General features: G+C 72.3%; 40 protein-coding genes and 1 pseudogene. 8 read left to right on the top strand and 33 right to left on the bottom strand.

From position 1 onward, the window contains the following. From ACZ6ZN_RS32940 to ACZ6ZN_RS32815, 26 genes and pseudogenes are all read right to left on the bottom strand, one after another. Positions 1-725: adenosylhomocysteinase (locus ACZ6ZN_RS32940; RefSeq protein ID WP_469651870.1), on the bottom strand; the 725-nt coding region annotated here is incomplete at its 3' end. After that, positions 703-1,608, bottom strand: a complete 906-nt coding sequence (metF, locus tag ACZ6ZN_RS32935) for a methylenetetrahydrofolate reductase [NAD(P)H] (RefSeq protein WP_469651868.1) — start codon at positions 1,606-1,608, stop codon at positions 703-705. The genes metF and ACZ6ZN_RS32940, both read right to left, overlap by 23 nt. Further along, on the bottom strand, positions 1,605-5,093 hold the full coding sequence (metH, locus tag ACZ6ZN_RS32930; protein ID WP_469651866.1) for a methionine synthase: 3,489 nt from the start codon (positions 5,091-5,093) through the stop codon (positions 1,605-1,607). Before metH ends, metF begins: the two co-directional genes overlap by 4 nt. A gap of 14 nt (positions 5,094-5,107) precedes the next feature. Next, positions 5,108-5,299: pseudogene (locus tag ACZ6ZN_RS32925) on the bottom strand (S-adenosylmethionine synthetase N-terminal domain-containing protein); the annotation flags it as partial. A 68-nt stretch (positions 5,300-5,367) separates the two neighbouring features. Continuing rightward, positions 5,368-7,698, bottom strand: coding sequence for a condensation domain-containing protein (locus ACZ6ZN_RS32920; protein ID WP_469651864.1), 2,331 nt, complete (start codon positions 7,696-7,698; stop codon positions 5,368-5,370). A gap of 514 nt (positions 7,699-8,212) precedes the next feature. After that, positions 8,213-9,067 (bottom strand): 4'-phosphopantetheinyl transferase family protein, encoded by an 855-nt coding sequence (locus ACZ6ZN_RS32915; protein WP_469651863.1) that lies wholly within the window; start codon positions 9,065-9,067, stop codon positions 8,213-8,215. Between the two features lie 138 nt (positions 9,068-9,205). After that, positions 9,206-10,963 carry an acyl-CoA dehydrogenase gene (locus ACZ6ZN_RS32910; protein WP_469651861.1) on the bottom strand — a complete coding sequence of 586 codons (1,758 nt, stop codon included), beginning with the start codon at positions 10,961-10,963 and terminating at the stop codon, positions 9,206-9,208. Between the two features lie 418 nt (positions 10,964-11,381). After that, a complete protein-coding gene (locus ACZ6ZN_RS32905) occupies positions 11,382-11,615 on the bottom strand; it encodes a DUF5302 domain-containing protein (RefSeq protein ID WP_451879502.1) in 234 nt (77 codons plus the stop codon). 118 nt (positions 11,616-11,733) lie between these two features. After that, the gene (locus ACZ6ZN_RS32900) at positions 11,734-13,269 is read right to left on the bottom strand and encodes an MFS transporter (protein WP_469651859.1); all 1,536 of its coding nucleotides are present in this window, start codon (positions 13,267-13,269) and stop codon (positions 11,734-11,736) included. An 8-nt stretch (positions 13,270-13,277) separates the two neighbouring features. Next, positions 13,278-25,184, bottom strand: coding sequence for an SDR family NAD(P)-dependent oxidoreductase (locus ACZ6ZN_RS32895; protein WP_469651857.1), 11,907 nt, complete (start codon positions 25,182-25,184; stop codon positions 13,278-13,280). Then, positions 25,181-36,073 carry a type I polyketide synthase gene (locus tag ACZ6ZN_RS32890; protein WP_469651856.1) on the bottom strand — a complete coding sequence of 3,631 codons (10,893 nt, stop codon included), beginning with the start codon at positions 36,071-36,073 and terminating at the stop codon, positions 25,181-25,183. The genes ACZ6ZN_RS32895 and ACZ6ZN_RS32890 overlap by 4 nt, the downstream gene beginning before the upstream one ends. A gap of 158 nt (positions 36,074-36,231) precedes the next feature. After that, the gene (locus ACZ6ZN_RS32885) at positions 36,232-37,446 is read right to left on the bottom strand and encodes a cytochrome P450 family protein (protein WP_469651854.1); all 1,215 of its coding nucleotides are present in this window, start codon (positions 37,444-37,446) and stop codon (positions 36,232-36,234) included. A 72-nt stretch (positions 37,447-37,518) separates the two neighbouring features. After that, positions 37,519-49,059 carry an SDR family NAD(P)-dependent oxidoreductase gene (locus tag ACZ6ZN_RS32880; protein ID WP_469651851.1) on the bottom strand — a complete coding sequence of 3,847 codons (11,541 nt, stop codon included), beginning with the start codon at positions 49,057-49,059 and terminating at the stop codon, positions 37,519-37,521. 272 nt (positions 49,060-49,331) lie between these two features. Beyond that, on the bottom strand, positions 49,332-51,008 hold the full coding sequence (locus tag ACZ6ZN_RS32875; RefSeq protein ID WP_469651849.1) for a family 1 glycosylhydrolase: 1,677 nt from the start codon (positions 51,006-51,008) through the stop codon (positions 49,332-49,334). A gap of 209 nt (positions 51,009-51,217) precedes the next feature. Further along, positions 51,218-52,459: a macrolide family glycosyltransferase gene (locus ACZ6ZN_RS32870; protein WP_398111757.1), complete on the bottom strand. Its 1,242-nt coding sequence runs from the start codon at positions 52,457-52,459 to the stop codon at positions 51,218-51,220. 48 nt (positions 52,460-52,507) lie between these two features. Further along, positions 52,508-53,044 (bottom strand): DinB family protein, encoded by a 537-nt coding sequence (locus ACZ6ZN_RS32865; protein WP_469651847.1) that lies wholly within the window; start codon positions 53,042-53,044, stop codon positions 52,508-52,510. Next, on the bottom strand, positions 53,041-53,553 hold the full coding sequence (locus ACZ6ZN_RS32860; protein WP_469651845.1) for a hypothetical protein: 513 nt from the start codon (positions 53,551-53,553) through the stop codon (positions 53,041-53,043). The genes ACZ6ZN_RS32865 and ACZ6ZN_RS32860 overlap by 4 nt, the downstream gene beginning before the upstream one ends. Before the next feature lies 1 nt (position 53,554). Beyond that, the gene (locus ACZ6ZN_RS32855) at positions 53,555-54,850 is read right to left on the bottom strand and encodes a cytochrome P450 (RefSeq protein ID WP_469651843.1); all 1,296 of its coding nucleotides are present in this window, start codon (positions 54,848-54,850) and stop codon (positions 53,555-53,557) included. Between the two features lie 6 nt (positions 54,851-54,856). Beyond that, the gene (locus tag ACZ6ZN_RS32850) at positions 54,857-55,747 is read right to left on the bottom strand and encodes an alpha/beta fold hydrolase (protein ID WP_469651841.1); all 891 of its coding nucleotides are present in this window, start codon (positions 55,745-55,747) and stop codon (positions 54,857-54,859) included. Beyond that, positions 55,740-66,023: an amino acid adenylation domain-containing protein gene (locus ACZ6ZN_RS32845; RefSeq protein ID WP_469651840.1), complete on the bottom strand. Its 10,284-nt coding sequence runs from the start codon at positions 66,021-66,023 to the stop codon at positions 55,740-55,742. The genes ACZ6ZN_RS32850 and ACZ6ZN_RS32845 overlap by 8 nt, the downstream gene beginning before the upstream one ends. 62 nt (positions 66,024-66,085) lie before the next feature. Then, positions 66,086-67,132, bottom strand: coding sequence for an HAD-IIIC family phosphatase (locus tag ACZ6ZN_RS32840; protein WP_469651838.1), 1,047 nt, complete (start codon positions 67,130-67,132; stop codon positions 66,086-66,088). Beyond that, positions 67,129-68,280 (bottom strand): acyl-CoA dehydrogenase family protein, encoded by a 1,152-nt coding sequence (locus ACZ6ZN_RS32835; protein WP_469651836.1) that lies wholly within the window; start codon positions 68,278-68,280, stop codon positions 67,129-67,131. Before ACZ6ZN_RS32835 ends, ACZ6ZN_RS32840 begins: the two co-directional genes overlap by 4 nt. 24 nt (positions 68,281-68,304) lie before the next feature. Further along, positions 68,305-68,598 carry an acyl carrier protein gene (locus ACZ6ZN_RS32830; RefSeq protein ID WP_398111765.1) on the bottom strand — a complete coding sequence of 98 codons (294 nt, stop codon included), beginning with the start codon at positions 68,596-68,598 and terminating at the stop codon, positions 68,305-68,307. 220 nt (positions 68,599-68,818) lie between these two features. Continuing rightward, positions 68,819-69,670, bottom strand: a complete 852-nt coding sequence (locus tag ACZ6ZN_RS32825; RefSeq protein ID WP_469651834.1) for a 3-hydroxyacyl-CoA dehydrogenase family protein — start codon at positions 69,668-69,670, stop codon at positions 68,819-68,821. A gap of 26 nt (positions 69,671-69,696) precedes the next feature. Then, positions 69,697-72,126, bottom strand: a complete 2,430-nt coding sequence (locus ACZ6ZN_RS32820; RefSeq protein WP_469651832.1) for an FkbM family methyltransferase — start codon at positions 72,124-72,126, stop codon at positions 69,697-69,699. 788 nt (positions 72,127-72,914) lie between these two features. After that, positions 72,915-73,193 carry a hypothetical protein gene (locus ACZ6ZN_RS32815; protein ID WP_469651830.1) on the bottom strand — a complete coding sequence of 93 codons (279 nt, stop codon included), beginning with the start codon at positions 73,191-73,193 and terminating at the stop codon, positions 72,915-72,917. Between the two features lie 198 nt (positions 73,194-73,391). Between ACZ6ZN_RS32815 and ACZ6ZN_RS32810 the strand changes: the two genes are divergently transcribed. Further along, positions 73,392-73,865, top strand: coding sequence for a hypothetical protein (locus ACZ6ZN_RS32810; RefSeq protein ID WP_469651828.1), 474 nt, complete (start codon positions 73,392-73,394; stop codon positions 73,863-73,865). A 44-nt stretch (positions 73,866-73,909) separates the two neighbouring features. Here the strand turns inward: ACZ6ZN_RS32810 and ACZ6ZN_RS32805 are convergent, their stop codons facing one another. Next, positions 73,910-74,530, bottom strand: coding sequence for a TetR/AcrR family transcriptional regulator (locus ACZ6ZN_RS32805; protein ID WP_451880055.1), 621 nt, complete (start codon positions 74,528-74,530; stop codon positions 73,910-73,912). 55 nt (positions 74,531-74,585) lie between these two features. Between ACZ6ZN_RS32805 and ACZ6ZN_RS32800 the strand changes: the two genes are divergently transcribed. Then, positions 74,586-75,050, top strand: a complete 465-nt coding sequence (locus tag ACZ6ZN_RS32800; protein WP_469651826.1) for an SRPBCC family protein — start codon at positions 74,586-74,588, stop codon at positions 75,048-75,050. 155 nt (positions 75,051-75,205) lie between these two features. Here ACZ6ZN_RS32800 and ACZ6ZN_RS32795 read toward each other — a convergent pair whose 3' ends face one another. Then, positions 75,206-75,865 carry a response regulator gene (locus tag ACZ6ZN_RS32795; protein ID WP_469651824.1) on the bottom strand — a complete coding sequence of 220 codons (660 nt, stop codon included), beginning with the start codon at positions 75,863-75,865 and terminating at the stop codon, positions 75,206-75,208. Beyond that, a complete protein-coding gene (locus ACZ6ZN_RS32790) occupies positions 75,862-77,202 on the bottom strand; it encodes a sensor histidine kinase (protein ID WP_469651822.1) in 1,341 nt (446 codons plus the stop codon). The genes ACZ6ZN_RS32795 and ACZ6ZN_RS32790 overlap by 4 nt, the downstream gene beginning before the upstream one ends. A gap of 249 nt (positions 77,203-77,451) precedes the next feature. Here ACZ6ZN_RS32790 and ACZ6ZN_RS32785 point away from each other — a divergent pair, with 249 nt between their 5' ends. The 3 genes from ACZ6ZN_RS32785 to ACZ6ZN_RS32775 all read left to right on the top strand — a co-directional run bounded on the left by ACZ6ZN_RS32785 (position 77,452) and on the right by ACZ6ZN_RS32775 (position 81,746). Further along, on the top strand, positions 77,452-77,997 hold the full coding sequence (locus ACZ6ZN_RS32785; protein WP_451880039.1) for a GlcG/HbpS family heme-binding protein: 546 nt from the start codon (positions 77,452-77,454) through the stop codon (positions 77,995-77,997). A 431-nt stretch (positions 77,998-78,428) separates the two neighbouring features. After that, positions 78,429-80,591 (top strand): discoidin domain-containing protein, encoded by a 2,163-nt coding sequence (locus ACZ6ZN_RS32780; RefSeq protein ID WP_469651820.1) that lies wholly within the window; start codon positions 78,429-78,431, stop codon positions 80,589-80,591. A gap of 72 nt (positions 80,592-80,663) precedes the next feature. Continuing rightward, complete coding sequence (locus ACZ6ZN_RS32775; RefSeq protein ID WP_469651818.1) at positions 80,664-81,746, top strand: DUF1996 domain-containing protein; 1,083 nt, start codon at positions 80,664-80,666, stop codon at positions 81,744-81,746. A 182-nt stretch (positions 81,747-81,928) separates the two neighbouring features. Here ACZ6ZN_RS32775 and ACZ6ZN_RS32770 read toward each other — a convergent pair whose 3' ends face one another. Then, complete coding sequence (locus ACZ6ZN_RS32770; protein WP_469651816.1) at positions 81,929-82,948, bottom strand: LacI family DNA-binding transcriptional regulator; 1,020 nt, start codon at positions 82,946-82,948, stop codon at positions 81,929-81,931. A 309-nt stretch (positions 82,949-83,257) separates the two neighbouring features. Between ACZ6ZN_RS32770 and ACZ6ZN_RS32765 the strand changes: the two genes are divergently transcribed. Then, a complete protein-coding gene (locus ACZ6ZN_RS32765) occupies positions 83,258-83,785 on the top strand; it encodes a hypothetical protein (RefSeq protein ID WP_398111774.1) in 528 nt (175 codons plus the stop codon). A gap of 148 nt (positions 83,786-83,933) precedes the next feature. Continuing rightward, positions 83,934-85,067 (top strand): helix-turn-helix transcriptional regulator, encoded by a 1,134-nt coding sequence (locus ACZ6ZN_RS32760; RefSeq protein ID WP_469651813.1) that lies wholly within the window; start codon positions 83,934-83,936, stop codon positions 85,065-85,067. 237 nt (positions 85,068-85,304) lie between these two features. Here ACZ6ZN_RS32760 and ACZ6ZN_RS32755 read toward each other — a convergent pair whose 3' ends face one another. Next, the gene (locus tag ACZ6ZN_RS32755; RefSeq protein ID WP_398111776.1) at positions 85,305-85,775 is read right to left on the bottom strand and encodes a DIP1984 family protein; all 471 of its coding nucleotides are present in this window, start codon (positions 85,773-85,775) and stop codon (positions 85,305-85,307) included. Positions 85,776-86,215: 440 nt separating this feature from the next. Between ACZ6ZN_RS32755 and ACZ6ZN_RS32750 the strand changes: the two genes are divergently transcribed. Then, complete coding sequence (locus ACZ6ZN_RS32750) at positions 86,216-87,229, top strand: hypothetical protein (RefSeq protein WP_398111777.1); 1,014 nt, start codon at positions 86,216-86,218, stop codon at positions 87,227-87,229. A gap of 183 nt (positions 87,230-87,412) precedes the next feature. Here ACZ6ZN_RS32750 and ACZ6ZN_RS32745 read toward each other — a convergent pair whose 3' ends face one another. Together ACZ6ZN_RS32745 and ACZ6ZN_RS32740 are read right to left on the bottom strand one after the other, a co-directional pair. Further along, positions 87,413-88,582 (bottom strand): S1 family peptidase, encoded by a 1,170-nt coding sequence (locus ACZ6ZN_RS32745; RefSeq protein WP_469651810.1) that lies wholly within the window; start codon positions 88,580-88,582, stop codon positions 87,413-87,415. Between the two features lie 168 nt (positions 88,583-88,750). Beyond that, the coding region (locus ACZ6ZN_RS32740; RefSeq protein WP_469651808.1) for an FG-GAP repeat domain-containing protein at positions 88,751-89,353 on the bottom strand (603 nt) is incomplete at its 5' end.

The following is an 89,353-nucleotide window of genomic DNA, read 5'->3' as shown; positions in this document are numbered from 1 at the left end:
GCGCGGTTGATGCCGTCGATCAGCGAGTGGCGGCAGCCGTACTTGTTGTCGAACTTCGACTTGGTGACCGCGTCGTTGACGTTGATCGCCGGGAAGAGCAGGGTGCCCTCGCGCTGCATCTCGTACAGGCGGTGCACGCCGGTCGTGGTCTCCTCGGTCACGCCGCGGATCTGCGAGGACAGGGCCGTCCAGTCCAGTGTGCTCGACTCCAGCAGGGCCCGTACGACGGCCAGTTCCTCGTTGTCGGCGGGTGGCAGTTCACCGGTCTTGCGGTAGGTGACGCCCTGGTGGACGAGGAGGGTGGCGTCACCGCCGTCGTCCAGGATCATGTTCGGGCCCGCGTGGCCGGGCCAGGTCAGGGCCTGTTCGGTGCACCACCAGTACTCCTGGAGCGTCTCGCCCTTCCAGGCGAAGACCGGGATGCCCGCGGCGGCCACGGCGGCGGCCGCGTGGTCCTGAGTGGAGTAGATGTTGCAGGACACCCAGCGGACCTCGGCGCCCAGGGCGACGAGCGTCTCGATCAGGACGGCGGTCTGCACGGTCATGTGCAGGGAGCCGGTGATCCGGGCGCCCGTCAGGGGCCGGGTTGCGGCGTATTCCTTGCGGATCGCCATCAGGCCGGGCATCTCGTGCTCGGCGAGGGTGATCTCCTTGCGGCCGAAGTCGGCCAGGGACAGGTCGGCGACCTTGAAGTCCGTGAAGTCAGCGGGCGGTTGCGAGGGCATGGGCACTCCTGGTTCGGTTCTGGATGGTGCGGTGGATCTCGACCGTCGCGCCGCAGCGGTTGAGGGTGATGTAGTGCAGCCCGGGCGCGCCCTCGGCCAGCAGCCGGTCGGCCATGGCCGTGGCGTGGTCGACGCCGATGCGGTGGCCGGCCTGCGGGTTGCCGCGTGCCTGCTCCAGCCGTGTGGCGAGGTCGTCGGGGAAGGTGGCGTGGGAGAGTTGGGCGAAGCGGGTGATCTGCCGGGCGTCGGTGGCCGGCATGATCGCCGGGATGATCGGGGTGGTGCAGCCGGCCGCTTCCACCCGCTCGCGCAGTCGCAGGTAGTCCTCGACCCGGAAGAACATCTGGGTGAGGGCGTAGTCCGCGCCCGCCCGGCACTTGGCCACGAAGTGGCGGACCTCGCTGTCCCAGTCGGGTGAGCGTGGATGCCGTTCGGGGAACGCAGCGACGCCCACGGTGAAGTCCCCCGACGCGCGCACCAGTGACACCAGTTCGTGTGCGTGGCGCAGGCCCCGCGGGTGTGCCACCCAGGGGGCGTTGGGGTCTCCCGGCGGGTCGCCGCGCAGTGCGAGCACGTCCCGCACGCCGGCATCGGCGTACTGGCCGATGATGTGGCGCAGTTCGTCGACGGAATGGCCCACGGCGGTGAGGTGGGCCACCGGCCGCAGTGTGGTCTCGGCGGCGATCCGCTGGGTGATCTCGACGGTGCGGTCGCGTGAGGTGCCGCCCGCGCCGTAGGTGACCGACACGAACGACGGCGCCAGTGCCTCGACGCGGCGGACGGCCTGCCACAGTGTCCGCAGGCCCGCCTCGGTCTTCGGCGGGAAGAACTCGAACGAGAACGACGGTGTGCCGCGGGTGAGGAGGTCACGCAGGGGGGTCATGGGCGGCCTCCGGCGTTGAAGTAGCCCGCCTGCGGGTGGTGGACGACGAGGGCGTCGGTGGACTGCTCGGGGTGCAGCTGGAACTCTTCGGACAGCTGCACGCCGATGCGCTCCGGCCGGAGTAGTTCGGCGATCTTGGTCCGGTCCTCCAGGTCCGGGCAGGCCGGGTAGCCCAGCGAGTAGCGGCATCCCTGGTACTCGGTGCGGAACATGCCCTGCATCTCGTCCGGGTCCTCCCCCGCGAAGCCGAGCTCGGAGCGCACGCGTGCGTGCCAGTACTCGGCGAGCGCCTCGGCGAGCTGCACCGACAGGCCGTGCAGTTCGAGGTAGTCGCGGTAGGCGTTGGCCTCGAACAGCCGGGCGGTCTCCTCGCCGATGCGCGAGCCGACGGTGACGACCTGCAGGCCGACGACATCGACCTCACCCGATTCCTCGGGGCGGAAGAAGTCGGCCAGGCACAGGCGCCGGCCCCGGCGCTGGCGCGGGAAGGTAAAACGGGTGTGCTCGCTGCCCTGCTCGTCCAGGATGATCAGGTCGTCGCCCTTGGAGACGCACGGGAAGTAGCCGTAGACCACGGCCGCCTGAAGCAGGTTCTCCCTTTGGAGCCGGTCCAGCAGGCCGCGCAGACGTGGACGTCCCTCGGTCTCGATCAGGTCCTTCGTCAGACCCCACTGGCCGCGGAACAGGGCCGTCTCGTCGAGCCAGTTCGCGTACTCCTTGAGCTGGATGCCCTTGACCACGCGGGCGCCGCGGAAGGGCGGGGTGGGCACGGGGTTGTCGGTGGCGACGTCGGAGCGGACGTGGCCCTCCTCCGGGCGCTCCTCGACCTGCGCCGAGGCGGTGGTGCGCACCCGGCGCTGCTTGAGTTCGGGGAGCTTGGCGCCGGGGACGCCGCGCTTGACGCCGATGAGGGCGTCCATCAGGCGCAGGCCCTCGAAGGCGTCGCGGGCGTAGCGGACCTCGCCCTGGTAGATCTCGTGCAGGTCCTGTTCGACGTAGGCGCGGGTCAGGGCGGCGCCGCCGAGAATGACCGGGTAACCGGAGGCCAGGCCGCGCTGGTTCAGCTCCTCCAGGTTCTCCTTCATGATCACCGTGGACTTCACCAGCAGTCCGGACATGCCGATGACGTCGGCCTTGTGCTCCTCGGCGGCTTCCAGGATCGCGGAGACCGGCTGCTTGATGCCGAGGTTGACGACGTTGTAGCCGTTGTTGGACAGGATGATGTCGACGAGATTCTTGCCGATGTCGTGCACGTCGCCGCGCACGGTGGCCAGCACGATCGTGCCCTTGCCGGCCTCGTCGCTCTTCTCCATGTGCGGTTCGAGGTGGGCGACGGCCGTCTTCATGACCTCGGCGGACTGCAGCACGAACGGCAGCTGCATCCGGCCCGAGCCGAACAGCTCGCCCACGACCCTCATGCCGTCCAGCAGGATCTCGTTGACGACGTCCAACGCCGGACGCCGCGTCAGCGCCTCGTCGAGGTCCGCTTCCAGGCCGTTGCGCTCCCCGTCGATGATGCGGCGCTTCAAACGCTCCTCCAGCGGCAGAGCCGCCAGCTCCTCGGCCGCGCCCGCCCTCAGCGACACGGCGGTGGCGCCCTCGAAGAGCTCCATCAGCTTCTGCAGCGGGTCATAGCCCTCGCCGCGCCGGTCATGGATCAGATCCCGGGCCGTGGTCACCTGCACTGCGTCGAAGCGGGCGAGGGGCAGGATCTTGCCGGCGTTCACGATCGCCGAGTCCAGACCCGCCTTCACGCACTCGTCGAGGAAGACCGAGTTGAGCAGGATGCGGGCGGCCGGGTCCAGGCCGAAGGAGATGTTGGACAAGCCCAGCGTCGTCTGCACCGCCGGGTGGCGGCGCTTCAGCTCGCGGATGCCCTCGATGGTGGCCACACCGTCCTTGCGGGACTCCTCCTGACCCGTACAGATGGTGAAGGTCAGGCAGTCCACGAGGATGTCCGACTCGTGGATGCCCCAGGTGCCGGTCAGGTCCTCGATCAGCCGCTCGGCGATCTCGACCTTCTTCTCCGCCGTGCGGGCCTGGCCCTCCTCGTCGATGGTCAGCGCGATCAGGGCGGCGCCGTGCTCCTGGGCCAGTGCGGTGACCTTGGCGAAGCGGGACTCGGGGCCGTCGCCGTCCTCGTAGTTCACCGAGTTGATCACCGCGCGGCCGCCCAGCTTCTCCAGGCCGGCCCGGATGACGTCCACCTCGGTGGAGTCCAGCACGATCGGCAGGGTGGAGGCGGTGGCAAAACGGCCGGCCAGCTCCTCCATGTCGGCGACGCCGTCGCGGCCGACGTAGTCCACGCACAGGTCGAGCATGTGCGCGCCCTCACGGATCTGGTCGCGAGCCATCTCCACACAGTCGTCCCAGCGGCCCTCCAGCATCGCCTCGCGAAACTTCTTCGACCCGTTGGCGTTGGTCCGCTCACCGATGGCCAGGTAGGAGGTGTCCTGCCGGAACGGCACACTCTGGTAGAGGGAGGCCGCGCCCGGCTCCGGCTGCGGGTCGCGCCCGGCCGGAGTGACGCCCCTGACCCGCTCGACCAGCCGGCGCAGGTGCTCGGGGGTGGTGCCGCAGCAGCCGCCGACCAGGGACAGGCCGTAGTCGCGCACGAAGGAGTGCTGCGCGTCGGCCAGGCCCTGGGGGTCGAGCGGGAAGTGCGCGCCGTCCCGGGTGAGCACGGGCAGGCCGGCGTTCGGCATGCACAGCAGCGGGATGCGGGAGTGGCGGGCGAGGTGGCGCAGGTGCTCGCTCATCTCGGCCGGGCCGGTGGAGCAGTTCAGGCCGATCATGTCGATGCCGAGCGGCTCCAGGACCGTCAGCGCGGCGCCGATCTCCGAGCCCAGCAGCATGGTGCCGGTCGTCTCGAACGCCAGCGAGCACAGCAGCGGCACGTCGGCGCCGAGGGCGTTCATGGCCCGGCGGGCGCCCACCAGGGCCGCCTTGGTCTGCAAAAGGTCCTGGGTGGTCTCCACCAGCAGCGCGTCCGCACCGCCGGTGAGCAGGCCCTCGGCGTTGGCCTGGAAACCGTCGCGGACGGTGCGGTAGCCGATGTGGCCGAGGGTGGGCAGCTTGGTGCCCGGGCCGATGGAGCCGAGGACCCAGCGCTGCTGCCCGGTGCGCCGGGTGACGTCGTCGGCGCTGCGCCGGGCGATGGCCGCGCCCGCTTCGGAGAGTTCGGCGACGCGCCCGGCGATGTCGTACTCGCCCAGGGCCGCGTGGTTGGCGCCGAAAGTGTTGGTCTCCACGCAGTCCACCCCGGCGGCGAAGTACGCCTCGTGCACCGCGCGCACGATGTCGGGCCGGGTGACGTTGAGGATCTCGTTGCAGCCCTCGAGGTTGTGGAAGTCCTCCAGGGTCGGGTCCTGGGCCTGGAGCATGGTGCCCATGGCCCCGTCGGCCACCACCACGCGGGTGGCCAGGGCCTCGCGCAGCGCCAGGACGCGGGTGCGGCTGTCGTCGGGGGTGGAGGGGCGAGTCATGCCGCACCTTCCGTCGGCGCGCAGGCGCTGGTGGTGACTTCACCGGCGACGTGGGCCCGGCCGGTGGTGGGCAGTGCCTCGACGGCGACCCGGGCGGGTGGGTCCTGGCGCACCGGCGCGTTCAGGACGGCGTCGGCGATCGGGCCGGCGGTGTCGTCGGGGTGGCCCTCGGTCACGGACTGGGAGGTGAATGGGCAACGGGGCATGATTCTCCAGAGGTCGACGTCTCACGACAGCCCGCGGGCCGTCCGTGTGTCGTCACCATGGGGCCGGTTCAGGGGCGTCCCGCTCGTGCGGCGGCGGATTGCAGCATCCGGGCGAGGGCCGCGGGTGCGGTCGTGGCGCCGGTGAGCACCACCAGCGGGGGTCGCCCGCCGCGCGCGGCGATCAGCCGGGCGATCTCGTAGGCGGCGCTGCCGCCGCCGCAGAACGCGCCCAGCACCAGCAGCCCGGCTCCGTCCATCAGCGGGCGCAGCGCGTCGTGGCGGACGCGTACGCCACCGGGTGCGCAACGCAGCAGGACGACCGACTCAGGGCCCTTGTAGGCGGCGGCGAGCTGGTCGTAGCGGGAACGGGGGGTGCCGTGGGTCTGTACCAGGCAGACGATTCCATCGTCCGGGCCGGCGGCGGGCCGCAGCGCTGTCAGCGGCGGGCCGGCCGGAGCGCTGGGCGGCGTGGCCGGCGGGGCGTCGGGCGGCTCGTCAGGTGTGCGGGCGGGCGTGGCCGGGGGGGCATCGGGTGGCTCGTCAGTTGTGCTGGCGGGCGTGGCCGGCGGGGCGTCGGGCGGCTCGTCGGGGATGGGGTGTGGATGCGGTGCGGGTCGTCTGCCGGTCGTCGCGGCCAGCAGGGGCAGCAGGTCGGCGACGGTCGTGGTGTCGCCCGGCAGGTAGGGCAGTTCGCCCAGGAGTAGCGCGCTGTGGGTGAGCGCTTCGCTGGCGTCGGCGTGCGGGTCCGGGTGGCAGGACGCGGTCAGCACCAGGGCGCCGTCGTCGTCGCGGTGGGCGAGGAGGGTGAGCGGGAATGCGGTGAGGGCGCCCAGCGGGTCGGGCCGCTCCACGCGCACGCCGAGGGCGGCCAGTTCCTGCGTCAAGTCTGGGGCGGGGCGCGGCCCGCCCTCGAAGGCGAGGAGGCTGGCAGCGGGTGGACGGTGACCGGCCGGCGGGAAGTGGCCGGCGGGCGGCTGGTACGCGGGGTCGGGGGTGGCCAGTCCCTGCGTCGGGTCCGGGGCGGACCAGTGGTGGATCTGTCCCGGGGAGAGCCATTCGTAGCAGCTCATGTCGAGAACGCGGTCGCGCAGTTCGGTCAGCAGACCGGCCACGGTGCGTTCGGGTGCGATGCGGACGCTTAGCGGCATCGTGGTGCGCAGCGCGGCCGGGAGGCGGTCGGCGCCGTCCAGGAGGATGCCGCGGCCGGAGGCGGTAACCGCGAAGCGGACCGTCGCGGGTGCGCCAGCGGTGCCGGTGGCGCCGGTGGTGGCGGCCCGGTAGAGCAGTACCGCCCACACGGTGTGCAGGACACTGCTTTCGGTGCAGCCCAGGCGGGCGGCCCATGCGGTCAGCCGCTGGGTCTGCTGCGCGGTCAGCCGGATGCGGGTGCGGTGCGCGGGGCCGGGTGCGGTGGTGAGCGGGCCGGGCGGGAGGCCGCCTGCGGGCGGGGCGGCTCCCTCGGCTCCATCGGCTCCGCAGGCTGCGGACCAGAACTGCCGGGCGGGGGCGGTGTTCCGGCGGTCGAGCCAGCGCACGTAGTCGCGCAGGTCGGGGCGGCGTTCGCCACCGGGCAGCCGGCCTCCTGCCAGGTAGGCGCGGTAGAACTCGTGCAGCAGCAGTCGCGCGCCGGTGTCGTCCAGCAGGGCGTGGTGGTAGCTGAGCAGTACCCAGGCGGGCGCGGGTGCTGTGCCGTCGGTGCCGGCCGGGCCACCGGCGAGGACGCTGACGCGCAGGCCACCGGAGTGGCGCGGGTCGAGACCGCGGCGCACGTCCTGGGCGATCAGGTCGGTGAAGCGCACGGAGCCGTGCGGCAGCCACAGCACGTCGGCGTCTGCGTGGTCGTGCAGGACCAGCAGGGGCTCGGGGCTGTCGTCGAAGGCGGCGCGCAGCACGCTCTCGTGGTCGACGACCGACTGCCAGGCGGCGCGGAACCGGTCGGGATCCAGCGGTCCGTGCCAGGCCCACGACAGCCGCTCCACGTGGCGGCCCGGGTGGGCGTCGGCGTCGGCGAGCAGTTCACGCATCAGGGGCGTCGGGGCGAGCGTGCGGGTGGAGGCGGGGCGGGCTGCGGGCGCGCCGGGGCGGGTCAGCAGGTCTGCGAGGAGCCCGTAGGGGAACGTTTCTCCAGGCTCGGCACCGGGCTTAGCACCTGGCCCGTTGGTGCCGTCGGTGGTCAGCCGCAGCGTGTGATGGCCATTGCCGTGCCGGTCGAGGCGGTGGTGCAGGGCGCCGACGCCCGGGAGGTGGCCGGCCGCCTGGCCGAGGGCGGCCTGCAGGTGGTCCCGGTTCAGCGGGCCGTGCACCTCCAGGCGCGGTCGGCGATGGGGGGCCGGCCCGAGGTCGACGACGATGCAGGTCGGCTCCTCGCCGGACGGCAACGAGGTGTATTCGGTGCTCATCGGCTGTACGGGGCGCGCCTGCGTGGTCGCGCGTACGGCGTGCGGTCGACGTACGGTGTGTGCCGACCTCGGCGTACGGCTGCGAAGGCCCCCCTTCCCTCCCCTCTGCGAGTGCTCGACGAGTATGAGCGGGGCCGCCCATGCGGGCCTGTTACGGCGCTGACGTCGCGGTGGACGCGCCCAAGGTGCGCGCGATGCGGCCCTGCCCGGTGAGGCTTAGCGCCTCAGGGAGGGTGCGGGCAGGGAGCGGCGGCCGCCGTCCCGATGCGCCGGCGGAATGTGCGGCGGGATGTACGGCGAGGTGTTCCGGGTCGGGCCCGCGGCGCGCGGAGGGGCTGGGCTTCGCCGTGTCCTGCCGTCCGATGCTGATGCCGTCCGAGGGTGGGCGTGTGACGCGGGTGAGGCCGCGGGCCGCGTGCCGTGGTGGTGCCATGACTGGTTCCTTCTCGCTCACCGCTTCGCCCCGGGCCGAGTGCGGGCGGGGCCGGGGCGGCTGGGGCGGAGCCGAGCGGCTTCAGGGGGTGAGCAGATCGGTGACGGCGCCCATGAGGCCCTCGTCGAGCATGGTGTGCGGGGCGGTGTCGCGTGCGGTGTCGAGGCCGGTGTCGTGGCAGGCGACGCTGATGAGGTAACGGCCCAGCGCCCGGTGGGTGGCGAAGGCCCATTCGCCGCGGGAGGCGGGTCGGCCGTCGGGGGCGAGGAGGCCCGCGCCGGCGGTGCCGAAGCCGAACTCGGTGAAGCCCAGGCGCAGTCCCTGACCGATGGCTTTGGTGTAGGCCTCTTTCAGGGTCCACAGTCTCAGCAGGGCGGCGGCGCGCTGTGGTTCGGGCAGGGGGTGCAGTTCGGTGCGTTCGGCCGGTGTACACACGTGGCCGTGGATGAGGTCGAAGGACATGGTGCGGTCGGCGGGTTCGGCGTCGACGCCGATACGGCCGTTGCGGCTGACGGCGACCGCGATCAGGTCGTCGGTGTGGGTGAGGCTGATGTCGACCTGGTCCAGTCCGCGCAGGTAGGGCCGGCCGCCGATCTTGTAGGCGAGGTCGAGTGCGGCGGCCTGGGTGCCCAGTGCGGCGGCGGCGGTGTACTTGGTGACCAGGCGTGAGGTGACGAACCGGAAGCGGACCAGGGGGTCGGTGGTGCGGCGGTAGCGTTGCCAGTCGCGGCCGAGCAGGGGGCGCAGGGCGGGCTCGGTCAGGGCGGGGCCCAGCCATTCGCCCCAGGTGGCGAACACGACGGCGTTGCCGCGTGCGTGCATGTCGTGGCTGATCTGGTGCCAGGGGCCGTCGGGGCCGCTGACGTGGACGGGCCGGCTGATGCGGTCGGCGTCGGCCGGCAGGCACGCCGGGTCGGTGAGGGGGGGCGTGGGCACCTCGGTTCACCCCTTTCCTTGGTGGTTCTCGCGCGGATCGCGGGCGTTGCAGGCGGGTGCGGTGGGCGGCGGCTTTCGGGCGGATGCGGTGGACGGCGGCTTGCGGGCGGATGCGGTGGGCGGCGGGGTGGGGGGTCCTTAGCGGGCCAGGGGCGTGGCGGCGAGGTCGCAGCCGAGGCCGGCGCGGTAGCGGCGGATCAGTTCGTTCAGGACCTGCTGGGTGCAGCCGTCGGGCAGGTCGGGCACGGGGATGCCCAGGCGGGCGCCGATGCGGGACAGGGCGAGTACGGCCCAGGCGGCGTCGGCGAGGAAGGGGTCGCTGCCGTCCTGGCCCTCCCAGATGCCCAGGACGGCGGCGGCGGCGACGATCAGGCTGTAGCGGTCGCTGAGCACGAGTGCCGCAGGCTCGGACAGGCCCGGTCCGTGGCGTGGCAGGCGCAGGCACATCTGGCGCAGGGCGCGCAGTTCGGCGGTGAACGCCTCGGCGAGGGCGGCCAGGGCGGTGATGTGGCCGCCGACGCCGCGGGCCGGGGCCAGGCGGGCGGCGGAGTGGAGCAGGGAGGCGGCCATGAAGTCGCCGCCGCCGGCGATGCCGAGCAGCCGGTAGTCCAGCGCGGGCAGCTCGGCGCCGGTGCGGAAGAGTTCGGGCGGCGGTTCCTCCTCGGTGAACCAGGCGGTCTCGGCGAGGGTGTGCAGCTGCGGCACGATCACGGACTGGCAGGAGGCGGTGCCGGCGTGGCCGAGTCCGGCCACGGGCAGGTCGCGGACGAGTTTGTCCAGGGCGCCGTATTCGGGGCTGTGGTGCTGGTAGCCGCGGCCGCCGAGGACGGCGGCGAGTTCTTCGAGGTTCTCGCGCAGCAGGTCGGGGACGACGTATTTGACGGCGGCGGCGAACACGTGGGCGCGCTCGGGCAGCAGGCTCAGGGCGCGCAGGGCGACGCTCGCCATGGCGTCGCAGGCCAGCAGGTCGGCGAAGACGCCGGTGAGGGGTTTGTGCCAGCGGCGGGCCACGGGGCCGCTGCGGGACGTGGTGGCGGCGCGGACGGCGGAGTGCAGGACGGTGTCGGCGGCGGCGGTGACGACGCCGCAGATGACGCTGCGGTTGACCTGGAAGGTGCGCAGGGCCAGGGCGACTCCCTGGCCGGTGCGGCCGACGAGCGCGTCGGCGCCCACCGGCCGGTCGTGGAAGTGCAGTCCGCTGAACAGGGCGCCGCGCATCCCGGAGGTTGGCACGCGCGGCAGGTGCACCACGCTGCCGGGCGGTGCGTCGGCGGCGTCGAGCAGGAACACGGAGTGGCTGTGGGGGCCGCGCGCGGTGTCGGTGCGGGCGTAGACGACGTGGGCGTCGGCGCGGGCGGCGTTGATGATGACGTCTTTGTGTCCGGTGAGGAGATGGCCGCCGCCGGGTGCGGGGCGGGCGGTGAACTCGTGGCGCAGGATGGCGTTGGCGTGGGCGAGTTCGTGGTGGACGATCGTGGCCCGTTGGCCGTCCAGCAGCAACCGGGCCAGGCGGCTGCGCTGCTGGTCGCTGCCGGCGGCCCATACGGCGCCGATCGCGAACAGCGAGGTGATGCCGTGGCCGAAGCCGAGGGCGACGTCGCGCCGGAAGAGGGGGCGCAGGGTGCGGGCCAGCAGGTCGGCGCGGGTGAGCCGGCCCCCGTGAGCGACGGGGACGAATTCGGCGGCCAGTTGCATCTCGTCCAGGAGTTCTTCGGTGGCGCGGGGCGGGGTGCGCCGGTCGTCGGCGGCGAACAGGGCCCGCAGGCCGTGCGGGTTGGCGGGGTCGTAGGGGTCGCCGAGCCGGGCCTCCAGGCGGGCCGCGCGCAGGTTCGCGGCGCGCTCCCAGCCGCCGGGTGCGGTGCCCGGGGCGTGTCCGGTCTCGGCGGTGGTGGTCATCGTGCTCGGTCAGCTCCTCGGGTCCGGGCGGGCCGGTCGCGCGCCCGTACATCACCCTGGCCCGGGCCTCTGGTGGGGTGCCGGAGCCTGACTGGAGTTGCGGTCCAGGCCCGGTACGGGCGGCGTGTGGGACGTCGACGCGAAATGGCTGATCAGCGCCATGGATTCCAGGCGGACTCCACTGTTGCTGAAGTGTTCTTCTAGTGGGGTGCGAGCGGGCGGCGAGCCGATGTGCGGTATTCCCTCACCCCACCGCGAGAGAGTCTTCTCCTTTTCCTTGGAAGTGGGCGGCGGAGAGTGGCATTCCGGGCATGGAAAGGGGGCTGCTACGGGTCTTATCCTTCCGGCCGGTCGACGAGTCCGGCCGGGAGGAGAAGAATCCCGCAGCAGCCCCGGAGCGTGTGCGGTCAGGGGCCGCTCAGCCGGTCTTGCGCCGGAAGTAGCGCTTCTGACCTGCGGGCCCGCTCATTCCCTTCACACGCAGCCGGCCGTCCTCGTGGGCCTGGCGCGCCTGGTTGGCGTTCGCCTTGCGGGCCAGGGCCTCACGGAACTTCGCCCGGTTGTCACCGTCGAGACCATGGTTTCCGTTGCTGCCGCCATTGCTGTCATTGCCGTCATTGCCGTCGGAATTCGGCTCGGGAATTGCAGCCATGCATGCCTCCTGAAGGGAGAGGGGGGTGTGGCGTCAGACTGGCACGGAAATCCCGCACCGGCCAGACCGCACTTGACATACCGGGAATGGAATCCAGCCGTTTCGAAACCGGATCACCTCACGACCCGGTGGTGACCGGTGACCTCCTTCGCTCCCGGTTCTTTGGCTCTGGGTCGGCGGGCAGCAGGGAACTCATTACGGTCGTCAGCAGGAAGACGGCGACATTGCACCAAAGGACTGCCGCCGTGACCGAGGCGGATCCCCCCGCCCCGGCGTGCCGCCCCGCCGCCTCGCCCAGCTGCCCGAAGTACAGCCCGGCGATGACGGCGACCCCGACGGCCGAGCTGAACTGGATGGCGGCGTTGAGCACCCCGGAGCCCGCCCCGGCGTCATCGGCCGGGACGTCCTCCAGCACGACGGCGGTCAGCACCGGGGTGGTCAGGCCCATCCCGCAGCCCATGACCAGCTCTGCGGCGGCCAGTTGCGGCCAGGCCAGCTGCCCGTCACCGGCCGCCCAGATCTCCAGCAGTGTCCACAGGGCACCACAGCCCATCAGCAACGACCCCGCCGCCACGCACGCCCGGCGCCGGCCCGCACCGTGCTTCCACGCGATCTGGAAAGTGGCGGTGATACCGACCGGCCACGCCGCCGTGACCAGCGCGGTCTTCAGCACCGGCCAGCCCAGCCCCGTCTGCAGGTGATAGGTGAGCACGAGGAAGAACGACGCCACACCGCTGAACACCAGCAGGGTCACGGTCAGGCCGACCCGGGCGGAGCGGTGCCGGAAGAGTGTCGGCGGGACCAGCGCAGAGCCGTCGCGCCGGTGGCGCACACCCTGCTGCCTGACGAACACCGCGAACGTCGCGGCACCGGCGCCGGCCAGGACGAGCATCCAGACCGGCCAGCCCTGTTCACGTCCCTGGATCAAGGGATACATCACGCCCAGGGAAGCAACCGTCAGCAGCACGACACCCGTCACATCCAACCGCGGCGGCTGCTGCGAGCGGGACTCGGGCATACTGCGGACCGCGAGGATCAGTGCAATCAGCCCGAGCGGCACGTTGATCAGGAAGATCGCCCGCCATCCCAGGCCCAGCACATCCAGGTCGGTGAGTGTGCCTCCGAGCAACGGGCCTGCGACGCTGCCGATACTGAGCGCCGTGCCCAGTACGGCGAACGCCTTTGCCCACTCGTCCCGGTGGAACATCGTCACCACGACCGACACGGCCTGGGGCACCATCAGCGCGGCCATGAAACCCTGCGCGAACCGCCCCGCCACCAGCACCGCGGGAGCACCGGCGACACCGCACACCGCCGACGCCACGGTGAATCCGGCGACCCCCGCCAGGAACAGGCGCTTGCGTCCGTAGATGTCGCCGAGCCGGCCCCCCGTGATCAGGAACAGGGCGAAGGCCAGCGCGTAACCCGCCACCGTCCACTGGGCCGTGGCGAAGCCGGCCCCGAGATCCTGCTGGATGGCGGGCAGGACCACGGTGACGGCGTTCGCGTCGAGGTTGTCCAGGAACGACGCCAGGGTGACCACGGCGAGCGCCAGCCAACGTTGCGGTGAGGCAGCGGGCAGCGCAGAGCCGGTGGACCGGGACGGCGCCTGCTCCGGGCCCTGGTGCGCGGTGGAGTCGGTGGGCTCAGGCATCGCATCCCTCACAGTGTGTTTCCGAGAACGGCATCCAGTGCCCGGTCCATGTCGTCCTCCGACAGCTCACCGGCCGCCTGCAGCGCGTCCGCAGCGGTGCTCACCTCAGCGGGATCGCCGTCGGGCCGCGCGAGCCGGAGCAGCTGCGCCAGCACTCCGCTGTCCCTCAGCTGATCCGCGCTCACGCGTTGCAGCGCCCACGCCGCGGCCTGCGCGGGATCCTGCGGCGGCCCGGACTCCCCGCCCGTCGTGGCGAGGTCCAGACGCACGTGCAGGAACTCGGCGACGGCCCGGGGGGTCGGGTAGTCGAAGGCCAGTGTGCTGGGCAGACTCACCTGCGCCTGGGCGCTCAGCCGGTTGCGCAGCTCCACCGCCATGAGCGAGTCCCAGCCGAACGAGCGCAGCGGCTTGTCCGCCGGAACCGTCTGCGGCCCCGGCAGGCCGAGAACCCCGGCGACCTCCTGCCGCACGGCATCCAGCAACGCCGCCACCTGTTCACCCGCCGGCAGACCGGCCAGCCGTGCACGGAAGGTCTCCGTGCGCGCCACTGCCTGCCGGGCCCGGCGCAACCGCGGCCGCGCCAGAGCCGCGAACAGCGGGGCGGCCTCCTCGCCGCCGCCCAGCCCGGCCACGTCCAGCTTGATCGGGACCAGATGGGTCTCCGGGCGGCCCAGGGCAGCGTCCATCGCGCTGATCGCCTCCTGCGCGGACAGCGCCTGCGAGCCGCGCTTGCGAAGCCGCGTCAGCTCCGTGTCGCCCAGGCCGGAGGTCATGCCGATGCCCGCCTGCTCCCACAGGCCCCAGGCAAGGCTCACCGCGGGCAGACCGAGCTTGCGCCGGTGGGCCGCCAGCGTGTCGAGGAAGACGTTGGCCGCCGCGTAGTTGCTCTGGCCTGGGGCGCCCAGCGTGCCCGCCGCCGAGGAGAACAGGACGAACGCCGCCAGGTCCAGTCCGGCCGTCAGCTCGTGCAGATGCGCCGCACCCGACACCTTCGGGGCGAGCACCCGGGCGAACCGGTCGGCGTCCTGGTTGCGGACGATGCCGTCGTCGAGCACGGCCGCGAGGTGGAAGACACCCGTCAGCGGATGCCGTGCGCCCGCCTCGCCGACGACACGGGCGACGTCCTCACGGTTCGACACGTCACAGGCCAGCACGCGCACATCGGCCGCGCCCGCTGCCAGCAGCTCCGCCACCACCTCGTCGGCGCCCGGTGCCCGCGGCCCGCGGCGCGAGGTCAGCACCAGGTGCCGCACCCCGTACTCCTCGACCAGACGACGCGCGACCAGGCGGCCGAGCTCGCCCGTGCCGCCCGTCAGCAGCACGGTGCCCGCGCCGTCCAAGGACTGCGGAACGGTGAGGACCAGCTTGCCGACGGTCCGGCCCTGCGCCATGAGGCGGAACGCGCTCGGTGCCTCCCGCACGTCGAACGCCGAGTACTGAAGCGGCGTGATGGCCCCCTGCTCCAGCAGGACGACGAGTTCGCACAGCATCTCCTGGACGCGGTCGGCCCCGCTGTCGATGAGGTCGAACGCCCGGTAGTGGACGCCCGGGTGCGCTGCGGCGATCTCGTCGGCGTCCCGCACGTCCGTCTTGCCCATCTCCAGGAACCGCCCCCCGCGCGGCAGCAGCCGCAGTGACGCGTCGACGAACTCCTCGGTCAGCGCGTTCAGCACCACGTCCACACCCGCGCCGCCGGTCAGCGACAGCCACTTCTCGGCGAAGCCGGTGTCGCGGGAGGAGGCGATGCGCTCCTTCGGCAGGCCGAGCTCCTCCAGGACGGGCCACTTGCCGGGACTCGCCGTGCCGTAGAGCTCGCAGCCGGCATGTCGGGCGAGTTGGAGCGCGGCCTGTCCGACACCGCCCGCCGCCGCGTGGACGAGGACCTTGTCCCCCGCCCGCAGGGGGCCGAGGTCGGTGAAGGCGTAGTGGGCGGTGAGGTAGGCCAGAGGGACGGTCGCGGCCTCCACGAAGGACAGCGAGTCCGGGATGCGCACCATCCAGCGCGCGTCCACCGTCACCTCGGAGCCGAACGTGCCCACGGCGAGCCCCATCACACGGTCACCGACCCGCAGATGCGCCACGCCCTCACCCGTTTCCAGGACGACACCCGCGCACTCCAGGCCGAGTTTCGGCGCGTGCACCATGTCGAGGGCGTTGAGCACGTCCCGGAAGTTCATGCCTGCCGCACGCACCCCCACCCTGACGAATCCGTCCGCCGGCGGATCGTCGTGGTCGACGGGACGGAAGACGAACGTGTCCAGCCGGCCCTTCTCCTCGATGTCCAGGTACCAGGGCTGCTGCCGTACGTCCGGAACGAGCACGTCCGGCGAGGACGCACGGTCGGCCCGCACCAGCCGGGGCACCAGCACACCGTCCCCACGCAGGACCAGCTCCGGCTCACCCCTGGAGAGCAGGACCCGGCGCAGCAGGGCCGCATCGGGCTGTTCGGCACCCAGGTCGACCAGTCGGAGGCCGCGCTCGGGGTGTTCGGCGCGGGCCACACGGATCAGGCCCCACAGCGGCGCGTGCTCCAGCGCCGTGATCGAGTCCACCTGGCTCGCGGCCACCGCGCCCCGAGTCACCCAGACGACGTCGATGCCCTCCGAGCGCGGATCGTCCAGCAGCTTCTGCAACCAGGCCAGCGCCGCCGTCACCGAGTGTCCGGCACGCTCCTCTACGGTCTCGTCGTTGCTGCGGGCTCCGCCGGCGGCGCTGAGGTCAACGACGACGGTAGAAGGGCGGTTTACGTCGAACGGCACGGCGGTGCCGAGGCTCCGGGCGTTCTCGACGCCCAGCGTCTCGGCCACCACTCCGCCCGGGCCGAACACCAGCAGCTCGCCGGCTTCCGCCGGGGGCGAGGCGGGCCCGTCCGGCGGCGAGGCGGACTCGTCCGGCAGCGTGTGCGGCTGGTACTCGACGCGGTACAGGTGCTCGGTGCCGCGGGTGACGCCCGCGCCCGTGAGCTGCGCGGTGTCCGCACGCTTGACCGCCAGGCCCTCCGCGCTCAGCACGGGCTCACCCGTACCGTCGCAGACGAGGATCCGGGCGGTGGAGTCGTCCACGAGCTCGGCGCGGACCCGCAGCTCGGTACCGCCCGTGGCGAACAGCCGCACACCGCTCCACAGGAACGGCAGCAGGACTCCGTCCGGGCCGTCGCCGTCCGGGTCGCCGGCCTGCGTTCCCGCCAGGGTGTGCAAGGCGGCGTCGAGGAGCGCTGGGTGCACCGCGAAGCCCTCGGCGTCCGGCTGGGCCTGCTCCGGCAGCCGCACCAGGCCGTACGCGACACTTCCGGCACGCCACAGTTCGGTCAGGCCCCGGAACATCGGTCCGTATTCCAGCCCCTGTTCGGAAAGGTCCGGGTAGAAGCCGTCCAGGCCGACCCGCTCGGCTCCGTCCGCCGGCCATGCGCGGAGGTCGGCGGGGGGCGGGGTCTGTGTGCTCGCCCCGGTCAGCGTGCCGGTGGCATGCAGGGTCCAGGCGGTGGTGTCGGTCCCGTCGTCGGGCCGGCTGTAGATGTCCAAGGGCAGAGCGTCTCCGTCAGCGGCGGCACCGACCTTCACCTGGAGGCGGACTGCGTTGTCGGCATCGACCACCAAGGGCTGTGACAGTGTCAGTTCGCCGACGCCGGCCGCACCGACGTGGTGGGCGGCGGTGAGCGCCAGGTCGAGGAGCCCGGTCCCGGGGACCAGTACGGTGCCGTGGACCGCGTGGTCCTTCAGCCACGGCTGCTCGGCGAGAGACAGCCGCCCGGTGAACAAGTGCCCCTCCCCGTCGGCCAGCTCGACCACGGCCCCCAGCCACGGGTGCGCGGAGGCGTCGAGACCGAGGGATCCGGCGTCCCCGGCCGCCCTGACCGTCTGATGCCAGTAGCGCCGGCGCTGGTAGGCGTAGGTCGGCAGCTGCACGACGGTGCCGGTGCCCAGCACCCGGTCCCAGTAGACGATGTGCCCCTGGACGTGCAACAGGCTCAGGTTGCGCAGCAGTTGTGCCGGGCCGCCCTGTTCGCGGGCCAGGGAACCCACGACGATGCCGCCGTGCTCGCTGCTGCCGTCGGTGAGTGGCATCGACAGCACCGGATGCGCGGAGATCTCCACGAACACCGTGTGTCCATCGTCCAGCAACCGGCTCAGGGCACGATCGAAACGCACCGGCTCGCGCAGGTTGCGGCACCAGTACGAGCCGTCCAGCTCCGGCCCCGCGGCGATCTGACTGGTCACCGTCGAATACAGAGGGATCCGCGCCCGGTCGGGGACGAGGTCCGCGAACTCGGCGGCCAGACCCGGCAGAAGCGGGTCCATCTGCGCGTTGTGAGACGCGTAGTCCACATTGATCCTGCGGGCATAGACATCCCGCGCGCCGAGCTCCGCCACGATCCGCGCGATGGCGTCCGCCTCACCGGAGATGATCGTCGAACCAGCCGTGTTCACCGCTGCGACGGACAGAGCATCGCCGTAGGGGGCGAGGAACTCCTCCACCTGCGCCACCGGCCGCTCGACCAGGGCCATACCGCCCTGCCCGGCGCAGGCCAGCACCGCCTTCGAGCGGGCGGCGACGATCTGCGCACCCTGCTCCAGCGACAACGCCCCGCTGACCACCGCGGCGACGACCTCGCCCTGCGAGTGACCCACCACCGCGGCAGGCTCGACCCCGAGAGAGCGCCACAGCGCCGACAGGGCGACACCCATGGCGAACAGTGCCGGCTGGACCACGTCGACCCGGTCGAACGGCGGGTGATCGCCCTCCTCACCGGCCAGCACCTCCCGCACCGACCAACCCGTCAGCGGCCGCAGAGCCGCATCACACGCCTCGACCGTCTCCCGGAACACCGCACTGGACGCCAGCAGTTCACGGCCCATGCCGACCCACTGCGAACCCTGACCCGGATAGACGAACACGACCTTCCCACGCCGCTCCGCCGCTCCCGTCACGACGGCCGGATGGGTCTGCCCCGAGGCGAGTGCCTCCAGGGCCTCCACGGCGGCGTCGAGGGAGTCGGCTGTCACCGCGGCCCGTGACTCGAAGTGTGTGCGGTGCACCGCTGCCGTGCGCGCCACATCCGCCAGCCGCACCTTCTCCTGCCCGGACAGCCAGGACGCCCAGCGCCGGGCCTGCTCGCGCAGCGCGGCCTCGTCACGACCCGACACCACCACCGGCACCGGACCCGCCACTCCCCCGGCCACCGGCTCGGACACTTCGGCGAGTGGCGGTTCCTCCACGATCACATGAGCATTGGTGCCGCTCAGTCCGAACGAGGAGACACCCGCGCGACGCGGACGTGCAGTATCCCGCTCCCACGCCCGCGCCTGCTGCACCAGTTGCAGCCCGCTGCCCTCCCACTCGATGAGCGAACTGGGCTCCTCCGCATGCAACGTCGCGGGAAGAACACCCTGCTGCAAGGCCAGGATCATCTTGATCACACCGGCGACACCCGCAGCCGCCTGCGCATGACCGATGTTCGACTTCGACGACCCCAACCAGACTGGAGACTGGGGATCCCGGCCCGGACCGAACACCTCCGCCAGCGCACCCGCCTCGATCGGATCCCCCAACGACGTACCCGTCCCGTGCGCCTCCACCGCATCGATATCCCCCGGCACCAACCGCGCCGCCTCCAGCGCATCCCGGATCACCCGCTGCTGCGACGGACCATTCGGCGCCGTCAACCCCTGACTGCGCCCGTCCTGATTCACCGCCGACCCACGCACCACCGCCAACACCCGATCGCCGTCACGCTCAGCCGCCGACAACCGCTTCAAAACCAGCACACCCACACCCTCCGACCACCCCGTGCCATCGGCCTGGTCGGAGAAGGACTTGCACCGACCGTCGGGGGCCAGCCCGTTGAGGCGGGAGAACTCCACGAACGGGGTGGGTGTGGACATCACGGTGACGCCGCCGGCCAGGGCGAGTTCGCACTCGCCCTGCCGCAGCGCCTGGGCGGCGAGGTGGAGGGCGACGAGGGAGGAGGAGCAAGCCGTGTCGACCGTGATGGCCGGGCCCTGTAGACCGAGCGTGTAGGCGACCCGCCCGGAGACGACACTGGAGGCGTTGCCCGTCCCGACGTAACCGTCGAGTTCCGCCAGTCCCCGGCCCTGCTGGGTGCTGTAGTCGGAACCCATGGTGCCGAGGTAGACGCCGGTGCGGCTCTCGCTCAGCGTCTCGGGCCGGATCCCGGCGCGCTCCAGCGCCTCCCACGACGCCTCCAGCACCAGCCGCTGCTGCGGATCCATCGACACCGCCTCACGCGGCGAGATACCGAAGAAGTCGGCATCGAAATCCTCGGCACCGGCGAGGAACCCGCCCTCCCGGATGTAGCTCTTGCCGACGGCCTCCGGGTCGGGGTCATACACGTCGAGCGCGTCCCAGCGCTGCGGGAACGGGCCGATGCCGTCCCGCTCCCCGGCCAGGAGCTCCCAGAACGCCTCGGGGGTGTCGATGCCGCCCGGCAGACGGCATGCCGTCGACACCACCGCGATCGGCTCCGCCGGGTCGGTCGCCCGCGTCGGGCGGTCGACTGCGGGAGCGGTGGCCGGGGTGAGTTCCATCCGCTCCAGCAGCAGTCCGGCTACGGCCGCCGGGGTGGGATAGTCGAACGCCAGGGTGGACGGCAGCCGTACGCCCGTGACGGCGGTCAGCCGGCTGCGCAGCTCCACGGCCGTCATGGAATCCATGCCCAGTCGCTGGAACACCTGTTGTTCGCCGATGCCGTCCTGCCCGGCACCCCCCAGGACGGCGGCCGCCTCCTGCCGCACAAGGGCGAGGAGAGCGGGGAGCCGTTCCTCTTGCGGCAGGGCGGCCAGCCGGTCCCGCACGCCGGACGCGGCCCGGGACGGCGTAGGCCGTGACGTGGTGCGCACGAGGCCGCGGAGCAGAGGGTGGATACCCTCGCCCCGGTCGGCATCGCGCTGCACGGCGGCCAGTTCGAGCCGTACGGGGACGAGCTGGGCCCGGTCCCCGGCCAGCGCCAGATCCAGAGCGCGCAGGCCCTGCCGTTCCGTCAGGGCGCCTATGCCCTGACGGCGGATGCGGGCCAGGTCGGCCCGCCCGAGCCGCGCGGTCATGCCGCCCTCCCTCTGCTCCCACATGCCCCAGGACAGGGCCACGGCCGGGCGGCCCTGCCGCCTGAGCCGGGCCGCCAGGGCGTCGAGCCAGGCGTTGGCCGCGGCGTAGTTGCTCTGGCCCGGCCCGCCCAGGACACCGGAGACGGAGGAGAACAGGACGAGGGCGGACAGGTCGAGGCCGGCGGTGAGGTCCGCCAGGTGGAGGGCGCCCGCGGCCTTGGGGTCCATGACCCGGCGCACGCGGTCCTCGTCCTGATCGGCCAGCAGTGCGTCGTCGGTGACTCCAGCGAGGTGGAAGACGCCGGTCCACGGGTGCTCAGGAGCGACGGCGGCCAGCACGGCGGCCAGCTGGTCGCGGTCGGCGACGTCGCACCGGACGACGGACACGGTTTCGGCTCCGGCGTCGGTCAGGTCCCGCACCAGTTCGTCGGCACCGGGGGCGTCGGAGCCGCGCCGTGAGGTGAGCACCAGGTGGCGCACGCCGTGCGTGTGCACCAAGTGGCGGGCGACGCGCCGGCCGAGTTCACCGGTGCCACCAGTGAGGAGCACGGAGCCGTCCGGGTCGAGCCGGTGGGATGCCTCCGTCTCGTCGACGGTGGGTTCGGGCACGAGCCGCGAGGCCAGCACCTGGCCCGCCCGTACGGCGATCTCCGGCTCCACGGCTGCGGCGAGGGCACGGGCGAGGACGTGGGAGTCGAGGTCCTGCGCGTCGAGGTCGACGAGCCGTACCGTCCGCTCGGGGTGTTCGGCGCGCACCGCTCGGACCAGGCCCCACACCGCGGCGCCGGCCCATCCGTCGAGCCGGTCGGCCGGCGAGGCCGCCACGCTGTCACGGGTGACCCAGACCAGGTCGGTGGACTCCAGCCGCTCGTCGGCGAGCAGGCTCCGGGCCGCGCGCAGGGTGCCGTTCACCGCGGCGAGGGCGGAAGCGTACGCCTCTTCCTCGTCGAGGGCCGTCGCGTCGAGGACCAGCCGTGCGGGGGGTTCCTCACCGGCGTCGAGCAGTGCGGTCAGCTCGTCCGTGCCGGGGCAGTGCCGTACCGGGCCCGAGTCGGGGCCGGTGGCGCCCAGGCGGTCGGCCAGGTCTCCGGTGCCGCCCACGACCCAGGTGCGGGTGTGGCCGTCCGCCGGCTCCGGGTGGCGCAGGGGCTGGAAGGCCACGCTGTAGAGGTGTTCGACGGTTCCGCGGACGCGCAGCTGTTCCGCTGTCGCCTCGCGCAGCCGCAGCGCCGCGACCTTCAGCACGAGGCGACCTGCCGCGTCGGTCGCGTGCAGCGAGGCGGTGGCGTTCGCACGGTCGAGGTCGACCCGCACCCTCAGGGCGGTGCTCTCGGCCACCCGGCATTCCACGCCGCTCCAGGCGAAGGGCAGGAGAACTCCCGTGCCCTGCGGGGAGTCCTGGGCGCGCAGCGCGGCGAGCCCGTGCAGGGCGGCGTCGAGCAGCGCCGGGTGGACGCCGTAGTCCGCGGTGCGCAGGTCGTCGGGGAGGCGGACCTCGGCGTACAGGGTGTCCCCCGTGCGCCACAGTTCGGCCAGTCCTTGGAAGGCGGGGCCGTACTGCAGGCCCAGGGTGTGGAAGTGCCGGTAGTAGTCGTCCAGTTCGATGCGTTCCGCGTCCGGCGCCGGCCACGGCTGCGGCTCGGGCTCGCCGGTCTGAGCGGAGTGCTCCAGCAGCTCGCCGACGGCGTGCTGGCGCCATGCGTCGAGGGCGGAGCCCTCGGTACGGCTGTGGATGCCGATCGTGCGGCCCCCGTCGCCGCGCGGGGCCCCGACGACGACCTGGAGGCGGACGGCCTCGTCCAGCACGAGCGGTTCGAGCAGCGTGAGCTCGGCCACCCCCGCCGCGCCGGTGCGGTGCGCGGCCGCGAGAGCCAGCTCCAGCAGACCGGTGCCGGGAACGAGGGCGATGTTGTGCACGACGTGGTCGCGCAGCCAGGGGTGCTCGTTCGGCGACAGTTTGCCGGTGAACAGGTGCCCCTCGCCGTTGGCCAGCACGGTCGCGGCGCCGAGCCACGGGTGCCCCGGGCGCTCCAGCCCGACCGACGCCAGATCGCCGCCCACCTGACCGGCCGTCTCCAGCCAGTGACGCTCCCGCTGGAAGGCATACGTGGGCAGCGCCACGGGTGCGGCCCCGGACCCGGTTGGCAGGATGTCCTGCCAGGTCAGCTCCTCCCCGGCCACGTGGAGGCCGCCGAGAGCCCGCACAAGCGTGCGGACCTCGTCCGTCCCGCCGGACTCGCCGGCGTCCGACCGCTGCGAGGCCACGAAAACGGCGTCTCGCTCCGAGCAGGCGGCGCCCATGGCGCAGAGGACGGCGGCGGGCCCGCACTCCAGGAACCGGGTCACGCCCTGCTGCTCGACTGCGCGCACGACGTCCAGGAAACGCACCGCGTCGCGGGCTTGGCGCACCCAGTACGCCGGGGAGCGCACTCCCTCTCCGGCTGCCAGGTCCTCGTCGGCCCGCAGTCCGGTCACGGACGAGACGAGCGGGATGACCGGGGCCTGGAAACGGCAGCTCTCGGCGATCGTCCGGAACTCGGCGAGCATGGCGTCCATGTGGGGCGAGTGGAAGGCGTGGGACACCTCCAGCCGGCGGGTGCGCCTGCCCTGTGCGGCGAAGTGCGCCGTGACGGCCTCCACCGCCGTCCCGTCACCGCTGACGACCGTCTGGGCCAGGCCGTTCAGGCCGGCGATGGAGATGCGGCCGTCGATGCCGGCGAGCACCTCGGTCACTTCCGCTTCGGACGCCTCGACCGATGCCATGGCGCCACCGCGTTCGCACGCCTGCATCAGCCGGCCGCGGGCCGCCACGAGGCGTGCCGCGTCGGCCAGGTCCAGGACGCCCGCCACGTGCGCGGCCGCCAGCTCGCCGATCGAGTGCCCGGCCACCACGGCGGGACGGACGCCCCATGACTGCCACTGGCGGAACAGCGCCACTTCGAAGGCGAACAGCGCGGGCTGCGTGAACTCCGTCTCGTGGACCAGGGCTGCGTCGGCGCTGTCGTCGGCGGCGAGGACCACCTCGGCCAGCGGGCGGCTCAGATGCGGATCGACAGCGGCGCAGACCTCGTCGAAGGCGTCGCGGAACACCGGCAGCGCCGCGTGGAGCCGGCGTCCCATGCCGATGCGCTGGCTGCCCTGGCCGGTGAACAGCACCGCGGACTCGCCCCGGGTGGCGGTGCCTTGGGCGAGGGCGGGATGGGGGCGGCCTTCGGCGAGCGCCTCCAGGGCCTCGACCAACTGGTCGAGGGAGTCGGCCGTCACCGCCGCCCGTGACTCGAAGTGTGTGCGGTGCCGGGCGGCGGTGACGGCGACGTCGGCCAGAGTCACGTCGTGGTGAGCGGTCAGCCAGGACGCCCAGCGCCCGGCCTGCTCGCGCAGCGCGGCCTCGTCACGACCCGACACCACCACCGGCACCGGACCCACCACGTCCTCGGCCACCGGCTCGACAGAAGCGGAAGAGGGCGCCTCCTCCACGATCACATGGGCGTTCGTGCCGCTCAGGCCGAACGAGGACACACCCGCGCGACGCGGACGTGCAGCATCCCGCTCCCACGCCTGCGCCTGCTGCACCAGTTGCAGCCCGCTGCCCTCCCACTCGATCAGCGAACTCGGCTCCTCCGCATGCAACGTCGCGGGAAGAACGCCCTGCTGCAACGCCAGGATCATCTTGATCACACCCGCGACACCCGCAGCCGCCTGCGCATGACCGATGTTCGACTTCGACGACCCCAACCACACCGGAGACTGCGGATCCCGGCCCGGACCGAACACCTCCGCCAGCGCACCCGCCTCGATCGGATCCCCCAACGACGTACCCGTCCCGTGCGCCTCCACCGCATCGATGTCACCCGGCACCAACCGCGCCGCCTCCAGCGCATCCCGGATCACCCGCTGCTGCGACGGACCATTCGGCGCCGTCAACCCCTGACTGCGCCCGTCCTGATTCACCGCCGACCCACGCACCACCGCCAGCACCCGGTCACCGTCACGCTCCGCCGCCGACAACCGCTTCAGCACCAGCACACCCACACCCTCAGACCACCCCGCACCATCCGCGGCAGCCGAGAACGACTTGCACCGGCCATCCGGAGCCATCGCCTTCAACCGCGAGAACTCCACGAAGAGGGAAGGCGTGGACATCACCGTGACACCACCCGCTAGGGCCACCTCGCACTCGCCCTGGCGCAGCGCCTGGACGGCGAGATGCAGTGCCACCAACGACGACGAGCACGCGGTGTCGACGGTCATCGCGGGGCCTTGGAGGCCGAGGACGTAGGAGACCCGGCCGGACAGGATGCTGGAGGCACGGCCGGTGCCGACATAACCGTCCAGCGCCTGCAGATCATGAGTGCGGTGATCCCCGTAATCGGAGTTCATCGCCCCCAGATACACACCCGTCCGGCTGCCACTGAGCGCCTCGGGCCGCATCCCCGCCCGCTCCAGCGCCTCCCACGACGCCTCCAGCACCAACCGCTGCTGCGGATCCATCGACACCGCCTCACGCGGCGAAATACCGAAGAAACCAGCGTCGAAATCCTCCACATGCCCATCCGCGAGGAACCCGCCCTCACAGCCGTAACTCTTGCCCTCCACCTCCGGATCCGGATCGAACAGATCCAATCCCCGCCAACGCCCCGGGAACCCACCCACCGCATCCCCACCGGACACCAGCAGCTCCCAGAACGCCTCCGGGGTGTCGATACCACCCGGCAGACGGCACGCCATCGACACCACCGCGATCGGCTCGGTGCGGGCGGCCCGCTCCGAGTCGAGTTCCTTCTCGGCCTTGAGCAGGGCCGTCGTGGCACGCCTCAGGTAGGACTCGAGCTTCTCGACATCGGGCGCGGTCATGAACTGACTCCAAACTTGTCGTCCAGGAACTGCAGAAGGTCTTCGGTGCTGTCGGCCTCTAGCTCGACGGGGGCCGCTTCTGCGGTGGTGACGGTCTTCGTCAGGCCCTCCTTGAGGTCGAGGAAGACCGATGCCAGGCCCTGCGACTCCAGCTGCTTCGGCGTGGCGGAGCGCAGGAGTTCCACCAGGCTGTCGATCTGCGCCTCGGTCAGCGGGCCGGTCGCGGCCCTGCGCCCCGGGCGCTCGGGAACGTCGTCCTGCGGCAGTCGGTCCAGCAGGAACGCGGCGATGGAGTCCGGGGTCGGATGGTCGAAGGCCAGGGTGGCCGGCAGGGTGAGCGCGGTCTCCGCGGACAGGCGCCTGCGCAGTTCCACCGCCATGAGGGAGTCCAGGCCCGCCTCCTTGAAGACCTGCTGGGCGTCCACGGCCTCGGGACCGGGCAGACCCAGCACCACGGCGGCCTCGCGGCGGACCGTCTCCAGGACGGTCCGGCGTCGTTCCTTGGCGGACGCGGAACGCAGCCTGTCCCGCAGGGTGACCGGTGCCGTCGCGCCCTGGGCGCGACGCAGCCTGCCCCGGAGCAGCCCACGCAGCAGCGCGGGTGTGTCGTCCCCGTCGTCGAGACCGCGTTGCAGCGCTCCGAGACTCAGCTTGACCGGCACGAAGTGCGCTTCCGGGCGGGACAGCGCGGCGTCCAGGAGGCGCAGCGCCTGGCCGGAGGTCAGCGCGGAGATGCCGCGGCGGCGCATCCGGGCCAGGTCGGCGTCGTTCAGGGCGTCGGTCACTCCGGTGCCGTCGGGCTCCCACAGGCCCCAGGACAGGCTGGTGCCGGGCAGGCCGTCGGCGCGGCGGCGGGCGGCCACCGCGTCCAGGACGGTGTTGGCGGCGGCGTAGGTGGACTGCCCCGCGCCGCCGAGGATCCCGGCGACCGAGGAGAACACCACGAACAGGGACAGGTCCGCGCCGGCCCGGCGGGTGAGCTCGTCGAGGTGGACCGCTCCGGCCGCCTTCGGGCCCATAACCGTCCACAGACGTTCGGGGTCCTGGTTCTGGAGCAGGCCGTCGTCGAGTGTGGCCGCGAGGTGGACGACCCCGGTCCACGGGTGGCCCTCCGGCGCGGCGGCCAGGATGTCCGCGAGGCGGTCGCGGTCGGTCACGTCGCACGCCTCGATGCGCACGGTCTCGGCGCCGGCGTCGTGGAGTTCGCGTACGAGGTCCGATGCGCCGGGGGCCTGGGAGCCGCGGCGGGAGGTCAGCACGAGGTGGCGGACTCCGTGGGCGCGGACGAGGTGGGCGGCGACCTGCCGGCCGAGCTCACCCGTGCCTCCGGTGACGAGGACGGTGCCGTCAGGGTCCGGGCGGCCGTGCGCGGAGCCGTCGCCGGTGGTGCCGGTGGTGCCAGTGGTGCCGGTGCTCCCGGTGGTGCCGGTGGCACGGACCAGGCGGGCGCCGAGCAGCGCCTCACCCCGTACGGCTATCTCGGGTTCGTCCGTCACCGTCAGCGCGCGGGCCAGCGCCGGGGAGGGCCCGTCCGTGTCGATGAGGCGCAGGACCCGCTCGGGGTACTCCGTGCGGGCCGCCCGCAGCAGGCCCCACACACCGCTGTGGGCGAGGTCCCGCACACCGTCGCCGGTGTCCACGGCGCCGCGGGTGACCCAGACCAGCTCAGTGGAGCCGAGCCGTTCCTCGGCCAGCAGTGCACGCAGCAGTTCCAGGGTTGCGGCCGTGCGGGCCCGCAGGTCCGCGACGGTGCTGCCGTCGTCGGTGTCCGGTATGTCCTGGGCACCGGCGGTGCCCGGGGCGGGGACGGCGGGGACGGCGGGGACGGCGAGGACGATCAGCCGAGCGGGCGCCGGGGAGCCCTCGTCGAGACGCGCCGTGACGGCGTCCGCACCGGCGAGGTGCTCGATGTGCCCGGTGTCCGTGGCGTCGGGCAGCCCGGCCGGGAAGCGCTCGTCGCCGAGAAGCCAGGTCGCGGCCGTCTCCTGCCGCGTCACCGGGGCGAGGAGCGGCTGGAAGTCCACCTGGTGGAGGTGTTCCACCGGGCGGCCCGCCCGCAGTTGTTCCGCGCTCGCCTCGCGCATCCGCAGCGCTCGGGCCGCGGCCACCGGCCTGCCCTCGGCATCGGCCACCCACAGCCGGGCACTGGAGCGCGCGCCGTCCAGGTCCACGCGCACCCGCAGGGTGGAGCTGCCTGCGGCGTGGAGTTCCACGCTCTCCCAGGCGAAGGGCAGCAGGACTCGCCGGTCGGACTCGTCCAGGTCCCGGACGGCCTGGACCGTGTGCAGGGCGGCGTCGAGCAGGGCGGGGTGCATCCCGAACTCCTGGGCCGGGACCCCCTCGGGGAGACGGACGAGGCCGTAGGCGGTGTCGCCGTCACGCCACAGCTCGGTCAGGCCCCGGAAGGCGGGGCCGTATCCGACACCCTGGGCGTCCAGCCGTTCGTAGAACCCGTCCAGGGGGACCGCCTCCGCCTCGGGGACGGGCCAGTCCCGCAGGCTCTCGAATTCCTGGTCGTGGCCGTCCGGGAGGCCCTCGAGCAGGCGTCCGGAGGCGTGGCAGGTCCAGTGCTCCTGGTCCGACTCCGGCCGGGAGTAGACGGCGATGGAGCGCTCGCCCTTCAGGTCGGGCGCGTCCACCGCGACCTGGAGGTGCAGGGCGCTGTCGTCGTCGAGGATCAGCGGTTCGGACAGGGTGAGTTCGCCGACGTGTCCGGCGCCGGTCTCCCGTGCCGCCACCAGGGCGAGTTCCAGCAGACCCGTGCCGGGGGCCAGGACGGTGCCGAACGCGGCGTGGTCCCTCAGCCAGGGGTGCAGCGCCGTCGACAGCCGGCCGGTGAACAGATGCCCCTCTCCCCCGGCCAGTGTCGTGACGGCGCTCAGCCAGGGGTGCCGCGCGGCGACGAGGCCCATCGAGTTCGCGTCGCCGGTCCCCTGTGCGGTGTCGGCCCAGTAGCGCTCGCCCTGGAAGGCGTACGTGGGCAGGGGTACCGCGTCCACCCGCCGGAGCCCGGCCCCGAGGGCGCGGTTCCAGTCGACGTCGAGGCCTTGAACGTGCAGCTGGGCGAGGGTGCGCAGGAGTTCGCCCGGGTCGCCGTGACCGCGCTGGAGGCTCGGCACGACGAGGCCGTCCGCGTCGGCGCAGCCGTCGGTGAGCGGCATGACCAGCACCGGGCTGGGGCTGACCTCGACGAACACGTCGTAGCCGTCGTCCAGCAGTCGGGCCTGGGTGAGGTCGAGGCGCACCGGCTCACGCAGGTTGCGGCACCAGTAGTCCGCGTCGAGTTCGGATCCGTCGAGGGGACCGCCGGTGACCGTCGAGTAGAACGGTATGCCGGTGTTCTGGGGGCGCAGGACGGTGAACTCGGCCCGCAGGCCGGGCAGCAGGGGGTCCATGTGCGCGCTGTGCGAGGCGCAGGCGGCGTTGAGCTTCCCGCACGAGATGTCCTCGTCGTCCAGTTCGATCAGGACGTCCTCGACCGCGTCGGCGTTGCCGGAGATCACCGTCCAGCGGCCGGTGTTGACCGCGGCGATCGACAGGGCCTCCCCGTACGGCGCGATGCGCTCCTGCACCTCGGCGACGGGCAGTTCGACGACGGCCATCTCGCCACCGCCGCCGTCGGACTGGAGCGCGCGGCTGCGCACCGCCACGATGCGGGCCCCCTCGTCGAGGGTCAGTGCACCGGACACGACGGCCGCGGCCACCTCGCCCTGACTGTGGCCGGCGACCGCGGCGGGTTCGAGGCCGAGCGACCGCCAGGCCGCCCCCAGCGCGACGTACATGGCGAAGAGCACAGGCTGGACGACGTCCAGACGCTCCAGGGGCAGGGAGCCGGAGTGTTCACCGCGCAGACGCTCCAGCACGGACCAGCCGGTGTACGGCCGCAGCGCCGCGTCGCAGGCCGTCACGGTCTCCCGGAAGACGTCGCTCTGCTCCAGCAGCGCGCTCCCCATGCCTTCCCAGTCGGTGCCCTGGCCGGGGAAGACGAAGACGACCTTCCCGCGCGGTGCGGCGGTGCCGTGGGTGAGGGCGGGGTGGGGGCGGCCGTCGGCGAGCGCCTCGAGGGCGTCGACCAACTGGTCGAGGGAGTCGGCTGTCACCGCCGCCCGTGAGTCGAAGTGTGTGCGGTGCACCGCTGCCGTGCGCGCCACATCGGCCAGAGTCACGTCGTGGTGAGCGGTCAGCCAGGACGCCCAGCGCCCGGCTTGCTCGCGCAGCGCGGCCTCGTCACGACCCGACACCACCACCGGCACCGGACCCACCGCGTCCTCAGCCGACTCGGAGACTTCGGCGAGTGGCGGCTCCTCCACGATCACATGCGCGTTGGTGCCGCTCAGACCGAAGGAGGACACACCCGCGCGACGCGGACGCGTAGCATCCCGCTCCCACGCCCGCGCCTGCTGCACCAATTGCAGCCCGCTGCCCTCCCACTCGATCAGCGAACTCGGCTCCTCCGCATGCAACGTCGCGGGAAGAACTTCCTGTTGCAAGGCCAGGATCATCTTGATCACACCGGCGACACCCGCAGCCGCCTGCGCATGACCGATGTTCGACTTCGACGACCCCAACCACACCGGCGAGCCCGGATCTCGGCCCGGACCGAACACCTCCGCCAGCGCACCCGCCTCGATCGGATCACCCAACGACGTACCCGTCCCGTGCGCCTCCACCGCATCGATATCACCCGGCACCAACCGCGCTGCCTCCAGCGCATCCCGGATCACTCGCTGCTGCGACGGACCGTTCGGCGCCGTCAACCCCTGACTGCGCCCGTCCTGATTCACCGCCGACCCGCGCACCACCGCCAGCACCCGATCACCATCACGCTCCGCCGCCGACAACCGCTTCAGCACCAGCACACCCACACCCTCCGACCACCCCGCACCATCCGCGGCAGCCGAGAAGGACTTGCACCGGCCATCCGGAGCCATCGCCTTCAACCGCGAGAACTCCACGAACGTCGACGGTGTGGACATCACGGTGACGCCGCCGGCCAGGGCGAGTTCGCACTCGCCCTGCCGCAGCGCCTGGGCAGCGAGGTGCAGGGAGACGAGGGACGAGGAACAAGCCGTGTCGACGGTTAGGGACGGACCCTGCAGGCCGAGGACGTAGGACACCCGGCCGGACAGGATGCTGGAGGCGCGGCCGGTGCCGACATAGCCGTCCAGGGCTTGCAGATCATGAGTGCGGTGATCCCCGTAGTCGGAGTTCATCGCCCCCAGATACACACCCGTCCGGCTGCCACTGAGCGCCTCGGGCCGGATCCCCGCCCGCTCCAGCGCCTCCCACGACGCCTCCAGCACCAACCGCTGCTGCGGATCCATCGACACCGCCTCACGCGGCGAGATACCGAAGAACCCGGCATCGAAATCCTCCACATGACCGTCCGCGAGGAACCCGCCCTCACAGCCGTAACTCTTGCCCTCCACCTCCGGATCCGGATCGAACAAGTCCAGCCCCCGCCAACGCCCCGGGAACCCACCCACCGCATCCCCACCGGACACCAGCAGCTCCCAGAACGCCTCCGGCGTGTCGATACCACCCGGCAGACGGCACGCCATCGACACCACCGCGATCGGCTCGTCCGCGGACCGGTCCTCGTCCCGGACGACGGCCGTGGCCGCCGGGGTCCCAGGGCCGGAGGCCAGGTCCAGCCTGCTCAGCAGCAGGTCGGCGATGGCGGTGGACGTCGGGTGGTCGAAGGCGAGGGTCGACGGCAGGGGGACGCCGGTCTCCGCCGAGAGGCGGCGGCGCAGTTCGACCGCCATGAGGGAGTCGAGGCCGAGGTCCTTGAACACCTGTTCCTTGCCCACCCCTTCGGCGCCGGACAGGCCCAGGACGGTGGCGGCCTCCTTGCGGACCAGGTCGATGAGCGACCCGCGCCGGTCGGCCTCGGACAGCGTCAGCAGGCGGCCGCGCAGGTCCGACCGGTCGGCACCCGCCTGTCCGGCGCGGCGGCGCGGTGCGCGCAGGAGGGCACGCAGCACCGCCGGCACCGCCGCCTCCCCCTCGCTGTCGAGGGTGCGCTGGAGCGAGGTGAGCTCCAGCCTGACGGGCACGAAGTGGGCGTAGGGCTGGGTGAGGGCCGTGTCCAGTGCCGTGAGTGCCTGGGCGGCGGTCAGCGCGCCGACTCCCTGACGGCGCAGCCGGGTGAGTTCGGCCTGGCCCAGTGCGGCGGTCAGGCCGATGCCCGCCTGCTGCCACAGTCCCCAGGACAGGCTGGTGGCGGGCAGGCCGGCGGCGCGGCGGTGTGCGGCGAGCGCGTCGACGTAGGCGTTGGCGGCGGCGTAGGTGGACTGTCCGGCACCGCCGAGGACACCGGCGGCGGACGAGAACAGCACGAACGCGGCCAGGTCCATGTCGCTGGTGAGCTCGTGGAGATGCTCGGCGGCCTGGGCCTTGGGTCCCCAGACCGCGGCGAGCCGCTCCCGGGTCTGGCCGGTCAGCAGGCCGTCGTCGAGGATCGCGGCGAGATGGAGGACGGCCGTCCAGGGCCGGTCGGTGGCGGCCAGCACCTCGGCGAGGCGCTCGCGGTCGGAGACGTCGCACGCGATGACGTGGACGCTCGCCGCGCCCGCCTCCGTCAGCCCGGCGACGAGCTCCGCGGCACCGGGGGTGTCAGGGCCGCGCCGGGAGGTGAGGACCAGGTGGCGTGCGCCGTGCTCGCGCACCAGGTGGGCGGCGACCTGCCGCCCCAGTTCACCTACGCCGCCGGTGATCAGCACGGCGCCCTCCGGGTCCAGGGGCGCCGTCCCGGCCTCCCCGGCGGCGCGGACGAGGCGTGCGACACGGATCTCGCCGTCCCGTACGACCGCCTCGGGCTCCCCGGCGATCAAGGGCGCCCGGGCGGGGTCGACGGAGCCGTCGGTGTCGACCAGGTGCACCGGGCGTTCGGGGTGCTCGGTGCGGGCCGTGCGCAGCAGCCCCCACAGTCCCGCGCCGGCCGGCGACGGTACGCCCGTGCCGTCCCCGGCGTCCACGGCGCCGGAGGTGACCCAGAGCAGGGGCACGCCGTTCAGCCGCGGCTCGGCGAGCAGGCCCTGGAGGAGGTCGAGGGCCAGGGACGTGGTCTCCAGCGCGGTCGGGGCCGGGGCGGTGGCGTCGATCACGACCCGCTCAGGGGCGTCCTCCCCGGCGTCGAGGCGGCCGGTCAGCGCGTCGAGCGCGGCCGGGTCCGCCAGTTCCGTCACCCAGGCGGCGCCCTCGGGCGCGGCCGGCGGGGCGGGCAGCCGGCGGAACTCGAGACGGTGCAGGTGGGCCGTCCCGGGACGGGATGCGCGGACCTGCTCGGCGGTGGCCTCTCGCAGTCGCAGATCCGCCTCGACGACGAGTCGTCCCGATGGGTCGGTCGCACGGACGCGCAAGGTGTCCGCCGCGGTGTCGAGGTCGATCCGGACGCGCAGTTCGGTGCTGCCGACGGCGTGCAACCGCGCCGCGGACCACACGAAGGGCAGCAGGACCTGCTCGTGCGCTCCGCTTCCCCCGTGCAGCGTCACCAGGGCGTGCAGTGCGGCGTCCAGGAGGGCGGGGTGGATGGTGAACGCATCCGGTGCGAGGGCTTCCGGCAGCTGCACGAGGCCGTAGGCGGTGTTCCCGCTGCGCCACAGCTCGGTGAGGCCCTGGAAGGCCGGACCGTAGCCGAGGCCGCGTGCAGCGAACGCCTCGTAGAAGCCGTCGAGCGGGAGCCGCTCGGCGCCGGGGACGGGCCACTGCGCCAGACCGGTGGGCTCGTGGGTGTCAGGCGTGGCGGCGTACGAGAGCGTCCCGGCCGCGTGCTGCCGCCACGGGACGTCCTCGTCGGCGGACTCGGGTCGGCTGTAGACGGCTATGGAGCGCCGGCCGTCGGACGAGGGACCGCCCACGACGACCTGGAGGCCGAGCGCGCTCTCGTCGGGGAGGACGAGAGGCTCCAGCAACGTCAGTTCCTCGACCGTCTGCGCGCCTACGTGGTCGGCGGTCACCAGGGCGAGTTCGAGGAGACCCGTGCCGGGGACCAGGGTCGTGCCGAACGCCGAGTGCTCGGCCAGCCACGGGTGTTCCCGCAGCGACACGCGGCCGGTGAACAGGTAGCCGTCGTCGTCCGCGGTGGCCGTCAGCGCACCGAGCCAGGGGTGCTCCGCGGGCTGCAGTCCCAGGGAACGGGCGTCACCCGTCGTCTCCTCGCTCTGGTGCCAGTAGCGCTGACGCTGGTAGGCGTAGGTCGGCAGCTGCACGACGGTGCCGGTGCCCAGCACCCGGTCCCAGTCGAGGGGGTGCCCCTGGACGTGCAACAGGCTCAGATTGCGCAGCAGTTGTGCCGGGCCGCCCTGTTCGCGGGCCAGGGAACCCACGACGATCCCGCCCTGCTCGCTGCTGCCGTCGGTCAACGGCATGGACAGCACCGGATGCGCGGAGATCTCCACGAACACCGTGTGACCATCGTCCAGCAACCGGCTCAGGGCACGGTCGAAACGCACCGGCTCGCGCAGGTTGCGGCACCAGTACGAGCCGTCCAGCTCCGGCCCCGCGGCAACCTGACCGGTCACCGTCGAATACAGAGCAATCCGCGCCCGGTCGGGGACGAGGTCCGCGAACTCGGCGGCCAGACCCGGCAGAAGCGGGTCCATCTGCGCGTTGTGGGACGCGTAGTCCACATTGATCCTGCGGGCGTACACATCGCGCGCGCCGAGCTCCGCCACGATCCGCGCGATGGCGTACGCCTCACCGGAGATGATCGTCGAACCGGCCGTGTTCACCGCGGCAACCGACAACGCATCGCCGTAGGGGGCGAGGAACTCCTCCACCTGCGCCACCGGACGCTCGATCAGCGCCATACCGCCCTGCCCGGCGCAGGCCAGCACCGCCTTCGAGCGGGCGGCGACGATCTGCGCACCCTGCTCCAGCGACAACGCCCCGCTCACCACCGCGGCGACGACCTCGCCCTGCGAGTGACCCACCACCGCGGCCGGTTCCACACCCAGCGAACGCCACAGCGCCGACAGGGCGACACCCATGGCGAACAGTGCCGGCTGGACCACGTCGACCCGGTCGAACGGCGGGTGATCACCCTCCTCACCGGCCAGCACCTCCCGCACCGACCAACCCGTCAACGGCCGCAGAGCCGCATCACACGCCTCGACCGACTCCCGGAACACCGCACTGGACGCCAGCAGTTCACGGCCCATACCGACCCACTGCGAACCCTGGCCCGGATAGACGAACACGACCTTCCCACGCCGCTCCGCCACTCCCGTCACCAGCGCCTCGTGCGCCTCACCGCCCGCCAGCGCCCGCAATGCACGAACCAACTCCGGCACGTCGGCCGCCACCACACTCGCCCGTGACTCGAAGTGTGTGCGGTGCCGGGCGGCGGTGACGGCGACATCGGCCAGAGTCACGTCGTTATGAGCGGTCAGCCAGGATGCCCAGCGCCCCGCCTGCTCCCGCAGCGCGGCCTCGTCACGACCCGACACCACCACCGGCACCGGCACCGGACCCGCCACTCCCCCGGCCACCGGCTCGGAGACTTCGGCGAGCGGCGGTTCCTCCACGATCACATGGGCATTGGTGCCGCTCAGACCGAACGAGGAGACACCCGCTCGGCGCGGACGCGACACATCCCGCTCCCACGCCCGCGCCTGCTGCACCAGTTGCAGCCCGCTGCCCTCCCACTCGATCAGCGAACTCGGCTCCTCCGCATGCAACGTCGCCGGAAGAACACCCTGCTGCAGCGCCAGGATCATCTTGATCACACCGGCGACACCCGCGGCCGCCTGCGCATGACCGATGTTCGACTTCGACGACCCCAACCACACCGGCGAGCCCGGATCCCGGCCCGGACCGAACACCTCCGCCAGCGCACCCGCCTCGATCGGATCACCCAACGACGTCCCCGTACCGTGCGCCTCCACCGCATCAATGTCCCCCGGCACCAACCGCGCCGCCTCCAGCGCATCCCGGATCACCCGCTGCTGCGACGGACCGTTCGGCGCCGTCAACCCCTGACTACGCCCGTCCTGATTCACCGCCGACCCACGCACCACCGCCAACACCCGATCACCATCACGCTCCGCCGCCGACAACCGCTTCAGCACCAGCACACCCACACCCTCCGACCACCCCGCACCATCCGCGGCAGCCGAGAAGGACTTGCACCGGCCATCCGCGGCCATGCCCTTGAGGCGGGAGAACTCCACGAAGAGGGACGGTGCGCTCATCACCGTGACGCCGCCGGCCAGGGCGAGTTCGCACTCGCCCTGCCGCAGCGCCTGGACGGCGAGATGCAGTGCCACCAAGGACGACGAGCACGCGGTGTCGACCGTGATGGCCGGGCCTTGCAGGCCGAGCGTGTAGGCGACCCGTCCGGAGACGACGCTGGACGCCTTGCCGGTGCTGACGTAGCCGTCCAGGGCGTCCAGGTTGCGGCCGAGGTCGCCGTAGTCGGTGCTCATGGTGCCGAGGTAGACGCCGGTGCGGCTCTCGCTCAGTGTCTCGGGCCGGATCCCGGCGCGCTCCAGCGCCTCCCAGGACGCCTCCAGCACCAGCCGCTGCTGCGGATCCATCGACACCGCCTCTCGCGGCGAGATACCGAAGAAGCCGGCGTCGAAATCCTCCACATGACCGTCCGCGAGGAACCCTCCCTCGCGCGCGTAGCTCTTGCCGACGGCCTCCGGGTCGGGGTCGTACAGGTCGAGTCCACGCCAGCGGTCGGGCAGACCGCCCACTGCGTCACCGCCGGACGCGAGCAGCTCCCAGTACGCCTCGGGGGTGTCGATACCGCCCGGCAGACGGCATGCCATCGACACCACGGCGATCGGGTCGGTGAGCTGGGCCTCCAGATCGGCTGCCCGCTTCTGCAGTGCCCGGATGGCGGGCAGCGCGGCCTTCAGGTCCTGCTGTGTGTTCGACACGTCGAGCCTTTCTGCGCGATCAGCGCGACCCTCGCTGCCCGGCGCGTCACGCCGTCGTGTGCGACGGGGCCGGAAAGCGGCTGTACCCGGGACAGATGTGGTGCTCGACCATCGAATCGGGGCGAGCTAGAGCACGAGTGGACGCACCCTGGACGTCGTCACCGCAGGATCACGGGCAGGGAGACGAGCCCTCGGACCATGCCCAGCCGCCAGCGGACCTCCTCGGCCGGCACGGCACGGCGTATGCCCGGGAAGCGGCGCAGCAGTGAGCCGATGGCGATCTCGCCCTCCATGCGGGCCAGCCGCGCGCCGAGGCAGTAGTGGATGCCGTGTCCGAAGCCGAGGTGTCCGCCGGCGTCACGGGTGAGGTCGAGCCGGTCGGGGTCCGTGAACCGGGCCGGGTCCCGGTTGGCCGCGGCGACGGACAGCAGGACCAGTGCGCCGCGGGGGATGCGGACTCCGCCGAGGGTCACGTCCTCGGTCGCGTAGCGGGCGACGCCGGGGTTGGTGGGGCCGTCGTGGCGCAGCAGTTCGTCGACGGCGGTGCGGAGCAGCTCGGGCCGGTCCCGCAGCGCGGCCAACTGCTCGGGATGGTCGAACAGGGCGTTCATGCCGTTGCCGATGAGCTGGACCGTCGTCTCGTGCCCGGCGAGGAGGAGGGTCAGCGCCATGGCCGCCAGTTCCTCGTCGTCGAGTCGGTCGTCGTCCTCCTCGTGCACCGCGATCAGGTCGCTGAGCAGGTCGTCGCCGGGGGTGTCGTGCTTCAGCGCGATCAGGCGCCGGGTGTAGGCGGTGAGCCAGGCGAAGGCCTGTGCCATGTCGGCCGCGGAGGTGTCGTCCCGGACGACCTGGAAGGCGGCGCCCGTCTTCTCGCGGAGTGCGTCGTGGTCCTCGGGGACGCCGAGCAGTTCGCAGATCACCCGGATGGGCAGGGCGGACGCGTAGGTCCCGATGAGGTCGGCCTCGTCGTCCCCCGCGGCCATGGCGTCGAGGAGTTCGTCGGCGATCTGCTGCACGCGCGGGCGCAGTCCGTCGACACGTGTGGCGCTGAACGCCCGGACGACCAGTTTGCGCAGGCGGGTGTGGTCGGGCGGGTCGAGGTTCACCAGGGAGCGCCGTGTGGCGTCGTTGGCGCTCGTGATGGCGTCCGTGGTGGGCAGGCTCTCGTCGTTGGCCATGTGGTCGTTGGCCGCGCTGCTCAGCCGTGGATCGGCCAGGCCGCTGCGGACGTCCTCGTGCCGGGTGACGAACCACCACTCCACCCCGTCGGGGAGCCGGACGGGGCGGGCGGGCCCTTCCTGCTGGAGGGCTCGCAGGGTGGGGAAAGGGTCGGTGAAGAACGCGGGCTGAATCGCGAAGTCCGTATCCGTCATGGCGGCAGGATGCCCGGCACCCGGTCGAGCGCCGGTCGAGCGGTACTGGCCCTCCGGATCCGCGCCCGCGGGTCAGTCGAGGTCGAGTCCCGACGCCTCCAGGAGCGCGTCGAGTTCGGCGTTGATCTCGTCGACGGACCGCTCCTCCTCGGTCCCGGCCGGGCCGGTCCAGCTCGGCAGGGCCGCCGGGTCGTGTTCGGCCGCCGGGTCGTGATCGGCCGCGGCGCCGGAGGCGGGAGCGGGGGCGGCGGCCTGTGGCAGGTCCATGCGGGTGAGGACCAGGCGGGTGATGTGCTCGGGGGTCGGGTGGTCGAAGGCGAGGGTCGCGGGCAGCGACAGGCCGGTCTCCGCGGAGAGGCGGCGGCGCAGTTCGACCGCCATGAGCGAGTCGAGGCCCAGGTCCTTGAGCACCTGCTGCGGGACGAGTGTCCCGGTGCCGGACAGGCCCAGCACCGTGGCGACCTCGCGCAGCACCAGGTCCGTGACCAGTTCCGTGCGCTGTTCCTCGGGCGTCGCGAGCAACCGCTCGCGCAGACCCTGCGCACCGCCCGGGCCGCCCGGGCCGCTCGGGCCGTCACCGGAGCCGCCGGCCGCGCGGCGCAGCCGGGCCCGTACGAGCGTCCGGAACAGGGCGGGCACCTCGCCTTCCTTGTCGGCTTCCTTCTGCACGGCCCGCAGGTCGAGCAGCACGGGCACGAAGTCGCCGGCCGGGCGGGCGAGCGCCGTGTCGAGCAGGGCCAGGCCCTGGTCGAAGGGCATCGGGGCGATGCCCTGGCGGCGCATCCGGTCCAGCTCGACCGTGCCCAGGTGGGAGGTCATGCCGACGCCGGCCTGGTGCCACAGACCCCAGGCAAGGCTGGTGGCGGGGCGGCCCTGCGCGCGTCGCCGGGCGGCGAACGCGTCGAGGTAGGCGTTGGCGGAGCCGTAGACGCCCTGCCCCGCGGTGCCGAGGGTGCCGGCGGCGGAGGAGAACAGCACGAACGCCGCGAGGTCGAGGTCGCGAGTGAGTTCGTCCAGGTGGTGGACGCCGGTGACCTTGGGGGCCATCACGCGGGAGAGCCGCCGCGCGTCCTGGCCGAGGAGCACACCGTCGTCCAGGACTCCCGCGAGGTGCAGGACCGCGGTCCACGGGCGGTGCTGTGCGGCGTCACCGAGCACGTGCGCCAGATCGTCCCGCCGGGAGACGTCACAGGCCACCACTCGGACGTATCGCGCTCCTTCCTCTTCCAGTTCCCGGACGAGTTCCGTGGCGCCGGGCGCGTCGGGTCCGCGCCGTGAGGTCAGCACCAGGTGCCGTACACCGTGGTGGCGCACCAGGTGCCGGGCGGTCTCGCGGCCCAGCTCGCCGGTGCCGCCGGTGATCAGTACGACGCCGTCGGGGTCGAGGGCCCGTACCGCGGCGGTGTCGTCGCCGGGCGCGGCGCGGACCAGGCGTGCGGCCCGCACCTCGCCGTTCCGGACGGCCAGTTCGGGCTCGCCGGTGACCGCGAGGGCGCGGGCGAGCGCGTCGCGGTCGGCGTCGTCCGGGCCGAGGTCGACCAGGCGCAGCGTGCGCTCGGGGTGCTCGGTGCGCGCGGACCTGACCAGGCCCCACAGGGGCGCGTTGGGCAGTCCGCCGAGCGTGTCGCCGGGCGCGGCGGCCACGCTGCCGCGCGTCACCCACACCAGCTCCGCGTCCGTGAGCCGGTCGTCGGACAGCAGTTCCTGGAGCTGTGCCAGGGCGAACTCGGTGGCGCGGTAGGCGGCTTCGGGCTCGCTGTCGAACGGCGGCCGTCCGGTGGCGTCGACGACGATCCGGGCGGGTGCGTCCTGGTGCGCGGCGAGCCGCGCGGCCAGGGCCTCGCCGTCCGCGAGGGCCGGTACGCCCAGCAGTCGGGCGATCAGGCCCGTGCCCGTCAGCACGGCGTCCGCGACCGGGCCCCGCATCGCGGGGGCCGGGACCGGCCGGAACTCCAGGCGGTGCAGTGCGTCGGTGCCGCCGCGCGCGGAGCGCAGCTGCCCGGCCGTCGCGCGGCGCAGATGGAGCGCACCGATCCGTGCGACGGGCCCGCCGGCCACGTCGCAGGCCCACACCCGGATCCGCCGGCCGCTCGCGGCGCCGTCGGCTCCGTCGGACACGTCGATCCGTACGCGCAGTTCACCGCTGCCCGCCGCGTGCAGCGTGACGTCGCTCCACTCGAACGGCAGGAGCGCGCCGGGGTCCTCCTCGCGGGCGACGCCCTTCATGACGTGCAGGGCGGTGTCGAGCAGCGCCGGGTGGAGCAGGAACCCGGTGGCTGCGTCCGGGTCGGGCAGGCGCACGAGGCCGTAGGCGGTGTCGCCCTTGCGCCACAGCTCGCTCAGGCCGCGGAACTCGGGCCCGTAGTCGATGCCCTGGGCGGCGAACCGGTCGTAGAAGCCGTCGAGTTCGACCCGTTCGGCTCCCGGCACCGGCCACTGCGCCAGTTCACCGAACACCGGGGTGTCCGGCTCGGCGGTGGCCTCGGTCAGTTCGCCGGAGGCGTGCTGCGTCCATGCGGCGGGCGCGGTCTCCGGGCTGCTGTGGACGGCGATCGTCCGGCGGCCCGTGGCGTCGGGCGCGCCGACGGTGATCTGGATCCGGACGGCGTCGTCGATCACCAGCGGTTCTGCCAGGGTCAGCTGGGCGACGCCGGCCGCCCCGGCCTCGTGCGCCGCGGCGGTGGCCAGTTCCAGCAGTCCGGTGCCGGGCACGATGACCGACCCGAAGACCGTGTGGTCCGCGAGCCAGGGCTGCTCGGCGAGCGACAGCCGACCGGTGATCAGGTGGCCCTCGCCGCCGGCGAGCGGTGTCACCGCGCCGATCCACGGGTGTGCGGAGGCGTCGAGGCCGAGCGACCCGGCGTCCCCGTGCGTACCGGGTACGTCGGACCAGTACCGCTCCCCCTGGAAGGCGTAGGTCGGCAGTTGCACGACGGTGCCGGTCCCCAGCACCCGGTCCCAGTCCACGGTGTGCCCCTGAACGTGCAACAGACCAAGATTGCGCAGCAGTTGGGCGGCGCCACCGGATCGCCGGCTGAGGGAGCCGACGACGATGCCGCCGCGCTCGGCGCTGCCGTCGGTGAGCGGCATCGACAGGACGGGGTGGGCGGAGATCTCGACGAAGACGGTGTGGCCGTCGTCGAGGAGTTCGGTGAGGGCGCGGTCGAAGCGGACCGGCTCCCGCAGATTGCGGCACCAGTACGTGCCGTCCAGCTCCGTGCCCGTGACGGCTGCGCCGGTCACGGTCGAGTAGAAGGCGATCTCCGGGGCCTGCGGGGTGAGGTTCCGGAACCGGGCGGCCAGGTCCGGCAGGAGGGGGTCCATCTGCGCGTTGTGGGACGCGTAGTCCACATTGATCCTGCGGGCGTAGACGTCTTCCGCCTGAAGCTCCGACACGATCCGCGCGATGGCGTCCGCCGCACCGGAGATCACCGTCGAACCGGCGGTGTTGACCGCGGCGACGGACAGGGTGTCGCCGTAGGGGGCGAGGAACTCCTCCACCTGCGCCACCGGACGCTCGATCAGCGCCATGCCGCCCTGTCCCGCGCAGGCCAGCACCGCCTTCGAGCGGGCGGCGACGATCTGCGCGCCCTGCTCCAGCGACAGCGCCCCGCTGACCACCGCGGCGACGACCTCGCCCTGCGAGTGACCCACCACCGCGGCCGGTTCCACACCCAGCGAACGCCACAGCGCCGACAGGGCGACACCCATGGCGAACAGTGCCGGCTGGACCACGTCGACCCGGTCGAACGGCGGGTGCTCGCCCTCCTCACCGGCCAGCACCTCCCGCACCGACCAGCCCGTCAACGGCCGCAGCGCCGCATCACAGGCTTCCACCGTCTCCCGGAACACCGCACTGGACGCCAGCAGTTCACGGCCCATGCCGACCCACTGCGAACCCTGGCCCGGATAGACGAAGACCACTTTCCCGTGCCGTTGCGCGGTACCGGTCACCACCGCGTCGTAGGCCTCACCGGCAGCCACCGCTCGCAGCGCCTCGACCAGCTCGGGCATGTCGGCGGCGACCACACCGGCCCGCTGCTCGAAGTGTGTGCGGTGCCGGGCGGCCGTGACGGCGACGTCGGTGAGGGCCGCGTCCGGCCGACCGGTCAGCCAGGACGCCCAGCGCCCCGCCTGCTCCCGCAGCGCGGCCTCGTCGCGTCCGGAGAGCACCACCGGCACCGGACCCGCCACGTCCGCGGACGACTCGGAGACTTCGGCGAGCGGCGGCTCCTCCACGATCACATGCGCGTTGGTGCCGCTGAGACCGAACGACGAGACCCCGGCACGCCGTGGACGCGACGCGTCCCGCTGCCATGGCTCGAGGGTGTCGACGACGCGGACCGGGAGGTCGTCCCAGGCGATGGCCGGGTTGCGCGGGCTGCTGTGGAGCGTCGCGGGCAGCGCGTCGTGGCGGAAGGAGGCGAGGACCTTGCAGACGCCCGCGATGCCGGCCGCCGACTCCAGGTGGCCGATGACGCTCTTGGCCGTGCCGAGACCGAGTTCGCGGCCCGGCTCGCGGCCTTCGCCGTAGACGGCGGCCAGCGCCTGCACCTCGATGGGGTCGCCGAGGGGCGTGCCGGTGCCGTGGCACTCGACGTAGTCGACGTCGGCGGAGGTGAGTCCGGCCGAGGCGAGGGCGGTGCGGATGACCTTCTGCTGGGAGGAGCCGTTGGGGGCGGTGATCCCGCTGCTCGCCCCGTCGTGGTTGACGGCGGTCGCCCGGATCACGCCCAGCACGGTGCGGTTCTGGGCGACGGCGTCGGACAGCCGCATCAGCGCGATCATGCCGACGCCCTCGCCGCGTCCGTAGCCGTCGGCCTCGGCGGAGAACGTCTTGCTGCGGCCGTCAGGTGCGAGGGCGTGGGAGCGGCTGAGCGCCACGAACGCGTCCGGGTCGGCGAGCACCTGGACACCGCCCGCGAGGGCGAGTTCGCAGGTGTCGGAGCGCAGTGCCTCGCAGGCGAGGTGGAGGGCGACGAGGGAGGAGGAGCAGGCGGTGTCGACGGACAGCGCCGGTCCCTGGAGGCCCAGGTGGTAGGAGAGCCGGCCGGCGTTGAAGCTGGGCAGGGTGCCGGTCAGGGTGTAGGTGTCGGCGGTGCCGCCCTGCCGGTGTTTGCCGTACTCGCCGACGCCCGCGCCGACGAAGACGCCGGTGGTGCCGTCGCGCAGGTCGCGCGGGCGGATGCCGGCGTTCTCCAGGCAGTTCCAGGCGCTCTCCAGCAGCAGCCGGTGCTGCGGGTCCATCGGTTCGGCCTCGCGGGGGCTGATGCCGAAGAAGGCGGCGTCGAAGTGGGCCACGTCGCCGAGGAAGGAGCCGTGGCGGGTGTAGGTGCGACCGTCCGCGTCGGGGTCGGGGTCGTAGTGGGCGTCGACGTCGAAGCGGTCGGCGGGCACGGTGGTGACCGTGTCGCGGCCCTCCGCGAGGACCTGCCAGAGGCTGTCGAGGTCGTGGGCGTCGCCGGGCATGCGCAGGCCGACGCCGACGATCGCTACGGGTTCGTCGGCCGGGCGGCGGGCGCGGGCGGGCGCGGCCGGGGCGGCCTGCGGGGCGGGGGTGAGCTCGGAGAGCAGCCAGCGGGTGGCGGCGGCCAGGTCGGGGTGGTCGAAGGCGAGGGTCCTCGGGGTGGGCACGCCGGTGTGCTGCTGGACGCGGACACTGAAGTCGACGGACATCATCGAGTCGAACCCGAGATCCTTGAAGCCGCGTTCGGGATCGAGGCTCGCGGGGTCCAGCACGCCGAGGACGGCGGCGGCCTCGACGGCCAGCAGGCGTCGCACGTGGTCGGCGCGCGCCTCCTCGGGCAGGTCGAGGAGGGCCGTCCGCAGGGTCGTGCCGGTGGCGGCGGGTGCGGCGTCCGCCAGCGCGCGGGCGGCCTCGGGGACGGTGCGCAGGAAGGGGCGGTCGCGGCCCTGGCCGTAGGCGGTGGCGGCGCGGGCCCAGTCGATGCCGGCGACGAGGACGGCGGGGCCCCGGTCGAGTACGGCGTCCAGGGCGTCCAGCGCGTGCGCGGCGGGCATGGGTTCGAGGCCGATGCGGCGCAGCTGGGTCTCGGCGGCGCCGTGGGTCATGCCGCCGTCGGCCCAAGGGCCCCAGGCGACGGAGACGGCGCGCAGGCCGGCCGCGCGGCGGCGGGCGGCGAGCGCGTCGAGGGCGGCGTTGGCGGCGGCGTAGTTGGCCTGGCCGACGTTGCCGAGGACGCCGACGACGGACGAGTACAGCACGAAGGCGTCGAGGTCGAGGTCGCGGGTGAGTTCGTCCAGGTGGAGTGCCGCGGTGAGCTTGGGTGCGGCGGCCGCGGCGAGGGACTCGGCGTCCTGGTTGTCCAGCAGCCGGTCGTCGAGCAGGCCCGCGGTGTGGAAGACGGCGCGCAGCGGGGTGTCGTCCGCCTTGAGCGTGTCGACGAGGGCGGCGAGCTGCTGCCGGTCGGTGACGTCGCAGGTGGCGAGGGTGACGCGGGCGCCGAGGGCTTCGAGGCCGGCGGTGAGTTCGGCGGCGTCGTCGGCGGCGGGGCCGCGCCGGGAGGCGAGGACGAGGTGTTCGGCGCCCCGTTCGGCGAGGCGGTGGGCGAGGTGGGCGGCGAGGGCTCCGCTGCCGCCGGTGACGAGGACGGTGCCGCGCGGGGTGAAGGGGCGGGCCTGCGTGCCGGGGTCGGCGCGGCGGAGCCTGCGCGCCAGGCGCCCGGAGGGGCGCAGGGCGACGTGTTCCTCGGCGGTGGGTGTGCCGTGCGCGGCGAGGGTCGCGAGCAGCTGGCGCAGCTCGCTGTCTCCGGGGCCGGCGGGCAGGTCGATCAGTCCGCCCCAGCGGGCGGCGTGTTCGAGGGCGACGACATGGCCGAGGCCCCAGATCCGGGCCTGGGCGGGGTCGGGTGCCAGGTCGGTGGCGTGCGCGGCGACGGCTGCCTCGGTGAGGAACCACAGCGGGGCCCGTACGGCGGTGTCCGCCAGGGCCTGCACGAGGGTGAGGCCGTGCACGGCGGCGTCGGTTCCGTCCGTGTCCGGGCCGGCGACGGCGAGGACGCCGCCGAGGGTGTCCTCGCCGAGGGCCGCGGTCAGGGCGGCGATCAGCGCGGCGCAGGCGGGCCGGTCGGTGCCGGTGGTCAGGACGTGGGGGTGGGCTCCGGCGGCCGCGAGGGTAGCGGCGAGGTGTTCGGCGCGGGCGGAGGCGGTCGCGGAGGCGGCGATCAGCCAGTGTCCGTGCAGGGTGGGCGTGGTGCGCGCGACGGCGGAGGGCTCCCACCTCTCATCGTAGATCCAGTCGGCGATGCGGCCCGCGCGGGTCTGCTGTGCGCGCCAGGCGGCGAGGTGGGGCAGGACGGCGGCGATCGCGTCGGCGTCGGCCGCACCGAGGAGTTCGGACAGTCTGCCGGCCTCGCCGCTGCCGACGGCGTCCCAGAAGGCGTCCTCGGCGCGGGAGTGCTGCCGGGTGCCGGAGCGCGCGTCGCGGGTGTTCTCGAGCCAGTGGTGCTCGCGCTGGAAGGCGTAGGTGGGCAGGGCCGCGGGCCGGCCGCCGGCCAGGACGCGGTCGAAGGCGAGGTCCTCGCCCGCGACGTGCAGGGCGGCGAGGGCGTGGATCAGGGCGCGGACCTCGTCGGTGGGTTCGGTGCCGCGCGGGGAGCGCTGGGAGGCGACGAACACCGCTTCCCTCTCGACGCATCCGGCGCCCATCGCGGACAGCACGGCCGCCGGGCCGCACTCCAGGTAGCGCGCCGTGCCGGAGGCTTCCAGCGTGCGCACGGCGTTCAGGAACCGCACCGGTTCGCGGACCTGGCGCACCCAGTAGGCCGGGTCGGCCAGTTCCGCGGCCGTCGCCCGGTCGCCGGTCACCGTCGACACCAGTGGGATCGCGGGCTCGCGGAACGTGCAGGAGGCGGCGACCTGCTCGTAGGCGGCGAGCATCGGGTCCATGTGCGGGGAGTGGAAGGCGTGCGAGACGACCAGCTCTCGTGTGCGGCGTCCGGCGGCGGCGAAATGCGCGACCACCGTCCGCACGGCCGCGCGGTCGCCGCTGACGACGGTCTGCGTGGGGGTGTTGAGTCCGGCGACCGAGACGCGGCCCCCGGCCGCGGCCAGTACCTCGGCCACCTCCTGTTCCGGTGCCTCCACGGACGCCATCGCGCCGCCCGCCTCGCACGCCTGCATCAGCCGGCCGCGCGCCGACACCAGTCGCGCCGCGTCGGCCAGGTCCAGTACCCCGGCCACGTGCGCGGCCGCCAGCTCGCCCACCGAGTGCCCGGCCACCGCGGCGGGCGCGATCCCCCACGCCTGCCACAGCCGGAACAGGGCCACCTCCACCGCGAACAGCCCCGGCTGGGCGAACTCCGTCTGGTGCACCAGCTCGGCGTCCGCGCTGTCGGCGGCCGCGAACAGCACGGCCGTCAACGGCACCCGCAGATGGGGGTCGAGCGCGGCGGCCACCTCGTCGAACGCCTGCCGGAACTCCGGGAAGGCCGCGTACAGGGCACGGCCCATGCCGAGACGCTGACTGCCCTGGCCGGTGAACAGCACGGCCAGGCGGCCGCCGACCGCGGCACCCTCGACAACGTCCGGGTGGGCCCGGTCGCCGGCCAGTGCGCGCAGCGCCTCGACGGCCCCGGCGGCGGATCCGGCGGTGATGCCGGCCCGGTGCTCGAAGTGGGTGCGGTGGTGGGCGGCGGTGTAGGCGGCGTCGAGGAGTTCGCCCTCGGTGGCGCCCTCGAGGTGGTCGGCGAGCAGGGCGGCGTTCGCGGCGCGGGCCTGTGCGGTCTTGCCGGACACCGTCAGGAGGAGGGGTGAGCGGCGGGCGGTGCGCTCCTGGCGGCCGTGCACGGCGTCCCAGTCGATGTCGTGTCCGTCGCACCACAGGCGTGCGGCGAGTGCCTCGAGGCCGCGGCGGGCGCCGCGGTCGCGGCGGCCGGTGGCGTGGGCCGACGAGCGGGTGTCGCCGAGGTCGGCGAAGGTCCGCTGGACGGATCGGCGGGCGACGGGGTGCGGGGCGATCTCGACGACGCGCAGTCCGCGGGTGGCGGCGGGACGGGCGAGGGTGAGCGCGGTCACCGACTCGGCCAGCAGCATCGGTTCGCACATGTTGCGGGCCCAGTAGGCGGCGTCCAGGGCGGTGCCGTCGACGTGGTCGGCGAACACGGTGGAGAAGAAGGGGACGGAGGTGGTGCGGGCGCGTACCGTGCCGAGGCGGCGCACGAGTTCGGGGGCGAGGTCGCGCAGGCTGTCGCTGTGGGAGGCGTAGTCGATGTCGACGCGCAGGGTGCGGGTGCCGCGCTCCGCGAGATCGCGTTCGAGTGCGGCGACGGCGTCCAGGGATCCGGACAGGCAGACCTGCCCGGGGGCGAGGTGGCCGGCGACACTGATGCCGCGGGTGGGGTCGGCCGCGAGTTCGGCGGCCTCGTCGACGCCGAGGTCGCAGACGGTGAGGGCGCCGAGGCCGCAGGCGCGTTCGGCGATCAGCGCGGACCAGGTGGTGATGAGGCGGGCGCCCTCGTCCAGGTCGAGGGCGCCGGCGACGACGGCCGCGGCGACCTCGCCGACGCTCTGCCCGAGCACGGTGTCGGGTTCCAGGCCCCAGGCGGTCAGGGTGCGGGCCAGGGCGATCTGCACGGAGAACAGCACGGGCTGGACGACGTCGGTGCGGTGCAGCCGGGAACGGGTGCGGCCGGCGAGGAGTTCCTCGGTGACGGACCAGCCGGCGTACCGGCGCACGGCGGTGTCGCAGGCGTCCAGGGCGGCGCGGAAGGCGGGTTCGGTGAGGAGGTCGCGGCCCATGCCGAGCCACTGCGAGCCGTGGCCGGAGAAGAGGAAGGCGAGCGGGGGGCGTTCGCCGGTGCGGACGGGGCCCGCGAGGAGTTCCGCGGTGGTGCCGGACACGGCGGCGACGGCCCGGTGCTCGCCCGGCTCGGGTGCGGGGGTTCCGCCGGACGCGGCGGTGCCGCCCGTGGGGACGGTGATGCCGGTGAGGGCGGTGACGCTGTCGTGGAGGGCCTGTTCGCTGCCGGCGCTGAGGGGCCGCAGGGTGCGGCGCCGGTCGGGGGCCTCCTCCAGGGCGATGTGGGCGTTGGTGCCGCCGAAGCCGAAGCCGCTGACGCCGGCGTAGCGGCGGGGGGCGGCGGGCCAGGGCTGGTGCTCGGCGACCACGCTCAGGCGGTTGCGTGCGAAGTCGATGTGCGGGTTCGGTTCGTCGAAGTGGAGGCTTGCGGGGAGTTCGCCGTGGTGGAGGGCGAGGGCGGTCTTGAGCAGGCCGACGACTCCGGCGGCGGGCTCCAGGTGCCCGAAGTTGGTCTTGGCGGAGCCCAGGCGCAGGTCCTCGGTGCGGCCTTCGGCGAACACGGTGCCGAGCGCCTCCGCCTCGACGGGATCGCCGAGGAGGGTGCCGGTGCCGTGCGCCTCGACGTAGGAGACGTCGCGGGGGTGCACTCCGGCGTCCTGCCAGGCGGCGCGTACGACGTCGGCCTGGGCCTGCGGGTTGGGGGCGGTCAGGCCGTTGGAGGCGCCGTCGTTGTTGACGGCGGTGCCGCGGACGACGGCGTAGACGCGGTCGCCGGCGGCGAGGGCGTCGGACAGGCGGCGCAGGACGACGACGCCGGCTCCCTCGCCGCGCACGTATCCGGCGGCGCCCGCGTCGAAGGCGCGGCACTGGCCGTCGGGGTTCATGCCGCCGAACTTGGTCATGGCGACGGTGGTGTGCGGGTGCAGCATCACGTTGACGCCGCCGGCGAGGGCGAGGTCGCTCTCGCCGCGGCGCAGGCTCTGCACGGCGAGGTGGGTGGCGGTGAGGGAGGAGCTGCACGCGGTGGCGACCGCCATCACCGGGCCCTGGAGGCCGAGGGTGTAGGCGATGCGGGCGGGGATGACGGAGTTGTCCCAGCCGACGGCGGAGTGGGTGCCGATGGCGTCGGGGTCGGCGCCGGTGGCCAGGTGGTACTCCTGCGCCATCGCGCCGAGGAACACACCGGTGCGGCTGCCGGACAGGGAGCCGGGCACGATCCGGGCGTCCTCCAGGGCGGCCCAGGCGACCTCGAGCGCCATGCGCTGCTGGGGGTCCATGTGCCGGGCCTCGGCCGGGGAGATGCGGAACAGTTCGGCGTCGAAGCGGGAGATGTCGTCGAGGAAGCCGCCCCAGCGGGTGTTCATCCTGCCGGGCGCGCGGGGGTCGGGGTCCAGCCACTCCTGGATGTTCCAGCGGTCGGCGGGCACCTCGCGGACCGCGTCCAGGCCGTCGGTGAGGGCCTGCCAGAGCTGTTCGGGGGTGTCGACGCCGCCGGGCAGCCGGCAGCCGAGGCCGACGACGGCGATCGGTTCGCCGTCGTCGGTTCGGACCGGGGCCCCGGGGGCGGCGGGGAGGGGGGCGGTGCCGGCCAGATGGGCGGCGAGGGCGGCAATGGTCGGGTACTGCCACACCACCCCGCCGGGTACGGGCCGGCCCAGGTGCTGTGCGAGGGCGGCGACGAGGGACACGATCCGCATGGAGTCCAGCCCGAGGTCGCGCAGGGGCCGGCCGGTGTCGACGGACTCGGGCGTGACGTCCAGCAGGGCCGCGACCGATGTCCGCAGGAAGGCGGTGACGTCCTCGGCGGAGGTCGTGTCCCGGCCGGCGCCGCTGTTCACCTGGGCATAGCTCATCTGCTCATCCTCGAAGCTCGTGGGAAGCGAACGACCGTTGCCCGAGGCGGGCTTGGGGGGGCGCGGGTGCCGCACGGCGCCTGTCCCAGCCTCGGCAGGACTTCTCGAGCCCGGGTCGAGACGGGATCCATCCGTGCGGGCCCGGCAGCGGAGCGGCGCGGTTCCTCTCGCGGCGGTCCGCGGCGGGGCCGGTGTCGGGCGCGGGCGCACCCCTCGGTGGAGCTGTCCCGGGGGGTGCGCCCGTGCGTGGTGTCAGCCGGCCGGGGCGGGGTTCACCGCCGTCCCCGGGGCTCCCGGCCGGCGGGAGCGGGGGCGGTGCCCGGTGTGGTGCCGCCCTGCTCGGGGCTCAGCGGGCCGGTGCCGCCGTACGCCTTGCGCTGCTGCGGCGTCAGGGTGCGGGAGCCGGCGATGGCCGAGTAGACGCTCACGGACGGCGTGGGGATGCGCTCCATGGTCGTGCGGTCGACCTCGTAGAGGCCGAAGCGGGCCGTGTAGCCCGAGAGCCACTCGAAGTTGTCGAGCAGGCTCCAGTGGTAGTAGCCGCGCACGTCGGCCCCGGCGGCGCGGGCCGCGGCGATCTGTTCCAGTGTGCGCACGATGTGCTCGGTGCGGCGCACGGGGTTCTCGGTGGCGATACCGGACTCGCTCACCAGCAGCGGGATGCCGGGGTAGCGCTTGGAGTACTCCTTCAGCACGCCCGTCATGCCCTGCAACGAGCCTTCGTAGCCCATGGCGGGCACGAAGTACGACGGGTCGCGGTAGGGGAGGCACGGCGCGGTGGTGCACAGGTCGACGCCGATCACCGGGTACGTCTGGCCGGTGCCGGTGCCGCCCTCGGCGGAGACGCCGATACGGGCGTAGAGCTGCGGGCCCAGCCAGTCGAGGGTGCCCTTCCACTCGGGGTGGCGTTCGTCGGGCCTGCCGTCCAGGTCGCTGTCGAACGTGCCGTCCCGCAAGGCGTCGACGAACCCGAAGTCGAGGTACTGGCGGTAGCGGTCGCGGGCCTCGATGTCGCGGGGGTCGTCGCTCGTTCTGCCGTCGCGTATGGGCACGTACTCCTGGGCGCCCACGGTCAGGCCCACGCTGGAGGCGGTGCCGTCGCGGTCGGCGTCGACCCGGTCGTACTTCTTGACGGCCCGGTACATCGCCACGTGCGCCTGGAGGTAGCCGCGCTGGGCCGCGGTGAAGCGGGGCAGGCCGGCCGGGTTCAGGTTGGCCTTGCCGGGCGGGCCGGCGCCGAACGCGTGGGCGAAGGTCATGTAGACCATCGGTTCGTTGACCGTCACCCACTCGTCGACGCGGTCGCCGAAGCGCCGGGCGAGCAGTGCGGCGAACTCGGCCATCTCGGAGACGACGAGCCTGCCGCCCTGCGGGTGGTCCAGCCCGCACAGGTTGGTGTCGCTCGGGCCGTGCGCACAGGCCACGTCGCGCGGGTCGTCGACCCACACCGGGTTGGCGAAGTGGTGCAGCGTGACCATGGGGCGGATGCCCTTGGCCGCGAGTGCGTCGAGCTGCTTGGCGTAGTGGTCGAGGGCCGCTTCGTCGATCTTGTCCCGTTCGGGTTCGACCCGGGACCACTCGATGCTGAAGCGGTAGGAGTCGACGTTCAGGTCGTCGACCAGGTTCACGTCCTGGACGGCCCTCGTGTAGCCGCCGACGCCCTCGCCCACGAACGGGCTCTTGCCCAGGCCCTCGGGGGCCGGCCTGGTCCACAGGTACCAGTCGTTGTTCGTGTTGCGGTCCTCGATCTGCGTGGCCGAGCTCGACACCCCGAAGCGGAAGCTTCCCTTGCCCGAGGGCTGCGAGAGGGAACCGATGCCCGGGAAGGCGATGCGCCCGCGGCCCGCGGCGCCGTCCTCCGGTGCGGGCGAGCCCTGCGCTCCCACGGGTGTGAGGGCGACGGCCAGCGCGGCAGCCGCCGCCACGGTCATGCCTGTCAGTCGTTTCACGGTGTCTTCCTCGTTGCGGAGACGGTTGTCGTCGGGGCCTGCCGCCGGTTCCTCCCGGCCCGACCGGGCGCATGCGACAGCGGCCGTGTCGCCCTCGCGGGCTGACACGGCCGCCGGTGATGACGCACCCTTGTCGGGTCGGCGGCGGGCTCAGCACGCGCGTTGCTGTCCCGTCACTCTCCCCGGGTCCGCTCGAGGTCCGCTGGAGCTCAGGCGGTGCGGCGGGCCAGGTACTCCTCCACGGCGTCCGCGGCGAGGGCCGGGCCGTCGACCTCGCGCATGCGCCGGCCCATGTCCTTGGTGCGCGCGGCGACGGCCTGGTCCGCGGCGACCTCCTCGACGCTCTTGCGCAGCGACTCGGCCGTGAAGTCCTCACGCGGCAGGAGCCGGCCGAAGCCGAGCTCGTCGACCCGCATGCCGTTGGCGCGCTGTTCGCTCATCTGCGGGATGACGATCATCGGCACGCCGTTGTAGAGGGACTCCATGACGCTGTTCATGCCGCCGTGGGTGACGAACAGCGAGGCGCGCTGCAGCACGTCGAGCTGCGGGAAGCTGCGGCGCACGTCGAAGTTGCCGGGCAGGGTGCCGAGTTCGGCCGGGTCGACGGTGTCGCCCACCGACAGCAGCACCTGCCAGTCGCTGCCGCCGAGCGCCTCCAGGCTGGTGTGGAAGAACTCCGGCCAGCCCGTGGCGGCGGTGCCGAGGGACAGGTAGAGGACCGGGCGGTCCTCGGACGCCGGCCGCCACGTCCCCTGGAACGCCGACCGGTCGCCCAGACAGGGGCCCGCGAAGACGAAGCGCTCGTCGAAGGTGTCCCCGTCGTAGTGGAACTCCCTCGGCAGGAAGATGATGCCGAGGCCGGCCGGCTCCATGAGGAACTCCATGGCCGTCTTCCCGGGGAACCCGAGCTCCGGCAGCATCCCCTCCAGCTTGGCGATCATCTCCATGACCTTGGGGTCGGTCATCTCGGCCATGGGGAACTTGGCCTGGATGGAGAAGTGCTCGTTGAACCCGTACGACGGGAACAGCCGCACCAGCGGGATGTCGTGCTGTGCGGCGTAGAAGCGGGCCCCCCACGCCATGAAGTCGTGGAGGATCACGTCGGGGCGGTTCTCGCCGTAGAAGCCCTCGACCTGGGCGGCCAGGGAGGTCGCCTCCTCCAGCGTGCGCAGTCCCTCGCCCGAGATCGCCTCGGGGGTGAACGGGTTGGTGTAGTACTCGCCGAAGACCGAGGTGTAACGGACCGGTTCCGCACCCGCCGCCTCGATGGCCGGGGCGAACCGGTCCGTGGTCGTGCACGAGACCCGGTGGCCGCGCCGTACGAGTTCCGCCACGACCCCCAATGTCGGGTTCAGATGCCCGAATGCAGGGAAATTGAAGAATGCAATGTGGGAGGTCAAGAAAACACCTTCTTCGGGGTCGCAGAGATTGCGCTCACGGCGATCCGGCACTGTACCAGCGGCGCGGTGCCGGCGCCCCGCGTTCCTGAGCGCGACGGTTCAGAACGGGACCGTCATCCCCAGGGCTCCACGCAGACTTCCCAGTTGACCGCCGTGGTAGGCGTCGTGCATCTGCACCAGCGACAGCGCGGACCCGAGCTTGGCGAGACGGGTCTTCCAGTAATCGTCAAGCGGGGCTTGAATCTCGACGGGGGTCTCGCGGTGCAGGTCCTCGACGCTCAGGGTGCCGACGAGTTCACGCAGTCGCCGGTGGATCTGCTTGTACAGTCCGAGCATCTCCGCCAGTGACGGGGCGTTCTCCCAGTCGACCTGGTCGCAATCGCCTGCCCACTTCTCGTAGAATTCCAGGGAAAGAAATATTCCGCCTTCCTGATAGAGACCCGACACGTAGTCCTTGGAACACATCAGGTGGCCGAGGAACCACAGGGCGGGCATGTGGCCGGGCGGCGCCGTGCGGGCGCTCTCCTCGTCGAACCCGTCGATGAGTTGCAGGATCATCTCGTAGGCCAGGTCGAATTCCTGCAGCAGGTGGGCGCCGAGGGCGTCCGTGCCGGGCTCCGCGGGGGCGATCGTCATGTCCTCTTCCTCTTCCTCTGTTCGGCGAGCCTGGCCCGTACCTCGTCGAAGGTGGGCAGGACGGGCGAGTCGGTCACCCATCGCGTGCCCTCCCAGGCGTAGGCCAGGTTCTTCGTCTTGCGCACCGCGTTCATGTGGCCCTCGGACGTCAGGAACGCCTGCAGCGACTCCTCGTCCGTCCACACCGCGAGCGCACGCGAACTCATCCAGCACTTCTCGGAGATGGCGAACGTCGCGGCGAGCAGGCCCTCGCAGCGCCACAGTTCCTCCAGGAGCACCCGGTTGAGGTCGGTCGCCACCTCGATCGCGCCGGGCTTGGGCCAGCCTCCGGACGTGGCCACCACGTAGGTGGGCGGCAGGGGCTCCTTCAGGGCGCCCGTGGCGGGGTCGATGGCCGGGCCGGTCCAGGGGACGACGATCTCCAGGTCCGCCTCGTCGCAGGCGGCGAACTCCTCGACGGTGGCCGGCACGGGGCGGGCCGCCGGGCCGACGCCGGTCTCCACGGTCATCTCAGGCCGCCTTCCGGCGCACCGGAAGCTGCACGAACTCGGAGATGAGCAGGCGCAGCACGAGCATCTTCGACTCGCCGTGCAGCTCCAGCGTCGGCAGGACCGGCAGCAGGGCCCGGAACATGGCGCGCAGCTCGGTCTTGGCCAGGGCGGAGCCGATGCAGCGGTGCTCGCCGTTGCCGCCGAAGGCGATGTGACGGTTGGGCTTGCGGGTGATGTCGAAGCGGTAGGGGTCGGGGAAGACCTCGGGGTCGCGGTTGGCGGCCGGGAAGAACATCGCCACCGTCTCGCCCTTGCGGATGCGCTGTCCGCGGATCTCGGTGTCCTGCCGGGCGGTGCGGGCCATGACCACGGCGACCGACGTCCACCGCAGGATCTCCTCCACGGCCCCGTCGAGCAGGGAGGGGTCGTCGATCAGGAGTTGCAGCTGGTCGGGGTTCTCCAGCAGGGCCTTCAGGCCGCCGGTGATGGCGTTGCGGGTGGTGCCGTTGCCGGCCTGCACCAGGTTGAAGAGCTGGTACGACATGTCGTGGAACTGGAGCGGGTTGCCCCCGACGTCGGCGCGGGCGAGCCGGCTGAGCACGTCCGTGCCGTTGGCGCCGCCCTCCTCCATGCGCTTCCTGGCGAGCGCGGACATGTATTGGTCGAGCTCCACCATGGCGCGCATGAAGCGGGCCATGGCCTCCTCGCCCTCCTCCTGCTTGTAGCCCTTGTGGAAGGCCGCCGCGGTGTCCTGGTGGACGCGGAAGAGGTGGTCCCAGTCCTCGTTCGGCACCCCGAGGAGTTCGAAGATGGCGGCGAGCGGCAGCCGGCCGGCGAGGTCGTGGGCGACGTCGGCGGTGCCCTCCTCGTCCAGCTTCTTCAGGAAGTCGGCGACGTAGGAGGTGGACAGCTCGAAGAAGCGCTCCTCCATCGCCGCGGTCGCCTTCGGCGTGAAGCACGGGTACATCGCCTGCCGGACCTGCCGGTGCAGCGGCGCGTCCATGAAGCCCAGGCCGGCGGGGTAGTCGGCGACGTGGCCGTAGACCTGGCCGCGGCGCTCCCGCTCCATCTCCCACGGGTCGATCTCGTCCGGGGTCTCGACGGCGGTGCGCTCGCGGCAGGAGAACAGCTCCGGGTTGCGCGCGACCCAGGAGATGTCCTCGTGCCGGGTCAGCGCCCAGAACGGCTCGTAACCGGGGCGGTGGTACCAGTGGACGGGGGACTCCTGCCGGAGCCGGTCCCACTCCTGCCACGGGTAGCCCTGGTCGTCGTACAGCTGCTCACTGGTGATGTCGATCTCTGCGAGCGATTGCATGGGCCGTTACCTCTTTCCGTTCGGGGTGTTCTGGAGCAGGAACTCGACGATCGACGCCACCGTCGCGTCACGCCGGTCGGGCGCGTCGAAGCCCGGAGCGAGCACGGTGGCCCGCGGCGCCTCGGTGGCGAGCCGCTCGGCCAGGGCGCGGGGCCGGCGCACGCCGGCACCCGGCAGCACCAGCAGCGGGGCGGGGAGGGTGCCGATCCACTGGTCCGGCACGGAGAAGTGGGCCCGGTCGTCGGGGAACATCGCGTCCCGGAAGCGCACCAGCAGGGTGATGTACTTCTCGCGCCGGAAGGTGAGCATCTCCTTGCGGAACTCCTCGTCGTCGTGCAGCCGCGCCGCGAACGGGCCGGCCTCGAGGTTGCGGGCGAAGACACCGTCGCGGGCCGCGGCCTCGAAGACCGCGCCGAGGCCCTCGGTCTCCGGGTCGTCGAACCCGGCGGCCCGCACCAGCCTCATCGTCGCGTCGAAGAGCCCGAAGAAGTCGCCCAGCGAGGTGTCCGCGTCCCGGCCGGCCGGCTCCTGCGCCACGATCGACCGCACCCGCTCCGGTGCGTCGTGCGTCAGCCGCCAGGCGTGCACACAGCCGAACTCGGCGGCCACGACGTGGGCCTGCTCGGCTCCGACGGCGTCGAGCACGGCCAGCTGGTCGCCCGCGGTCTGTTCGTAGGAGAACGGAACGGCCGGGGCGGTGCTGCGGCCGGCATGGCGCTGGTCCATCGCGATCACCGTGAAGTGCTGCGACAGTTCACGCACCGGGTCGTAGAAGTTGTCGTTCCAGGTGTCTATTCCGCTGCTCACATGGCCGGGGGCCAGCAGCAGCACGGGGAAGCCGTCCCCGTGCACCTCGTAGTGGATCCGTGCGCCGTCCTGGCGGATGACCTCAGGCATGTGCTTCTCCCCTGTCCTTCCGGATCGCCGCCAGGAGTTCTGCGGCCATCGCTTCGGAGTTCTCGATCGGTGCTGCGTGACTTCCGTCGATGACGCGGAGCACGAACGCGCCGCGTGTCAGGTGGTGCCAGCCCCGCATGGTCCCGTCGGGAAGGACCGGGTCGTCCTTCGCCGCGACGGCGATCACGGGGACGTCGAGCGGGGGACGGTCGTCGACGAGGCCGTCCCGGTGGTTGGTCGACAGAACCGCGTCGTGGACCAGGGCGGTGCGGTACGAGGCGAGCAGCTCGGGGCTCTTCAGCACCTCGTCCGGCAGGATGCCCCGGAAGACGTCCGCCAGGTCCGCCACGGACGCCTGGTCGAGCGAGGCGGCCAGTTCCTCCATGCGGCGCATCGCCGGCGGCACTTCGGCGAACGGCGGCAGCGCGCACGCCGGTACGAAGGTCAGCGGCGGGGCGTCCGGCAGGGAGGACAGGAACCGGGTCAGTTCCCAGGCCATCCAGGAGCCTTGGCTGTGCCCGTAGACCACGGTGGCCACCTGCGGGCGGTCCACCAGTTCCGCGGCCGTCGCGGCGACCACGTCGCGCATCACCGTCGCGGGGGCCTCGTCCGAGCGGGCCTCCCGGCCCGGCATCTGCACGGCCAGCAGTTCCACGTCGTCGGGAAGGTGCCGGATGAGCGGCACGTGTCCTGCGGTGGTGCCGCCGCCGCCGGCGATGCAGACGATCCGGGCCCGGGGCTCGGCCGACGGCTTCAGGGTCCGCAGCCAGCGGGACGCGCCGCCGGTGGCCGTTCCCGCCGTGGCACCGTCCAGTTCCCGCAGGAGGTGACGGGCCACGCCCAGGCAGCCCTCGTCGCCGAGGACGGTCTGCACGGGCACGGTGACTCCGGTCAGCTGGGCGATCCGGCCGCGCAGGCCGAGTGCCGCCAGGGAGTCCATGCCGAGCTGGAACAGCGGCCGGCCGGAGGTGAGGGAGCCGCCCGGCAGGCCCAGGATGTCCGCCGCCTCGCCCACGACCAGGTCGAGGGCGGCGGGCAGCCGCTCGTGCTCGCTCAGCGCGGCCAGCCGGTCCGGCAGGCCGTGCTGCCCGCCGGAAGCGGGAGCGGGTGTGCGCTCGGCCGCGGGCCCCTGCCGCGGCCCCTGCTTGCGCAGCCACTGCTCCAGCAGCGGGACGATCCGCGCGACGCTGTCCTCGAGGTGCTCGGGCGCGTCCAGCAGTTTCGCGACCTCGGCGGCGCCACCGGCGTTCACCGCGTCCCACAGCGCCTGGCCCGCACGGGCCTGCGCGGTCCGCGCCCGCGGCGCCTGCCGCCAGTGCCGGTGGCGCTGGAAGGCGTACGTGGGCAGCGGCACCGGGGAGGGGGCGCCCTCCGGCGTGCCGAGGAGCCCGAGGGCACCGAGGACCCGGTCCCAGTCCAGCTCGTGGCCCTGCACGTGCAGCTCGCCCAGTCCGCGCAGCATCTGGCTCATGCCGCCGCGCTCGCGGGCCAGCGATCCGGTGACGATGCCACCGCGCTCGGCGCACCCGTCGGCGAGCGGCAGGGACAGCAGCGGATGCGGGGAGATCTCCACGAAGACCGTGTGGCCGTCGTCCAGCAGCCGGTTCAGCGCCCGGTCGAAGCGGACCGGCTCGCGCAGGTTCCGGCACCAGTAGGCGCCGTCCAGCTCGGGGCCGGTCACGACCTCCCCGGTCACCGTCGAGTAGAGGGCGGTGCCGGCCCGGCGCGGGGTCAGGTCCGCGAGCCGCTCGGCCAGCACGGGCAGCACCGGATCGACCTGAGCGCTGTGGCCGGCGTAGTCCACCTTGATCTTGCGGGCGTACACGTTCCGCGCCCCGAGCTCCGCGACGATCCGGTCGATCGCGTCCGTCTGCCCCGAGACGACCGTGGAGCGCGCGGTGTTGACCGCTCCGACCGACAGCGTCTGCCCGTAGGGGGCGAGGAGCTCCTCCACCTCGGCGACCGGGCGCCCGATCAGCGCCATGCCGCCCTCGCCGGCGCACTCCAGCACGGTCCGGGAGCGGGTGGCAACGATCTCGGCGCCCTGCTCCAGCGTGAGGGCGCCGCTGATCACCGCGGCCGCGATCTCGCCCTGCGAGTGGCCGACGACGGCGGCGGGTTCGACGCCGAGGGAGCGCCACACGGCGGTCAGGCCGATGGCCATGGTGAACACCGCGGGCTGGGACACGTCCGCCCGGTCCAGAGGCGGCAGTTCCCCGCCCCGGCCGGCCAGCACCTCCTGTACCGACCAGCCGGTGAACGGCCTGAGCGCGGTGTCGCACGCCGCGACCGCTTCCCGGAAGACGGCGCTGGTGGACAGCAGTTCGCGGCCCATGCCGGCCCATTGGGAGCCGCCGCCGGGGTAGACGAACGCGACCTTCGTGCGCCGCTCGGCGGTCCCGGTGACCACCGCGTCGTGGGTGCGGCCGTCGGCCAGGGCCTGGAGTGCCTGCACCAGACCGGCCCGGTCGGTGGCGGTCACGCTCGCCCGCGAGGCGAAGTGCGTACGGTGGCGTGCGGCGGTGACCGCCACCTGTGCCGGCCGCACGTCCGGCCGGCCGGCCAGCCATGACGCCCAGCGGCCCGCCTGCTCCCGCAGCGCCGCCTCGTCGCGGCCCGAGACCACCACGGGCACCAGGGGCGCCTCGCCGGCCGCGGGCTCGCCGCCGTCCCGCGCCAGGGGTGCCTCCTCCAGCACCACGTGCGCGTTGGTGCCGCCGAGCCCGAAGGCGCTGACGCCCGCGCGGCGCGGGACGGCTCCCGGTTCCCAGTGCTTCAGTTCCGTGTTGACGTAGAGCAGTTCGGGGTCGAGCTCCATCTCGGGGTTCGGCTTGTCGAAGTGCAGGCTGGGCACGAGCTGCCGGTGGTGCAGCAGGAGGGCCGCCTTGATCAGGCCCGCGACGCCCGCGGCGCTGTCCGTGTGGCCGATGTTCGTCTTCACCGATCCCAGCGCGCACGGCTCGGACCGCGCGGCGGTGGCGAGGACCTGCTGGAGGGCCTGCACCTCGATCGGATCGCCGAGCCTGGTCCCGGTGCCGTGCGCCTCGATGTAGCCGATGGTGTCGGCCGTGACGTCGGCGTCGGCGTGGGCGGCGGCGATGACGCGCGCCTGGCCCTCGACGCCGGGGGCGGTGAAGCCGACCTTGTCGGAGCCGTCGTTGTTGACGGCGCTGCCGCGGATCACCGCGTAGACGGTGTCGCCCGCAGCCAGGGCGTCGGACAGGCGGCGCAGGACGACGACGCCGACGCCGTTGCCCAGCACGGTGCCCGCCCCGTCCGCGTCGAACGCCCGGCACGTGCCGTCGGGTGAGAACACCAGGCCCTCCTGGTGGAAGTAGCCCTGCTCCAGCGGGTAGCTGAGGGAGGCACCTCCCGCCAGGGCGATGTCCGACTCGCCGCGCAGCAGGCTCTCGCGGGCCAGGTGCGTGGCGACCAGGCTGGTCGAGCAGGCCGTCTGGACGGTGAGCGCGGGCCCGCGCAGGTTCAGCTTGTGGGCCACCCTGGTCGCCAGGAAGTCGTTCTTCGTGCCGACCATCGTGCGGTAGAACTCGGACAGGTCGGCGGCGTCCTCGCTGTGGAGGTAGCCGCTCTGCCCGGCGCCCGCGAACACGCCGACGGCGCCGTCGAACCGGCCGGGCACCTGCCCCGCGTGCTCCAGCGCCTGCCAGGCGCACTCGAGGAACAGGCGGTGCTGCGGGTCCATGGTGTCGGCCTCTGCGGGCGAGCAGTCGAAGAACTCCGCGTCGAACAGGTCGGCGCCCTCGACGAACCCCTTGGCCGGCACGTACGCCGGGTCCTGGAGGGCGTCCTCCGCGACCCCCGCCTCGCGCAGCTCCTGCGGGCTGAACCGCCGGATCGACTCGACGCCGTCCTTGAGGTTGTCCCAGAAGGCGTCGGCGTCCGCGGCGCCGGGCAGGCGGCAGGCGAACCCGACGATGGCGACCGCGTCGTCACCGGCCGGCCGGCGGACCGCCGCGGTGGGGCGCGTCCGCGGGGAGGGTGAGGCGCCGCGCAGGAAGCCCGCCAGCTGCCGGACGGTCGGGTAGCGGAAGAGGGCCGAGAGGGGGAACTCCCGCCCCAGTCCCTCGCAGATCGTGCGGTGCGCCTCGAGCGCCGTCATCGAGCCGGCGCCGAGCTCGAAGAAGCCTCGGTCGAGGTCCACCCGGCTCAGGTTGAGCACCTGCGCCCAGGCGCGGCAGATCAGGTCCTCCAGCGACTCGTCGCCGGCGGCCGCGGCCACGACGGCCGCGGGCGCCGGGGCGGGCAGTGCCAGGATGGCCTGGCGGTCCACCTTCCGGTTGGGCGTGTGCGGCAGCTCCTCCATGCGCACCAGCTGGGAGGGCACCATGTACGACGGGACGCGGTCCAGGAAGTACCGCAGCAGGGCGTCGTCGCTCTCGTGCCCGCCCTCGGCGGGCGTCCAGTACAGGCACAGCCGCGGGTCGCTGCCCTCGTCCCGGCGGACCACCGCCGCGCACTCGGCGACCGCCGGGTGCTCACCGGCCACCGCCTCCACCTCGCCCAGCTCGATGCGGTGGCCGTGCAGCTTGATCTGGGCGTCGCTGCGGCCGCAGTACTCCAGGCTGCCGTCCTCGCGGTAGCGGACGATGTCGCCGGTGGCGTACATGCGCGCGTCGTCCGTGCCGGCGAAGGGGTCCGCGACGAACCGCTGCGCGGTCAGCTCCGGGCGGTTCAGGTAGCCGCGCGTGACGCCGAGACCGCCGATGTGGAGCTCGCCGCGGCTGCCCCGGGGCACCCGGGCCCCGTGCCGGTCGAGGATGTACAGGCTGGTGTTGCGGACGGCGTCTCCCAGGGAGACCTCCCCCGCCTCGGCGTGCCAGGTGGTGGACCAGACGGTCGTCTCCGACGGGCCGTAGATGTTCGTCAGTCCGCCGCGCACGGTGCGCATCAGCCTGGCGGCGAGCCCCCGGTCCAGTGCCTCCCCGCCGACGATCATCCGGTCCAGGCCGCCCAGCAGGGCACGGCCCGCGGCGTCGGCGAGGAGCAGCCGGGCGAGCGACGGCGTGCACTGCAGGTGTGTCGGAGCGTAGGAGCGGTAGGCGGGCCACTCGCCGACGCTGCCCTGGGCGATCACCACGCGGTAGCCGCGGGTCAGCGTCCACAGCAGTTCGACGGTGGAGATGTCGAAGGAGGGGCTGGTGACGGCGAGCCAGGTGTCGCCGGTGCCGCCGCCGATGCGTTCGTCGACGGCGTGGCAGAAGTTGACGAACTGGCCGTGCTCGATCAGGACGCCCTTGGGCCGGCCGGTGGAGCCCGAGGTGTAGATGACGTAGGCCAGGTCCGTCAGGGCCGGCGGGGTCGCCTCGGGCAGCGCGTCCCCGGCGGGCACGGGGGTGACCCCCAGCTCGTCGGCGAACACCAGCCGGGCGCCCGTGCCGGTCAGGTCGCCGGCCGTCGTCGAGCGGGTGATGACCACGTCCAGGCCGCTGTCCTCGACGACGTAGGCCACCCGGGCCTGCGGATAGCCGGGGTCGATGGGCAGGTAGGCGCCTCCGGCCAGCCAGATGGCGAGCGCGGACACCACCAGCTCCGCGGAGCGCGGCAGGTGCACGCCCACCGGGGTCTCGGGGCCGACCCCGGCCGCGCGCAGCCGCTCGGCCAGGGCGGCGGCCCGCCAGGCCGTCTCCCGGTACGTCAGCTCGGCCCCGTCCGAGACCAGCGCCACCGCGTCGGGGGTACGGCGCGCCTGGTCCCAGACCAGCTCCAGCGCCGTCGGTTGGCCGGGGCTGTGCGGGCCGGCCAGGCCGCCGCGTGCGACCAGCCAGTCGAGCTCGTCGGGGCCGAGCAGCTCCAGCCGGCTCAGCGCGCGCTCCGGCTCCCGCACGACCGATTCCAGCAGGGTGCGGAAGCCGTCCAGCATGCGCTGCGCCGCGGGTCGGCTCAGCACGTGCGCCTGGTACTCGAACTCGCCGCGCAGTTCGTCCCCGCAGGGGATGAGGGTGACGCCGAGCTCGAACTTGGAGGCGCCCCGGACGTTGCCCGCGAGGCTGCCGGTGGCGGGCAGGTTCCACGTGGCGTCGCCGTCGCCCACGGTGGGCATCGCCGCGCCACCGTAGTTGAAGACGGCGCGGAACAGCGGGTTCTCCTCGCCCGTCCGCTGCCCGCCGACCCTGCGGACCAGCTCGGTGAGGGGGACGTACTGGTGGTCGAACACGCCCCGGACCCTGGGCGCCATCGAGGCCAGCAGTTCCTCGAAGGTCGGGTCGCCCGTCAGGTCGCAGCGCAGCGGCAGGGTGTTCGCGAGGAAGCCGAAGGTTCCCGTCAGGCCGGGCAGCTGCCGGTTGGACCAGACGGTGCCCACCGCGAAGTCGTCCTGGCCGGTGAAGCGGGCCAGCAGCGTGGCGAACGTGCTCACCAGCACCGTGTAGGGGGTGACCGAGGTGCGGGCGGCGAGCGCCTCCAGTTCGCTCCTCAGGGCGGCCGGGACGGTGAAGTAGAGGGTGTCGCCGCCCTGGTCCTCCTGTGCGACGGTGTCCGGCCCGGGCGGGAACTCCAGCCGCTCCACCCCGTCGAGTTCGGCGGCGAAGTGGGTGAGGGCGTCCTCGAAGCGGCCCTCGGCCAGGCTGCGCCGCTCCCATGCGGCGAAGTCGCCGAGGTGGAACTGCGCGGGGCCCGGCTCGGGTTCGCGCCCGGCCTCGAACTCCTGGCAGGCGTGGAACAGTTCCATCAGGAACAGCGACAGCGACCAGCCGTCGGTCACGGCGTGGTGGACGTGGAAGCACACCACCTGTTCGTCGTCGGCCAGGTCCAGCACCCGGCAGCGGAACAGCGACGTGCCGCTCAGGTCGAACGGTTCGAGCTCCTCGTGCCGGATGCGCGCCTCGACGGCGTCGGCACCCCGCCCCCGCAGGTCCTCGAACGCGACGTCGACGGGGACGCCGCTGTGCACGACCTGGACGAGTTCGCCCTCGCGCACCTCCAGGCCGGTGCGCAGCGCCTCGTGCCGGGCGGTGATCCAGGTGAGCGAGCGGGTGAGCACGGTGTGGTCCAGCGGCCTGGCCGTCCGGATCCGCATCGCCACCTTGTACTGGGCGGAGCCGGGGTTCATCTGCTCCAGGAACCACAGGCGCCGCTGGCCCTCGGTGGCCGGGTGCACGTCGCGGGCCGGAACGCTGTCCAGCGGCGGCATCGCCGGGTCGTCGCCGGCCGCCGCGAGCAGGTGCGGCAGCAGGTGCCCGGCGAGGGCCCGCGCGGTCGGATAGGTGAAGGCGAGGTTGGCGGGGAAGGTGCTGCCCGACAGTTCGCACAGGCGGTTGCGCAGTTGCAGGCCCATGATCGAGTCGAGCCCGAGCTCCTGGAGCTTCTTGTCGGCGGGCACGGGTTCGGCCGCGCGCAGCACGGTCGCGGCCTCGCGGCGGACGAGGTCGAGGAGCGCGTCCGCCCGCTCCTCGTCCGGCATCGCGGCCAGCCGGGCGCGCAGTCCGGCCGGGCCCCGCACACCGGTGTCCTCGTCCTGCGTCCGCCGCGGGGCGGCGGACCCGGCCGGCGCCGTGGCGGGCAGGGGCACGTCGGCCCAGTAGCGCGTGCGCTGGAACGGGTACGTAGGTGCCTGCGCCGGGTCGGCGGCCGAGCCGCCGTCCAGGATGCGGTGCCAGTCCACGGCGTGGCCCTGGACGTGCAGGGCGGCCAGGGAGCGCAACAGCTGGGAGAGTCCGCCGTGGTCGCGGTGCAGGCTGCCGACGACGGCGCCCGCGACGCCGGTGGCGCCGGTGGTGGCCTCGGTCAGGGTCATGCCGAGGACCGGGTGGGGGCTGATCTCGACGAACACGTCGTGGCCGTCCGCCACCAGTGCGGCGAGGGCCAGGTCCATCCGGACGGTGTCGCGGACGTTGCGGCACCAGTAGGCGGCGTCGAGTCCGGCGCCCTGCACACGGGAGCCCGTCACCGTGGAGTAGAACGGCACGGCCGGCGCGTCCGGCTCCAGCCCGCTCAGCTGTTCGGCGAGCCAGGGCAGGACCGGGTCCACGTGCGAGCTGTGGCCGGCGGTGTCGGACTGGATGCGCCGGCTGAAGACGTCCGTGCCGGACAGCCCGGCCAGGAAGGACTCGACCGCGTCGACATCACCGGAGACGACCACGGAGGTGGCGCTGTTGACGACGGCGACGGACAGCGCACCACCGTACGGCGCGATCCGGTCCTCGACCTCGGCCGGCGCCATCTCGACCAGGGCCATCGCACCGCGGCCGCTGCACTCGCGCAGCTGCCCCTGGGAGCGCAGCGCCGTCAGCCGGGCGCCGTCCTCCAGGGACAGCGCGCCCGCGACCACGGCCGCGGGCACCTCGCCCTGGCTGAAGCCGACCACGGCGGACGGCTCCACCCCGAGGGACCGCCACAGCTCGGCCAGGCCGACCATCATGGTGAACAGGGCGGGCTGGAGGACGTCGATGCGGTCGAACGGCGGTAGGGCGGCGTCCGGCGTCTCGCTCAGCAGGTCCGCCACGGACCAGCCGGTCCACGGCCTCAGGGCCGCGTCGCACCTGCGCACCGCCTCCCGGAACACCTCGGACTCGGCGATCAGGGCGCGGCCCATGCCGATCCACTGGCTGCCCTGGCCGGGGAAGACGAACACGGCCTTGGTGCGCTCGTGGGCCGTGCCCACCACGGTGTCGGGGTGCGGCAGCCCGTCGGCGAGCGCCCGCAGTGCCGCCACGGCCTCCTCCCTGTTCGAGGCGGGGACGCCGGCGCGCGCCGGGAGGTGCGTGCGGTGCAGGGCGGCCGTGCGGACCGCGTCGGCGAACGGGAGCCCGTCGGCCGCCTCCAGCCACGCCGCCCACTGCTCGGCCTGGGCGGCCAGCGCCCGTTCGTCGTGAGCGGAGAGCAGCAGCGGCAGCCGGTCGGGCAGTTCGCTCACGGCGGGCTGCCCCACGGCGGCGTCCTCGGGCGACGGTGCCTCCTCCAGGACCACGTGTGCGTTGGTGCCGCTGATGCCGAACGCCGACACACCGGCGCGGCGCGGGCGTTCGCCCCGCGGCCAGGTGCGCTCCTGCTGCAGGAGCCGGAGTCCGCTGCCCTCCCAGGCGATGTGGGTGCTGGGCTGCTCGGCGTGGATCGTGCGCGGCAGGCGCTCGTGCTGGAGTGCCAGCACCATCTTGATCACGCCGACGACACCGGCGGCCGCCTGGGTGTGCCCGATGTTCGACTTGGACGAGCCGAGGTGGACGGGGGTGTCCGCGGCGCGGCCCGGCCCGAAGACCTCCGCGAGGGCGCCGGCCTCGATCGGGTCGCCCAGCGGGGTGCCGGTGCCGTGGGCCTCGATGGCGTCGATGTCGGCGGGGGTGAGCCGGCTCGCGGCCAGTGCCTCCTGGATGACCCGCTGCTGCGCAGGGCCGTTGGGAGCTGTCAGGCCCTGGCTGCGGCCGTCCTGGTTGACGGCGGAACCGCGGATCACGGCGAGCACCCGGTCACCGTCGCGCCGGGCGTCCGAGAGCCGTTTGAGCAGCAGCACACCGGCACCCTCGGACCAGCCGCCGCCGTCGGCGCCGGCCGAGAAGCTCTTGCACCGCCCGTCGGGGGACATCGCCCCGAGCCGGCTGGACTCCACGAACATGCCCGGTGAGCTCATCACCGTGACGCCGCCGGCCAGCGCGGCGTCGCACTCGCGGTTGCGCAGGGCGGTGGCCGCCAGGTGGAGGGCCAGCAGCGACGACGAGCAGGCCGTGTCCACGGTCACCGCGGGCCCCTGCAGGCCGAGCGCGTAGGAGATCCGGCCGGAGATGACGCTGACGGACACGCCCGTGCCCTGGTAGCCGTCGAGCAGTTCCAGGTCGGTGCGGATGGTCTCGTAGTCGGGGCGCATCGCGCCGATGTAGACACCGGTGCGGCTGCCCTTGAACTGGTCCTCGCGCAGTCCGGCCCGCTCAAGCGCCTCCCAGGCCGTCTCCAGCACGAGCCGCTGCTGCGGTTCCATCGCCTGCGCCTCGCGCGGTGCGATGCCGAAGAACTCCGCGTCGAAGCGGTCGATGCCGTCGATGAACCCGCCCTCACGGGCGTAGCTCTTGCCGGGCGCGGTGGGGTCCGGGTCGTACAGGTCGTAGGCGTCCCAGCGGTCGGGCAGCGGCCCGATCGCGTCCCTGCCCTCGGCCAGCAGGTCCCAGAACGCCTCGGGGGTGGTCACTCCCCCCGGCAGACGGCAGGCCATCGCCACGATGGCCACCGGCTCGTGGCGCTGGTTCTCCAGTTCCGCGTTGCGCTGCTGAAGCTGCAGCACCGCGGCCATGGCGCGCCGCAGTCGCTCCTCGTTGGCCTGAGCGTTCATCTCTGCCTTCCGTCTCTTCCGCAGTGCGTCGCGGTGCCGTGATCAGGGGTGCGGGAGGAGGCTCAGCGCTCGACCGTCACGTCCATGTAGGGCGGGAACTCCGGCAGCCGGCCGCCGTCGTGCTCCAGCACGTTCACGCCGTCGCGCTGCCCCACCTCGCGGAACCCGGCGAACTTGTAGGTGACGTACATGGCGCGGTTGCGGGAGGTGGGCACGAACTCCGCGCGCAGGCGCACCCCGGCCTCGTGGGCGGTGCGGATAAGGTGGCCCAGCAGCACCGAGCCGACACCGCGTGACATCACCCGGCACGACATCAGCAGCAGTTTCACCGTCCACACGTCGCTGCCGCGTTCCACGAGGGACAGGCCGATCCTGCCGTAGGTGCCGTACCGGTCCTCCAGACCCGCGACCAGCAGGTCGTGACCGGGTGAGCGGCGGAAGGCGTCGAGTTCCTCGTAGGAGTAGGTGTAGCCGGTGGCGTTGAGCTGATTGGTGCGCACGGTCAGTTCCTCCGCGCGCTGCAAGTCGCGTTCCTGGGCGGGGGCGATCGTCATGCGCATCCCCAGGGAGGCGAGGAACTGCTCGTCGGTGCCGTGATGGTCCGCCTGGGCCTGGGCGCGCCGGGCGTCGGCCCGGTACAGGTGGCGGCGCTCACGCGAGTCGGAGGTGACGAACCGTGGCAGCATCCGCGGCAGGTCGGGGATGCCGGCGGCGTCGGCGGCGTCGACGCACAGCACATCGGCGTGGACGAAGCCCACCTCGTCCCGTTCGAAGGGCTGGTCGTCGACGAAGGCCAGGGTGTCGACGCCGATGTTGATCGCCTCGGCGACGGCCGTCAGCGACTGCGCCTTGCTGCCCCAGTTGATCTGCGGATGCAGGAAGTACTCGGCGATGCCGAGCTCCTGGAGCTTCGCCATGGCCGCGTCGTGGTCGTTGCGGCTGGCAATGGAGTGCAGGATGCCGCGCTCGTCGAGGGTGCGGATCACCTCGACGACCTCCGGCCGCAGCGTGACGTCGCCGTCCTCCAGCAGCACGCCGTCCCACACGGTGTTGTCCAGGTCCCAGACCACGCACTTGACGGTCTTGACGGAAATGACGGTGGCGGTCATCGCTCACTCCTCGATGCGTGTTCCTGGAACGCGTACTCGGCAAGGCCCACCTGGTGCAGCTGCGCACTGCCCTCGATGATCTCCATCACGCGGGAGTCGCCGAGCAGGCGCTGGACGGGGTAGTCGGCGCTGCAGCCGTTGGCGCCGTGCAGCTGCACGGCGTCGGCGGCGGCCCGCCCGGCGGCCGCGGCCGCGAAGTACTTCGCGGTGGACGTGGCGGCCGGCGCGCCCGGGTCACGCGCGTCGCGCAGCCGCCCGGCCTCCAGGCACAACAGCCGGGCCGCGCGGGCGTTGGTGTACATGTCGCTGATCAGCCGGCGCACCAGCTGGTGCTCCTTGATGAGCGATCCGAACTGCTCGCGCCGGGACGCGTAGTCCACGCCCGCGTCCAGGGCCGCGTCGAGGATGCCGACGCAGCCCCAGCCGACGGTGTAGCGGCCCAGGTCCAGGGCGGCGCCCACCACGTGGGAGACACCCAGGCCCGCCCGGGCGAGCAGATGGCCGCCGGGGACCCGGCAGCCGTCGAGGCGGACATGGGCGGTCATCGAGGCACGGATGCCGATCATGTCCTCGATGAGCTCGGTGGACAGTCCCGGAGTGTCCCGCTCCACCAGCAGCGCCGTGGGACCCTCGGCGGAGCGCCCCACCAGGAGGAAGACGTCGGCGCTCTCCCCGTAGGTGATCCACTTCTTGTGGCCGGTCACCACGTAGTGGTCGCCGTCGCGTTCGATGCGGGTGCTGACACCGGCCGCGTCGCTGCCCGTGTCCGGCTCGGACACGGCGAGCGCCGCGATCCGCTCACCGCTCGCCAGCCGGGGCAGCCAGTCCCGCTTCAGCTCGCGGCTTCCCCAGCGGGCGACGGCGTGCGCCACCATCGAGTGCACCGTGAGCAGGCTGCGCACCGAGGAGCAGGCGCGGCCCAGTTCACCGGCGAGCAGCCCCAGGGTGACCGCGTCGCAGCCGCCCCCGCCGAACTCCTGCGGCACATGGATGCCGAGCAGGCCCTCGTCGGCGAGGAGCCGGATCACCTCCGGCGGGGTGCGCTGGGCACGGTGCCAGGCGTCGGCATGGGGTGCGATGTGGCGGTCGGCGAAGGCCGCGAACTCCTTGCGGGCCTGCTCCTGCCGCTCGGTGAGCGCTCCGGTCATCGTCGTCGGCCCGTCCGCTCTCGTCTACTGCGGGACGGGGACGGACAGCTTGCGGGTGACGAACGCGTCGAGCGCGCTGATGGAGCGGAAGTGCTCCAGCTCCAGGTCCTCGTTCTCGACCGTGATGCCGAACTCGTGCTCCACGAAGGACACCAGCTGCATCGCGAACATCGAGCTGACGAAGCCGAGTTCGAAGATGTCGTCGTCGTCGGCCAGGTCCTGGACCGGGAAGAAGCGCGAGAGGTACGCGGCGATCCGCGCCTTGGTGGTGCCCTGATCGGTACGGGCGGTGGGGTGGGTGGTCATGGTGATCGTCATCCGTCCTGTCGAAGTGACCGTGAGCGGGGCGTTGATCGGCCGGCGGACATCGGCGGCGGTCGGAGTGCGGCGTGCAGCCGGCACTTGGTGCAGCCGGCACTTGGGTGCAGCCGGTACTTGGGTGCAGCCGGTACTTGGGTGCAGCCGGCCCTTGGGAGCCACCGGCCCCTGGGTGCCGCCGGTGGTCGGGCCTATGACGGGTGGTCGGAGCGCGACCGGATCAGCGGTAGGTGTGGAAGCCCTGGCCGCTCTTTCGGCCCAGCAGGCCGGCGGCGACCATCTTCTTCAGCAGGGGCGCCGGCCGGTACTTGTCGTCGTTGAAGCTCTCGTAGAGCACCTCGACCGATTTCAGGATCGTGTCCAGGCCGATCAGGTCGGCGGTGGCCAGCGGACCCATGCGATGCTCGAAACAGGAGGTGAAGATGCGGTCGATGTCGGCGGCCGGGGCGACCCCGTCCTGCACCAGGAAGACCGCCTCGTTGATGGTGAGCATCAGCACCCGGTTGGACACAAAACCGGGCACGTCCTCGACCACGACGCACTCCTTGCCCAGCCCCGCCAGGAAACGGCGGGCGGTGTCGATCGTGGCCGGCGTGGTGTGGTGGCCGCGGATCACCTCCACCATCGGCTTCATCGGCACCGGGTTCATGAAGTGCATGCCCACCACCCGCTCGGGCCGTGAGGTGAGCGAGCCGATCCGTGTGATGGAGATCGCGGAGGTGTTCACCGCGAACACCACCTCCGGACGCACGATGGCATCGATGCGCTCGTACACCTGCTGCTTCACCGCGAAGTCCTCGGTGACGTTCTCGACGACGAAGTCGGCCTTCGCCAGCAGCTCGTAGTCGGTGGTGAACTCGACCCGTTCCAGAACGGCCGCGATGTCCAGGGCCGCACCCTTGTCCAGCAGGGCCTGGGTGCGCAGGCTGGTACGCAGCTCACGGCGGGCGTGGTCGAGGACGTCCTCACTGACATCGACGAGGACCACCCGGTGCCCGTACTGGGCCAGACTGTGCGCGACGCCGACGCCCATGACGCCCGCACCGACGACTCCTACGGTCGCGAATTCCATTGTCTACGACTCCGTTTACGTGACCGTCAGCGTGTGCCGCGGACGGCGTAGATGTTGTGGATGTCCGTGCCGACATACATCTCGTCCTGCTCGGCCAGCACCTCGAAGCCGTGCCCCCGCAGCAGCTGAAGCAGGCGGTCGACCTCACCGTCCGCGTCGTGCACCTCCAGCACCATCTGCTGGATCTTCGGCCAGTCCTGCTCGTCGATGCCGTCGATGACCTGCCGCTCGCTCTTCTGCACATCGATCTTGATCAGGTCGATGCGCTCGATGCCCTGCTCGCGGATCACCGCCGACAGCGGACGCAGCCGGGCGGTGAACTCGATCGCCTCGAACCGCACATCCAGCAGCCCTTCGTCGGCCACCAGGTCGGCGACCTCCGCATCGGCGTGCGCGCGGTGCTGGTTGGCGATGATCGTGGACAGGTTGTGCCTCTCCTCCGCATCGTCGGGGTGGAAGGAGGACATGCCCGAGCTGCGCGGATAGAAGGTGAACGTGGCCTGGGTGTCGCTGTCGGACACGCCGATGTTGACCAGGGTGGCGTTCACGCCGTGCTCGGCGACATTACGGCTGAGCAGCTCGAACATCGGCGGAGCCGGTTCGAAGGCGAAAACCCGCACATCAGGAGCCTCGTAGTGCGCGAACAGGGTGAACAGGCCGATGTTGGCGCCGACATCGACCACCGTCGCACCCGGCGCCAGCGTGATGCCGTGCTTGGCGTAGGTGCGGTGCTCGAAGATGTCCTCGTAGAAGTGCCGGGTCTCCGCCTCGTTCTGGTGCCACACCGTCAACCCGTTGTCCAGCGTGAACCGGGCCAGCGACGTACCGGTGTGCGAAGAGCCCTGCGTCTGCAGCTCCTCACCGGTCTTGAGCCGGTGCACCGCGGCGGCCATCCGGGCGATCGTGGACCACTCGTAGACCTGCCGCAGGCTCAGCTCCACACCGAACGCACGCTTGACGCGCAGACACAGCCGGGTCGCCAGCAGCGAGTTTCCACCGATCTCGAAGAAGCTCACATCGTGCGGCAGCTGCTCGTTGTCCAGGATCCTGACCCACACTCCGGCCAACTCCTGCTCGATGGCACGCAGCGCGCCGGCATCCTCACTCGCCGCGCCCCCGTCGGCCACGCTCTCGTCTGCATCGCGCACCGGTCCCGCCGCAGCGTCGGCGATCACGCCCGACTCCCCCACCGCACCGTCGGCGTCGATGCCGAGCTGTCCGGCGGCACCGTCGGCGACGAGGGCCAGCTCACCGGCGGGGAACTGGGTCCAGTCGAAGTCCGCGCCCGCCAGCCACAACCGGCCCAGCGCCTTCAACGCCACCGCCGAGTCCGAAGTGCGTTGCAGCGGGTGCCGCATGGACGCCACGATCGTGCCGGCCTGCCGGCCACGTACCACCGTGGCCATACTGCTCAACGTCTGACCCGGCCCGGCCTCCACCAGCAACGCCGTGTCCGCCAGGTGCTGGAGACCGGTGGCAAAACGCACCGGGCTGAGGAGATGACGGGCCCAGTATCCCGGGTCCGTGGCCTGCTCATCGGTGATCGGCTCACCCGTGACGTTCGAGATGTAGGGGATGCGCGGCGCGTTCAAGGTGAGCGTACGCGCCAGCTCCGTCAACGGCCCGGCCACCGGCTCCATCATCGCCGAATGAAACGCATGCGTACTACGCACCCGCCGGCACACGACCCCCCGCCCGTCCAGCAGCTCCTGCAACCCCTCCACAGCAGCCACCGGGCCCGCCACCACACAGAACTCCGGGCCGTTGACCGCCGACAGCGACAAGTCCTCCCCCAGCAGTTCCGTCAGCTCCTGCTCGCCCAGCATCACTGCCAGCATCGACCCGGCCGGCAACTCGTCGATCAACGCCGCCCGCGCCGCCACCAGCCTCAACGCGTCCGGCAGACTCAGCACACCCGCCAGCGTCGCCGCGACATACTCACCCAGGCTGTAACCGATCATCACGGCAGGGCGCGCACCCCACGACTCCCACAACCGCGCCAATGCATACTCCGCAACGAACAACGCCGGCTGCGCCAACCGCGTACCGTCCAGCAAGCCCCCGTTGCCGCCACACACACCCTCGTCACGGCCCAACATCGACCGCAGATCAACCGATTCACCACCACCCGCAGACGCGGAAGCCGAGCCGGAGGCGGAATCCGGGTCGGGGTCGGGGAAGAGCACGGAACGGATATCCAGCCCCAGTTCACCCCCCAACAAGGTGGCACACGCATCCACCGCGTCACGAAACACCGGGAAATCACGGTAGAGATCCCGGCCCATACCCACATAGTGATCACCCAGACCCGGAAACATGAACGCCACCGGCCGAACGCCACCAGCCTGCTGCGCCCCCAGGTCCGTACCCACCCCCTGTCCCGTCAGAAAAGCACCCCGATACCCACCCCCGACCTGGCCCACCGTGCGAACCCGCACCGGCACGTCCTCCACCACCTCACCCCCCGCACAACGCGCCCGCAACCCCGCCAAACCCGCGTCCAATACCGAACCATCTGGCCCAGCCAACAAGGCCAGATGCCACGACACCGACCCCGACGACGACCCACCCACTACCCCAGCCACAGCAACCTCGGCACTCATGCCACTCCTACGGAAATCAGGCCACCAGATAAGCGCCGAGCACCCGACAACCACCGCCCGCGCCCCCGCTCCAAAACATCCATCCACCACCCTCAAACCACGCACTCGAGCCCCACCACAGCCGCACTCAAATCGCCCCAACCCGCACCAAGAGCGCGGGGCAGATCCATTGATCCGGCGGCACGCACCCGGCCGGTGACGCAGCGCGGAACGAGATTGCAGGAGAAAGAACAGAACTGCGCGCAGGAGTACCTGCCAAAAGGCCGTCGGCACGCAAAAGGGCCGGGCCCGGTGAAGGGACCGACCCTGCCTGAATGTGATGACCCGTCGAGTACCTGAACAGCGGGTCTCGCCGTCGCAGAATAAGAATAAGCGGCCTTGTATCGGGTCGGGTCAGTGCCGCCAGCACCGGCGCGACCGGCCTTCACCGCACAACAACTGGCAGCACGTCACTTTCCTGCCCCGGCTACGGGCACGCGGTCGAGTGCAGCGGCCTTGGCACTGGTGCAGCCGGGTCCGGCCTCGAGGTTCGCGGCGTGCGCCGAACGGCCGGTGCTCGCCCGACAGGTGCTTGCCGCCGTGCGGTGGGCGACCGCATCGGCATACAAGGCATGACCCGCGCGGGGCACCATCAGGATCGCTCACCCGCCTCCTGGCCCCGCAGTCCGGCCGGCCAGGCGGAACAGGACCCGGGCGTACACGAGGGTCGCCGCCGTGATGATCGTCGGGATGACCGCCAGCGCGAGAATGCCCACCAGTGCGCGGCCACTTCCCGTGGGTGTGAAGTGACCCCGGTCATCGTCCAGCAGGAACCGGTAGCCGAACCACGCCCACAGTCCCAGGGACAGCAGCATCCACCCGACCGCCCACTTCTCGATCAGGTGCCCGTCCTGGCGGAGTTGCTCTGCGTGTGCCGTCATCTCTTCTCCTGCTTCACTGGTAACCGAAGCCAGTTCATCACAACGCGCACGTGCCGCGGACGCCGAGCCTGGTCAGATACGCCGGGGAATGTGGGGTATCCGAGAGGCGACGACGCTTCCCGACTTCTTCTTACGGAGGTCTTCCCTGTGCTTTCGCTCAAGCGCTTACTCGACCGCAGTTTGACTGCGCAGGCAACGGTGGTCTTTCTCCTCGGACTGGGCGTCACGGGTTTGATCCGCAGGGACGAGCACCCGGCTGTCTGGGTGCTCCACAGCGCCCTGTACACCGGGATCGCCATCGCGTTCCTGGCCGTCCAGCGCCGCCGGACCGCCCGAGCCGTGGGCACCGACGCAGGCGGGCTCGCCGATCTGCACCGCAAGATCCGCCACCGTGAGGTGCCGCAGGATCCTCAGGAGCGGGAAGCCGTACGGCGGCTGGTCGCCGAGCAGCTCGACCAGATGGAACGCGCGGGCAAGTGGCTGCCGTACTGGTTCGGCGCCATGTGCCTCATCGCGATCGCCATGCTCGTCCTGGGGGTCGTCAGCGGCTCCTTCGCCTTCCCCATTGTCTTCGCGGCGGGCATGCTCGCGCTGTGCCTGTGGCTCTCGTGGACGCGCCGCCGCTCCCTGGACCGCCTCCATCGGATGCGACAGGCCCTGCAATCGAAGTGAACAGAACCGTCGTGGGAACGGTGGTACGGCGTCTGGCCCAGTCGCTACACCTGATCGGTGACGCTTGACTCCGAGCCGTAGTAGAGCCGGAGGAACTCCTCCATCGCCGCGTCGACGCCGGCGCGGTCACCCGTGGCGAGCAGGTCGAGCAACAGGCCGCGCACGGTGGCGAGTCCGAGCCTGGCCCGGCTCCTGGCCAGGGCAGGGTCCGCCCCCGCCCCGACCTCGGCGGCCACGAGCGGCTCCAGCCAGTCCGTCACCAGCCCTTCGAGGACCGGGGCGGCCTCGGGGCGGCCGCGCAGCGCGTGCCCGTAGATCTCGAAGAAGAGCCGCTCCTGGCCGGCCAGCCGGGGGTCCGTGAGCTGCCGCCACAGCAGCCGCGCTACATCCGCGGGCGACAGACCAGGCTCCAGGCGGAGCCGGGACAGCACGTCGCGCTGGCGTCGCTCCGACGTCCGGACGATCTCGACGAGCAGTTGTTCCTTGGAGCCGAAGTAGTGGATCAGCATGCGGTGGCTGACCCCGATCGCGGCGCCCAGCCTGCGCAGACTCAGGTCCGCGATGCCGTGTGCCGCGACGTGGTCGACAGCCGCGTCCAGCAGTTCCGCGCGCCGGGCCCTGTGCGCGTCTCGCTCGGCTCCGCCTTCGGGATGCGAGTCGTCCATGGTCACCACGTCACGACTGTACCAATCGGTACATGGCGCATGTACCGTGTGGCACATGAAGTCTGTCACCGTGTCGATCGACGTACCTCAGACTCCCGAGCAGGTCTACGGCTTCCTCGACGTCATGGCGAACCACGAGCGGTTCACCGACCACTACCTGACCAACTGGCGTTACACCGGCCCCGCCAGGGGCGTCGGATCGTGCGCCACGGTCACGGCCACGTTGGGCGGCACGAAGACCGACGTCACCATCGACGTCGTCGAGACCGAGGCTCCTCGGCGCATCGTCGAGCGCAACGTCAGCGCGGCCGGCCGGCGGCAGGGCCGCGGCACCTACACGATCGAACCGCTGCCCACCGGTGGGGCCCGCGTGTCGTTCACTTACACGTGGGTCCGCGCCCCGCTCGCCGACCGGCTGCTGGCCCCCGTAGTGCGGGCCATGATGCGGAACGCCAACCGCACGGTCATGCGACGCCTGTCCGCCGAGTTGGCTTGCCACGAGTCCACCGCCGAATCCTGACGGCGGCGGGTGCCGTCCCTTCTCCCCGCGATCGTTCGATCAGCGTGGACTTGCCGGCACTGGTTCTCCCGGACGAGCGCGACGGTCTCGCCGCGGTTCAGGGTGCGGCGGACGTGCTGCCGACTCCGCGTGCGCTCCCGGCCTCCTGGGTGACCTCACGGCAGCAGGCGCTGTTCTTTCGCGACGGCTACGGCGCCCGCGCGGTTGTCCACTCCGAGCTTGTGGTAGATCCGGCGCAGATGGGTCTTGACCGTGGCCTCGCTGATGAACAGGGCTCGGGCGATCTCGCGGTTGCCGAGGCCGCGGGCGAGTTGAGCCAGGATGTCGCGCTCGCGTCCGGTGAGGGAGGGACGCGGGCTGCGCAGGCCGGCCATGACCCGGCTGGCGACAGGCGCGGACAGCGCCGGACGGCCCCGGGCAGCGGCGTGGATCGCGGCGAACAGTTCCTCCGGGCGTTCGGCCTTGAGCAGGTAGCCGGTCGCGCCCGCCTCGATGGCGCGGGTGATGTCGGCGTCCGTGTCGTAGGTGGTCAGGACGAGGACGTGTGGGGACGGACCGGGGGCGGCGGTGAGGCGGCGGGTGGTCTCCACCCCGTCGATGCCCTCTCCCAACTGGAGGTCCATCAGGACCACGTCCGGGGTCAGCCGCGCGGACAGGGCGAGTGCCTCTTCGCCGGTCGCCGCCTGGCCGGCCACCTCGATGCCCGGGGCGCTGTCGAGCAGGGCGAGCAGTCCGGCCCTGACAACCGCGTGGTCGTCACAGACGACGATGCGCACGGGGGCAGGGCCCTGAGCCGGGGCGACGGGGTCGATCATCGCGTTGCCTCCAGGGGGACGGCGGCGGAGACGACCGTGCCCTCTCGGCGCGTCGACTCGACCGTCAGGGTGCCGCCGAGCTGTCCGAGCCGGGCCCGCATGGCGGGCAGGCCGTGGCCGCGCGTCCCGGCCGGTACACCCGCTGCGGCCGGGTCGAATCCGCGGCCGTCGTCGGTGACGTCCAGGACGACCTGGTCCTCGAGGAGGGTGAGGGTGAGCACGGCCGTGGTGGCTCCGGCATGTTCCCGGACGTTGGCCAGAGCTCCCTGGGCGACGCGCAGCAGGGCCGACTGGACGCGGTCCGGCAGCAGCGGGGTCCGCGCGCCGGTGTCCAGGTGGACGCGCACGCTGAGGTGGCCGCCCGACTCGCGCGCGGCCAGGGCGTGCAGTGCGTCGTCGAGGCTGCCTCGGGTGAGGTCTGCGGGGGCGAGGTCGTGCACGAAGCGCCGGGCCTCGGCGAGGTTGTGCTCGGCGACGGAGGCGGCGGACCGCACGTGGTCGCGCGCCTTGTCCGGTTCGGACTCCCAGATGCGTTCCGCTGCCTGGAGGAGCATGCGCTGGCTCGACAGCCCCTGGGCGAGGGTGTCGTGGATCTCTATGGACAGCCGCTGGCGTTCGACGAGGGTGCCGGCGCGGCGCTCCGACGCGGCCAGGTCGCGGCGGGTGCGGAGCAGGTCGTCGATCAGGGCGCGTTGCCGCGCGGCCTGCCTGCGCGTCTGGAGGAACACGGCCGTGGCGATGGCGGCGACGGCAGGAGGAGCGAGCAGCTGGTTCGGGTCGACGTGCCCGGCGAGTCTGAGCTGCGCGGCGACGACGAACGTCGTCAGGACGGCGACCAGGGCGAGCGCCGCGCGAGTCCGCAGGGTGCGCAGGCCGGTGTAGAAGAGCGGGACCGCGCACCAGGAGAAGCTCGGCGCGAGGACCACGAGCACCATCCACACGACGACGACCAGCGCGAGCCGAGCCGGTCCGAGCCAGGAGGCCCCGAGACCGGTCACCGGCCGTGTGGTGGAGGGGCGTGGAGAAGTCGGTTCGGTGCGGGCGGGTGGGCGGTGTGGGCGGCGGGGTCGGCGGGACCACGACCAGGAGGTCCGGCTGCGGTCCGGCGCCCGCTGCTCCGCTTGCCGCAGGTCCGGTTCCGCTGCCCCGTCGGCCAGGGCGGGCCCCAGCAGGTGCAGGACAGCCAGGGCGAGCGACAGGGCGACGATCCAGGGCGTGCGAGGCTCACCCGGGTGGCGAGTCAGGAAGCGGGCCAGGGCACCACCGAGCAGCAGGAAGAACGCCACGTGCAGCACGGCGCCCAGCCACCGGTCGTACGGGGCGTGCGGCTTCGGCATCCGGTCGTGCCTCCCTCCCAGTCGTTCTCTGCTCGCCCACGCTGAACTGCGTAAACACTCCCATTGTCGCGGCTCGGGACGTCCTGGGGGTCAACCGATCGGATGATGCCGCCGTCGTCCGTTCCGGGCGCCTGGAACAGCCGGAACACCGACCGAACGGAGCAGGTGACGCGGCGAGGGTGGAGAGCACGACAGGCGGCCCGGAGACGACCACGGTGGCCGCCCACCCGCCCCGAGGAGCAGACCAGCATGAAGAACCTTTCCAGGCGCGCCCGCATCACCACCGGTGCCGCCGCCCTCGCCGTCGTCGGCGCCGCGGCCTTCGGCACGGTGTCCGCGAACGCCTCCGCGCCCGCCGCCGTACCGGGGCAATCCGCCGCGCCGGGCACCACGACGACCTCGACGCATCTGACGATCGACGCCGCCACCCGGGCCGCGCGGGCCGCGCTCGACGCCGCCGAGGCGGAGCGTCAGCGGGTCACGGTCGCCGTCGTCGACCGCAACGGCAACACTGTCGTCACGCTTCGCGGTGACGGCGCGGGCCCGCAGTCGTACGAGTCGGCGGAGCGCAAGGCGTTCACCGCCGTGTCCTGGAACGCGCCCACCTCCGAGCTGGCCGGACGCCTGGAGCAGACGCCGCACCTCAAGGACATCCCCGGCACCCTCTTCCTCGGCGGCGGCGTCCCGGTCACGGCCCGCAACGCGCCGATCGCCGGTATCGGCGTGGCCGGCGCCCCGTCCGGCACCTTGGACGAGAAGTACGCGCGGGCGGGCGCGGCGGTCCTGGGCCGCTAGCCCCTCACGGAGGTGACTCGCCGACCAGGCCACGCCTGATCGGCGAGTCACCTGCCCGGGCCGAACGACACGAGCACTGCCCGCACCCGCTGTCTCGCCCTTCCGCCGCAGCACGATCATCCGGGCAGAGCGCTGGACCGGTGCGTGTCCCACAGCGGCCGCGGCCCGGCGTCGGCTCCATCCAAAGGCCGCCTGCCGATCGGTACTTAATGAAAGCCAAAAGAAAAGTCGTGCGGGGAGCCTTGACCGCCAAGGGGACGGCGGGCAAGGTTCCGGAGAGCGCTCTCCCAGTCATCTGATCGCACCGTCCGCCGGCCACGACTCCCTTCCGGGCCGGAAGGCATCCCTGCGCCCCGGCCCGGCGGGCCCACCACGCGGTACTCCCGCGCGGCCCCGCCCCGTCGGCTCTCCCCCACCCGTCAGGAGCAGATGTGTCCCCACCCCTCTCCTACCGCAGACCCTCCGGCCGCCGAGCAGTGCCTCTGCTCGCGCTCGGCTCACTGGTGGCGTCGCTCGCCCTCGCCGCTCCGCCCGCCCAGGCTGCGGAGACCCTGCTCTCCCAGGGCAAGCCCGCCACCGCCTCGTCCCAGGAAGGCGACGGATACGCGCCCTCCGCGGCCGTCGACGGCAACCTCACCGGTACGCGCTGGGCCAGCCGGTGGAGCGACCCGCAGTGGTTCCAGGTCGACCTCGGACAACGGTCCGACCTCAGCCGTGTCGTGCTCACGTGGGAGGGCGCGTACGGCAAGAGCTACCAGATCCAGGCGTCCGACAACGGCACGGACTGGCGCACTCTGAAGACGGTGACCGGCGGTGACGGCGGCACCGACGAGGTCGCCGTCTCCGGCTCCGGCCGCTACGTCCGCATGCTGGGCACCGAGCGCTCCGGGGGCTACGGCTACTCCCTCTGGGAGTTCCAGGCCTACGGGACTACGGACGGCACGCCGCCCGCCCAGGGAGCGGTCAAGGTCACCGGCTCACAGGGGAACTGGCAACTGACCGTCGGCGGGCAGCCGTACATCGTCAAGGGATTGACCTGGGGCCCCGTCATCGCGGACGCCCCGAAGCACATGCCGGACATCAGGTCCATGGGCGTCAACACCGTCCGCACCTGGGGCACCGACGGCGGCACCAAGCCGCTGCTGGACAGCGCCGCCGCGCACGGCATCAAGGTCGTCAACGGCTTCTGGCTGCAGCCCGGTGGCGGCCCCGGTTCCGGAGGCTGCGTCGACTACGTCACCGACAGCACATACAAGAACAACATGCTCACCGAGTTCGCCAAGTGGGTCGAGGCGTACAAGAGCCATCCCGCGACCCTCATGTGGAACGTCGGCAACGAATCGGTGCTCGGTCTGCAGAACTGTTACAGCGGCGCCGAGTTGGAGGCGCAGCGCAACGCCTACCCCGGTTTCGTCAACGCCGTGGCCAAGAAGATCCACAGCATCGACCCCGATCACCCCGTCACCTCCACCGACGCCTGGACGGGCGCCTGGCCGTACTACAAGCGCAACGCGCCCGACCTCGACCTGTACTCGATGAACTCCTACGGCGACATCTGCGGCGTCCAGGAGGACTGGGAGGAGGGCGGCTACACCAAGCCGTACCTCATCACCGAGGGCGGTCCTGCCGGTGAGTGGGAGGTGCCGGACGACGCAAACGGTGTACCCGACGAGCCGACCGACGTGCAGAAGGCCGAGGGGTACACCAAGGCCTGGGGCTGCGTCACCGGCCACCGGGGAGTCGCCCTCGGCGCCACCCTGTTCCACTACGGCGTCGAGCACGACTTCGGCGGCATCTGGTTCAACCTGGTACCCGACGAGCTGAAGAGGCTGTCCTATTACGCCGTCAAGAAGGCGTACAGCGGATCGATCGCCGGGGACAACACCCCACCGGTCATCGCGAACATGGCTGTCAGTCCCGCCTCGTCGGCCCCGGCGGGCGGCGAGTTCACGGTTCGCGCGGACGTGCGGGACCCCGACGGCGACGCGATCGCCTACAAGATCTTCCTCAGCGGCAACTACGCCAATGGCGACAAACGTCTGGTCGAGGCCAAGTGGCGGTCCAACGGCAACGGGACCTTCGCCGTGACGGCTCCCGAGAAGCTCGGCGTGTGGAAGGTGTACATCCAGGCCGAGGACGGCCACGGCAACGCCGGCATCGAGACGAAGTCGGTCAAGGTCGTCGCCCCGTCGGTCACCGGCACGAATGTGGCGCTGCACAAGCCCACCACCGCGTCCTCGTTCCAGGCCTCGTACGGCGACTGCCCGTGCGAGCCCGCCAAGGCGACGGACGGCAGGAGCGACACGCGCTGGGCCAGCGACTGGAGCGACCCTCAGTGGATCCAGGTCGACCTCGGCGCCGCCACAGCCTTCCGCGAGCTCCAGCTCGTGTGGAACCCCGCCTACGCCAAGTCCTACGAGGTGCAGGTCTCGGACGACGGCACCGCCTGGCGCACGGTCCACACCACAGCCGCCGGCAACGGCGACGTCGACACCATCGACGTCGCGGCGACCGCGCGGCACGTACGACTGCACCTGACGGCGCGTGGCACCGGCTGGGGCTACTCGCTGCACGAGTTCGGCATCTACGGCTGACGACGGTGAAGGGTGCCCGTCGGCGCCCTCCACCCCTCCCCCACCAGGCACCTCAGCGGGCAAGGAGGCCCCATGAGACCGCGTTCGAAGCTTCCCGCGCTGCTGGTCGGCAGCGCACTGATCGCAAGCTTGCTCGGCGTCGGCACCGTCGCCACGGCGGCCGGTCCCGGCGGCGCCCCGGCGGCTGCCTCGGCCGCCGGTCATACCGGGCACACGATGGCGGTGTCGACCCAGGCGTCCGCCGACGACCCCGACGGCGACGGCTACATACCGGCCGTGCCACCGGTCACCGGTGTGACACCGTCAACCGCGACCCCGCCGCCGCGGTACCACAAGGAGTTCCAGGCCAACTGCGCGGTCACGCACACGGCGCCGGACGACCCGATCGTCTACCCGGGGCAGCCGGGCAAGTCCCACGACCACACCTTCATGGGCAACAGGACGACGAACGCGGGCAGCACCACGGCGAGTCTCTACGGAGGGAACACCACCTGCAACGCACCGGCCGACGCGTCGGCGTACTGGATGCCGTCCCTGTACAAGGGGGACAAGAAGATCCTCCCGGTCGGCCCGCAGGTCATCTACTACAAGTCAGGCGTCACCGACTACACCAGCGTGCGGCCCTTCCCCCGGGGACTGCGGTTCGTCGTCGGCGACCCCATGCAGAGCGCCCAGGAGTTCCGCGGCCACAAGGGCTTCGTCGAGGGCTGGGAGTGCGGTGACAGCTTCTTCAACGTGGACTTCCCGGCGAGCTGCCCGAGCCGTCCCGACGTCCAGCTCAACATCCGCTTCCAGGCACCCAGTTGCTGGGACGGCAAGTACCTCGACACCCCCGACCACAAGAGTCACATGGCCTACCCGGTCGTCAAGCCCGGCACCAACGACAACATGTGCCCGGCTTCCCACCCGGTCGCCCTGCCGATGATCGAGTTCAAGATGGCCTTCCCGGTCAACGGCGACATGAGCCAGGTCCGCCTGGCCAGCGGCCGCGGCTACTCCTTCCACTACGACTTCTTCAACGCCTGGGAGGAACGGACCCTCAAGGCGCTGGTCGACCACTGCATCGTGGGCGGCCTCCAGTGCGACACGCGCGGCTACGACCAGAACCACCCGGAGCGCGGCGCGGTGCTGAACGCCGACCACCGGCTGCCTTGACCCGGCCGGCTTCCGGGAGCCCGACGGTGCCCCGCCCGGCGCGGGTGCCGCCGGGCTCCCTCCGCCGCCCACGCGCCCGAGGTGCGCCATCGTCACCTTCAGGACGAGCGGCGTGCGGTACGCGGAGATCATTCGGCACGCCGGGAGTCCCCCACCTGTCCGCCCGGTGAAGGCACGCCGGGTCAGGCGGACTCGCGTACGACCAGTTCCGGCGTGAAGACGAGCGTGCGAGGTTCGGTACGGGTGCCCTGGACCTGCTCGTCCAGCATCCTGGCCATGGCCGCCGCCATCTCCTCCACCGGCTGGCGCACGGTGGTCAGCGGCGGCCGGCACGTCACGGCGATGCTCGAGTCGTCGAACCCGACGACGGCGACGTCCTCCGGTATGCGCCTGCCCAGCTCCCGCAGGACCTGGCACGCACCCTGGGCCATCAGGTCGTTGGCCGCGAACACGCCGTCCACCACGGGGTGGTCCCGCAGCAGTGCGGCCATGGCCGTCGCCCCGCTGTCGAGCGTGAAGACTCCCTCGGCCACGGGAGGGCTGTCCTGCCCGGCGCGGGCCAGGGCGTCGCGGAATCCTGTGAGGCGTTCCCGGCCGGCCCTGAGGTCCGACGGAGCGCTGATCGCCGCGATACGGCGGCAGCCGCGGGCCAGGAGACGCTCTCCTGCCAGGCGTCCCCCCGCGTAGTGGTCCAGGTCGACGCAACCGACCGGTGCCGTCCGGGCGGGACGCGCGAACAGCACCGTGGGAACGCGGGCGGAGAGGAGCATGTCCGGCAGCGGGTCGTCCGGCTGCACGGAGACCACCAGCGCGCCGTCCGCACTCCCCTGCCGTACGTAATCGACCACTTGATTCCTGGCCGCCTCCGACTCGGCGAACAACAGGACCGGCTGCATCGCGCGTGCCCGGAGATACCCCACGACGCCGTTGACGACGCGGCCGAAGAACGGATCGGCGAAGACGCGGCCGGCGAAGGCGTCGCCCGCGCCGGAGACAATGAGGGCCACGGTTCCGGTACGTCGGGTGACCAGTGCCCGCGCCGCGCGGTTCGGTGTGTAGCCGATCCGTTCGATCGCGCTGCGGACCAAGTCCTGGATGCTCGGATCGACGTTGCGTACGCCGTTCACGACCCGCGACACGGTCGCGCGGGAGACACCTGCCTCCCGCGCGACGTCCTCCAGCGTCGGGGCCTGCCTGTTCATGGGGGGAACTCTAGCGCCGGGCACTTCCACGGGCACAGGGCCGCAGACCGTGCACCTCGGTGGACGCCGTCGACGATGTTGCGCGCGGTGTCGGACCGAACTCACCACACCGCGCCTGAGCACCGTGCCACACGCCATCCGGCTGGACGGACACATGCACGAAAGCAGCCGACCCCCTCGGACATACGGACCCCCGCACCCCCCCCCTTCCTGGGATGGGATACGCCGGTCGGCCGCGGCACTGTGTACCTCGCCGACGGCGGCGCGAGTCGTCTCCGGCGCGTCCGTGACGACAACGAGGGGGAAGTCATGTCCGTTCGAAGAAGGACCATCGGGATACTGGCGGCGGTCACAGCCGCGGCCGGCCTGACGGTGGCGGGGGCTCCGGCCGGTGTCGCGGCCCCGTCCACCGCGAGCCACTCGGCCACGGCCTCCGTATGGCGGAACATCGCCCTGACCGGCACCTACACGATCCGCGACGACGAGGGGATCTTCTCGGCCGGCACCTACTGCAACGGCAACGTCGCCTCCGAGGGCTGGGTGAACGAGGTCCGTTCGCCGTCGCTGTGGTGGGAGACCACATGCGGAGGCGAGATCCGTGTGGAGAAGCACGTGTCCGCGGAGACCGACGCCGCCGGCGGAGTCATGATCTACGTGACGCTGCGGTTCTACGAGGGCACGAACGACACCAACACCGATCTCGACGCCGAGTACCACTTCAACCGCTACGTGCCGGCGGGACAGACGTCGGCGGTCGGTGAGATCACACTCCGCAACGGCGAGAACGGCGGAAAGGACTGGGCGAAGCTCAACCTCGTCCTGCACAACAACCGCTGACCGCCGGGAGGCCATCGGTCCCGCTTCCCGGGTCGCACCCGGGAAGCGGGCACGGCAAGCGGGCACGGCAAGCGGGCACGGCAAGCGGAGGCACAGCCACCTGTGCAAGCCGTACGCGGGAACCACTGCGCGCGCTTAGCCTCGGACCATGAGGCGCTACGGGGTGACGAGGCGAGTCGGTGAGATCGGGGACGCTGCGGCGCGGGCTGCGCAGGCCGCGCGGAGTGTCGAGGAGTTCTTCGGGGCGGTGAAACGGGTCGTACGTCCCGCGCTGCGGTTCGATGTGTGTGCCTGTGTGACCGTCGATCCGCAGACGTTGATGAACACCGGCGGTGACTACCGGGACGGCCTGCCGTCCGCCATGCTGCCGCGCATGCTCGACATCGAGTACGGCGAAGGCGATGCCAACGACCTGTCGGATCTGGCGGACAGACCGACGCCCGTGGGGCTGCTCAGCCAGGAGACCGGCGGGCAGCTCGACCTCAGCCCCCGGTACCGCGACATCATGCGTCCCCTGGGGTTCCGCGACGAGTTACGTGTGCTGTTACGGGACCGGCAGGGAGCGTGGGGCGCACTGATCATGGGCCGCGCGGACGACGCGCCCCCGTTCGGTTCGCCGGACCTGGCCATGGCGGCGTCGTTGGTCCGGCCGCTGGGCAGTGCTCTGCGGCGGCTGCACCTGACGCGGCTCGCCGAGGAGGGCGCCACCGCGCCGGCGCCCGGACTGGTGCTGCTGAACCGCGCTCACCAGGTGGTTCATGCGACACCCACGGTGGCCATGTGGTTGGACGACCTGGCGCAGGCCGGGGGTGTGTCACCCGGCGACCGAGGGTTGCCTCCCGCCGTGTACGCGGTGGCGGCGGCGGTGCAGTCCCCCGGGTCGGCGACATCCCACACCTCATGGATGCACAGCTCCCGGCACGGACGCATACGGTTGCACGCCTGGCGCCTGGACGCACCCTCGGCAAACTCAGCCCGCACCGCCGTCGTCGTCGAACGGCCCGGCCCCGCCGAGCACATGGCTCTGATCGTCGCCGCCTACGGACTGACCCCTCGCGAGAGGGACATCACGGTCCTGGTGCTGCGCGGGAAGTCCACCACAGAGATCAGCCGTGGCACGGGCCTGTCACCGCACACGGTTCAGGACCACCTGAAGGCGGTGTTCGACAAGACCGGCGTCCGAAGCCGCCGGGATCTGGTCGCCACACTGTTCGCCCGTCACTACCTGCCGGACCTGACCTCGGCCGCATCGACGCCGCTGAGCACCGAGGTCGAGGCCTGATCACGCGATGTGGAGAGCCCCGAACCCGCCCTCGCCGCCTCGGATCTGCACGTGGTGATGAACTGTGCGAGGTGCACCTTCACCTGTACGCGGTGCTGAGCTGCACTGTCCGTGGGGAGTCGAACCCCCGCGTTGCTCTTCACGCGCCAGGAGTGGGCCGGGAAACCGCCGGCCCTCGGTCTGTGCACGCCTCCGAAGCAGCTACCTGCTCCACATCGTCGCGATGCGCCGAACTCCTCAGTCCAGCAGATCGACTTCCCAGTTCGTACGTTGGATCCGCACGTCGATCTCGCGGAGCTCCCGGGCGAGTACATCCGCCCGGGCGCGCAGTTCCGCGACCGGAAGCGCGGAGAGCATCAGGAGTTCCGAGCGAAGCTGCCTTCCGTAGCCGCGCTCGCCCTTGCCCGCTGCCGCGTCCGCCGCCGCCGTGACGACCGAGTGGCGCAACCGCAGGACGTCCCGGCGTGCGAGGGCATCGGTCAGCGTGCCGTCGGCGCCCATCTCCACGGTGGCGTTGGTCCGGTTGATCCGCCGGATCAGATCCTCGAGGACGTCCAGGACCTCGCCGGTCTCGGCCAACAGCTGAGCCGCGTCCTCGGCCGGTGTGTCCCCTTCCTGGTAGCGCGCGCTGTCGACGACGCGTGCCCGCAGTTGTTCCACACGGCGTGTGGCCTCGGCGCGCTGCGCCAGCGCCTCGGCAAGCTTCACCGTCTTCACCTCCCCCTTTTCGAGCTCGCACGAGTATACGAAGTGGAATCGGCTCGCTCGCATCCGATGTCGTGTGTGCGTTGCAGCGCTGGAGCGGGCGGCGCATCGGACGCGAGCGTGCGAGGGACTTCGCCGGGCAGGAGTGCGGCGGTTGCTGCGCACCCGCACCGGGCGCCGAAGGTGTTGCGGTTCCGTTATCGTCCAGCGTGCAACCGTGGGGCGACAGTCGTTGTCGAACCGGCGTGATATTCCGCCACCCCCACCTCACCCGTGCACGCCTCTGCATCGCCGCAGCGGCGGTCACCCTGCTCGTCACCGGGTGCTCCGTCGGAGAACCGGACGTGCCGCCGCATCCCGTCTTCTCGGCTCCCAGAGACCAGCAGCCCGCCAAAGCCCTCGAAGCGACGGTGGCGCGGGGCGGGTTCACCTTCCGTCAGACCATGACCTTCGAACTCGGCACGGGACAGGCGACCTTGTCGAGCGAGGGCCGGATGGCCCGCAAGGCAGGGCGAGCCGTCGGCACCCGGACGTGGAGCTTCACCGGGCCCCTCCCCACCCCGGAGCGGGAGGCGCTGCTGGGCCTGTCACCGGCCCCTACCCCGCAGCCGTCGAAGCTCGGCGTGGCCGTCGACGGAGCGGACGTGCTGGTGCGACCCGGTGCCGCCTCGTACTGGATCCGCCACACTCCGAGCGACTTCACCCTCGACGGCAACCGCAACGTCGAAGCCCTGGCCGGCACCGAGGTGCCGTTCGGCGGCACCCTGCTGGAACTGGTCGCGGCCGGAAGCCGGGTGACCAAGTCCGCGTCGGCCGGAAAGGGCCGGACGTACACGGTACGCACGCCCGCTCCCGCGGCACTCGCCCTGTTCCCCAAGGACTTGCGGGACATGCTGCAGCGCGGGACCGACGACGCCGCCGAGCCCCTGCCCGTCGACCTCGCGCTGCGCACCGACGGACGCGGACGCATCGTTCGCGCCGCGGCCGACCTGGGCGTCCTGAAGGGCCGGGAGCGCGGTTCGCTGCGGGGCCTCAAGGGGATCCGGGTCGAGATGACCATCAGCCGGTACGGTTCGCCCGTCCCGAAGCTGCCGTCCCCCGACCTCCGGGTCACGGCGCGTGACACCGTCCGGGACATCGACGAACTGGAACCCGGAGTCTGCTTCGACCCGCACACCGGCACCAGTTCGGACCTTCTGGTCGTGATCCGTCCCTGCAAGACCGGTCACGGCGCCCGCGTCCTGGCTCAGCCGGAGCTCGACAGCACCTACCCAGGGGCAGCGGCTGCCCAGCAGCAGGCCGAGGCCGCCTGTGACCGCGCCGTTCCCACCTCCCCCGCCGCCTGGCGAGCGGAGTCCGCTAAGCGCGACGCGCACTGGTTCACCTGGCCCACCGACAAGTGGGACTGGGGCGAGCACGGTGCGGCCCACGCGACCTGCTACGTGCTCACCCGCTGACGACTCGGCCGGGGCCGGTGGACCGCCGCTCCGGCAACGAGGCAGGCGTGGGACCGGCAGGGCCCCCGGGGTGTCGGCGGTGTCGATGGGAACCGACACCGCCGGACGACCGGGGGCCTCGTCACCTGGCCCCTGCCTCCTCGTGGGCCGAGTCCTCAGTCCCTCTGCCGGGTCGGTCCAAGCTCAGGCGTTCGACGACAGGCCGAGATACGTACCGTTGAGTGCCCCGAACGAGTTCACCTGGCTGCTCTGGCTGAGGGTGGTGCCGAAGCAGACGGACCAGGAGTTCGCCCCGACCCCCGACGACGGGCACTTCCAATCGCCCAAGTGCGTGCCGGAGGCGGTGTAGAGGTCCATACGCGCTTCCGCGCCGTAGAGGCCGGACTGGTTGTTCCGCACGATCACCGCCCCCTGGACCCCGCTTCCGTTCGACGACCTGATCGCACAGACCTGTGCGATCACACCGGTGCTGATCGTCTTGCTCGAGGCGCAGCGCCACGTGCTGGAGCTGGACGTGACCGGGTTCGTGTTGCCGTAGGCCCGCCAGGTACCAGCCGCGGCCGGAGCAGGTACGGCGACCGTGGAGCTGACCCAGGAGCGCAGGTCGTCCGTACGGGTGCTGACAGCGCCGGTCCTGGTCACGGACGGATCGGTGCCGAAGCATCCTCCCTGCCAGGATCTGCTGCTGACGGCGACCAGCTCGGGCTTGCCGCCGGCCAGGCGCACGGCCGGGCCGCCGGCGTCTCCCTTGCAGACGCTCGCGCCGTTCTCGCCGGTGAGGGCGACGGTTTCCGCGTCGACCGAGTCGACGGCGAAGGTACCGCTGTGCAGGCGCAGCGGGGCCCATTCGGTCGCGGTGCGGCCGTAGCCGGCCACCGTCAGCTGATCACCGGGCGTGGCCGGGGTGGCGGCCAGGCCCACGGGCGTGACACTGGTGACGGGGCGGCTGAGCCGCGCCAGTACGGCGTCCCGTGAGGGGTGGGCCACGAGTTCCACGACGGTGCGGGTCTCGCCGGCGGAGGTCGTGAGGTCGGTGCGGCCGATGGTCGCGGTGGTCTTCAGCTTGGGGGCGCCGGTGGGAATCGTGAGGCCCGTGGCCGGGTCGTCGGCGAAACAGCTGGTGGCGGTGAGCAGCCAGTACGGGTGTACCAGGGCAGCGGAGCAGGCCTTCTGGTCGTCGCCGATCTGGAGGCGGGCGGTGAACGCGAGCGTACCGTCGGCCGCTGCGGTGCCGGAGACGGCGTTCGCGGCGGTGGCGCTCAGCGCCAGCAGCGTGGCGACGAGTGCGGCGGCGAGACGTGTGGTGAATGCGCCGGCGAAGGAGGAGAGGCGAGGGCCTCTGAGGTGTCGCATGACCTTTGTTTCACTTCCTTGGGGAGACGTGAGATGCGCTCGGCGGGTGCCTGCGGGAGTGGAGTCGAGGCGCTGACGAGCCGGATCCGGCAGCCGGGCGGGGCGTACGGGGTGTGCGGCGCTCGGGAGCGGCCGCACACCCCGCGGCGCGGCAAGTCAGGGTCCGTTTCAGGCGACCTTGGTCCGGTCCCAGGTCCAGGAGCCGGTGCCGGAGTCCCAGGCCTTGGCAGGGGCGCTGATGCCGGCACCGGTGGAGGTGAAGGTCCACAGCGCGGTGTGTCCACGCCCGTCGGAGGTGTTGGGGTACTTGTACAGCACGCCCACGTCGGACTTGCCGTCACCGTTGAAGTCACCCGACACCGGCGCGGAACTGTCCCACGTCCACGAACCGTCCCCCGAATCCCACTTCCTGACCGGCGCACCGATGCCCGTACCGGTGGAGGTGAAGGTCCACAGCGCCGTGTGCCCACGCCCGTCGGAGGTGTTGGGGTACTTGTACAACACGCCCACGTCGGACTTGCCGTCACCGTTGAAGTCACCCGACACCGGCGCGGAACTGTCCCACGTCCACGAACCGTCCCCCGAATCCCACTTCCTGACCGGCGCACCGATGCCCGTACCGGTGGAGGTGAAGGTCCACAGCGCCGTGTGCCCACGCCCATCGGAGGTGTTGGGATACTTGTACAACACGCCCACGTCGGACTTGCCGTCACCGTTGAAGTCACCCGACACCGGCGCGGAACTGTCCCACGTCCACGAACCGTCCCCCGA

This window comes from Streptomyces sp. NPDC053665 (assembly GCF_055585285.1).
The sequence above is the reverse complement of the archived record's forward strand: the minus strand, read 5'-3'. Positions and strand labels throughout refer to the sequence as shown.

Coding starts and splice junctions, on each gene's coding strand:
- ACZ6ZN_RS32860 (WP_469651845.1), bottom strand. CDS start 53,553: ATGACCGTGGAGACCGGCGTCGGCCCGGCGGCCCGCCCCGTGCCGGCC.
- ACZ6ZN_RS32825 (WP_469651834.1), bottom strand. CDS start 69,670: ATGGAATTCGCGACCGTAGGAGTCGTCGGTGCGGGCGTCATGGGCGTC.
- ACZ6ZN_RS32750 (WP_398111777.1), top strand. CDS start 86,216: ATGACCTTCGAACTCGGCACGGGACAGGCGACCTTGTCGAGCGAGGGC.
- ACZ6ZN_RS32910 (WP_469651861.1), bottom strand. CDS start 10,963: ATGACCACCACCGCCGAGACCGGACACGCCCCGGGCACCGCACCCGGC.
- ACZ6ZN_RS32785 (WP_451880039.1), top strand. CDS start 77,452: ATGAAGAACCTTTCCAGGCGCGCCCGCATCACCACCGGTGCCGCCGCC.
- ACZ6ZN_RS32815 (WP_469651830.1), bottom strand. CDS start 73,193: ATGACGGCACACGCAGAGCAACTCCGCCAGGACGGGCACCTGATCGAG.
- ACZ6ZN_RS32770 (WP_469651816.1), bottom strand. CDS start 82,948: ATGAACAGGCAGGCCCCGACGCTGGAGGACGTCGCGCGGGAGGCAGGT.
- ACZ6ZN_RS32775 (WP_469651818.1), top strand. CDS start 80,664: ATGAGACCGCGTTCGAAGCTTCCCGCGCTGCTGGTCGGCAGCGCACTG.
- ACZ6ZN_RS32830 (WP_398111765.1), bottom strand. CDS start 68,598: ATGACGATCACCATGACCACCCACCCCACCGCCCGTACCGATCAGGGC.
- ACZ6ZN_RS32845 (WP_469651840.1), bottom strand. CDS start 66,023: ATGAACGCTCAGGCCAACGAGGAGCGACTGCGGCGCGCCATGGCCGCG.
- ACZ6ZN_RS32920 (WP_469651864.1), bottom strand. CDS start 7,698: ATGAGCACCGAATACACCTCGTTGCCGTCCGGCGAGGAGCCGACCTGC.
- ACZ6ZN_RS32800 (WP_469651826.1), top strand. CDS start 74,586: ATGAAGTCTGTCACCGTGTCGATCGACGTACCTCAGACTCCCGAGCAG.
- ACZ6ZN_RS32855 (WP_469651843.1), bottom strand. CDS start 54,850: ATGCAATCGCTCGCAGAGATCGACATCACCAGTGAGCAGCTGTACGAC.
- ACZ6ZN_RS32765 (WP_398111774.1), top strand. CDS start 83,258: ATGTCCGTTCGAAGAAGGACCATCGGGATACTGGCGGCGGTCACAGCC.
- ACZ6ZN_RS32790 (WP_469651822.1), bottom strand. CDS start 77,202: ATGCCGAAGCCGCACGCCCCGTACGACCGGTGGCTGGGCGCCGTGCTG.
- ACZ6ZN_RS32880 (WP_469651851.1), bottom strand. CDS start 49,059: ATGAGCTATGCCCAGGTGAACAGCGGCGCCGGCCGGGACACGACCTCC.
- ACZ6ZN_RS32760 (WP_469651813.1), top strand. CDS start 83,934: ATGAGGCGCTACGGGGTGACGAGGCGAGTCGGTGAGATCGGGGACGCT.
- ACZ6ZN_RS32850 (WP_469651841.1), bottom strand. CDS start 55,747: ATGCCTGAGGTCATCCGCCAGGACGGCGCACGGATCCACTACGAGGTG.
- metH (WP_469651866.1), bottom strand. CDS start 5,093: ATGACTCGCCCCTCCACCCCCGACGACAGCCGCACCCGCGTCCTGGCG.
- ACZ6ZN_RS32840 (WP_469651838.1), bottom strand. CDS start 67,132: ATGACCGCCACCGTCATTTCCGTCAAGACCGTCAAGTGCGTGGTCTGG.
- ACZ6ZN_RS32885 (WP_469651854.1), bottom strand. CDS start 37,446: ATGACGGATACGGACTTCGCGATTCAGCCCGCGTTCTTCACCGACCCT.
- ACZ6ZN_RS32835 (WP_469651836.1), bottom strand. CDS start 68,280: ATGACCGGAGCGCTCACCGAGCGGCAGGAGCAGGCCCGCAAGGAGTTC.
- ACZ6ZN_RS32805 (WP_451880055.1), bottom strand. CDS start 74,530: ATGGACGACTCGCATCCCGAAGGCGGAGCCGAGCGAGACGCGCACAGG.
- metF (WP_469651868.1), bottom strand. CDS start 1,608: ATGACCCCCCTGCGTGACCTCCTCACCCGCGGCACACCGTCGTTCTCG.
- ACZ6ZN_RS32895 (WP_469651857.1), bottom strand. CDS start 25,184: ATGACCGCGCCCGATGTCGAGAAGCTCGAGTCCTACCTGAGGCGTGCC.
- ACZ6ZN_RS32745 (WP_469651810.1), bottom strand. CDS start 88,582: ATGCGACACCTCAGAGGCCCTCGCCTCTCCTCCTTCGCCGGCGCATTC.
- ACZ6ZN_RS32795 (WP_469651824.1), bottom strand. CDS start 75,865: ATGATCGACCCCGTCGCCCCGGCTCAGGGCCCTGCCCCCGTGCGCATC.
- ACZ6ZN_RS32905 (WP_451879502.1), bottom strand. CDS start 11,615: ATGGCTGCAATTCCCGAGCCGAATTCCGACGGCAATGACGGCAATGAC.
- ACZ6ZN_RS32900 (WP_469651859.1), bottom strand. CDS start 13,269: ATGCCTGAGCCCACCGACTCCACCGCGCACCAGGGCCCGGAGCAGGCG.
- ACZ6ZN_RS32865 (WP_469651847.1), bottom strand. CDS start 53,044: ATGACGATCGCCCCCGCGGAGCCCGGCACGGACGCCCTCGGCGCCCAC.